Origin of the sequence: Streptomyces tirandamycinicus, assembly GCF_003097515.1 — a bacterium.
Classification (GTDB): Bacteria; Actinomycetota; Actinomycetes; order Streptomycetales; family Streptomycetaceae; genus Streptomyces; species Streptomyces tirandamycinicus.
This window is the reverse complement of sequence record NZ_CP029188.1, coordinates 5,347,132-5,462,474: the sequence shown is the minus strand read 5'-3', so window position 1 is coordinate 5,462,474 and position 115,343 is coordinate 5,347,132. Positions and strand designations below refer to the sequence as shown.

General features: G+C 71.7%; 96 protein-coding genes and 3 pseudogenes (2 of these 99 only partly in view). 47 read left to right on the top strand and 52 right to left on the bottom strand.

From position 1 onward, the window contains the following. The 6 genes from DDW44_RS23985 to DDW44_RS23960 all read right to left on the bottom strand — a co-directional run. On the bottom strand, nt 1–723 hold the 5' portion of the coding sequence (locus DDW44_RS23985) for a class I SAM-dependent methyltransferase (protein WP_108907697.1). The gene continues 69 nt to the left of window position 1, outside the view; only the first 723 of its 792 coding nucleotides appear in the window; its start codon is at nt 721–723; its stop codon lies beyond the left edge, outside the window. Further along, a complete protein-coding gene (locus tag DDW44_RS23980; protein WP_108907696.1) occupies nt 720–2,294 on the bottom strand; it encodes a radical SAM protein in 1,575 nt (524 codons plus the stop codon). Before DDW44_RS23980 ends, DDW44_RS23985 begins: the two co-directional genes overlap by 4 nt. A 10-nt stretch (nt 2,295–2,304) precedes the next feature. Then, a complete protein-coding gene (locus DDW44_RS23975) occupies nt 2,305–2,808 on the bottom strand; it encodes a MauE/DoxX family redox-associated membrane protein (protein ID WP_240800585.1) in 504 nt (167 codons plus the stop codon). A gap of 256 nt (nt 2,809–3,064) precedes the next feature. After that, on the bottom strand, nt 3,065–3,367 hold the full coding sequence (locus DDW44_RS23970) for a DUF427 domain-containing protein (protein ID WP_017946644.1): 303 nt from the start codon (nt 3,365–3,367) through the stop codon (nt 3,065–3,067). A 178-nt stretch (nt 3,368–3,545) separates the two neighbouring features. After that, nucleotides 3,546–3,986 (bottom strand): SRPBCC family protein, encoded by a 441-nt coding sequence (locus DDW44_RS23965; RefSeq protein WP_017946643.1) that lies wholly within the window; start codon nt 3,984–3,986, stop codon nt 3,546–3,548. Continuing rightward, nucleotides 3,983–4,324, bottom strand: coding sequence for an ArsR/SmtB family transcription factor (locus tag DDW44_RS23960; RefSeq protein ID WP_108908926.1), 342 nt, complete (start codon nt 4,322–4,324; stop codon nt 3,983–3,985). Before DDW44_RS23960 ends, DDW44_RS23965 begins: the two co-directional genes overlap by 4 nt. Before the next feature lie 108 nt (nt 4,325–4,432). On the opposite strand from DDW44_RS23960, the gene DDW44_RS23955 reads away from it, so the two are divergent. The 6 genes from DDW44_RS23955 to DDW44_RS23930 all read left to right on the top strand — a co-directional run bounded on the left by DDW44_RS23955 (nt 4,433) and on the right by DDW44_RS23930 (nt 8,127). Next, entirely contained in the window at nt 4,433–4,864 is a 432-nt protein-coding gene (locus tag DDW44_RS23955; RefSeq protein ID WP_108907694.1) for an SRPBCC family protein, read from the top strand. Nucleotides 4,865–4,979: 115 nt separating this feature from the next. Further along, nucleotides 4,980–5,402, top strand: coding sequence for an SRPBCC family protein (locus DDW44_RS23950; RefSeq protein ID WP_017946640.1), 423 nt, complete (start codon nt 4,980–4,982; stop codon nt 5,400–5,402). A 7-nt stretch (nt 5,403–5,409) separates the two neighbouring features. Continuing rightward, entirely contained in the window at nt 5,410–5,739 is a 330-nt protein-coding gene (locus tag DDW44_RS23945; protein WP_108907693.1) for a TfoX/Sxy family protein, read from the top strand. Nucleotides 5,740–5,855: 116 nt separating this feature from the next. Further along, complete coding sequence (locus tag DDW44_RS23940) at nt 5,856–6,320, top strand: SRPBCC family protein (protein ID WP_108907692.1); 465 nt, start codon at nt 5,856–5,858, stop codon at nt 6,318–6,320. A gap of 129 nt (nt 6,321–6,449) precedes the next feature. Continuing rightward, nucleotides 6,450–7,139, top strand: coding sequence for a HEAT repeat domain-containing protein (locus tag DDW44_RS23935; RefSeq protein ID WP_108907691.1), 690 nt, complete (start codon nt 6,450–6,452; stop codon nt 7,137–7,139). Beyond that, entirely contained in the window at nt 7,126–8,127 is a 1,002-nt protein-coding gene (locus DDW44_RS23930; protein ID WP_108907690.1) for a MerR family transcriptional regulator, read from the top strand. Before DDW44_RS23935 ends, DDW44_RS23930 begins: the two co-directional genes overlap by 14 nt. 128 nt (nt 8,128–8,255) lie before the next feature. On the opposite strand, the gene DDW44_RS23925 is transcribed toward DDW44_RS23930, so the two are convergent. Genes DDW44_RS23925 through DDW44_RS23915 form a run of 3 tightly spaced genes read right to left on the bottom strand, consistent with a single transcriptional unit; the run spans nt 8,256 to nt 12,486 of the window. Next, nucleotides 8,256–9,548 carry a hypothetical protein gene (locus DDW44_RS23925; RefSeq protein WP_108907689.1) on the bottom strand — a complete coding sequence of 431 codons (1,293 nt, stop codon included), beginning with the start codon at nt 9,546–9,548 and terminating at the stop codon, nt 8,256–8,258. A 5-nt stretch (nt 9,549–9,553) separates the two neighbouring features. After that, entirely contained in the window at nt 9,554–10,447 is an 894-nt protein-coding gene (locus DDW44_RS23920; protein ID WP_108908925.1) for a cupredoxin domain-containing protein, read from the bottom strand. Next, nucleotides 10,444–12,486, bottom strand: a complete 2,043-nt coding sequence (locus tag DDW44_RS23915; RefSeq protein ID WP_108907688.1) for a right-handed parallel beta-helix repeat-containing protein — start codon at nt 12,484–12,486, stop codon at nt 10,444–10,446. Before DDW44_RS23915 ends, DDW44_RS23920 begins: the two co-directional genes overlap by 4 nt. 958 nt (nt 12,487–13,444) lie before the next feature. On the opposite strand from DDW44_RS23915, the gene rox reads away from it, so the two are divergent. The 3 genes and pseudogenes from rox to DDW44_RS23900 all read left to right on the top strand — a co-directional run bounded on the left by rox (nt 13,445) and on the right by DDW44_RS23900 (nt 15,735). Next, nucleotides 13,445–14,872, top strand: a complete 1,428-nt coding sequence (rox, locus tag DDW44_RS23910) for a rifampin monooxygenase (protein ID WP_108907687.1) — start codon at nt 13,445–13,447, stop codon at nt 14,870–14,872. A 60-nt stretch (nt 14,873–14,932) separates the two neighbouring features. Continuing rightward, nucleotides 14,933–15,136: pseudogene (locus tag DDW44_RS32960) on the top strand (metalloregulator ArsR/SmtB family transcription factor); the annotation flags it as partial. After that, nucleotides 15,133–15,735, top strand: coding sequence for a dihydrofolate reductase family protein (locus DDW44_RS23900; protein ID WP_108907686.1), 603 nt, complete (start codon nt 15,133–15,135; stop codon nt 15,733–15,735). The pseudogene DDW44_RS32960 and the gene DDW44_RS23900, both read left to right, overlap by 4 nt. Before the next feature lie 177 nt (nt 15,736–15,912). On the opposite strand, the gene DDW44_RS23895 is transcribed toward DDW44_RS23900, so the two are convergent. The 4 genes from DDW44_RS23895 to DDW44_RS23880 all read right to left on the bottom strand — a co-directional run bounded on the left by DDW44_RS23895 (nt 15,913) and on the right by DDW44_RS23880 (nt 20,529). Continuing rightward, nucleotides 15,913–16,845 carry a cysteine peptidase family C39 domain-containing protein gene (locus DDW44_RS23895; RefSeq protein WP_108907685.1) on the bottom strand — a complete coding sequence of 311 codons (933 nt, stop codon included), beginning with the start codon at nt 16,843–16,845 and terminating at the stop codon, nt 15,913–15,915. Between the two features lie 395 nt (nt 16,846–17,240). Then, nucleotides 17,241–18,662 (bottom strand): MFS transporter, encoded by a 1,422-nt coding sequence (locus tag DDW44_RS23890; RefSeq protein ID WP_108907684.1) that lies wholly within the window; start codon nt 18,660–18,662, stop codon nt 17,241–17,243. Next, nucleotides 18,659–19,315 carry an ArsR/SmtB family transcription factor gene (locus tag DDW44_RS23885; protein WP_108907683.1) on the bottom strand — a complete coding sequence of 219 codons (657 nt, stop codon included), beginning with the start codon at nt 19,313–19,315 and terminating at the stop codon, nt 18,659–18,661. Before DDW44_RS23885 ends, DDW44_RS23890 begins: the two co-directional genes overlap by 4 nt. A gap of 323 nt (nt 19,316–19,638) precedes the next feature. After that, complete coding sequence (locus tag DDW44_RS23880) at nt 19,639–20,529, bottom strand: LysR family transcriptional regulator (RefSeq protein ID WP_018888476.1); 891 nt, start codon at nt 20,527–20,529, stop codon at nt 19,639–19,641. Nucleotides 20,530–20,613: 84 nt separating this feature from the next. On the opposite strand from DDW44_RS23880, the gene DDW44_RS23875 reads away from it, so the two are divergent. Next, nucleotides 20,614–21,594 carry a threonine ammonia-lyase gene (locus tag DDW44_RS23875; protein ID WP_108907682.1) on the top strand — a complete coding sequence of 327 codons (981 nt, stop codon included), beginning with the start codon at nt 20,614–20,616 and terminating at the stop codon, nt 21,592–21,594. A 60-nt stretch (nt 21,595–21,654) separates the two neighbouring features. Here DDW44_RS23875 and DDW44_RS23870 read toward each other — a convergent pair whose 3' ends face one another. Continuing rightward, nucleotides 21,655–21,855 carry a DUF397 domain-containing protein gene (locus DDW44_RS23870; protein ID WP_108907681.1) on the bottom strand — a complete coding sequence of 67 codons (201 nt, stop codon included), beginning with the start codon at nt 21,853–21,855 and terminating at the stop codon, nt 21,655–21,657. Then, the gene (locus tag DDW44_RS23865; RefSeq protein ID WP_108907680.1) at nt 21,852–22,742 is read right to left on the bottom strand and encodes a helix-turn-helix domain-containing protein; all 891 of its coding nucleotides are present in this window, start codon (nt 22,740–22,742) and stop codon (nt 21,852–21,854) included. The genes DDW44_RS23870 and DDW44_RS23865 overlap by 4 nt, the downstream gene beginning before the upstream one ends. A gap of 147 nt (nt 22,743–22,889) precedes the next feature. Here DDW44_RS23865 and DDW44_RS23860 point away from each other — a divergent pair, with 147 nt between their 5' ends. The 3 genes from DDW44_RS23860 to DDW44_RS23850 all read left to right on the top strand — a co-directional run bounded on the left by DDW44_RS23860 (nt 22,890) and on the right by DDW44_RS23850 (nt 32,336). Beyond that, complete coding sequence (locus tag DDW44_RS23860; RefSeq protein ID WP_341867080.1) at nt 22,890–23,471, top strand: ATP-binding protein; 582 nt, start codon at nt 22,890–22,892, stop codon at nt 23,469–23,471. 197 nt (nt 23,472–23,668) lie between these two features. After that, complete coding sequence (locus DDW44_RS23855) at nt 23,669–24,808, top strand: SDR family oxidoreductase (protein WP_108907678.1); 1,140 nt, start codon at nt 23,669–23,671, stop codon at nt 24,806–24,808. A 115-nt stretch (nt 24,809–24,923) separates the two neighbouring features. After that, entirely contained in the window at nt 24,924–32,336 is a 7,413-nt protein-coding gene (locus DDW44_RS23850; RefSeq protein WP_108907677.1) for a type I polyketide synthase, read from the top strand. 162 nt (nt 32,337–32,498) lie between these two features. Here DDW44_RS23850 and DDW44_RS23845 read toward each other — a convergent pair whose 3' ends face one another. The 5 genes from DDW44_RS23845 to DDW44_RS23825 are packed head-to-tail and all read right to left on the bottom strand — an operon-like array spanning nt 32,499 to nt 38,372. Next, on the bottom strand, nt 32,499–33,914 hold the full coding sequence (locus DDW44_RS23845; protein WP_108907676.1) for an MATE family efflux transporter: 1,416 nt from the start codon (nt 33,912–33,914) through the stop codon (nt 32,499–32,501). A 5-nt stretch (nt 33,915–33,919) separates the two neighbouring features. Next, nucleotides 33,920–34,948: a cysteine synthase family protein gene (locus DDW44_RS23840; protein WP_108907675.1), complete on the bottom strand. Its 1,029-nt coding sequence runs from the start codon at nt 34,946–34,948 to the stop codon at nt 33,920–33,922. A gap of 27 nt (nt 34,949–34,975) precedes the next feature. Next, nucleotides 34,976–36,337 (bottom strand): type III PLP-dependent enzyme domain-containing protein, encoded by a 1,362-nt coding sequence (locus tag DDW44_RS23835; RefSeq protein ID WP_108907674.1) that lies wholly within the window; start codon nt 36,335–36,337, stop codon nt 34,976–34,978. Further along, nucleotides 36,328–37,335, bottom strand: a complete 1,008-nt coding sequence (locus DDW44_RS23830; RefSeq protein WP_108907673.1) for an ornithine cyclodeaminase — start codon at nt 37,333–37,335, stop codon at nt 36,328–36,330. Before DDW44_RS23830 ends, DDW44_RS23835 begins: the two co-directional genes overlap by 10 nt. Before the next feature lie 41 nt (nt 37,336–37,376). Beyond that, nucleotides 37,377–38,372 (bottom strand): TauD/TfdA family dioxygenase, encoded by a 996-nt coding sequence (locus tag DDW44_RS23825; protein WP_108907672.1) that lies wholly within the window; start codon nt 38,370–38,372, stop codon nt 37,377–37,379. Between the two features lie 352 nt (nt 38,373–38,724). Between DDW44_RS23825 and DDW44_RS23820 the strand changes: the two genes are divergently transcribed. The 4 genes from DDW44_RS23820 to DDW44_RS23805 are packed head-to-tail and all read left to right on the top strand — an operon-like array spanning nt 38,725 to nt 43,659. Beyond that, nucleotides 38,725–40,284 (top strand): ABC transporter substrate-binding protein, encoded by a 1,560-nt coding sequence (locus DDW44_RS23820; RefSeq protein WP_108907671.1) that lies wholly within the window; start codon nt 38,725–38,727, stop codon nt 40,282–40,284. After that, on the top strand, nt 40,269–41,291 hold the full coding sequence (locus DDW44_RS23815; RefSeq protein ID WP_108907670.1) for an ABC transporter permease: 1,023 nt from the start codon (nt 40,269–40,271) through the stop codon (nt 41,289–41,291). The genes DDW44_RS23820 and DDW44_RS23815 overlap by 16 nt, the downstream gene beginning before the upstream one ends. Continuing rightward, nucleotides 41,288–42,127, top strand: coding sequence for an ABC transporter permease (locus DDW44_RS23810; RefSeq protein ID WP_244224095.1), 840 nt, complete (start codon nt 41,288–41,290; stop codon nt 42,125–42,127). Before DDW44_RS23815 ends, DDW44_RS23810 begins: the two co-directional genes overlap by 4 nt. Nucleotides 42,128–42,132: 5 nt before the next feature. After that, nucleotides 42,133–43,659 (top strand): ABC transporter ATP-binding protein, encoded by a 1,527-nt coding sequence (locus DDW44_RS23805; protein WP_206307313.1) that lies wholly within the window; start codon nt 42,133–42,135, stop codon nt 43,657–43,659. A gap of 203 nt (nt 43,660–43,862) precedes the next feature. On the opposite strand, the gene DDW44_RS23800 is transcribed toward DDW44_RS23805, so the two are convergent. The 3 genes from DDW44_RS23800 to DDW44_RS23790 all read right to left on the bottom strand — a co-directional run bounded on the left by DDW44_RS23800 (nt 43,863) and on the right by DDW44_RS23790 (nt 46,788). Further along, nucleotides 43,863–44,702 carry an RNA polymerase sigma factor SigF gene (locus DDW44_RS23800; protein WP_108908923.1) on the bottom strand — a complete coding sequence of 280 codons (840 nt, stop codon included), beginning with the start codon at nt 44,700–44,702 and terminating at the stop codon, nt 43,863–43,865. Nucleotides 44,703–44,965: 263 nt separating this feature from the next. After that, entirely contained in the window at nt 44,966–45,922 is a 957-nt protein-coding gene (locus tag DDW44_RS23795) for an anti-sigma factor RsbA family regulatory protein (protein ID WP_108907668.1), read from the bottom strand. Beyond that, nucleotides 45,919–46,788 carry an MEDS domain-containing protein gene (locus DDW44_RS23790; RefSeq protein WP_108907667.1) on the bottom strand — a complete coding sequence of 290 codons (870 nt, stop codon included), beginning with the start codon at nt 46,786–46,788 and terminating at the stop codon, nt 45,919–45,921. Before DDW44_RS23790 ends, DDW44_RS23795 begins: the two co-directional genes overlap by 4 nt. Before the next feature lie 701 nt (nt 46,789–47,489). Between DDW44_RS23790 and DDW44_RS23785 the strand changes: the two genes are divergently transcribed. The 6 genes from DDW44_RS23785 to DDW44_RS23760 all read left to right on the top strand — a co-directional run bounded on the left by DDW44_RS23785 (nt 47,490) and on the right by DDW44_RS23760 (nt 56,908). Beyond that, nucleotides 47,490–48,971, top strand: coding sequence for a PP2C family protein-serine/threonine phosphatase (locus DDW44_RS23785; RefSeq protein ID WP_108907666.1), 1,482 nt, complete (start codon nt 47,490–47,492; stop codon nt 48,969–48,971). Further along, entirely contained in the window at nt 48,971–49,414 is a 444-nt protein-coding gene (locus DDW44_RS23780) for an STAS domain-containing protein (RefSeq protein ID WP_108907665.1), read from the top strand. The genes DDW44_RS23785 and DDW44_RS23780 overlap by 1 nt, the downstream gene beginning before the upstream one ends. A 905-nt stretch (nt 49,415–50,319) precedes the next feature. Then, nucleotides 50,320–50,739: a hypothetical protein gene (locus DDW44_RS23775; protein ID WP_108908922.1), complete on the top strand. Its 420-nt coding sequence runs from the start codon at nt 50,320–50,322 to the stop codon at nt 50,737–50,739. Between the two features lie 4 nt (nt 50,740–50,743). Continuing rightward, nucleotides 50,744–51,382 carry a hypothetical protein gene (locus DDW44_RS23770; protein ID WP_108908921.1) on the top strand — a complete coding sequence of 213 codons (639 nt, stop codon included), beginning with the start codon at nt 50,744–50,746 and terminating at the stop codon, nt 51,380–51,382. A gap of 2 nt (nt 51,383–51,384) precedes the next feature. After that, entirely contained in the window at nt 51,385–56,142 is a 4,758-nt protein-coding gene (locus DDW44_RS23765) for a putative T7SS-secreted protein (protein WP_108907664.1), read from the top strand. Nucleotides 56,143–56,149: 7 nt separating this feature from the next. Beyond that, a complete protein-coding gene (locus tag DDW44_RS23760; RefSeq protein ID WP_240800723.1) occupies nt 56,150–56,908 on the top strand; it encodes a hypothetical protein in 759 nt (252 codons plus the stop codon). Between the two features lie 201 nt (nt 56,909–57,109). Here the strand turns inward: DDW44_RS23760 and DDW44_RS23755 are convergent, their stop codons facing one another. The 3 genes from DDW44_RS23755 to DDW44_RS23740 all read right to left on the bottom strand — a co-directional run bounded on the left by DDW44_RS23755 (nt 57,110) and on the right by DDW44_RS23740 (nt 60,248). Then, nucleotides 57,110–57,673, bottom strand: coding sequence for a dihydrofolate reductase family protein (locus tag DDW44_RS23755; protein ID WP_108907663.1), 564 nt, complete (start codon nt 57,671–57,673; stop codon nt 57,110–57,112). A gap of 157 nt (nt 57,674–57,830) precedes the next feature. Beyond that, nucleotides 57,831–58,361, bottom strand: a complete 531-nt coding sequence (locus tag DDW44_RS32175) for a hypothetical protein (protein ID WP_166802847.1) — start codon at nt 58,359–58,361, stop codon at nt 57,831–57,833. Between the two features lie 792 nt (nt 58,362–59,153). Further along, a complete protein-coding gene (locus tag DDW44_RS23740; RefSeq protein WP_108907660.1) occupies nt 59,154–60,248 on the bottom strand; it encodes a YeiH family protein in 1,095 nt (364 codons plus the stop codon). 109 nt (nt 60,249–60,357) lie between these two features. On the opposite strand from DDW44_RS23740, the gene DDW44_RS23735 reads away from it, so the two are divergent. The 12 genes and pseudogenes from DDW44_RS23735 to DDW44_RS23680 all read left to right on the top strand — a co-directional run. Next, nucleotides 60,358–61,383 (top strand): LysR family transcriptional regulator, encoded by a 1,026-nt coding sequence (locus DDW44_RS23735; protein ID WP_108908919.1) that lies wholly within the window; start codon nt 60,358–60,360, stop codon nt 61,381–61,383. Nucleotides 61,384–61,596: 213 nt separating this feature from the next. Next, nucleotides 61,597–62,391 carry a GntR family transcriptional regulator gene (locus DDW44_RS23730; RefSeq protein ID WP_108907659.1) on the top strand — a complete coding sequence of 265 codons (795 nt, stop codon included), beginning with the start codon at nt 61,597–61,599 and terminating at the stop codon, nt 62,389–62,391. A 5-nt stretch (nt 62,392–62,396) separates the two neighbouring features. Next, nucleotides 62,397–65,143 (top strand): annotated as a pseudogene (locus DDW44_RS33575) (fumarate reductase/succinate dehydrogenase flavoprotein subunit). A 12-nt stretch (nt 65,144–65,155) separates the two neighbouring features. Next, nucleotides 65,156–65,383, top strand: a complete 228-nt coding sequence (locus DDW44_RS23720; RefSeq protein WP_027733159.1) for a 4Fe-4S dicluster domain-containing protein — start codon at nt 65,156–65,158, stop codon at nt 65,381–65,383. Nucleotides 65,384–65,396: 13 nt separating this feature from the next. Next, a complete protein-coding gene (locus DDW44_RS23715) occupies nt 65,397–66,863 on the top strand; it encodes an ABC transporter substrate-binding protein (RefSeq protein WP_108907658.1) in 1,467 nt (488 codons plus the stop codon). A 93-nt stretch (nt 66,864–66,956) separates the two neighbouring features. Beyond that, on the top strand, nt 66,957–67,853 hold the full coding sequence (locus DDW44_RS23710) for an ABC transporter permease (protein ID WP_108907657.1): 897 nt from the start codon (nt 66,957–66,959) through the stop codon (nt 67,851–67,853). Then, nucleotides 67,850–68,623 carry an ABC transporter ATP-binding protein gene (locus tag DDW44_RS23705; RefSeq protein WP_108907656.1) on the top strand — a complete coding sequence of 258 codons (774 nt, stop codon included), beginning with the start codon at nt 67,850–67,852 and terminating at the stop codon, nt 68,621–68,623. Before DDW44_RS23710 ends, DDW44_RS23705 begins: the two co-directional genes overlap by 4 nt. Before the next feature lie 61 nt (nt 68,624–68,684). Further along, nucleotides 68,685–69,023: a ferredoxin gene (gene fdxA, locus DDW44_RS23700; protein ID WP_108907655.1), complete on the top strand. Its 339-nt coding sequence runs from the start codon at nt 68,685–68,687 to the stop codon at nt 69,021–69,023. Then, nucleotides 69,020–70,936 carry a 2-oxoacid:acceptor oxidoreductase subunit alpha gene (locus tag DDW44_RS23695; RefSeq protein ID WP_108907654.1) on the top strand — a complete coding sequence of 639 codons (1,917 nt, stop codon included), beginning with the start codon at nt 69,020–69,022 and terminating at the stop codon, nt 70,934–70,936. The genes fdxA and DDW44_RS23695 overlap by 4 nt, the downstream gene beginning before the upstream one ends. Then, nucleotides 70,933–72,000, top strand: a complete 1,068-nt coding sequence (locus tag DDW44_RS23690; RefSeq protein ID WP_108907653.1) for a 2-oxoacid:ferredoxin oxidoreductase subunit beta — start codon at nt 70,933–70,935, stop codon at nt 71,998–72,000. The genes DDW44_RS23695 and DDW44_RS23690 overlap by 4 nt, the downstream gene beginning before the upstream one ends. A gap of 64 nt (nt 72,001–72,064) precedes the next feature. After that, nucleotides 72,065–73,216: an Mrp/NBP35 family ATP-binding protein gene (locus DDW44_RS23685; RefSeq protein ID WP_208648003.1), complete on the top strand. Its 1,152-nt coding sequence runs from the start codon at nt 72,065–72,067 to the stop codon at nt 73,214–73,216. Between the two features lie 69 nt (nt 73,217–73,285). Beyond that, nucleotides 73,286–73,716: pseudogene (locus DDW44_RS23680) on the top strand (transposase); the annotation flags it as partial. Between the two features lie 73 nt (nt 73,717–73,789). Here DDW44_RS23680 and DDW44_RS23675 read toward each other — a convergent pair. The 4 genes from DDW44_RS23675 to DDW44_RS23660 form a co-directional block, all read right to left on the bottom strand. Further along, nucleotides 73,790–74,182 carry a type II toxin-antitoxin system death-on-curing family toxin gene (locus DDW44_RS23675; protein ID WP_108907652.1) on the bottom strand — a complete coding sequence of 131 codons (393 nt, stop codon included), beginning with the start codon at nt 74,180–74,182 and terminating at the stop codon, nt 73,790–73,792. Beyond that, nucleotides 74,179–74,373, bottom strand: coding sequence for a ribbon-helix-helix protein, CopG family (locus tag DDW44_RS23670; protein WP_027733168.1), 195 nt, complete (start codon nt 74,371–74,373; stop codon nt 74,179–74,181). The genes DDW44_RS23675 and DDW44_RS23670 overlap by 4 nt, the downstream gene beginning before the upstream one ends. Before the next feature lie 327 nt (nt 74,374–74,700). Then, the gene (locus tag DDW44_RS23665; protein WP_108907651.1) at nt 74,701–76,029 is read right to left on the bottom strand and encodes a class I SAM-dependent RNA methyltransferase; all 1,329 of its coding nucleotides are present in this window, start codon (nt 76,027–76,029) and stop codon (nt 74,701–74,703) included. Between the two features lie 145 nt (nt 76,030–76,174). After that, nucleotides 76,175–78,223: an APC family permease gene (locus tag DDW44_RS23660; protein WP_018888429.1), complete on the bottom strand. Its 2,049-nt coding sequence runs from the start codon at nt 78,221–78,223 to the stop codon at nt 76,175–76,177. Nucleotides 78,224–78,516: 293 nt separating this feature from the next. Between DDW44_RS23660 and DDW44_RS23655 the strand changes: the two genes are divergently transcribed. Continuing rightward, entirely contained in the window at nt 78,517–79,185 is a 669-nt protein-coding gene (locus DDW44_RS23655) for a potassium channel family protein (RefSeq protein WP_017946582.1), read from the top strand. After that, complete coding sequence (locus DDW44_RS23650) at nt 79,185–79,868, top strand: potassium channel family protein (RefSeq protein WP_017946581.1); 684 nt, start codon at nt 79,185–79,187, stop codon at nt 79,866–79,868. The genes DDW44_RS23655 and DDW44_RS23650 overlap by 1 nt, the downstream gene beginning before the upstream one ends. Nucleotides 79,869–79,940: 72 nt before the next feature. Here DDW44_RS23650 and DDW44_RS23645 read toward each other — a convergent pair whose 3' ends face one another. The 7 genes from DDW44_RS23645 to DDW44_RS23615 form a co-directional block, all read right to left on the bottom strand. Further along, nucleotides 79,941–80,684 carry a DUF3159 domain-containing protein gene (locus DDW44_RS23645; protein ID WP_017946580.1) on the bottom strand — a complete coding sequence of 248 codons (744 nt, stop codon included), beginning with the start codon at nt 80,682–80,684 and terminating at the stop codon, nt 79,941–79,943. A 3-nt stretch (nt 80,685–80,687) separates the two neighbouring features. Continuing rightward, nucleotides 80,688–81,095, bottom strand: a complete 408-nt coding sequence (locus DDW44_RS23640; RefSeq protein ID WP_078503378.1) for an OB-fold nucleic acid binding domain-containing protein — start codon at nt 81,093–81,095, stop codon at nt 80,688–80,690. A gap of 235 nt (nt 81,096–81,330) precedes the next feature. Continuing rightward, nucleotides 81,331–82,017 carry a response regulator gene (locus tag DDW44_RS23635; RefSeq protein WP_018888427.1) on the bottom strand — a complete coding sequence of 229 codons (687 nt, stop codon included), beginning with the start codon at nt 82,015–82,017 and terminating at the stop codon, nt 81,331–81,333. Nucleotides 82,018–82,093: 76 nt separating this feature from the next. Further along, complete coding sequence (locus DDW44_RS23630; RefSeq protein WP_108907650.1) at nt 82,094–84,637, bottom strand: sensor histidine kinase; 2,544 nt, start codon at nt 84,635–84,637, stop codon at nt 82,094–82,096. Between the two features lie 352 nt (nt 84,638–84,989). Next, a complete protein-coding gene (locus DDW44_RS23625) occupies nt 84,990–85,766 on the bottom strand; it encodes a DUF3710 domain-containing protein (RefSeq protein ID WP_026165086.1) in 777 nt (258 codons plus the stop codon). A 1-nt stretch (nt 85,767) separates the two neighbouring features. Beyond that, the gene (gene dut / locus DDW44_RS23620) at nt 85,768–86,289 is read right to left on the bottom strand and encodes a dUTP diphosphatase (RefSeq protein WP_018888424.1); all 522 of its coding nucleotides are present in this window, start codon (nt 86,287–86,289) and stop codon (nt 85,768–85,770) included. Next, nucleotides 86,289–86,864, bottom strand: coding sequence for a PaaI family thioesterase (locus DDW44_RS23615; protein ID WP_108907649.1), 576 nt, complete (start codon nt 86,862–86,864; stop codon nt 86,289–86,291). The genes dut and DDW44_RS23615 overlap by 1 nt, the downstream gene beginning before the upstream one ends. A gap of 58 nt (nt 86,865–86,922) precedes the next feature. On the opposite strand from DDW44_RS23615, the gene DDW44_RS23610 reads away from it, so the two are divergent. Then, nucleotides 86,923–87,405, top strand: a complete 483-nt coding sequence (locus DDW44_RS23610) for a DUF3093 domain-containing protein (protein WP_017946573.1) — start codon at nt 86,923–86,925, stop codon at nt 87,403–87,405. Nucleotides 87,406–87,741: 336 nt separating this feature from the next. On the opposite strand, the gene DDW44_RS23605 is transcribed toward DDW44_RS23610, so the two are convergent. The 4 genes from DDW44_RS23605 to DDW44_RS23590 all read right to left on the bottom strand — a co-directional run bounded on the left by DDW44_RS23605 (nt 87,742) and on the right by DDW44_RS23590 (nt 91,332). Beyond that, complete coding sequence (locus DDW44_RS23605) at nt 87,742–88,701, bottom strand: hypothetical protein (RefSeq protein WP_108907648.1); 960 nt, start codon at nt 88,699–88,701, stop codon at nt 87,742–87,744. A 13-nt stretch (nt 88,702–88,714) separates the two neighbouring features. Further along, nucleotides 88,715–89,011 carry a DUF4193 domain-containing protein gene (locus tag DDW44_RS23600; RefSeq protein WP_017946571.1) on the bottom strand — a complete coding sequence of 99 codons (297 nt, stop codon included), beginning with the start codon at nt 89,009–89,011 and terminating at the stop codon, nt 88,715–88,717. 420 nt (nt 89,012–89,431) lie between these two features. Beyond that, the gene (locus DDW44_RS23595) at nt 89,432–90,676 is read right to left on the bottom strand and encodes a sensor histidine kinase (RefSeq protein ID WP_027734027.1); all 1,245 of its coding nucleotides are present in this window, start codon (nt 90,674–90,676) and stop codon (nt 89,432–89,434) included. Nucleotides 90,677–90,678: 2 nt separating this feature from the next. After that, the gene (locus tag DDW44_RS23590) at nt 90,679–91,332 is read right to left on the bottom strand and encodes a response regulator transcription factor (RefSeq protein ID WP_017946569.1); all 654 of its coding nucleotides are present in this window, start codon (nt 91,330–91,332) and stop codon (nt 90,679–90,681) included. A 347-nt stretch (nt 91,333–91,679) separates the two neighbouring features. Between DDW44_RS23590 and DDW44_RS32170 the strand changes: the two genes are divergently transcribed. After that, nucleotides 91,680–91,853 (top strand): hypothetical protein, encoded by a 174-nt coding sequence (locus tag DDW44_RS32170; RefSeq protein ID WP_018888420.1) that lies wholly within the window; start codon nt 91,680–91,682, stop codon nt 91,851–91,853. 115 nt (nt 91,854–91,968) lie between these two features. On the opposite strand, the gene DDW44_RS23585 is transcribed toward DDW44_RS32170, so the two are convergent. Both DDW44_RS23585 and DDW44_RS23580 read right to left on the bottom strand, forming a co-directional pair. Beyond that, nucleotides 91,969–92,769: an inositol monophosphatase family protein gene (locus DDW44_RS23585; RefSeq protein WP_108908918.1), complete on the bottom strand. Its 801-nt coding sequence runs from the start codon at nt 92,767–92,769 to the stop codon at nt 91,969–91,971. A gap of 248 nt (nt 92,770–93,017) precedes the next feature. Further along, nucleotides 93,018–94,160, bottom strand: coding sequence for a ferrochelatase (locus tag DDW44_RS23580; protein ID WP_018888419.1), 1,143 nt, complete (start codon nt 94,158–94,160; stop codon nt 93,018–93,020). Between the two features lie 107 nt (nt 94,161–94,267). On the opposite strand from DDW44_RS23580, the gene DDW44_RS23575 reads away from it, so the two are divergent. Together DDW44_RS23575 and DDW44_RS23570 are read left to right on the top strand one after the other, a co-directional pair. Further along, nucleotides 94,268–95,512 carry an MFS transporter gene (locus tag DDW44_RS23575; protein WP_108907647.1) on the top strand — a complete coding sequence of 415 codons (1,245 nt, stop codon included), beginning with the start codon at nt 94,268–94,270 and terminating at the stop codon, nt 95,510–95,512. After that, the gene (locus tag DDW44_RS23570) at nt 95,469–96,800 is read left to right on the top strand and encodes a D-arabinono-1,4-lactone oxidase (protein WP_108907646.1); all 1,332 of its coding nucleotides are present in this window, start codon (nt 95,469–95,471) and stop codon (nt 96,798–96,800) included. The genes DDW44_RS23575 and DDW44_RS23570 overlap by 44 nt, the downstream gene beginning before the upstream one ends. 39 nt (nt 96,801–96,839) lie before the next feature. On the opposite strand, the gene DDW44_RS23565 is transcribed toward DDW44_RS23570, so the two are convergent. Then, complete coding sequence (locus DDW44_RS23565) at nt 96,840–97,745, bottom strand: hypothetical protein (RefSeq protein WP_108907645.1); 906 nt, start codon at nt 97,743–97,745, stop codon at nt 96,840–96,842. A gap of 435 nt (nt 97,746–98,180) precedes the next feature. On the opposite strand from DDW44_RS23565, the gene sepH reads away from it, so the two are divergent. Next, nucleotides 98,181–99,248, top strand: a complete 1,068-nt coding sequence (sepH, locus tag DDW44_RS23560; protein WP_108907644.1) for a septation protein SepH — start codon at nt 98,181–98,183, stop codon at nt 99,246–99,248. Between the two features lie 306 nt (nt 99,249–99,554). Here the strand turns inward: sepH and DDW44_RS23555 are convergent, their stop codons facing one another. Beyond that, complete coding sequence (locus tag DDW44_RS23555; RefSeq protein ID WP_108907643.1) at nt 99,555–100,409, bottom strand: sulfurtransferase; 855 nt, start codon at nt 100,407–100,409, stop codon at nt 99,555–99,557. Between the two features lie 244 nt (nt 100,410–100,653). Between DDW44_RS23555 and DDW44_RS23550 the strand changes: the two genes are divergently transcribed. After that, nucleotides 100,654–101,433 carry a VOC family protein gene (locus DDW44_RS23550; RefSeq protein WP_018888413.1) on the top strand — a complete coding sequence of 260 codons (780 nt, stop codon included), beginning with the start codon at nt 100,654–100,656 and terminating at the stop codon, nt 101,431–101,433. Nucleotides 101,434–101,750: 317 nt separating this feature from the next. Here DDW44_RS23550 and DDW44_RS23545 read toward each other — a convergent pair whose 3' ends face one another. From DDW44_RS23545 to DDW44_RS23535, 3 genes are all read right to left on the bottom strand, one after another. Then, nucleotides 101,751–105,206, bottom strand: coding sequence for a S8 family serine peptidase (locus tag DDW44_RS23545; RefSeq protein ID WP_279634814.1), 3,456 nt, complete (start codon nt 105,204–105,206; stop codon nt 101,751–101,753). Further along, nucleotides 105,206–107,311, bottom strand: a complete 2,106-nt coding sequence (locus DDW44_RS23540) for a M14 family metallopeptidase (protein WP_108907641.1) — start codon at nt 107,309–107,311, stop codon at nt 105,206–105,208. Before DDW44_RS23540 ends, DDW44_RS23545 begins: the two co-directional genes overlap by 1 nt. A gap of 317 nt (nt 107,312–107,628) precedes the next feature. Continuing rightward, nucleotides 107,629–108,231 carry a thymidine kinase gene (locus DDW44_RS23535; protein ID WP_244224094.1) on the bottom strand — a complete coding sequence of 201 codons (603 nt, stop codon included), beginning with the start codon at nt 108,229–108,231 and terminating at the stop codon, nt 107,629–107,631. On the opposite strand from DDW44_RS23535, the gene DDW44_RS23530 reads away from it, so the two are divergent. Then, nucleotides 108,208–109,830 (top strand): recombinase family protein, encoded by a 1,623-nt coding sequence (locus tag DDW44_RS23530; RefSeq protein ID WP_167455527.1) that lies wholly within the window; start codon nt 108,208–108,210, stop codon nt 109,828–109,830. The two genes, DDW44_RS23535 and DDW44_RS23530, sit on opposite strands and share 24 nt — an antisense overlap. A 651-nt stretch (nt 109,831–110,481) precedes the next feature. Here DDW44_RS23530 and DDW44_RS23525 read toward each other — a convergent pair. From DDW44_RS23525 to DDW44_RS33395, 4 genes are all read right to left on the bottom strand, one after another. Then, nucleotides 110,482–111,459, bottom strand: coding sequence for a TRM11 family SAM-dependent methyltransferase (locus tag DDW44_RS23525; protein WP_108907639.1), 978 nt, complete (start codon nt 111,457–111,459; stop codon nt 110,482–110,484). A 22-nt stretch (nt 111,460–111,481) separates the two neighbouring features. Then, nucleotides 111,482–112,138, bottom strand: coding sequence for a hypothetical protein (locus tag DDW44_RS23520; protein WP_108908916.1), 657 nt, complete (start codon nt 112,136–112,138; stop codon nt 111,482–111,484). A gap of 354 nt (nt 112,139–112,492) precedes the next feature. Next, nucleotides 112,493–112,675 carry a hypothetical protein gene (locus DDW44_RS32935; protein WP_244224093.1) on the bottom strand — a complete coding sequence of 61 codons (183 nt, stop codon included), beginning with the start codon at nt 112,673–112,675 and terminating at the stop codon, nt 112,493–112,495. Further along, nucleotides 112,675–112,971, bottom strand: coding sequence for a hypothetical protein (locus DDW44_RS33395; RefSeq protein WP_341867078.1), 297 nt, complete (start codon nt 112,969–112,971; stop codon nt 112,675–112,677). Before DDW44_RS33395 ends, DDW44_RS32935 begins: the two co-directional genes overlap by 1 nt. Before the next feature lie 496 nt (nt 112,972–113,467). On the opposite strand from DDW44_RS33395, the gene DDW44_RS32930 reads away from it, so the two are divergent. The 3 genes from DDW44_RS32930 to DDW44_RS23500 form a co-directional block, all read left to right on the top strand. After that, entirely contained in the window at nt 113,468–113,803 is a 336-nt protein-coding gene (locus DDW44_RS32930; RefSeq protein WP_167455526.1) for a hypothetical protein, read from the top strand. A 424-nt stretch (nt 113,804–114,227) separates the two neighbouring features. Further along, nucleotides 114,228–114,635 carry a TopoII/MutL transducer domain-containing protein gene (locus DDW44_RS32925; RefSeq protein WP_244224092.1) on the top strand — a complete coding sequence of 136 codons (408 nt, stop codon included), beginning with the start codon at nt 114,228–114,230 and terminating at the stop codon, nt 114,633–114,635. Nucleotides 114,636–114,995: 360 nt separating this feature from the next. Continuing rightward, on the top strand, nt 114,996–115,343 hold the 5' portion of the coding sequence (locus DDW44_RS23500; protein ID WP_108907638.1) for a hypothetical protein. Its footprint extends 33 nt past the window's final position; 348 of the gene's 381 nt are visible here — the first part of the coding sequence; it begins with the start codon at nt 114,996–114,998; its stop codon lies beyond the right edge, outside the window.

The following is a 115,343-nucleotide window of genomic DNA, read 5'->3' as shown; positions in this document are numbered from 1 at the left end:
CGCCCCCAGCACGGCGGGGGCCGCGCCCGGGTCGACGCCCGCGTCCGCGAGCCTGGCGGGCGAGGTGATGCGCAGCAGGTTCAGCCGGGCCTCGATCTGGTCGATCATGCGGAGCATGGCGGCGTCGTGGCGCTCGGTGGTGACGGTGCGCAGGCCTGCGCCCGCCAGGACGGCGGCGTACGCGGTCAGCGGGCGGGCGTCGGCGACGCAGGCGATCCGGGCGCCGACGCTCCTGAGTTCGGGCGGGAGCCGGTCCGGGGCGGCGGTGACGTCGGTGATGCCGACCCGGCCCCCGGGGCGCAGTACCCGGGCGAACTCGGCGGCCGCCCGGGCCTTGTCGGGGAAGGTGCACAGGGCGCACTCGCACACCACCACGTCGAACACGCCGTCGTCGTACGGCAGGTTCTCGGCGTCGCCGGTGACGAACCCGGTCCGCTCGGCGAATCCGGCCGCCTGGGCCGCTCCCTGGGCGAGGGCGGTGTTGGCGGCGGAGTAGTCGACGCCGTCCACCCGTACGCCGTAGACGCCGGCGAGCAGCAGCGCGGTGGTGCCCCGGCCGGAGGCCACGTCCAGCACGCGGCCGTCGCGGGCGAGCCCCAGCGTGTCGGCGAGGCGGCGGGTCAGGGCGGTGCCGCCGGGGTGGTAGGAGTCGCCGAGCAGCAGGGCGACGACGTCCCTGGAGTAGGCGTCGGCGCAGCAGCTCTTGATCTCTTCGCTGTTCACGGCTGCTCCTGGGCGGCGGTGGGGACGGTCTTCGAGCCGTACGGGGTCGTGGTGAGCCGGGGGGCGAGCGGCAGGGCGTTGGGGACGACCTGGGCGACGGGCACCCCGGACATCTCGGCGCGCACCTGCTCGCGGTAGCCGACGGAGTTGTACGCGCAGAACGGGATGAGGCGCCCGTCGGGGGTGATCTCCTCGACGCAGCACTTCATCAGCTGCTTGACGTTGAGGGTGTAGGGGTCCTGGAAGTCCTGTACGACGATCATGAACGCCTTGTCGTCGAGCTGCTTCACGGCCCGGGGCAGGTCGATGCCGCAGCTGTCCGCGCAGTCCAGCGCCTCGGCGGCGGCCCGCAGCTTCTCCTCGGTCGTCGCCGTGCCCATGAACGCGGAGGCCGACCACAGCTTCTCCAGGGCCTCGCGGATGCCGGTGTCGGGCATCACGCGGTTGGTGACGTAGTCGAGATGGTCCTCCACGTTCAGCAGCCTCGGGATCGGCACGACGGTGCGGTCGCCCGGTTCGCCGTCGACGATCAGGTAGGTGATGGAGCGGCAGGTGGGGAAGCAGCAGGGGACGGGGAAGAAGTCGCCCTTGCGGAACCAGTCCGGGCGCTGCTCGGTGATCAGCCGGATGACGTCGGGGTTGGTGAGCCGGTCCAGCGGGTCGAACTCGACGTGCCGGCCGGAGTGGGTGACCGGCTGAAAGGCCACGGAGCGCACGGCGGGATGGTCGATGCCGTACTCGACGACGGCCCCGAGCTCGTGCTCGTTCAGGCCGCGCTCGACGGCGGCGACGAGGGTGACGGTGAGTCCGGCCTCGGCGCAGTTGTCCAGGGCCCGCCGCTTGAACGAGCGCAGGTCGCGGCCCCGGATCTCCAGGTGGGTGCGCTCGTCGAAGCCGTCGAACTGGAGGTAGACGTTCACCGACCGGCCCGGGGTCCGGTTGCGTTCGCCGAGCCTGGCGACGAAGTCCCGGTCGGTGGCGAGCCGGATGCCGTTGGTGTTGAGGTTGACGCACGCGATGGGGCGGGCCTGGGCCAGGTCGATGAAGTCGAGGATGTGCTTGTGGATGGTGGGCTCCCCGCCGGAGAACATCACCACCTCCGCCTCGCCCTCGGATGCCACGAAGGCGTCGAGCATCCGCGCGCACTGCTCGTGGGTGATGGAGTAGCCGTCGCCGTGGTGTCCGGAGTCGGCGAAGCAGATCGGGCAGTCCAGGTTGCAGCCGGTGTTGACCTCGATGATGCCCAGGCAGGCGTGCTGCTTGTGGTCCGGGCACAGCCCGCAGTCCAGCGGGCAGCCGTCCTTGACCTCGGTCTGGAAGGCCAGCGGGATGGTGCCGGGCTTGTTGAACCGCCCCGAGCCGAGGTACTCCTCCGCGTCACCGTAGACCAGGGCCTCGAACTCGCCGTGGTCGCGGCATCGCTTGCGCAGGTAGACCTTGCTCTCGCGGATGTTGACCTGTGCGTCGACGGGCGTCTTGCACACGGGGCAGATCGACTTGGTGAACTCCACGAACACCTCGTCGCGGTCCGCCTTGCGCCGGGGCGCGGATGCACGGGACGGCTGGGGCATGGCCGGCTCCTCACTCGGAAGGGTCTTGTCGGTCGGGCGTCCCGGCCCCGGATCCGGCTCCGGTTCCGGCCCCGCCGCCGGAGGCCGCCGCGGGCGGTGCGGCGGTCGCGGGCGCGGTCCCGAGGGCCGTGCGGAGCAGCACACCGGCGTAGAGCAGCAGCAGCGCGTCCTGGACGAGGACGAACCAGCTCAGGCGCTGGACGAGGTAGATGCCGAAGCAGCCGCAGTTCGCCACCGTGAGTCCGCGGGCGAACGCCTGGACGGCCAGCAGAGCCCACACCACCGCGACGCCGGTGAACACCAGCACCGGTGCGAGCGCGCGGGACCGCGGGCGAGCCAGGAACCACACACCGCACACCAGCTCGCCCACGATCAGTGCCACGGCGAGCACGGCCGCCGCCGGACCGGCGACCAGTCCGTACTCGGCCAGGATTCCGGGCATCTGCCGAAGGGAAGCGAGCTGCCCGGCCGCCATCGCGACGAACAGCGCGCCCAGCACGAGCCGCAACACCATGCTCCGCACGCTATGCCGACGGCGCCGCCGGGATCTGTAAGCGCGCTCACCGAAGCGGCAGCGCGGCGCGGGGATCCCCCGGACGTGTGCGCACCGCCGCCGGCGGCGGGTCAGCGGCGGGTCAGCGGAGGGTGTACGGCGGCCGGCGCCGACACAGGGCGGCGGCGGGCGGCACCGGCACGGATCGGCGGGCACCCGGGTCGGCGATCACCGGGGCAGCGGGGGGCGGGTCGGCCGGTGGCGGCGCGGCGGCCGCTCACGCCGCAGGGCCGGGCTCGCCCTCGACCCGCACGCCCCACCCGAACGCGACATGACCTTTGATCCGGCGGGCGAAGGGGCTGGGGCGGGGGTAGTACCAGGCCGCGTCCGGCATGGTCCGCCCGTCGACGGTGACGTCGTAGTACCGGGCGAGCCCCTTCCAGAAGCACAGAGACCGGGAACGGCTCTCGGTGAAGTACGCGCGGCGCAGCGCCTCGGGCGGGAAGTAGTGGTTGCCCTCGACGACCACCGTGCGCTCCGCTTCCGCGATGACGGTGCCGTTCCAGATGGCACGCAGCATGGGCATGCTCCTCGTCGTGCGCCGGCCGGGACGTTCCCCCGGTGTCCCTTGTTCCGGTTCACGCTATGCCCGGCCGGCGGCCCGGTTCCGTGACGGCGCTCACCGTCTGCGGGGTCCGCAGCAGCCGGAGACGCGGCGGACGGCGGCGTTCATGCCGGCGGCCGCGCTGCGGGGGCGGTCACGCCCACGAGTCGGGGCCGGGGTCGCCGCCCTCCGCTCGTACGGCCAGGCGCTGGACGTAGTGCGTCCAGCCCTCCTCGTGGGCGGCGCACGCCTCGGGAGTGGGCAGTCCGCTGTGCACCAGGCGCAGCCGTGTGCCCTCGGCGACGGGCTCGAGTGTGATCTCCACGGTGGTGGAACCGGGCGGCACGGGCATACCGCTGCCCTGGGCCCAGCCCCAGGTGAAGACCAGGCGCTTGGGCGGGTCGACCACGACGAAGCGGCCCTCGGCGACGTTTCCGCCCGTGACGTTCGTCCGGTAGGGCCCGTCGGGTTCGAAGGAGAACTCGCCGTCCTTGCCCATCCAGGACAGCCACTTGTCCCGGTCGGTGAAGAAGGAGAACACCGTCTCCGGGCGGGCCGCGATGCGCCGCTCCACGGTGACTGCGCCTGTGCTCACTGGGTCGTCCCTTCGGACTTCTCGTCTCGCTCCGCCGCTTCCGCCGCTTCGGCCGCTTCCGCCAGTTCGGCGAGTGCGTCGAGCCGGGCGGCCCACATCGACGCCAGATAGTCGGCCAGCGGGCCCATGCCCTCGCGGTCCGCGCGGTAGAAGCGCCTCTTGCCGTCCCGTCGCAGCGTAACCAGACCCGCGTCCCTGAGCACTTTGAGGTGCTGGGAGACCGCGCCGAACGTGACGTCGAACCGGTCGGCGATCTCACCGGCCGACAGTTCCTCGTCCCAGACGAGGCGCAGTATCTCGCGCCGTCTGGGCTCGGCGACCGCCCGTACCGCATCCATGCAGATCATTTTAGCCACCACTTCAGCTTGCGGGCGCGGCGAACTTATTTTAGTGTCGACTAAAGCAAGGTCCGGGCGCCGCTCCGGACCCCGACGAAGGGACTCCTCATGGCCGACATCGCGCTTCAGATCCGGGTGGACGCCGACCCGGACACCACCTACCGGGCGATCTCCACCCCCGACGGCGTCGCCGGCTGGTTCACCACCGGTGCGGAGGTCGGAGAGGGCGCGGGCGCCCTGCACCGGCTGTCCTTCCCCGGCAGCACCCCGGCGACCTGGGACTTCCGCGTCGAGACCGCGGATCCCGGCAAGCGCCTGACGCAGACCGTGGTCGCGGGCCCGCCGCAGTGGATCGGCACGGAGATCGTCTACGCCCTGGAGGCGCACCCGGAGGGCGGCACGGTCGTACGGTTCGACCACACCGGCTTCGCCGCGGTCGACGACATGTTCCGCGAGGTCACCATGGGCTGGGCCGGCATGTTCACCCGCCTGAAGGAGTACGTGGAGACCGGAACGCCGGTGCCGTACTTCACCGTCTGACCGGGCCCCACCCGCCACCGAGCCCCCACCGAGCCCCCGCCGAGCGCCTCCATCCGGGCGCTCTCCGCTGCAACCCCCCGGCCCGCGGCGGCCGGCCCCGCAAGGAGTACGACCCATGTCCGAGATCACCTTCCAGGTCGACATCGCTGCCGACCGCACCAGGGTCCATGAGGCCCTCAACTCGCACGACGGCCTCACCGGCTGGTGGACCACCGCCGTGAACCGCGAGGACGAGATCCTCTTCTTCGACTTCCCCGAGGCCCCCGAGCCCTTCCGGCTCCGCCGCGACCGCGCGGACCGGGACGAGGTCCGCTGGACGTCCGTCGGCGCCTTCCCGCCGCACTGGTCCGGCACCGTCATCGCCTGGCGGCTCTCCGACGCCCCCGCGGCGGACGGCACCCGCGTGCTCTTCCGGCACACCGGGTGGCCCGACGAGGACCCCGACCTCCCGCCTGCGGCGTACACCTGGGGCATGCTCATGACCCGGCTCAAGCAGTACGCCGAGACCGGCACCCCGCAGCCGCTGTTCACCCTGTGAGGTCACCGTGGCATACGACGAAGGGCTCGCCCAGCGCATCCGCGAGCACCTCGGCGCACAGGACCACATCACCGAGAAGCGCATGTTCGGCGGCCTGTCGTTCCTGTGCGGGGGCAACATGGCGGTCGGCGTCATCGGGGACGAGCTGATCGTCCGCGTCGGTCCGGACGGCGCCGCCGCCGCGCTGTCCCGGCCCGGCGCACGCGTCTTCGACTTCACCGGGCGCCCCATGCACGGCTGGGTCGCGGTCGCCGCGTCCGCGCTCGCGGAGGACGCCGCCCTGCACGGCTGGCTCGACCAGGGCCACGGCTACGCGCTCGGCCTGCCGCCCAAGTAGCGGGTACCGCATGCCGTCCGGGAGGAAGCACACGCAGTGTGCGCAGCACCGCGGAACACCACATACAGGGCACAGCACACAGGACACGACATGACAGAACGGGAAACGACACGGTCATGACGATCGACGAAACGGCGGAGCGGGTCATTCCGCTGCCACCCGAGCAGGTGGCGGACTACGCCGTGGACTGGCGCAACGACCCCGAATGGACCCAGGGAATCCGCGAGTCGGCCCTGACCCGGGAGGCGGACACGGGCGGGTTCGGCGTCGGCGCCGAGGTGACCCGCACCGCGTACTTCCTCGGCAAGCGCATCGACTACGTGCTGCGCGTCGCCGCGTACGAGCCCGCCGGGCTGCTGGACATGGTGTCTGTCGCCGGCCCGATGGCCATGCACGTCACCTACACCTTCGCCCCGCATCCGCGCGGCACGCTCGCCCGTATCCGCGTCCGGGGCGACGCCCGCGGCTACTACCGCCTCGCCGCGCCCGTCATGGCGCGACAGGTCCGGTCCTCCCTGGCCAAGGACCTGCGCGACCTCGAGCGCAGGCTGATCGAACGCGGAGGGGCCGCGGAGGCCTGACAGACGCCACCGGCCGCTGCCCGAGTACACCCGGGGCACCCTCTCGGCGACTCGTGATGCGGCCGGCCGGCACCGCTTGACCTTGACACGGTGACAAGGTTTTCACTGCTTCCCCAGGAGGTGGTCCCGATGACCGTGGCAAGGCGGGACTTGGATGCGATGCGAGCGCTCCGGGCACTGGAGGACGGCCGCTCGTCCGTGCGGTTGCGGGCCGCCCTGGCGGTCGGTACGGAGCCTGACCCGCGCTTCGTCGACAAGCTCGTCGAACGATGCGCGATCGAGCCGGAGTTCTTCGTCCGCGACATGCTGACCTGGGCGCTCACCCGCCACCCGGTGTCCCTGACACTCCCCGGGCTGCTGCGCGAGGTCCGCTCGGAGCGTGCGCAGGCACGGAGCCAGGCGCTGCACACGCTGTCCAAGATCGGGGACCGGCGGGCGTGGCCGGCGATCACATGGGAGCTGCTGTCCGACGCCGAGGACGACGTGGCGAGGAGCGCCTGGCGGGCCGCGGTCGTGCTCGTTCCCGGCGGCGAGGAGTCCGCCCTGGCCACGATGCTGACGACGCAGCTCGGGCGCGGTGAGCGGGAGACGCAGCTGAGTCTCAGCCAGGCGCTGGTCGCGCTCGGGGAAGTGACCGCACCGGCTCTGCGCGCTGCGACGACGGCCTCCGACCCGCGTGTGCGTGCGCACGCGATCGCCACGCAACGGCTGTTGCGCGACCCGGACGCCGGATTCGGGTTGGCGATCGAGGAGGCCAAGCGCGTCGTGGCCCTCGCCGGGGCCCCGGGGACGGACGATGAGAACCGTGCTGATCGGTGAGGTGTCGAGACGGTCCGGGGTCAGTGCCCGCATGCTCAGGCATTACGAATCGCTTGGCCTGGTGCGGCCGTCGGGGCGCACGGGCTCCGGCTACCGGGAGTACTCCGCGGAGGACATCCGGCGGATCTTCCACATCGAGAGCCTGCGGTCGCTGGGGCTGTCGCTGCAGGAGATCGGACGCGCGCTCGACGATCAGGGCTTCACGCCCTCGGCACTCGTCGACGACCTCATCCGTCGGACACGCGACCGCATCGCGGCCGAGACCGAGTTGCTCACCCGGCTGCGCCGGATCCATGCCGCGGAACCCGTTGGCTGGGAGGACGTCCTCCAGGTCGTCGCGCTCCTCCGGGCACTCGCGTCCCAGAGCGCCGCAGAGCGCCAGCGCGCGGCCCTCTCCTCGGGCGACGAGGTTCCGGTGCCGGTGGATGCCCTGGTCGAGGCTGTGCTGGGTGAGCCGGAGCCGAACGTCGCCGGAGCCCTCCGATGGGCGCTGGCGCGATCGGGCGGCGGCACGGCACTGCTCGCGGAGGGCCTCGACTCACCGGTGGCCGCGGTGCGGGAGCGTGCCGTTCGGGCCCTCGCCGAGATGCCCGGCGATGAGGCCACCGCACAGCTCCGCGGCGCCCTCGCGAACCGCGACGGCACGGTCCGCGGGCATGCGGCTCTGGCGCTCGGGACACGTGGAGTGGCCGATGCGGTGCCGGCGCTCATCGACATGATCGTGGAGGGGAGGAACGACACCGACGCGGCCGACGCACTCGGCGCGCTGGCGTCCGACACCGCGACGGCCGATCGGATCGCGACCAGGCTCGTCGACCGCCTCGCCCACGACGTCACCGGAGCGCCCGCACGCGGACGGTTGACCCAGGCGCTGGCGGACATCCCGGGGGCCACGGCGTCACGTGCCCTCGTGGATCTGTCGCATGACGGAGACCGTGCCGTCGCGCTGACGGCCGCGTACCTTCTCCGGCTACGCGACGCGCGGTGACGGATCCCTCCCCGGGTGCCCCGCACGAGGCCCGCCGGGAGCGGAACGGTCGCGCGCATGTCGCCGTCCGCCGACGGACCGCTTCCGGAGGCGGGGCGGCCGCACGACGCGGGGTGGCGCCGGCGGCCTCATGCGACGAGCAGCCCGATGCCGCACAGTGTGTAGCCGATCATGAGAACCAGCAGCGGAACGCCTCCCGCCACCGCGCGAGCCGGCGGGAACAGGCGTACCGACCGGTCGTGCGCCGCGACGACACCGAGGACGTGGCCGGTGACCACCGCCGCCACCTGGAGGGTGGCCAGGCCCGCCGGCCCGAGCGGCGGGTCCGGCGCGGTCGGCGCGCCGGTTCCGGTGCCGTCGATGGCGAGCACCACCGTCCGGGGCCCCTCGGTGGTCAGCAGGGAGAAGTAGTGGGCGACCAGGTAGCCGGCGGCGATCGGCAGCAGGGAGTGGGCGAAGGCCCCGAACGGGCGTGGCACCGGCCCGGCGATCAGCCGGGCGCTGCCCGCGCACACGACGTAGAGGACGGCGATGCCGCCCACGGTCCCGATCAGGCCCGCGGTCGCGGTCGCGGTGCGGCCCAGCGGTGACGACTGCAGCGTGTTGATCCACCACGGTGTGTCCGAGAAGCCGTCGTAGGCCGTGCTGCCGAGCAGCACGCACACGGTGGCCACCAGGCCCGGGATCCGGGGGGTGCCGTCGAGTCCGTGCAGCGGGTTGCGGAGGACCAGCCGCCGGTCGGCTCCGCGCCCCAGGGGGGCGAGCCGGGCGAGCAGTGCGGAGTAGACCTCGAACGCGTCGCACCGGTCGAACCAGGCACGGCCGCAGACGGCCGCACCCGCCAGTTGCACGGCGGCGTAGCACAGCAGGAAGACCAGCAGAGCGGTGCGGGAAGCGGGCGCGGGGGAGGCGAGTTCGAGCCAGGTGAAGGCCAGCAGCCCGGCCGCCGCCGGCCAGTGGCCGAGCCGCCGGGCCGGCTCCCGCCGGTCGGCGTCGGGTGACCGCCGAAGGGCACGGCAGCCGAGCATGTGCACCGTGCGCAGCGGGTTGAGCAGCCGCCACACGGGGCCGAGGAGCATCGAGGCCGGGACCAGGCCCACCCAGAGCAGCACGTAGACCGCGCCGGGCGCCGGGTTCCGCTCCGGGTCGTCCGGTCCGGCCAGCAGGTGGACCAGTACGGCGGTGGCGGCGGCGAGCCCCAGTGCCCGCAGACCGCCGCGCAGGGTGCGGGAGTTCGCCGCGCGCTGGAGCACCGCGGGCAGCGGGTGGCCGGACCGGTCGCCGCGGAAGCGGGACTCCGGCCAGAGCAGGCCCAGCGCCAGGAAGGAGAACAGCAGCGCGGCGAACGCCCCCGCGTAGGCGTGGAAGGCCGATACCGGCAGGTCGTGCCGGGAGCCGACACCGTGCGCGAGAACGTGCACGCCGCTCACCGGACCGCGAGTTGCGCCAGCACCAGCCCCGAGCGGTGCGTCTCGACCTCGAACAGCCCCGCCCGGTCCATGACGACGCGGAGGGTGGTGGTGCGGCCGGCCTTGAGGTCGGCGGAGCGGTCCACCCCGTGGACGTGCAGTTCGTCGTCGGTGTCGCTGGTGACGCGGAGGTCGAGGGGCCGGCCCTTCCGCACGTCGATGCGCCCGGGCGCCGGACTGATCCTGCCCCGGACGATGGTGATGTCGACGGCCTGGGCGCTCTGGGTGGGCTGGGTGCTCTGGCCGTTCCGGTCGGTCTGGTCGGTCTGGTCGGTCTGGTCGGTCTGGTCGGTCTGCCGGGGTCCGGGCTCCGGAGTCGCTGCGGGCGAGGCGCCGGGCAGCCGCACGCTGTCCTGGACGGGGCTCCCTTCCACGGCCCATGTGGTGTGGTCGTCGGCGACCAGCCGGGCGGTGAGCGTCCCGCCGCCGGGAGGTATCCGCTCGGCGGACAGGTGGTGCCGGCTGCCGTACACCCGGGCGATCTTCCTGCCGTCCAGGAGCAGATGGGCGTGACCGGTGCCCAGGACGGCCGCGCCGCCCACGCTGTCCGGGGTGAAGCGGAAGCGCCCGACGTCGAGCCGGACGTTCCAGCCGTCCTCGGCGTCGGGCCGGACGGTCAGGGTGACGGTCGGGGCCTCGTCCCGCACCGGGACCTGCCGCAGGCGGTCGTGAGAGCCCTCCCCGTGGCCGGGCAGCAGCGTCCCCGCGGGGCCGGTGACCACCTCGTGGCCCGTGCCCGGCCCGTGGTGCGTGGTGGGGCGTTCGGTGCAGGAGCCCACGCCGAGGACCAGGGCTGCCGCGACCACCGCCGGGGCCGTTCGCCGGGTGCGGCGGCTCCGACCCCGGCTCATGACACCGCCCTGGGCCGCACCGCACCGGCTTCGCCCGGGCCGCCCGCCGCGGCGGCCCGGGAGGCGTCCACGGGCCGGGCCGCGGCCACCACGGCCCACACGACCCACACCAGACCCAGCAGCCCGCGCAGCCAGGCCGGGCCGAGCGGCGTCCACGGGACCATGAGGACCGCCTGGTCGAAGGCGTCCAGCAGGGTCAGCAGGCCCAGCGCCACCGTCGTCCAGCCGAAGGCGGGGCTGCCGGCGCGCAGGGCGAGGCCGGTGACGGTCCACCAGATCCCCAGGAGCAGCAGGGCGAGCGCCGGGACCAGCGTGGTGGAGAGGGAGAGCGTCTCGCCGGCGACGTCGAGGACCAGTCCGGCCGCACCGAGCGCGGTGGCGATGGCGGCCCGGCGGTTCCCGCGCAGTGTGCGCCACCACAGCAGGCCGCCGACCAGCGCGAGCGCGGCGGCGACGGCGAGGGCGGTCTGCACTTCGATGCGCTCGATGCCGCGTGCCCCGTACCAGTCGCAGCCCGCGGGAAGCCGCCGCGCCCCGACGCTGTAGTCGGAGCAGACCATCAGCTGCGCGAGTTTGACCGGCTCGCCGAGGATCCGGTGAGACCCGCCGGACACCGCGCCCGGCTCGTCACCGCACACCGGCAGGGCGCGCGGGCTGCTGCCGGACGCGGCGTCCTGCCAGCAGTTGCCCTCGCCCTGGCCGTCCCACCAGACGTCGGCGCGGTTGGGGGCCGCCGCGCCGTCCCGGTCGGTGCCGAGCTTGTTGGCGTGGAAGCGGTTGTGGTGGGAGGTGTCGGTCTGCCGGGACCAGGACTCCTCGCCGCGGATGAAGGCCGGAACCGCGTTGAGGTGGAAACCGACGCGCTGGTGCCCGTAGACCCAGTTGCCCTCGAAGACGTTCCAGTTGCCGCCGGCGACGATGACGCCCGTGCCGGGTGGTACGGACGTCTGGGGGCAGACCACGCCCTGTTCGTAGCCGCGCTCGGCGGGGGGCTTGGCGCACGTGCCGTCCACGACGTGCCGGTAGTAGTTCTGGTTGTTGCTGTGGATGAGGTTGCGCTCGAACCGTGCGTGGTTCTGCGGCAGACCGGGGTGCCCGGGGAAGACGCTGTCCATGGACGCGCCGGCCATGTTGTGGTCGAACTCGTTGTCGTGGGCCCAGACCGAGTCGCCCGCGGTGCCCGAGTAGCCGAGCAGGTTGTGGTGGCTGCGGCAGCCGGTGATCTCGATGGAGTAGCGCGGCACGTCGTACCCGCGGCCGTCGTTGATGTCCGAGGCGCTGCCCGGATAGATGCCCGAGTCGCCGTTGCCGTACGACTCGCAGTCGCGGTACAGGCCGTGGTCGCTCGCGAAGGTGAGGAACCCGTACTCGTCGTTCCAGCGGGTGAGCACCCTGTCGATGACGAAGCCGTCCACGGCCAGTACGTAGAGCGCGTTGAACGTCGTGCGCTGGGCGGTGAAGTTGCGGAAGTAGACGCCGTCGGAGCCGTCCGCGCGGACGGCGTTGAGCTTGCGGTACCCGGCGTCCACGACCACGTCGAGCGGCCCGGCCCCGGTGCCCTCGATCTGCAGGTCCCGCTTTCCGAGGATCGCCACCAGGTTCTGGTTGTGCGGGCACTGCTGCTGCTGCGCGTAGGACAGCACCTGGTAGCCCTGGGCGGCCCGGGGGGCCTTCAGGCGGGCGCAGGCCCCCGTCGGCTCGGGCTGCGAGGGTTCCTCCTCGTAGCGCCCGGGCAGCACGGCGATGGTCATTCCCGGCCGGTCCACGGCGTCCACCGCCTGCTGGAGATGGCGGTAGCCGTCCCGGACGCAGCGCTCGTGGAGCCGGAGGTTGTGTGCGCGCAGCGCCTCGGGGAAGCGGGCGACACGCCGCTGGAAGTCGCCTGCGTCGGTCTTGCAGACCAGCAGGTCCGGTGGGCCGCTGCGGTACTCGGGGACGCTGCCGGTGCCGTCGGGGAAGGTGACCTCGCGCTCCTCGTGGGCCGGCGCCGCCGACGCGGTGCCCAGCAGGAGCGCGGCCACGACGGCGAGGGCCGTCATGACTCGACGTGTCCACGTCATCAACATGGGCTGCAAAGTAGAACCGGTATCAGAAATTGGGAAGGTCACGGTCCGGCCGAATTGCGGCCGGAGCCGCGGCCTCGCCCGGCGGCCGGCGCCGGTCGGCCGTGAGCACCGCTCGGCGCTCGGCGGTCGCCCCTCGCCGGTCGGCGGTCGGCGGTCGGCGGTCGGCGGTCGGCGCTCGCCGGCGCCGGTCGGCGTGAGCACCGCTCGCCGGTCGCCGGTCGCCGCTCGGCGGGAGGCGGGCCCTCGCCCGGCTGCGTTCCGCTGACATCCCCACGCGGCCACACCCAGCGCGGTCACGCCCAGCGCGGCCACACCCAGCGCGGTCACGCCCCGCGGCACCCTCCCACTCCCGGACGATGACCATGGGGAACGCACAAGCACCCCACCGCGCACGGGAGTCCACGGCCCCGGCCCGGGAGGACACCAAGGGCCCAGGGGCGCCAGACACTTCGGGGGTCCTGGGGCCCCGTAGATCTCGGGGCGCCGGGGATCTCGGGGCGCCGGGACGGATGGCCGGAACGGGCTGCGCATCGGCTGCCGACCGCGTGCCGCGGGCTCCGGGGCGGGGGGGCTGGCCCGTACCCCGGCGGACGGCAAAAGCAAAGGCAAGGAGGTCACCCACTCCTTGCCACTCTCAACTTATAGCGGAGGCGGGGCCTTGCGGCAAGGCCCGGGTCGTGGCGCAGAATCGTCGACCCAGGCCGGAACTTGGGGGAAATCAGGGATTAGCGACGTACATGCACCCCTGTCCGTGTACATGCACCCCCGTCCGCTTCGGGTGCCGCGGGACGGGAAACCGCCGGTGGGACCCGTGGTGTGGTCGCGGGCACGGGGCGCGGAGAGCCGGCCGCGCGGCGCGGAGGTCCGGACGCGCGCCCCGCCGCACTGCGCGGAGAGCCGGCCGCACAGAACCCGTACCGAAGGGGGATTCATGATCGATGTGATCGTTGCCGGCGGCGGACCGACCGGCTTGATGCTGGCCGGCGAGCTGCGACTGCACGGCGTGCACGTGCTCGTGCTGGAGAGGGACGCGGAGCCGACCAGGATCGTGCGCTCGCTCGGCCTGCACGCGCGCAGCGTCGAGGTGATGGACCAGCGGGGTCTGCTGGAGCGGTTCCTCGCGCTCGGGACGCGGTACCCGGCCGGCGGCTTCTTCGCCGGCATCGCCAAGCCGGCGCCGGACCGGCTGGACACCGCGCATCCGTACACCCTCGGCATCCCGCAGACCATCACCGATCGCCTGCTCGCCGAGCACGCCGCCGAGATGGGCGCCGAGATCCGGCGCGGCCGCGAACTCGTCGGGCTGAGCCAGGACGAGCACGGGGTGACCGCCGGGCTCGCCGACGGCACGCGACTGCGCTCTCGCTACCTCGTCGGTTGTGACGGCGGCCGCAGCACGGTGCGCAGGCTGCTCGGCGTCGGCTTCCCCGGCGAGCCCTCCAGGGTCGAGACGCTGCTGGGCGAGGTGGAGGTGACCGCACCGCCGGACGTGCTGCACACCGTGACGGCCGAAGTGCGCAAGACCCACAAGCGGTTCGGCGCCATGCCCCTCGGGGACGGGGTGTACCGCGTCGTCGCGCCCGCCGAAGGGGTGGCCGAGGACCGCACGGTCCCGCCGACTCTGGACGAGCTGAAGCGGCAGCTGCGGAAGCTCGCCGGCACCGACTTCGGCGTGCACTCGCCCCGCTGGCTCTCCCGCTTCGGCGACGCCACCCGGCTGGCCGAGCGCTACCGGACCGGCCGGGTGCTGCTGGCCGGCGACGCGGCGCACATCCACCCGCCGGCCGGCGGGCAGGGGCTCAACCTCGGCATCCAGGACGCGTTCAACCTCGGCTGGAAGCTGGCCGCCGAGGTCAACGGCTGGGCGCCGGAGGGACTGCTGGACAGCTACCACACCGAACGGCACCCGGTGGCCGCCGAGGTACTGGACAACACCCGCGCGCAGATGGAGCTGATGTCCGTCGAGCCGGGACCCCGAGCAGTGCGCCGGCTGGTGTCGGAACTGATGGCCTTCGAGGAGGTGAACCGGTACCTGATGGAGAAGATCACTGCGATCGGCGTCCGCTACGACCTCGGCGAGGGGCATGAACTGCTCGGCCGACGGCTGCGGGACGTGGGGCTGAAGCGGGGCCGCCTCTACGAGCTGATGCACGGCGGCCGCGGGCTGCTGCTCGACCAGACCGGCCGGCTCTCGGTGGCGGGCTGGGCGGATCGAGTCGACCGCGTCGCCGACACCAGCGAGGAACTGGACGCGCCCGCGGTGTTGCTGCGGCCGGACGGCCATGTGGCGTGGGCCGGTGACGATCAGCGGGAGCTGCTCGACCGGCTTCCCCGGTGGTTCGGCGCCGCGGCCTGCTGAGCGCGCGTTCGGGCACGACCGGCCCGACCGATCCCGACGCGCCCGGAGGACTCCGAGATCCTGAGGCCCACCGCTGCCGGCACGGACCTCGACGTCCACTGGCGGATCGCCGACAGCACGGTCGACTCCGCCGACTTCATCGCGGGCATCGAGATCGGCTTCGGCCAGAGCCTCGACAAACTCGTGGCGGCCCTCGCCGCAGACCCGCATGGCACCGACAGCACCGACAGCACCGACAGCACCGACACAAGGAGCGCGCAGTGACCCACTCAGCCGGCGACCGCAGGGTGACCGCAAACCTGGCTCTCAGCCTCGACGGGCGTTACCACGGCCCCGACGGGGCCGGCGATTTCCGCGCGTTCGCCCCGTACGTGACCACCGAGGTCGCGCGCAACCACCTCACCCGCATCTGGGAGGGCGCGACGACGGCGCTGCTCGGCCGGGTCAACGCCGAGGGATTCCTGGGGTACTGGCCGTCGGTCGCCGCGGACGAGAGCGCCGATCCGCGTGATCGTGGATATGCGAAGTGGCTGGTCGAGACGGAGAAGGTGGTCCTCTCGACCACCCTGGCCGAGGCACCGTGGGAACACAGCCGCGTGGTGAACGCTCCCGCTGCGGACGTCGTCGCCGGCCTCAAGTCCACCGGCGCGGGCGACATCCTCGTCAACAGCAGCGTCAGCGTCATCAAGGCGCTTCTCTCGGCGGACCTGCTGGACCGGCTGTATCTCATGGTCCTCCCCGAGATCGTCGGGGGCGGGCGGCGGCTGTTCGACGACGGCCTGCCGAGCTCGGCATGGAGGCTCGCCCATCAGGAGACCGGCGATCTGGGCGAGATCGCCCTGGTCTACGACCGAGCGCGCTGATCCGGCCGATCGGCGCGGGCAGCGGGCGAGGCGGCCGCCCCGGCAGTCCGAGGGGAGCGGCACCGCGACGCCGTGCGGGCGCGGCCGCGCGTCGGGCGCCCCGTTCATCGCGCGGTCGGCCCACGCGGCGGGGCACGGGCCCGCCCCCGGTGCGAGGGCCGGGGGCAGACCGCGGACCTACCGAACCGCCTCGGCCAGCGCGCCGTGCAGTTCGCCGTACGTCGGTGCGAGCCGCCGCAGACCGGTCACCAGCGCCGCGTCGTCCCCGGTCACCAGCGGGTACTGCAGGCTGCCCAGGAGCCTGGCCTGCGCGCGCAGCAACCTGGCCGGTTCCGGGAATCCGGAGCCGGCCAGGGCCACGGCGGCGTCGGACAGTCGCCGGGCGCCCACCCGCACCGAGAACTTCTCCATCATCTCCCGGATTTCCGGGCTGAGTTCACCCTCTTCGATCTGCTGCGCGAGCCGCTCCAGACCCTGCGCGTTGGGCAGCGAGCCGGGGGGAACGTCACGATCGCCGCGGACGCCGAGCCAGGCCACCGCGCCGGGCAGCGACGCGCGCAGCGCCTCGTCCACCGTCACCTCGCGGCGGCGCACGAACGACGTGCGCAGCACGAAGCCCCGCTCGATGTAGGCGACCTCCTCGGCGCTCCAGGCCCGGAGGAACTCCGCCGTCGGCAGCGTCGCGTACGGGTGACCGTGCGGGTCGTGGAAGACCACCGTGCCGCCGTCCACCGCCACCACGACCACGTAGTGGTCCGCCCCCGTGGCACTGCCGCTGCCCGGCTGGTGCAGCAGCAGCCCCATGTCCAGCGGTCCGACCAGCACCGGTCCCCGCGCCGTCGCCGCACTCAGCCTCAGCAGCGCTTCGCCGGCGTCGTCGCCGTCACTGCGCTCGCAGGTGTAGCCGAGCAGTTCGATCGCCGCGTCCAGGCCGGCTTCCGGGTCCCAGCCGAACGGATCGAACAACGGCACCTCGCCCAAGAGCAGTTGGAAGCCAAAGGGCGACCCGGTCAGCACCTCGAGGAACGGCGACGGCGGCGCGCCCTCACCAAGCGTCATGGCGAGGGAGTTGGAGAAGCAGTACGGACCGGAGCCGGTGTAGGGAAGCAACGCGACCTCATAACTCACGACGGTGGACGGTTCTCGCTGCCAAGGGGGGTCCCGGCATCCCGGAGGATCGGCGCGCGGCGTCGGACGCCCCGGGGCCTTCCCGGACCCGAAGAGCCGGGGCCGAGGGGACAGCTCGCGGGGCCGGGAGTCCTCCTCGTACGGGACGTACACGGATGATTCGGCGCCGCAGCGAAGTGCCGTGGCCGGCATCGTGTGCCCACCGGGATAACGCAACAGCCCTGAGGCAGGGCCCGATTCTAGTGGGTGCCCGGCGCGGGCACCGGCGCTCGGCCGGCGCGATCCTGCGCCGGGAGCCGGCCCGCCGCCCGCCACCAGGTGGTTCAGCAGGGGCGGTGGGCGGGAGCGGGCGGCCGGTCCCCCTCCCCCGGCAGACTTCATGTCGCCGCGGTCGCACTGCCGTGCGAGGCGTCCTCCGTGCCGCGCGAGGCATCCTCGCTGGCATGCGAGGCGTCCTCCGTGCCCTGAGAGGCGCCCTCCCCGCCATGCGAGGCACCCTTCCCGCCATGCGGCTGCCGGGCGCCCCGCCCGCCCTTACCGTCCATCTCGCGCCACTCCGGCCGAAGTCCGGCCAGATTCGTGGTGAGGAAGTACGCCGCCCCGCAGGCGAGCAGCACCGGCACGAGTCCGGCAGCGGCCACCGTCGCCCCGGCGAGCAGTCCGCCGAGCGGGATACCGGCCCAGGACAGCGAGCCACCGAGGGCGTTGACCCGGCCCAGCAGTCGGCGCGGTACCCGCTCGATGAGAGCGGCTCCCAGCACGGGGTTGACGAAGCCGCCACCGAAGCCGCTCACGGCGAAGACCGCCAGTACCACCTCCAGCGGGGCGCCCGAGGCGAGGACCAGGAATCTCGGCGCCCCGACGAGAAGGAATCCGGTGAGGACGACCGTCCTGCGCCGGAGTCTGTGGGCCGCTGCGGCGGCGATCAGACTCCCGGCGACCGCCGCGGCTCCCATCACGCCACCGGTCAGGCCGATAGCGGCCGGCCCGTGGCCGGACTCCCTTGCCCAGACGGGGATGAGCACCGTGCTGATCGCCGCGTCCAGCAGATTGGTGATCCCCACCGTGACGACGACGGTGAGCAGCAGGGAATCACCGCGGAGGAAGGCGAGACCTTCGCCGAACCGCCGCCAGTAGCCCGGTGACGCTCCGTCGGCCGGTGCCGAGTCTGCCCCGCTCAGGTGCCCGGTACGGCGCGGGAGCGCCAGCCCGACGATGACCGATCCGGCAGCGAAGCAGACCGCGTTGAGGGCAAGCCCGGTCAGGGGGCCGAGCAGCGCCACCAGGGAGCCGCCGGCCACCGGACCGAGGGTGGAGGCGAGGCGCTCGACCACGCCGGACAGACCGGTGACCCGCTCCAGCGGTACTCCGCCGCGCTCGGCGGCTTCCGGCACCATGACCTGCTTGGCCAGATCGCCTGGGCCGCGTGCCGCGCCGATCACCGCGACCAGGGCCAGCAGAAGCGGAAAGGACAGCAGGTGCAGGGCATGGAGGAGGGGGATCACTGCGGCGGCGACGGCACTGGCCGTGTCCGCGGTCCAGGAGACGGTTCGCGGGCCGGCACGGTCCACCAGGGGCCCGGCGAGCGCCTTGACCACGACATAGGGAGCCATCTCGCAGAAGGCGACCAGCCCGGTCTGGGTGGCGCTGCCGGTGGTGACGAGCACGAACCAGGGCAGCGCCACGGCCGAGATCCGCGTACCGGTCAGCGACACACCCATGGCGGCCAGTACCCCGGCCAGCGGCCGTAAGGACCGCTTGCCGGATATGCCGCCGGCGTCCGGGGCATCCTCGGTCATGGCGCCTCCGTTCCCGCATCGGGGCCGCTGTGCTCCTCGGGCGTGGCGGGCGAGTCCAGCTCGGGCAGGATGAGCGTGATGACTCCGAACCGCTCGGCGCCCTTCGGGGCACCGGCCGCCGCGTCCGGGGTGTCCCTCCGGTAGCGGGCGATGACGGCCCTCAGCTCCTGCCGCAGGGAGACGGCTTCCTCAGGGGTGAGCCGCAGCGGCCAGTCGCTCATGTGGAAGGTGTCCCGCCACGCGTCGGGCAGCGTCTGCAGCTCGTGGAGCGTCTGCTGAGTGCGCAGGGTGTAGGTGGCCGCGACGGACTGCAGAAACGCCAGCGCGGCCTCGGGCTCCCGATGGGCCAGCTCGCGGTCGTTGAGCTCCGTCGTCTGGTGGACCGAACGCCACCAGCGCTCCCGCGCGTTGCCGCGTTCCGCGTCCTCCTCGACGAAGCCGGCCGTACCCAGCTGGCGCAGGTGGTAGCTGGCCGTACCGGAGTTCACGCCCAGTCGCTCGGCGAGGCGGGTGGCCGTCGACGGGCCGTACTTCCGCAGCAATCCGACCAGCTGCACGCGCAGCGGATGCGCCAGGGCACGCAGCCCTTTGGCGTCCAGGGCTACCGAGTTCTCTTCGGTGGAGCCGTCGGCTCTCTCCCTCGCATCAGTCACACGGCACACGATAGACCGCAAAGAACTCTTCGCAAAGAGACCTTCGCAACGAGTTCTTCGCAAACAGCCCTGGGTGAACGGCTGTTGGCGATGACCACCTATCGAAGGGCCGTTGGCGAGCGGCTGTTGGCGAAGAGCCGTCCGGCGGCCCGCTCGACTCGTGCGTACGACGGCCCGGGCCCGGCGCGCTCATCCCACCACCACCCATGACTCCCAGGGCCGCCGGTTGCCGTGGCCCGGTCGCGCCGACCGCATGGATCGCACCGCACACCAGGCGGGCGGCCGGAATGCCGTGCCGGGCAGAGCCCCGGCCCGGCGACCTCTCAGGGCGGAGGCAGCGGGGCCGCCGTGGCGTCCGCGAGGTGGTCGAGCAGGGCTGCGACGGCCGGCGGGTCCGGCGGTTCGCCGTGGACGGCTGCGCTGATCGCCCTCTCCTGGCCCGGCAGACGTGCCGTCCTGACGGCGGGGTTGCGCTGGGCCGCCAAGGCCAGGCCGGGCAGTGTGGTGACACCCAGTCCGGCGGCGACGAGGGCCTGGACGGCGACGTAGTCGTCGGTGGTGAACGCGATGTCGGGGGTGAAGCCGGCGGCCTGGCAGGAGCGCAGCAGGTGGGTGCGGCAGCGTTCGCACCCGCTGATCCACCGTCGCGTGGCGTGGTCGGCCAGTCGGTCGCCCGCGAGGCCGCCCGGCGTCACCAGGTAGATGGGCTCGGTGAGCAGGGGCGTTCGGCGCAGCCCGTCGTCGTCGGCGGGTGGTGTGTCGGAGTAGCCGAACAGCAGGGCGATGTCGACCTCGCCCGAGCGCAGCAGCCGCGCCGCGTCGGGCGGTTCGGCCTCGGTGAAGCGCAGTTCGACGCCGGGGTGGGCGGCGGTGAACGCGGCCGCGGCGCGCGGGACGAAGGTGCCGAGGGCCGAGGGGAACGCGGCCAGGCGCACTCGTCCGGCGTGCAGTCCGGCGTGGGCGGCGAGCTCCTCCTCGGCCGCCTCCAGGCGCCCCAGGATCTCCTCGGCTCGCTCGGCCAGCATCCGGCCCGCATCGGTCAGCCGGACGCCGCGCCCCACGCGCTGGACGAGCCGGGTGCCCGTCTCGGCCTCCAGCCTGGCCAGATGGTGGCTGACCGACGGCTGCGCGTAGCGCAGGGCGCGGGCGGCGGCGGTGACCGAGCCGTGGCGGTTGACCGCAGCGAGCACGCGCAGGCGGGTGACGTCGAGCATGGAGACAATCTATCAATGAGATCGATAGGTGTCCGAGAGAACTGGCATTGGACCGATGGATCGGTCGGCCAGGACGATGGCCGCATGCCACAGCCTCCTGCCTTCGCCGACATCCTCGCCGCCCGGGAACTCCTGGCCGGGTACCTGCCCGCCACGCCGATGTGGTCGTACCCCGTGCTCGACGCGGTGACCGGTGCGACCGTCCACGTCAAACACGAGAACGTCCAGCCCGTCGGAGCGTTCAAGGTGCGCGGCGGGCTCACCCTGCTGTCCGGCCTGACGCCGGCGCAGCGCGCCCGCGGCCTGGTCACCTACTCCACCGGAAACCACGCGCAGTCGCTGGCCTACGCCTGCGCCGCCTTCGGCGCCTCCTGCACGGTGGTGATGCCGGAGACGGTCCCCGAGGCGAAGGCACGGGCGGCACGGGCGCTCGGCGCCGACGTGGTACTGCACGGTCCGGACATGGGCGCCGCACAGGAGTGGGCCGAGAAACTGGCGGCCGACGGCGACCGGCACCTGGTCAGCCCCGGCGACACCCCGGCCCTGCTGGCCGGCGTCGGCACCCTGTACCTGGAGATCTTCGAGGCCCGGCCCGACCTCGACGCGGTGGTGGTGCCCGTCGGCTCCGGCACCGGAGCCGCCGCGGCCTGCCTGGTCGCCGCGGAGCTCGCCCCGAACTGCCGGGTGATCGCGGTGCAGTCGTCCGCGGCACCTGCGGCGCACGACTCGTGGCGGGACGGCGTCTGCGTCCGGCGCCCCAACCGCACCACCGTGGAGGGCCTGGCCACCGGACGGGGCTTCACACTGCCCCAGCACGTCATGCGCTCCGGACTCGCCGACTTCCACCTCGTCTCCGACACGCAGATCGCCGCGGCGCAGCGGCTGCTCGCCAGCCATGCGCACACCCTCGCCGAAGGTGCCGGAGCCGCCGCCCTGGCGGCCGTACTGGCCAGGCCGCAGGAGTTCACCGGACAGCGCGTCGCCGTGGTCTGCTCCGGCGGCAACGCCTCCACCGCCGAAATCGCCGCACTGGGCGAGGGCGCCGCACCGGTGCTCGGCGAATGATCACGTAGTGGCGTGGCACAGGCGTGCCCCCTGACCATCGCCAGGGGGCAACCTCATCAACTACCGTGCCGCGAAGTTCACGAACGCGGCCCACGCAGCTCCATCGACCGTGAGCCCCATACGCGTTGTGTCCTTGGAGTCACGAACGTGGACGGCCTCGTGGCGGGCGGCGACCTCTACGCACTCGCCGCCCGCCCCGCTGCTGTAGCTGCTCTTGAACCACGTAAGACCAGGATCGGATGGGTCAGGCTTCATGGTCATCTCTCTCCCAGCAGCTTCTCAACGAAGGCAAGCGATTCCCGTGGAGTGAGTCCTTGCGCGCGCAGGACTCCATACTGCTCCTCGAACTCACGCACTGAGCCGCGCTCCGTGTGAAGGCGGCTCTCCTTGTGTGCTTCCACGTATGCGATCCTGCGCCCTTCCCGCGTCTCGATCAAGGTGAACGGCCCGCCGAGCGCTGCATGCTCCTCACGCTGGGTCGGCATCACTTGCAACTCAACGTTGCGCTGCTGCCCCACAAGAAGTACCTGCTCCAACTGCCCACGCAAGACGCTCTCGCCTCCCAGCGGGCGCCGCAGCGTCACCTCCTCGATGACGAAGCTGATGGTGGGCATCGGCCTACGGGCGAAGATGTCCTGGCGAGCGAGTCGAGCCGTCACGCGCTGGGCGATCGTCTCTTCGTCCAGCAGCGGCCTCCACATCCCGAACACCGCCCGTGCGTACTCCTCCGTCTGCAACAGCCCCGGCACTCCTTGGTTGGCGTACACGTGCAATTCGACCGCCTCCCCCTCCAACCGCGCCGCGTCCCGGAAGAACGCCGGATACTGCGCCCGGGCCACCTCCTCCTTCATCTCCTGGAGGACCCCGCCCGCGTCCAGCACCTCGTCCGCCCGGTCGATGAACCTCGGCGGCGGCACCCGCCGCCCCTGCTCGTACGCGGCGATGGTCGAGACCGAGTACCCCGTCAGCGAGCCGAACTCGGGCCGCTCCAAGCCCGCCCGCAACCGGAACCGCTTCAACTGCCGCCCGAAGACCCGTAGGACTCCGGAACCCGCTTCCGGTTCCGCCCGCCACTCGTCACCGCCAGCGCCACCGCCACCATCGCCGCTGCCGGTCGCCCCGCCCACCAGCCCCGTCGCTTCGCTCATCCCCGTACCACCTCCCCCGGCCAACGCGCCCCCGCACCGGCCGTCACGCTCCGTGCCGCCTACACCCGCGTACCACACACCTACAGCGACTTCCCGTGTGCGCGTCGTGCCTGTTCACGCTAGGACGGCACCGACAGCGTGGACCACGTGAACAGCCGAACTTCCCCCACACGACGACCCGACGAGTCCGAGGCCGAAGGCGATGCCGAGTCCATGGGCGCCTCCAAGACCAGGACCGAGTCCGAGACCAGGACCGAGGTCGAGTCCGAGTCCGAGTCCGAGACCGAGTCCGAGACCGAGACCGAGGCCGGGACCGCAAGCCCCCTCCACGAGTTCGCGATGGCCTTCACCTCCTCCCCGCGCGGCGCGCGCCTCGCCCGCAGGCTGGTCTCCCACCGCCTCGACGCGTGGGGGCACCCCTACGGCAGCCGGGTCAACGACACCCTGACGCTGATCACCGCGGAGCTGACCGCCAACGCCGTACGGCATGGGCACGTCGCCGGGCGGGACTTCCGCGTCCGGCTCACCCAGGGCGCCGCCGGCCTGCGCGTCGAGGTCACCGACACGCGGACCGAACGCGTCCCGGTGCTCTCCGACCGGGAGCCGCCCGGCGACGCGGAGTCCGGCCGGGGTCTGCTGATCGTCGCGGGGCTGGCGACCCGCTGGGCGGTCGCCCCGCGCGCGGGCGCGCCGGGCAAGACGGTCTGGGCGGAGCTGCACCTGACGTGACCTGACAGACGGCAGATCGCGCACCGCTCCGCCACCACCGAGTGTGCGCAGGGCCGTTCATCCGACGGACTCGTGCACTCTCTCCACGGCAGGGCCTCTCGGTGCGACTCCCCGAACCCCCTCCACTTGTCACACCATGCGATCATCCGACTACTAAGCGTTTTGATCTTTCAGGCTCATTCGTCCATGCTGAGGCCGTGACCATCCTGATTACGGGTGCCACGGGATTCGTCGGTTCCCGTCTCGCCCATGCCCTGCTCACCACGCGCAATCAGCGTGTCATCGCGCTGGGACGCGGCGACCTCGCCGACGTGCGGCGGCGCGTGGTGGCCGCGGTCAGCCTGCACGGCGGAACGGACGCAGACGCCCTGCGGCGTCTGCAGTGCGTCAAGGGCGACGTGACCCTGCCGTGGCTGGGGCTGTCGCCGGGGACGCACGCGCGGCTGGCGGAACAGGTCGATGCCGTCTGGCACTGCGCCGGCGACATCGCGCTGGCCGGGGAGAGGGAGCGGCTCTTCCTGGTGAACGCCCACGGCACGGCCCAGGTACTCGCCTTCGCCGACAGGACGCGGCCCGACTGCCGTCTGGTACACGTGAGCACCATGGCGGTTGCCGGGAACCGGCCAGCCGGCCTGGTACGGGAGGACGACCTCACCGACGCCCACGGCTTCGTGACGCACTACGACGCTTCCAAGTACGAGGCGGAGCAACTGGTACGCGCCTGGACCGCGCGCCGTGGCCGGCCGGCGGTGGTTCTGCGGCCGGGCGTCGTCGCCGGCGACCGGCCGCTGCCGGAGACCGCCGCCGGTCACCCGCTGGCTCTGCTGGGCCGCATGATCGAAACAGTGGCGAGCGGAGGTGCCCCCAGCATTCCGTCCGCTGCCGAACGCTCTTCGGGGGCTCGGCTCCACCTGCGGCTCAAGGCGTCACCTTCGGCGACGTTCAACATCGTGCCGAGCGACTACGCGACGGCGGCGATGGTCCGGATCGGACACGACACGCCGCACGAGCGCGCCGGGGCGCACACCTACCACATCGTGCACCACACACCCACCCAACTGGGCGACGTCATCGGCGCGTTCGAGCAGGCCTATGCGGGCCTGCGACTGGAGTGCACGGAGGAGATCGACGACGCGACACCGGCCGAGCGGTTCATCGCCACGCATCTGACCGGATTCCTCAGCTACTGCCGGCTCCGGCACACCTTCGACCGTACCGGTGCGCTGGCCGCCACCCCCGGCCTGCCCGAGCCCGCACCGCTGGACACGGGGTTCCTCCGCCGGGCTCTCGGACTCGGCTCCCGCGCCGTCGTCGACTCGGCGGCCGGCGCTCTCTGACCGGCGGGCACCCCCGCCTGCTACTTCTCACAGCCGTCGAACGCGCCTGCCCGCGTGATCCGATGCCCGCCCCGGATTCCCTCCGCTTCCGCTTGGAGCACAGTTGTCTCTGCGTATGCCGTTGCTGCCCGACGACGCCATTGCCGTGGTGGGCTCCGCTTGCCGCCTACCGGGGGGCGTGCACCACCTGGACGACCTGTGGACGGTCCTGACGGCCGGTACGGACCTGGTGACCGACGTACCGTCCGATCGCTTCCCCCTCGCGGACTTCGTCGACGTCGGTCGGCGCCCCGGCCAGTCCTACACGGCGGCGGGCGGGTTCCTCCGGGACCTGTCCGGCTTCGACACCTCCTTCTTCTCCGGCATCTCCCCCAGGGAGGCGGCGCACATGGATCCCCAGCAGCGACTGCTGCTGGAGATGGCCGTGGAAGCGATGGACGACGCCGGCACCGACGCCACCGCGCTGGAGGGCTCCGACACAGCGGTGTACATCGGCTGCTCCAGCCGGGACTACGGCGAACTCCAGTCGATGTCACCGGAGTCCGGGAACGCCTACACCATGTCGGGGATGGCCGGGGCGATCGTGGCCAACCGGCTGTCGCACTACTTCGACTGGCACGGGCAGAGCGTCGCCGTCGACACCGCCTGCTCCTCGGCCCTGACCGCGGTGCACCAGGCGTGCGAGCACCTGCGCGGCGGCGGTACCCGCCTGGCGGTGGCAGGCGGCATCAACGTCCTGCTCAACCCCCATGTCTACGGGGGCTTCTGCAACGCGTCCATGCTGTCGCCGACCGGGCGGTGCCGGCCGTTCTCCGCGGAGGCCGACGGCTTCACGCGCGCTGAAGGCGGCGGGCTGGTCGTGCTCAAGCGGCTGGCCGACGCCCGGGCCGACGGAGACCGCGTCCACGCGGTGATCCTGTCCAGTGGCGCCAACAACGACGGCCGGACTCCCGGTCTGGCGCTGCCCAGCAGCTCTGCGCAGGAGGCGCTGCTGCGCCAGGTGTACGAGCGGGCCGGTCTGGGGCCCGACGACGTCGCCTACCTGGAGGCCCACGGTACGGGCACCCCGGCGGGGGATCCGCTGGAGGCGGAGGCCATCGGACGGGCCCTGGGTGTCGACCGCGGCCGGGGTCCGCTGCCGATCGGGTCGGTCAAGAGCAACCTCGGTCACCTGGAGGCCGCAGCCGGTATGGCGGGCCTGTTCAAGGCGCTGCTGGTCCTCAAGCACCGGCAGATCCCGGCGACCCTGCATGCCGATCGGCTCAACCCGGCCATCGCGTTCGACGAGCTGAACATTCAGCCGGTCACACGGCTGCAGCCCCTGGACGCACCCGGCAGGGCCGTCGCGGGCGTGAACTCCTTCGGCTTCGGTGGTGCCAACGCCCACCTCGTCCTGGCCGACGTCCACCCGGCGGCACCGGATGCCGCTGCCGTACCGGGCCGGTCACCGGCAGCCGGGGTGCCGGTGGTCGTCTCCGCCCGCACCCCGGTGGCGCTGACCCGGGCGTGCGAACGGATGGCGGAGCACCTGCAGTTCACCGGGGACGACCTCTACGACATCGCCTACACCGCGACCCGGCGCCGCACCCGCCACGAGCATGCCGCCTGCGTCTGGGCCGAGGACCCGGCGCAGGCGGCCGAGGCGCTGCTGCGACTCGCCGGGGGCGAGCAGCCCGACACCGCCGCCACCGCCCCGAGGGCGGCTCCGGGACGGGTCGCGTTCGTCTTCGACGGCAATGGGTCGCAGTGGGCGGGCATGGGCGCCGATCTGCTGTCCGAGCCGGCCTTCTCCGCTGCAATCGACGAGGTCGAGGCGGGCCTGCGTCCGCATCTGAGCTGGTCGCCGCGCGAGCAACTCGCCGCCGGCTCGCCCGGTCTGGAGCGCACCGAGATCGCCCAGCCTCTGCTGTTCGCCGTGCAGGTCGGCATCGTCCGGCTGCTGGAGGACCGCGGCATCGAACCGGACGCGGTCGTCGGCCACAGTGTCGGGGAGATCGCCGCGGCCTACGTCGCCGGCTGTCTCGACCTGGAGCAGGCATGCCGTGTCGTCGCGGTACGCAGCCGGGCGCAGGCGGCGACCGCCGGCAGCGGTCGCATGGCTGCCGCCGGGCTGAGGCCCGAGGAGGCCGCCAAGGAGCTGGCGGCCTTCCACGGGCGCCTCGAAGTCGCCGGCGTCAACAGCCCCCATGACGTCACGATCGCGGGCGACAACGCGGCGCTGGCGGAACTGGGCCGGGAGCTGACGGCGCGCGGGGTGTTCTTCCGCGCCCTGGACCTCGACTACGCCTTCCACTCCCGGCACATGGACCCCGTGTACGAGGAGGTGGCGGGACCGCTGCGCTCGTTGGACCCGCGGCAGGGCCGGCTGCCGTTCGCCTCCACCGTGACGGGCGCGCTGTGCGCCGGGCGACGGCTCGATGCGGAGTACTGGTGGCGGAACGTACGTGAACCCGTCCTGTTCGCCGATGCCGTACGGGCACTGGCCGACGAGGGCTGCACCCGGTTCGTGGAGGTCGGCCCCCACCCCATTCTGGCCACCTATCTGAAGCGGCTGCTGCCCGGGCACGCCGCCGCCCACGCGACGCTGCGCCGGGACACCCACGGTCCCGCAGCGCTACGGCGGTCCACCGCCGCGATCATCGCCTCCGGGGCGGGCGCACGGTGTTTCCCCCGGCGCGGCGAGGTGGTGTCCCTGCCGGGGTACCCCTGGCAGCATGAGCGGCACTGGAGCGGAACAGCCGACTGGTGGGTCACCGTTCCTCAGGACAAGACCCTCGTACATCCGCTGCTGGGACGCCGGGCGGCCGTCGCCGACCCCACCTGGCATCAGCAGCTCACCCGCACCCGGCTGCCCTGGCTGGCTGATCACCGGGTCGACACGAGCATCGTCATGCCGGCCACCGCCTACCTGGAGGCCGCACTGGCGGCGGGTCGCGCCGGGCTGGGCACACCGTGTGAAGTCACCGATCTCGATGTACTGAGGCCGCTGACCCTGCCCCGTACCGACGACCCGGCCTCCGTATCGGTCCAGACCTCCTTGTCCGCCGAGGACGGCATCGTCCTGATCGCCTCCCGCACCGATCCCTCCGCCCAGTGGACGCCGCACGCGCGAGGCCGAGTCCGCCGACTGACGGCCCCCGCACCGGCGCCACTCGGCGGCCCCGGTGCCGGCACGGTGGTGGAGCCGGCCGTGCACTACGAGCACGCCGCACGGGCGGGTCTCTCGTACGGCCCGGCGTTCCAGGTCCTCACCGGCCTGGTGGTGTCCGGCACGGAGGTCACCGCGACCTACCGGCTGCCCGAGTCGCCCGCGCGTGACGCGGCCGGCTTCCACGCGCACCCGGTGATCTGCGACGGCGCCCTGCAGGCAACCGCCCCTCTGCTCGCCCGGGTCGCCGGCGGCCGCATGTTCCTGCCCACCGCGATCGAGTCCGCCCGCGTATGGCGGCAGCCACCGGTCAGCGGCCGGATCCATGTGGTGCTGCGCCATCTCACGGGATCGGACGCCGTCGTCGACGTGACCGTGAGCGAGGACGACGGCGGCGTCGCCGTCCAGCTGACCGGCTGCCGTCTGCACGCCGTCGCCAGGCGGGACGAGGTGCAGGAGCTGGCGACCGTCCTGCGGTACGCACCACGCCCCGGCCAGTCCCCCGCATCGACTCCCGCGCCCCTGCCGGCACCGGCGCACACGGTGGCCGCGACCGCCGCGGCACGGGCCGCCTTCGAGAAGGAGCAGGCGGACGACTACCGCCGCTTCGCGCCCACGGTGAAGGCCACGGCAGGGCACTACGCGGCCGCCGCCTTCGCCGACCTGCTGCCGGGCACGGACCGCTTCCGGATGAGCGACCTCCTGACGGCGGGACTGCAACCGCGGTACGTCTCCTACGCCCGGCTCATGGCCGGGCTCGCCACCCGCTCCGGCCTGCTGGAGCACCAGCCCGCCGCATCCCCCGGCGAGGAGTGCTGGCGGTTCACCGCGGCGGAAGCCGCCCCGGAGACGCACCTGCGGCTGTGCGCGGAGCGGTTCCCCCAATGGATCACGGCCACCGCCATGTACTCCCGCGTCGGCGCCCACCTTCCCGACATCCTCACCGGCCGGGCCGACGCCCGCCAGCTGCTCTTCAACGAAGCCGACCGGCATCTCGTCGAAGCCTTCTACGCCGACACCCCGCAGATGCGCGCCCACAGCCACTACGCCCGCCTCGTCCTCCGGGAAGCGCTGCGCGAGTGGCCCACCGACCGGCCGCTGCGCGTCCTGGAGGTCGGCGGCGGCACCGGCGGCCTGACCCAGGCCCTTCTCGCCGTGCTCCCGCCGCACCTGACCCGCTACACCTTCACCGACGTCACACCGGCCTTCTTCCCCCGGGCGCAGGCCCGGTTCGCCGCATACGACTTCCTCGACTACCGCACCCTCGACCTCGACGACGATCCCACCGCTCAGGGCTTCGCTCCCGGGTCCTTCGACCTCATCGTGGCCGCGAACGTCCTGCACGCCACGACCGACCTGCGCGCCACCTGTACGCGCCTCGCTCGGCTGCTCGGCGCCGGCGGGCAACTGCTGGCGGTGGAGAGCCACGACGAGGAGATCCTCGGCCCGTGCTTCGGGCTCCTGCCCGAGTACTGGTCCGGCACGGACGACGACCTGCGCACGAGTCCCCTGCTGCCGCGCGCCGCGTGGACGCCCCTGCTGTCCGAGTGCGGCTTCGACGCCGTCACCGACACCGGCAGCGGCCAGGCGGAGACCGCGGAGGACTACTCCCTGCTGGTCGCTCGCCGCACGGTGGACGCCCGGGTGCGCCCGCACACCGCGCCGCGGAACACCGAGCCGGCCCCCCGCACGGACGATCCCTGGCTGATCGTCACCGACTCCGCCGGGCATCCCCTGGGCACCGCGTTGACCACCGCCCTCACGGCGGCCGGAGCCCGCGCCCAGCTCACCTGCCTGCCCGACGCCGTGGACCCGTGGGAGCAGCCCCTGACGGATCAGGCGTCAGCGCGCGTCGTCCTCCTCCTCGGCGACGATCACCCCTCGTCCGGCACCGAGGCCGTCACCGAGGCCGTCACCAGGGCCGCAGGTGCCGTGAGGGCCGCGGCAGCCACGGCCGCCGCCGCGGGCCGGCCGGACCCCCTGCTGTGGCTGGTCACCCCGCCGACCGGCCTGCACCCGGCCCCCGCGGACACCGGCGCCGGCCCATGGGCCGCGGCCGTATGGGGAATCGGCCGGGTCGTCGCCAACGAGCGCCCCACCCTGACCGTACGCCGCATCAGCCTCTCCACTTCCCCCGATCACGCGGCCGACGCCGCACGGCTGGCCGCCGAACTCCTCGAACCGGGTGAGGACGACGAAGTCGTCCTGGAACCACACGGGCGCTTCACTCCCCGACTGCGCCCGCTCCCGCCCGTCACCCGCGACGCCGGCCCGCACGACACCTACCGGCTGCGGCTGAGCCGCCCCGGACGAGGCCACCACCTCACCTGGATCAACGCCGAAGCGGAACCACCCGGCCCCGGAGAGGTGGTCGTCGGGGTCAAGGCCGCCGCCCTCAACTACCGTGACGTGATGCTCGCCGAAGGCATGCTGCCGGCGGGCGCGGAACCGGCCAGTCCCACCGGCCCGCTGCTCGGCCTGGAGTGCGCCGGCGTCATCACCGCCACCGGGCCGGGCGTCACCGGCTGGTCGGTGGGCGAGCGGGTGTACGCCTTCGCCCACGGCGCCTTCGCCTCCCATGTGCGGGTACGCACGGAGCAGACCGGCCGCATCCCCGACCACATGACCTTCGAGCAGGCGGCGACCCTGCCCGCCGTCTACCTCACCGTCCAGCACAGCCTGGAGACACTCGCCGGCCTGCGTGCCGGGGACACCGTGCTGGTGCACGGCGGCGCCGGCGGCATCGGTCTGGCCGCGCTGACGTACGCCCGTCACGTCGGCGCCCGGGTGATCGCCACCGCGGGCACCCCGGCCAAGCGCGATCTGCTGCGCGCCCTGGGCGTCGAGGCCGTGTTCAACTCCCGCGACCTCTCCTTCGCCCATCAGGTCCGCGAGGTGACCGGGGGACGAGGCGTCGACGTCGTTCTGAACTCCCTGGCCGGGGAGGCCATCGCCCGCAGTCTGGAGTGCCTGAAGCCGGGCGGACGCTTCATCGAGCTGGGCAAGCGCGACATCTACGCCAACGCACCGCTGCTGCTGCGCCCCTTCCGGGACAATCTCGCCTACTTCGGTGTCGACATCACCCGGCTGATCGCCGACGCCCCCGAAACGGCCGCAGCCGCCTTCCGCACGGTCACCGACCGCGTCCTGGCCGGCACCTACCCGCCCCTCCCCCACCAGAGTTACCCGGCACCGCGCATCAGCGACGCCTTCAGCGCTCTGCGCCACTCGCGCCACCTGGGCAAGGTCGTCGTCTCCTTCACCGACAGCCTCCCCGTCGCCGTCGAAGAACCGCAGCCGGCACCGCGGCTCGACCCCGATGCCACCTATCTCGTCACCGGTGGGCTGAGCGGCCTCGGCGCAGCGACCGCCCGCCACCTCGCCACCCGCGGCGCCCGCCACCTGGCCCTCGTCTCCCGCCGTGGCGCCGAGGCCCCGGAAGCCGCGCGACTCCTCAGCGACCTGCGCCGGCTCGGCGCCGGCGCTCACGTGCACGCCGCCGACGTGACCACGAGCGACGCCATGCGAACGGTCATCGCCGACGCGCGGCAGCACGGCCGCCCGGTGCGCGGCGTCGTGCACGCCGCCATGCACCTGGACGACGCCCCGCTGACCGACCTCACCGCCGGACGGTTCGCCGCCGTACTCGCGCCCAAGGTGCGCGGCGCAGAGGTACTCCACGAACTCACCGCCGACCTCGGCCTCGACTTCTTCGTCGCCTACTCCTCCGTCGCGGCTCTGATCGGCAACCAGCACCAAGCCCCCTACGCGGCCGCCAACCTGTACCTGGAAGCGCTGATGCGCACGCGCCGCGACCAGGGCCGGCCGGGTCTCGCACTGGCCTGGGGCGGCATCTCCGAGACCGGCTACGTCGCCCGTACGAACATGGCCGACACCATCGCCCGCTCCGGCATCGGACTGATCACACCCGCCATGGCCCTGACGGCCCTCGACGCGTACCTGAGCCGCCCCGAGGGACAGGCAGCGGTCGGCGTGATGGACTGGGAGCGGCTCACCCACCTGCTGCCGGCCCTCACCGTGCCGAGGTTCTCCGCCCAACTGGGCGGCAACAGCAGGGTCCAGCGCACCCGGACACAGGACCTGCGCCGGCGGCTGAAGGCCGCCGACGGTGAGCAGGCCCGTCTCGAACTGATCACTCATACGCTCGTCGAAGCCACCGCGCACATCCTGCAGACCACCCCGGACCGCGTGGACCCCGTCGCCCATCTGGCCGACCTCGGGCTGGACTCGCTGATGGGCGCGGAGCTGAAAGTAGCCCTGGAGCAGACCTTCGGCTGCGAACTGTCCCTGATGGAACTCATGGCCGCCGCGACCATCGACGGCATCGCGCGTCGCATCGACCGCCTGATGCACGGCTGACGGCACCGTCGGCCCGGCTGACGGAACATCGTCGGCTCGGGTGGTGGGTCCCGGCGCGCGCCGGGACCCACCACCTCTCGCAGCAGGCGCACCCCGCCCCGGCAGCCGCATGCGTCCGCGGCGGGCTCGACGGCGTGCGCCGGACACACGGCGCACAGCTCGTCAGGCTGCTGCCATTGGCTCCGCGGTCGTCGGAGCGGCGGCGCGGGTGGCGAGCCCGCGATGGTAGCGGCGCAGGAGGAGGAGGGCGGTCGCGCCGAGGCCGGTGAGGAGGCCGAGCCAGACGCCGGTGGCGTCCAGTCCGGTGAAGCGGCCGAGGAGCCAGGCGGCGGGCAGGCCGATGAGCCAGTAGCCGATGAGGGTGACGTGGAAGCCGCCCTTGGTGTCGTCGAGGCCGCGAAGCAGACCGACGCCGATGTTCTGGGTGCAGTCGAAGAACTGCACAACGGCGGCGATGAGAAGGAGTTCGGTGCCGATCGCGAGGGCCTGCGTCTCGTCCGGGGAGAGGAAGGGGCGCAGAACCGACTCGGGGGCGAGGAGGTAGACAGCGCCGACGACGGCCATGACGGTGGCTGCGCAGGACAGGGCCGTGTTCTTCAGACGGCGGGCGGCGTCGACCCGGCCGAGGGCGAGTTCCCTGCTGACGTTGATGGAGGCGGCGTGGGACAGGCCGACGGCTGTCTGGAAGACGATGTAGATGAGCTGGTTGACGGCGGTGTGGGCGGCCAGGGCGGCGCTGCCGAACGTACCGACGATGAGGGCGACGACGAAGAAGAAGCCGGCTTCGGAGCCGTAGGTGGCGGCGATGGGGGTGCCCAGGCCGGTGAGGCGGCGGAGTGTGGCAGGGCGGGTCTTCCAGATGCGGATGTCGAGGAGCGGGGCCAGCTGCGGGTCGCGGCGCGTGAACGCGTACAGGGCCAGGCAGGACAGGAGATACACGAGGGATGTGGAGATCCCGATGCCGGGCAGGCCCAGCTCGGGCAGGATCCAGGTGCCGTGGATGAGGCCCCAGTTGAGTGCGGCGTTGACGGCGATGGACGCGATGGTGATCCGCAGCAGGGCCTGAGGTCGGCGCATGCCGACGGTGAACTGGCGGATGGACTGGAACCACAGGCAGGGGATCAGACCCGGGGCCATGGCGTAGAGGACGGGATTGGCCGCCTCGACGACGGAAGCGTCCTGGCCGAGCCGGCCCACGGCGTGGCCGACGGCAACCATCAGGACGGCGCCGGCGAGGCCGGCAAGGGTGGCGAGGGCGAAGGCGGCGCGGACGAAGTCGCGTACGTCCTCGTCGGCCTCGGTCCTTGCCGCATCCGTGTCGGCCGCTTCGGCGCGGGCGGCCGCGGCGGCCACCTGGTTGCCGACGGCGGTGACCATGCCGACGCCCATGGTGCGCAGCTGGTTGAAGATCACCATGGCGAGGCCGCCGGCCGCGAGGGCCTCGGCGCCCATGAGGCCCATCATGATGGTGTCGGTCGTGGTGAGGGCGACCTGTGCGAGCTGGGTCAGGGCGAGCGGCACGGCCAGGGCGGCGAGGGCCCGGCTGTCGGTCAGCAGGGTGCGTATGGGCGTCGGCATCGGTGTCAGTTCTCGCGGAGCTTGGTGAGCAGTTCGTCGATCTCGCGCTCGACCGTGGGGTCGATGAGATCGCGAGCGTTCATCCAGTCGTCGTTGAAGACGGTGTCCATGTACTTCTCGCCGCCGTCGTTGACGAGGGCGACCATAGTGGTCTCGGGTGGGAGGGCCGCCATCCGGGTCAGCGCCTCGTACACGACGCCGCCGGCCGAGCCGCCGATGAGGAGGCCGGTCTTGCGGGCGACGACGCGGGCGGTGGCGAAGGCCTCGATGTCGCCGACCTTGACGCCTTCCTCGATGAGGTCGAAGTCGACGAGGGCGCCGATGGTGGCGCCCTCGGGGGTGCCGGTGCCGGACTGGTAGTAGTCGTGGGCGGGGCCGCCGAAGGCGATGGAGCCCTTCGGCTCGACGCCGACGATGCGGACGGAGGGCACGGTGCGGCGCAGTTCGAGGCCCGTGCCGCACAGGCCGCCGCCGGTGCCGACGGCGCCGATGAGGATGTCGACGCGGCCTCCGAGGGCGGCGTCCAGCTCCCGTCCGACGGCGTAGTAGCCGACGGCGTTGGCGGGGTTGTTGTGCTGCTCGGTGAAGATGGCGCTGTCGTCCTCGTCGGCCATCTTCTCGGCGAGTTCCTCACGGGCGGCCGTGGCGAGCTCCTCGGTGCCGTCGTCGACGACGTGGACGAGTTCGGTACCCATGGCCTGCATGCCGCGCAGCTTGTCGGCGGCGGCGTGGTTGTCGACGACGGCGGTGAAGGTGTAGCCGCGTTCGGCGGCGATCACGGCCAGGCCCAGGCCGGTGTTGCCGGAGGTCGACTCGATGATGCGACCGCCGGGGCGGAGTTCACCGGTAGCCTCGGCGGCGTCGACCATGGCGCGGGCCATGCGTATCTTCGCGGTGCCAGTGGGGTTGAACTGCTCCAGCTTGAGCAGGAGTCGGCTGCCGCTCTCGGAGCGGCACAGCTCGAAGAGCGGGGTGTAGCCGACGAGGTCGGAGACGCGGCTGACGACGGCGGGGCGCATCAGGGCCTTGTGCATGAGGGGCTCCAGCGGTGAGGGGCGAGGTCAGGAAGGCGGGCGGCGGTCGAGCCGCCAGCGGATGCGTCCGTCCGCTTCGTCGACGACGGCCTTCGGCGGCAGGGGAAGGTCGTGGAACGGCGACTCGTTGGAGTCCATCTGGTATCCGGCGGTGTTGGGGTAGACGAGCAGATCGCCGGGGCAGGGCCGTACGGGGAAGGCGGCCTTGCGCCAGGTGAGCACGTCCGACTCCAGGCAGGTCGCACCGCCGACGCAGGCGCGTACCGGGCCGCTCTTCCGCCGGTCTCCGGTGGTGAGGAGTACCGGGTCGGGCAGGTACTCGCTGTTGAACCACTGCTCGGACAGGCTCAGGCTGGTGCCGTCCACGGTGAGGATCGCGTACCCGCTCCGGTCCTTGACCCCCTGGACGCGGAAGACCGTGCAGCCCGCCCGGTCCAGCAGGGCTCGCCCGGGCTCCATCAGGAGCATGACCCCCGCCTCGCGGAGCCGGTCCGCGAGCGGTGCACCGCTGCCGGACGGGCGGGCCGTGAGGATCACCCGCAGGGCGTCGGCGCCGGCGACGGGCGAGTGGTACGGGTAGAAGTCGGCTGTCGTGAAGGACTTGCCCGTGTGGTAGTCGTCGGGCCCCTGCACCGCGGTGAAGCGCTCCCAGTCGCCGGCCGCCGCGTAGTCGACGGCGAAGCCGCCGCCGATGCTGATCCGGTCGGCCTGCAGACCCATGCCCCTGGCTTTGAGGCACAGTTCGACGAGCTCACCCGCGAGGTCGGCGCGGGGCTGGGTGGCGTAGCCGGACAGATGGAAGGAGAAACCCTCCATCCGCACGGCTTCGGCGGCGTCCACGCACCGCTCGAGGGCCGTGGCGAGCTCGGCGTCGTCCAGGCCGAAGCGGCTGTGCGACTGGGCCGGGGGCAGACGGCGCAGCAGCAGCCGGGCCGGACGGGCAAGGGTGCCCGCCACCGTGATGACCCGGTCCAACTCGTCCAGGGCGTCGACAGCGATCAGACAGTCCTGCAGGACGGCGACGCGCAGCAGGTCGTCGGCCTTCGCGGGGCCGGTGACGACGACGTTCTCGCCGCGCACGCCCTGGCCGACCGCCTGGCGCAGCTCACCGAGGGATGCCACGTCGACACCGGTGCCGTTCACCGCGCAGCGTTCGATCCACGCGGCGGCCTTGTTGGCCTTCTTGGCGTAGTACACGCGGCCGATGACGCCCGCCTCGTCGAGCCCTGCCCGGAACGCGGCCACGTTGGCGTCGAAGCGCTCGGGCAGCAGCAGGTGGAACGGCCCGCCGAACGCGTACGCCAGTTCGTGTGGGAGGCCACCGTGCAGGATCGCGTCAAGCTGCGGGTCGGGGTGGGCCGGCAGGCTCGGTGGGGACGTCACTGCCACAGCTGCACCCGCGTTCCGGCGCCCTGGGCGAGGGCCAGCTGCGCGAAGCGGTGACCGAGCCCGATGTCGGTGACGACGAGCCCGCTGTTGTACGCGAAGATGCTCTGGCCCACGTCGGTGCGCCCGGACGCGCGCCCGACCAGAATCTCGGGGAACTCGGCGTCCACGTCCCGCAGTTCGCCGTTGGCGTCCGCCATGTCGGTGCCGGTGACCTTCATCTGCGCGGCGCTGGTGGCGATGACCCGGTCGGCGCGGTGGAGCGTGGAGGGAGCGATGCCGTGGCCGACGAGGACGCACAGGGCGGCGGGCTTGAGCCAGTCGGCCTCCACATGTGCCGGGGTGTTGGGCCCTGCGGTGGCGACGACCACGTCGGCCTCGCCGGCGGCGGCGCGCAGGTCGTCGACGATCTCGACCTCGCGGTCGGGGAAGTGGGCGTGGAGCTGCTCGCGCACGGCCCGTATGCCGTCGGGATGGGTGCCGAACACCATCAGCCGGTCGAGCTGGGGCAGGGTGGTGAGCAGGAACGGCAGCGCGAGCCTGCCCTGGGTGCCGGTGCCGATGACGAGCGCCGTACGGCTGCCGGGTGCGGCGAGTTCGCGGGCCAGCAGGGCGGAGACGGCCGGGGTGCGCAGGGCGCCGATGCGGCCGCAGTCCATCATGGCGACGGGCAGGCCGGTCACGTCGTCGTAGACGGTGAGCGCGGTGTAGTAGTGCTGCTTGTCACGCTGCTCGTGCAGGCCGTGCTTGTACGAGGTCTTGATGGCGACGACGTTGCGTACGCCGTCGCGGCCGAGCATCGCGTACGAGACGGAGTGGCCGTCGGCGGGCTTGACCGTCAGCTTGCGGGGGTTGTCCGACTGCCCGGCAGCGAGCGTGTGGTAAGCCTGCTCGACGACGTCGACGACGTCGGTCAGGCTGATGTCGATGCCCGCGATGTCGCTGGTGCTGAGCACGCAGAGGCTCTTGTCGTCGGTGGGTTCGGCGTGGGCGGCGGTCATGGGGTTCCCCCTTCGTCCGGTGGTGGAGAGGCGCCGGCGGCTTACGCGTACGCCTGGATCGCGGCTTGGCCGTAGCCGTGCTCGTTCGCCTCGGCGGCGGGCCGGGTACGGCGGCCGGGCACGCGGACGGAGGCTCGCTTCAGCCAGCGGTCGGTGCCGTCGTAACGGGCCTGGAAGGGCACGCGGCCGTGGACGACGAGGTCGTTGTCGACGACCAGGACGTCACCGGGCTCCAGGCTGACGGCCACGGACACGCGGGCCAGTTCGTCCTCCAGTCGGCCGTAGGCGGCGCGGTGTTCGGCAGTGGCGTCGTCGAGCGGCGTGTAGGCGGGGTCGAAGCGGAGGGTGAGGCCGTCGCCGGAGTCCCACACGGTGGGGACCTTCGGCGGCAGCCCGCCGAAACCCTGGGCCTCCGCGTAGGCGTCGTCGGGGAGGATCGGCAGCTCCGGGCGGGACAGCAGCGCCACGTCCTCTTCGGCGAGCCGCGCCTTGCGGATGCTGGCCGCGGTGGTCGCGATGTGGTCGTGGTTGCGCAGGCAGCCGAGCATCAGCAGATGGGCGCGGCCGGGATGGAAGGCGTCCTCGGTGTGCGGGCTGAGCAGGACGGTGCTGCTGGCGCCGGTCTGCTCCCGCTCGTGGCCGGGGCTGGGCACGATGTTGTGGACGAACTGGCCGTCCTGCTGCCCGGCCCAGGCGATGGGGTTGCCCATCACCGTGGAGAGCAGCAGGAGCAGCACGTCCCACACGGCGGCGCTGTCGCCCGCGGTGGCCCAGCTCAGCGGGGTGGGACCGATCTCGGTGTCGTCGACGGGCAGACCGCGCAGCACGAACAAGCCGTCAGCCGTGTCGACCGGGCGGCACTGTCGACGAATCGTTTCGCTCAAGCCGGCCGCCGTGTCGGCGACGCGCTCCAGCAGCTCCGGCCGGGCGGCCGAGCTGCCGAACTCGTCGAGGATCCTTTGCGCCGCTCGGCTCAGTTCGTCGATCGAGGCGTCATCGAGCGCACGGACAGGGGCGGGTGCAGGCGCCGGGGTCATGGCTGAGGGGTTCCGTTTCCGTTGCGGGCGTGCGGGGGAATCGGGGCGAGGCCGGAAGTGGGCATGCGAGGTGAGGCCCCCGGGCAGAGACGGGGCCTGAATGATGTGACCGCGTCAGCAGCCGAACGGAACGTAGCAGCGCGGATTAGGTAAGGCAAGCCTTACTTCGATACAGCAAGTCGCTTACCTCGAAGGCCAGTTCACCGTTGATTCGCCCGATCGAGATCAAACACACCAGGCATTTCGGACATGGCGAACGGAAGACGGCCATCCTCTTGTCACGACCGTGAATCTTAGGGTAGGCACACCTAAGTACCTGTGATTTTCGGTCTGAACGAGCAAGGGCGGACGCGTGGAACTGAATCGACGGCAACTGCTGTGGGCCGGTGGCGGCATCGGCGCGGCGGCTCTGCTGGCCGCCTGCGGGTCCGGCGTCGACACGTCGTCCCCGGACGCTGCCAAGAACTCCTCCGCCAAGCCGAAGGCCGGTGGCACGCTGCGCATCGGCGCGCTCGGTCGGGCGAACGCCATCATCCGTGATCCGCACGGCAGTCAGGCCAACGAGAGCGACTACCTCATCCTCTCCCTCGTCTACGACACCCTCACCATTCCCGGTGCCAAGCCGAACACCCTCCCCCGCCTCGCGTCTTCCTGGACGTCCTCGGACGACCTGAAGACCTGGCGCTTCACCCTCGCCAAGGGAGCGACGTTCCACGACGGCACTCCCGTCACGGCCGAGGACGTCGTCTTCTCCCTGCGCCGACTGCGCGGCACCCCGTCCGGGGCCTCCCGCCTGCCCGGCATCAAGGCCGGGAACATCAAGGCCGAGGGGACCGATACCGTGGTCCTCGTCTCCGACTACGCCAACGCCGAACTCCCGTTGCTCATGCGCCTGACGACCTTCGTCGTCAAGAAGGGCACCGCGGACAAGGAGATCGAGAAGGCACCCGGCACCGGCCCGTTCAAGCTGGAGTGGTTCCGCGGCGGCAACGCCCGTCTCGTCCGCAACGACGAGTGGTACGGCGGCAAGGTCCTCCTCGACGCCATCGAGGTCAAGATCTTCGAGTCCCCGCAGGCCCTGTCCAACGCTCTGCTCGCCGGCCAGATCGACGTCGCCTCCAACGTCGGTGCCGTCGCGGCCCGTACCGCCGAGAAGCGCAAGGACGTCCAGGTCGTCCGCCGCCCCAACGACATGGCGATGCCCATCGTCATGCGCACGGCCGCCGGCTCGCCCTTCGCCGACCCGAAGGTCCGCGAGGCCCTGCGCCTGGCCGTCGACCGGGAGGCCATGGTCAGGCAGGTGCTGTCCGGGTACGGATCGGTCGCCAACGACATCCTCGGCACCGGCGACCCCGGCTACGCCGAGGACGTCCCGCAGCGCGCTCGCGACCTGGCCAAGGCGAAGTCGCTGCTGAAGGAGGCGGGTTTCGAGCTGTCGAAGACGTACGAACTCATGACGACCGAGGACATCCCCGGTCTCGCCGAGATGGCGACGCTGTTCGCCACCCAGGTCCGCGAGGCGGACATCAAGATCAAGGTGGTCAAGCAGGAGTCGGGCACCTTCTGGGACAAGACCTGGCTCAAGGGCGACCTCTACACCACCTACTGGGGCACCAACGACTCCGTCGTCTTCTTCGCCAGCAAGGTCCTGGTCTCCGAGAGCGGTACGAACGAGACCGGCTGGAAGAACCCCGAGTTCGACGCCGCGTACCGCACCGCCATGGCCACCAAGGACCCGGCGGCCCGCGCCAAGCTGCTCCGCGAGGTGCAGCAGATCCAGCACGACGCCTCCGGCTATCTCCTGTGGGGCATGGCCGACGGCATCGACCTCGCCGCCGCGACCGTGCGTGGCCTGCCCAGGCTCCCCGGCTACGGCCGGGTCCAGTTCGAGCGGGCATGGCTGAACCGCTGACGGACACCGCCGCGCAGCCGGGTGCCGGGGCGACCGGAGGGAAGACTTCCGTGCCGTCCCGGCCCTGGCTGTTCGCGGGTGTCCGCCTCCTCGGCCTCCTCGCGCGCCGGTCCCTGCTGCTCGCCGTCCTGCTGGCCACCCTCTTCGTCGCCGTCGAACTGCTGCCCGGTGATGCGGCTATGGCGACGTCCGAACGCGGCGAGAGCGCCGCCGACATCGCCGAGCGCCGTGCACTCCTGGGACTCGACCGGCCGGTGACGGAACGGTTCGGGGATTGGATGACCGGCCTGCCCACCGGCGACCTGGGGACGTCGGCGCGCGGCGAGCCGGTCGCCGACCTGCTGTCCCGACCGTTCCCCAACACCCTTCTGCTGGGCGGCCTGGCCCTCCTTGTCACGCTTCTCGCCTCGCTGGCACTGGGCGGCTGGGCCGCTCTCAGGCCCGGTGGCATGACGGATCGGGCGGTCTCCGGCGGTGCGACGGCCGTACTCGCGCTGCCCGAATTCGTCGTCGGGGTCGCCCTCGTCCTGGTCTTCGCCCAGTGGCTGGAGTGGCTGCCCGCGGTGACCCTGGCCGACAGCGGCGGCGCGCCCGCCTCCTGGCAGATGCTCGTCCTGCCGGTCGTCGCGCTGTCGATCCCGCAGATCGGCTGGAACACCCGGATCGTCCGGGCCGCCCTCGCCGACGAGGCCGAGGCTCCGCACGTGGAGACCGCCGTCCTCGACGGACTGCCCAGCCACCGCGTGCTCCTCCACCACGTGCTGCCCGGCGCGCTGCCCGCCATCGCCGCCGGCCTCGCCACTTCCACCGGCATGCTCCTCGGCGGCGCGGTGGTGGTGGAGACCATCTTCAACTACCCCGGCCTCGGCGCCGTTCTCGCGGGAGCCGTCACCGACCGCGACAGCCCCGTCGTCGCGGGAGTCGTCGCCGTCACCGGCGCCGTCATCACCGGCGTGCTCCTTCTCGCCGACCTCGTCCGGGCCTGGGCATCCGGAGGACGCCTGTGACCACCGCACCTCCCACATGTCGAACTCGTCCGGGTTGGGGCACGCTGCTGCGCACCCTGCCCGCGCTGCTGCTCGTCCTCCTCGCCGTGGCGGGGCCGTGGCCGGCCCCGCACGCCATCGACGCCCCGATCACCGCCCCGTACGCGGAAGCCGGCGACGGAGCCCCGCTCGGCGGCGATCAGCTCGGTCGCGACGTCTGGACCCGGCTGCTGGCGGGCGGCCGCGAACTCATCGCCACCTCCCTCGTCGTGGCGGTGCTCGTCACCGCGACGGCCGCCGTCCTCGGCACGGTCGCCGCCCTGCGCCCCGGGATCGGACGCGTCATCGACCGCGCGGCCGATGTCCTCATGCTGCTGCCGCCCGTCCTCGGCATCCTGCTGGTCGCCCTGTCCTGGCCGGCCGGCGGACGCCTCGCGCTGGTCTCCGCCGCGTACGTGCTCGGCGTGCCGTACGCGGTACGTCTGGTGGCGGCGGCCGCCGCCCCCGTCGTCGCGTCCGGCTACGTCGAAGCGGCGACGGCCGGAGGCGAGCGCCTCAGCCACCTCGTCGTCAGGGAAGTCCTGCCCAATCTGCGCGCCACTCTTCTCGCCCTGTTCGGACTGCGGTTCGTCGCCGCCGTGTACGTCGTCGCCACGGCCGGCTTCCTCCAGGTGGGCCCTCAGCCGCCTGCCGCCGACTGGGCTCTGATGATCCGTGAGAACGCGGGCGGCATCCTCCTCAACCCGTGGGCCGTTCTGGCCCCCAGCATCGCCATCGGCCTGCTGGCGATGAGCGTCAACCTGGCCGCCTCGGCACTCGCCCCGCACGGCGGCCGCAAGGCGGTGACCCCACTGTGAACCACATGCCTCGCTGGTACACGGATCAGCAGCTCCCGGCGGACGGGACCGTCGTGCACGTCGACGGCCTCACCGTCGCCGGACCCGACGGCACCCTCCTGCTGGAGAACGGCGGCCTCGAACTTCGCGCCGGCCGGGTCGTGGCCCTCACCGGCCCGTCCGGCGCCGGGAAGACGACTCTGCTGCGGGCCGTGGCCGGCGTCCTGCCCTCGGGCGCGCGCCGCATCGGGGGCACCGTCGACGTCCTCGGCCACGACCCGTTCGCCCTGCCCGACGACAAGCTGCGCGGACTGCGACGCCACCGCCTCGCCTACGTGGGCCAGGATCCCGGCTCCGGCCTCAACCCGCGCCTGAAGGTCCGCCGCCTGATCGCCGAAGTCGCCGCGAACCGCAGCCCGGAGGCGCTCACGGCGCTCCTCGGCGAAGTACGGCTGCCCACCGACGGGGATCTCGCCGACCGCCGCCCCGGGAGCCTGTCCGGCGGTCAGCAGCGGCGTGTCGCCCTCGCCCGCGCGCTGGCCCGCCACCCGGCCGTCCTTCTTCTCGACGAACCCACCGCCGGCCTCGACCCGCACCTGCGGGACGAGATCGGTGAACTCCTTCGCCACCTGGCCGAGCGGCACCACATCGCGATCGCCCTGTCGTGCCACGACGCCGACCTCGTCACCCGGCTGGCCGACGATGTCGTGAAACTGCGCCCCCGGACCGGCACGGTCCCCCGGTACGTCCCCTCCCCCGCGCCTGCACGCCCTGACATCTCCGCCCAGCCCCCGCGACTCACCGTCACCGGACTCACGGCTGCCTTCACCCACCGTGGACGCCGGATCCCCGCTCTGCACGGCATCGACTTCGACCTGGCCGCCGGCGGCAGCCTCGGCGTGGTCGGCGCGTCCGGGTCCGGCAAGACCACCCTGATGCGCACCGTCGTCGGCCTCCACCGCGCGACCAGCGGAACCGTCACCCTCAACGGCACCGCCCTGCACGCCACCGCCGGCCGCCGCACCCGCGAACAGCGCCGACGCGTGCAGCTCATCCCGCAGAATCCCCTGGGCACCCTCAACCCCGGTCGCACCGTCGGCTCGGCCATCCGCCGGCCCCTCGCCCTCCACGACCGCGCTCCCCGCGCCCTGAGGGACGAGCGCGTCCTCGAACTCCTCGACCAGGTCGGCCTCCCCGCCGACTTCGCGACCCGCTACCCCCACGAGCTCTCCGGCGGCCAGCGCCAGCGCGCCTCCATCGCCCGCGCCGTCGCGGCCGGACCCGACGTCCTCGTATGCGACGAGGTGACCTCCGCCCTCGACGCGGAGTCCGCCGAGGCCGTCATGAACCTGCTCGACGATCTTCGCGTCCGGCGGGACCTCGCCCTCGTCCTGATCAGCCACGACCTCCGTCTCGTCGCCGACCGGACGGACACACTCCTCGTCCTCTCGGAAGGCCGCGCCGCCGAACACGGCCCCACGTCCCGCCTCTTCTCCCACCCCACCCACCCGGCCACTGCGGCCCTCCTGGGAGCGACGGTGCCGGCCGACTGAAACGGTGCATCCGACGCCCTTGAGAGCGAGCGTCATCTCAGCGCCGAGACGACCTGCCTCCGTTCGGGCCAAGACCTGCGAGAGCGCCTGTGAGTCACCTTCGACGGTGGCGCGCCGACCGAGGGCTCGGTCGTCGAGGTTGCGCCCGGGTGGGAGCCCCGCACACCACCTCCGGGGCCCCACTCCTGCTGACGGGGTAGCCGTCAGGTCGCGCTCAGCATGCCCTCGCGGAGGCGGGCCAGGAGTCGCGTGATCAGGCGGGAGACGTGCATCTGGGAGATGCCGAGGCGTTCGCCGATCTCCTTCTGGGTGAGCTCCTCGACGAAACGCCAATGAATGATCTTCCGGTCACGTTCGTCGAGTTCGGCGATCATCGGGGCGAGGGCGTGGAAGTCCTCGACAAGACCGAGGGCGGCGTCTTCGTCGCCGATGAAGTCCGCGAGCGCGCTCTCGCCGTCCTCGCTGCCGTTGATCGCCGCGTCGAGCGAGGCGGACCGGTAGCCGTTGGAGGCCAGACGCGCCTCGACGACCTCGTCCTCCGAAAGGCACATCAGCTCGGAGAGTTCCCTGGTCGTCGGCGTCCGACCCAGCCGAGTGCGCAGCTCCTCCGTGGCGCGGGCCAGCTGCACGCGTGCTTCCTGCAGCCGCCGGGGCACGTGCACCGCCCAGGAGGTGTCGCGGAAGAACCGCTTGATCTCGCCGACGATGTACGGCACCGCGAAGGAGGTGAACTCCACCTCGCGGGACACCTCGAACCGGTCGATGGCCTTGATCAGCCCGATCATGCCGACCTGGACGATGTCCTCCATCTCCTCGGCGCCCCGGCTGCGGAACCGCGCTGCTGCGAACCGGACCAGGGACATGTTCATCTCGATCAGCGTGTTGCGCGCGTACTGGTACTCGGGGCTCCCCTCCTCCAGCACCGCCAGCTGGTCGAAGAACAGCCGCGACAGCTCCCGTGCGTCCCTGGGCGCCACCTTGGACGGGTCCGCCATCTCCGGCACGTCCACCGTACGCTCAGCAGCCTGCACGGTCGTCGCCATCACGCGCCCCTCCCGGTCGATCAGTCTGGTCCACGCCGGGCGCCGCCCGGCAGCCGCGCTCATACCCCTGAGATCCACGCACATGCATCGAACCCTTGACGGATTTCGCACGGCCTTTCCCGGCACGCCGCACAACGGTCCACGGCATCGGCACGCAGCCCGTTCCGGAACAGCAGGGGGTCCTCCGTGGGGCGAAGAAGCCGTCACGCTGCCGGGCCCGCCGACGCCCCTCCCGGAGACAGCCGCACTCGCGGCTTCGTCTCTCACTCCAGCGCCACATGGAGACGGACGACCAGGCCGGACGGCCATGACCTGATCTCCACCAGGTCGCAGAGCTGGTGCATCATCCATACACCCCGGCCGCCGCCGGCGGACAGCGGATCGGGCCGGCGTCGGCCGATGAGCGGGTCCGTGAACCGTCCGCGGTCCGACACCTCGGCGACGGCCGTGTCAGCTGTGCGCCACAGACGCAGGGTGCCGCTGCCCCCGCCGTGGCGGACCGAGTTGCCGGTGGCTTCGTTGACTGCCAGCAGCCAGTCGGTGTGGCGTGCTGCGGACAGGCCCGCCGACTCGCCCCAGCCACTGACCGTGTCGCGGATGTCTCCGAGGTTTCGCTGCTCGAAGCGCAGCACGACCGGAGCCTGCGGGTCGGGCAGGGGCACGTCGCAGTCGCTGCTGACGGCGTGCGGGTCCGTGTAGTGCGGACTGTGCCGATACCCGCCGGGATCGCCGATGACGGGATGTGTACGGTGGGCATCCCGAAGTACGTGCTCGGGCAGGGCCGTGTCGTACGGGCAGAGGATGGTGGCTCGCCGGCCCGCGAAGGCAAGGTTGATCAGCGCCTCGTGGCGGGTGGCTTCCCATGCCTCCGCGGCCGTGCGTCCCACCCAGATGGGCTCGCCCACGATGACCGGGGAGCGGTCCGCGTGCCGGTCGGCGAACTCCTGAAGCATGGAGAGGATGCGACCGGGATTGCGTCCGCTGTGTCGCATGTCGACCCATGTGACGTTCTGGTGTTCCTCGCCGACAAGGTCCTTAAGCGAGGTCAGCCGCTCGCCGGGAACCGCGACCAGCACGGGCTGTGCGCGGGCCGCTTCCCCGCGGACGAACCGGCCCACGCCCTTCGCGTAGTCCGCCTCGGTCGTGTAGAAGAGGGCCGGATGGCGGAAGCGGGCGTCGTCCCGAGCGGGCAAGGAATGCTGCCGAGTGCGGGTGGTCACGGTACGGCCACCTCCAGGCCTGCTCTCAGCTCCGGGAAGAGTTGCATCATGCGGTGGACGGCGGCCGGTGCCCCGAGGAGACGCACCGGCGTGCCTGCGGGGCGTCGACGCGCCGCGCTCACGATGTCCGCCAGGGCCGCGATGTCCAGATGGCCGAGGGCCGACAGATCCAGAGTCAGGTCCCCCACCGGCGACGCGGCGATCGCGGCGGCCACCGAGGCGACGACATGACGACTCTCGTAGCCGACCGACCCGACGAGCCGGAATCCGGGCAGAGTCTTGAGAGGAACGGCCGAGAGCACCGGCTTCTCACTCGGGCCACAAGCCGTCCTCGTCAGGTGGGCTTCCCGCAGGACGTCCAGCTCCGCGCCCGACAGCAGGCGCCGGTCGTAGAAGCACCAGGCACGCAGGGGCAACTGCGCGAAGACCTCGTGATGGATGCGCAGCTCGTACTCCAGCAGTCGGTCGGCGCCGGCGATGTCCCGGCCGCCCCAGGACATCTCTCCGATCGCCCGCAGACCACTGAAGCCCCGTGCGGCAGCCGCGTCCACGGCCTCATGCCATAGGCCGACCATCGCGTCCGGGTCGAACCGGGATCCAGCCAGATAGGTCTCGTGGGCGGTCGCCACCATGAGCTGACCGCGCCGCACCGCTGACACCGCGTCCACGCCCCGCTCCGTCAGGGTGCGCGTCACGACGCCGGGATCGGTGACGTCCGCGAAGTACTGCACCTGTTCGTCCCTCTCCAGGCCCGCTCGGACGAAGGCCAGGAGGTGACCCGCCCACTCGTCGTCACTGGAGTACTCCACCGCGACATGGCGATCCGCCGCGGTGCGGTGCCCTGAGGACAGGCACGTCTCTCGCATCCTTGCCCCCTTTCCTCATGCGGCCGAGCGCGACGCCTCAAGAGTAGGCGCTGCTGCGTCCGCCCCTACCAGTGGTGCCGAGCTGCGGCACCCAGGCCTGCGGACGGGGTGCCGCGGGCCGGGCCCGAGCCCTTGAAGTCCGGCGCCGGAGGCCGCACCTCACGCCGGAAGCCTGTGAGCACCGTCATGGAGGGGAGGCGGGCGCACGCAGCGCCACCACTGCCATCGGCCTGTACCCGATCCGGACGGAGGGCAGCGCGAGGATAGGACGACGCCTTACGTATGGTCTCGTTCGCAGTGATCCGTCCCACCGAATGCCCTGGATCGGCCTGCGTAGCCGAGCGAGTCGCGTCACGCTCCACACAGAGGCAGCCCCGGACCTCACGGCTGCCCCGCACCCGGACCTCCCCGGCCGGTCACGGGCCAGGAGGGTCTTCGAGCGCGTGCCCTCGCCCGCAGCACGGCGGGGCCTGCCGCAAGGGGGTGCTCGGGGGAGCCGATTCCGATCGTCCTACCGAGCGGAACCAACGCCCTGCACGCCCATGGCCGTGGGACCCACGGCACCGACCCGGTACATCGCACAGGGAGCCTGTGCCGAGAGCCCGGCTGCCCGAGGGCATTGGCGTTCGGGCGTGTGGTCGACTTAGGCTGCGTCCTTCGTGCCGTTCACGGCGGCAGCCCATCAACGGAGAGGAAAGCCGATGGTGCAGCAGACATCGGCCACCGACCCGGCTCCCGGGCGCCGCCCCGAGCTGGTTCCCGACCCGGATGCGGAGGCGGCCCGTATCGCGGTGGTGCGCCGCTACGACATCCTCGACACTCCGCCCGACGGAGCGTTCGACCGGGTGGCTGCGATGGCCGCCCGGCTTTTCGACGTGCCGGTGGCGACGGTTACGATCGTGGACACCGACCGCATCTGGTTCAAGGCCGCCCACGGCCTGGAGGGTGTAACGGAGATCGGCCGTGATCCGGGCCTGTGCGGCTCGGCGATCCTGCGCGATGAAACGCTGGTCATACCGGACACTCTCCAGGACCCCGTCGCGGCGGACAATCCGCTGGTCGCCGGAGAGATGGGGGTGCGCTTCTACGCCGCCGCACCGATCACCACCCCCGACGGGCACCGGCTGGGCACGGTCAACGTCCTCGACACCCGGCCCCGCTCGATCACCGAGGAGGACGCCGCCACCCTGGCCGATCTCGCCGCGATCGTGCTGGACGAGATGGAGCTGCGGCTGTCGGCGCTGCGCGCCCTGCGCGACGAGCAGGCCCGCCGGGAGTCGGAGAGGCGGCACGCAGAGGCGGAACGGGCACGGGCCGAAGCGGAACGGGCGGCGCGGGAGAAGGCGGAGGAGGACAAGGCCGCCATCGCCGCGTTCGCCTCCACCCTCCAGCGCACCCTGCTGCCCCCGGCCCTGCCCGTGGTGCCGGGTCTGGAGCTGGCCTGCCACTACCGCACCGCCTCCGCCCAAGACGTGGGCGGCGACTTCTACGACGTCTTCTCCCTCGGCGACCGGTGGGCGTTCTTCCTCGGTGACGTGTGCGGCAAAGGCCCTGAGGCGGCGACCGTCACCGCCCTGGCCCGCCACACTCTGCGCGCCGCGGCCCAGATCAACGCCGATCCACTCACCGTGCTGAGCGCGCTCAACACCATGCTGCTCACCGACGTCACCGCCGGACGCCGCTTCTGCACCGTCCTCTTCGGCCTTCTGGAGCCCCGGAAGGACGGCGGCTTCACCGTCACCGTCGCCAGCGGCGGCCACCCGCCCGCCTACCACCTTCGCCCCGACGCCAGCGACGCCGTCTGGGTGCGGGCCGTACGCCCCGAGGGCGGGATGCTCGTCGGCGCCTTCCCTCAGGCGCACTTCGCCCAGGCCACCTTCTCCCTGACGGCAGGGGAAAGCCTGTTCCTCTACACGGACGGGCTGATCGAAGCCCGCACCGCCGAGGGCGCCATGCTCGGTGACAACGGTCTGACCGGCTTCCTCCACCAGCGCACCCGGCCCGTCACCGCCCCCTCCCTGGTCGAGGACAGCATCACCCTGCTGGCCTCGCTGCCCGACGGAGCCGGCGACGACGTGGCTCTGCTCGCCCTGTCCGTCCCCCACCCTGACACCGCACCCGACGGTGGCATCGCCGCCACCGCACACACCGCCGCCGCGCCCGAACACTTCGGCCAGGAGTGATGACCGACGTGCCCGCCACGCTGCACCTGACTGTCCACCACCCCCGTCCAGGCCTCGCGATCGCCACAGTCGCCGGGGACATGGACACACGCACCGCGGACACCCTGCGCCGCGAAGCCTCGGGAATCATCGAGCAAGGGTGTCCGCACCTGGTTCTGGACCTGGCACAGGTCGGCTTCTGCGACTCCGCCGGTCTGAGCGCGCTCATCGGCCTCTGGCACGCGACCCAGGCGCTGGGCGGCGCACTCGGACTCGCGGACGTCCCCGACCGCCTGATGCGGATGCTCGTCCTGACCGGTGTGGACGCAGTCCTGCCAGTCCACGCCAACGCCGCCGAAGCGCTCACCACCATGACTCACGGCCCATCCACCAGCACAGCCGCACACGGCTCGATCACCCACCCCTCCGCAGGTGACGGGAGCGGTGAGCCGACCGGGGTGTAGCCCAGGGCCTGTGACAGCGGCACATCCCCTCTGCCGGCGTGAGCTGATCGCGTCGGCCCGTCCGAGGCTCGGGGTGCCGGCGTTCGGGCCCGCCCATGGTGGCCGACGGATCGACCCGGCTTGCCGCCGAGGTCGGTGTGTACGTCGTCACCGGCCGATCTCCCACCGGCCGGCTCCAGCTCGGGCACGAGCTCCAGCATGCACGTGGGCAATGTCGGCCAGTGCGGCGACGTCGAGGTGGTCGAGGGGGGACACAGGTCCGGGTGGTGCCCTGAGTTGGCCGGCCCGCGTGAGCGGCTGACGCCGAGGCGGCCACGCGGCGGCTCTCGCGGCCCGCCGGTCCGGACAGACCGAAACCGGGCGGACCTGCTGGCGGCACGACCGAGAGCCCGGGCCTGGCGTGGGAGCGAGACGCGGCACCCGCCCGCGTCAGGCGAGCACCGATCAGCGCGTCGAGGATGTCGGTGCCCGCAGGCGGCGGTCGTAGAAGCTGTCAGCGCCGACTGCTCGAAGCACTGTTCACCGCATGGCACAGACCGTACGTGTACGCCGAGTCCTGGTCGGGATGATCGACGGACGGGTATCGGCCGCCCGAAATCCCGCAGTGCGCTCATCTCCTCCGGCTGCGACATCACTGACAAGCCGTCAGGACGAGCGTAGGTCGAGCATCAGAGCCAGGTGCCTCAGCGCGAGGCCCTCTTGCTCCTGCGACATCCGCGTCCCGCGACTCGGACGCGGCAGGCACAGCCCGGTGCACGGGCTGCTCGTACCGCCGCACTCCACCACCCCCGTGGACACCGGCCCCCCCGCGCGGACCCTGGTGAGCCCTCAAGAGAACCACCGGCACCTCCCGAAGCGTCTGTTCTACGGTGCCATCAGTGACCGAGGACGAGGGAGGGACCGCCGTGGAGCAGCCCAGGACGGCGTTTGCCGAGCGGATCGCCGAGCGGCGGGCGGGGGTCGGCGACCCTCGGGCGTTGGTGGGTGAGATGAGGCGCTCGATCCTGCTGGTGCCCACCTCCGACGGGGGCCTGTGGTCGGCGCGTTCGGGTGGGGTGCGGTGGATCTGCGGCTTCACTGACGAGACGGCGCTGGCCCGGTTCGCCGTGCACCACGGGCCGGGTGACCGTCCGATGGAGTATGCGGCCCTCCTGGGCGCCCGCATCGTGGACGAGGTCGTGCCGTCGCTGGGCGAGCCCACCGGTCTGGCGGTGGACATCGCCAGCGGGGACGGGTCGATGTTCTTCCCGCCGGTCACCGGGATCGTTCCGGACGGCGCCGCCGTAGACACCGAGACGGCGGAGGAGGGACGTGGCCGTGGGTGACGGGATGGACCTGAACTTCGACAAGGCGTCGGTGGCGAGGTTCACGCAGGGTGTTGGCGCCACCATCGACGGGCTGAGCGACCTGGGCGGCGCGACCGGTGCGGTGATGGGCAAGGGCTTCTCCGAGCTGTCGATGACGGGGATGGAGGCCGGGCACCACGGCCTGTCGGTCGACTTCGAGGACTTCTCGGAGCGCTGGGAGTGGGGCGTGCGCGCGCTGGTGAGCGACGCCGGCGAGATCGCCAACCGCCTCGGGCTGGCGGCGGGCACCCAGTGGGAGCACGACCAGTACGTCCAGGGCGCGCTCAAGGTGGGCGTGAACTCCGTGATGGGCGGCAACCCGCACGCCTCTGAGCAGGAGATCACCCAGCAGGACTGGGGTGATGTGTTCACTCCGGACTGTCTGAACCCGGACTGGAGCGCGGAGTCGTTCGACCGGGCCGGTCAGGAGATGGCGCAGACCTGGAAGGACACCGGCCGCACGGTCCTGACCGAGGGGCAGGGTGGCCGGCAGTCGCAGATGCTCAACGACGCGTTCGGCATCTCCGACGACCAGTGGAACCAGGCGCTGGACGACACCTTCGGCCCGTCGCCAGAGGAGCGCGCCCGGCAGGCGCAGCAGGTTGAGAACGGGGGCGACTGAGCGTGGGCATCGGCGACTTCATCAGTGACATCACTCCCGACTCGGTGGAGGGCGCGGTCGAGGACGGTGTCGAGTGGGTCGGCAACCGGGTCGAGGACGCCGGGAAGTGGACCGCCGACCGGATGGACGACGTCGGCTGGGAGTCCGGTGCGGACTGGGTGCGTGAGCAGTCCCGCTCGGTGGCCGACCGGATGGGCGCCGAGGTCGACGAGATGGACCTCGGGCAGACCGAGGACAAGACCAGGCTGATCTACGGCAGCCCGGACAAGCTGCGCGCCACCGCCCAGAAGCTGCGCGGTTTCCAGAAGGCGTTCGACGACGCCGGCAGCGGACTGAAGTGGCTGGACTCCTCGCGGTTGAAGGGCGAGGCGGCCGAGGCACTGCGCAAGGCGGTGGGCACCCAGCCGCCGAGGTGGTTCACCGGTGCGGACGCGTGCGAGAAGGCGGCGGGCGCACTGGAGGCGTTCGCCGGAACCGTGACGTGGGCGCAGGAGCAGGCGCAGACGGCGATCGACAAGTGGAAGGAGGGCGTGAAGGCCTCCGAGGACGCCGCCGACGCGCACCGCAAGAAGGTCGACGACTACAACAAGGCCGTCGACGGCTACAACGCCAAGCCCGCCGACCAGCGCGACCCGTCCACACTTCCGCCGCGCCCCGCCTCGACGTTCGACGACCCGGGCAAGAAGCTGATGCAGGAGGCGCAGGACATCCTCGCCGATGCCCGCAAGCAGCGGAACACGGCCGCGGAGACCGCCCGTAGCGCGGTCCGTGCCGCGCGGGACCTGGCACCCGGGAAGCCGTCGTACGCGCAGCAGGCGGGCGACGGTCTCCAGGAACTGCAGATCATGGGCGACCACGTCGGCGGCGGCCTCATCAAGGGCACCGCGGGCCTGGTGAACTTCGTGCGCGGGATCAACCCGCTGGACCCGTACAACCTGACCCACCCGGCTGAGTACGCCACCAACCTCAACAGCCTCGCCGCCGGACTGGTGGTCGCCGCCAACGACCCGGTCGGCACCGGCAAGCAGATGATCAGCGACTTCATGAAGGACCCTTATGAGGGCTTCGGCCGGCTGCTGCCGGATGCCGCGCTGGCCGTGGCCACCGGCGGAGGTGGCGCCGCCGTCAAGGGCGTGCGCATCGCCGCCGACGCCGCACGCGCGCGCAAGCTGGTCGACGACGCCCCCGACGGCACCCACAACCGCCCCGACAGCGAGCGCACCACCGACGGCACCGACCCCGTCGACCTCGCCTCCGGCCGGATGTTCCTGCCCCAGACCGACCTGGCGGTCCCCGGCATCCTGCCCCTGGTCTTCAGCCGCCGTACCGAGTCCGGCTGCACGGCCGGCCGCTTCCTCGGCCCTTCCTGGACGTCCACCGTCGACGAGCGTTTGGAGATCGACCCCGTCGGCGTCGTCCACGTCACCGCCGACGGCCGCCTCGTCCCCTACCCGCACCCCGTCCCCGGCGCGCCCACTCGTCCCGAGTCGGGCACTGCCCGCACCCAACTGGCCCGGGGCGCGGACGGCGACTACACGGTCACCGACCCCGACACCGGGCTCACCTTCCACTTCACCGCCCCGCCCGGCGGCGAACCCGGAGGCGACGGCACCGCCTGGCTGACGTCCGTCACCGAACGCAACGGCCACACCATCACCGTCGACCGCACCGACGACGGTCTGCCGCTGGCCCTGGTCCACTGGGCCGGACACCACGTGAAACTGACCACCGCCGAGGGCCGGATCACCGCGCTGTCCCTGACCGGCGCGGGCGAGGCGGGCACGGATCTCCCCTTGATGCGCTACGGCTACCAGGACGGCAACCTCACCACCGTCACCAAACCCTCAGGCGCCACCACCACCTTCGTCTACGACGACCGTCGCCGCGTCACCGCCTGGATCGACTCCAACAACAGCCGCTACGACTACGCCTACGACGACCGCGACCGCGTCATCGCCGAAGGCGGCGAAGCCGGCCACGTCCAGATCACCCTGGCCTACTCCGAACCCGACCCCGAGACCGGCCACCGCGCCACCACCCTCACCACCGCCGACGGCCACACCACCCGCCACCTGGTCGACCACCGCTGCCGGGTCCTCGCCACCACCGACCCCCTGGGCCACACCACCCGCTACACCTACGACACCCACGGCAACCTCCTCACCCGCACCGACCCACTCGGCCACACCACCGCCCACGCCTACGACGGGGACGGTCGGCTGGTCTCCGTGGTCCGCCCGGACGGCACCGAACTGCGCATCGAGCGCAGCCCACACGGGCTGCCAACGGAAGTCGTGGGGCCGGACGGCGCCCGCACGACCTACGCGTACGACGAGCGCGGCAACCGCATCGCGGTCATCGACCCGACCGGTAGGACAACCCGTTCCGTCTACGACGACGCCGGCCGCCTCACCCGGGTCACGGACGCCCTCGAAGACACGGCCTCGGTGGTGTGCGACGCGGCGGGGTTGATCGTGGAGGTGAGCTCCCCGTCCGGCGCCATCACCCGCACCGAGCGGGACGGGCTCGGCCGTCCGGTTCGTATCACCGACCCGACGGGCGGTGTCACCCTGTTGGAATGGAACGCGGACGGGCAGCTCGCCCGCCGCACTGGCCCGGACGGCAGCACCGAGTCATGGAGCTACGACGGCGAGGGCAACTGTCTGACGCACATCGATGCCTCCCACGGCGCCTCACACTACGAGTACACCCACTTCGACCTCCCGCTCGCCACCGTCCGGCCCGACGGCGGCCGCTACGAGTTCGAGCACGACAACGACCTGCGCCTCACCCGGGTCACCGATCCGCGGGGGCTGACCTGGACCTACGAGTACGACGCGGTGGGCAACATCGTGTCCGAGACCGACTTCGACGGGCGCACCTCGACCTACCGTCTGGACGCTGCTGGCCGGCTCATCAAGCGGGCCGACGCGCTCGGCGGGACCATCTCGTTCGAACGCGACCAACTCGGCCAGGTGCTCCGGAAGAACGTCGACGGCCGAGTGACGACCTATGCGTACGACCCGGCGGGCCGCCTCCTGGAAGCGGTGGGACCGGAGAGCCAGCTCCGTTACCAGTACAACCGCCGCGGTCAGGTCAAGACGGAGCTGGTGGACGGCCGCCCGCTCATCTACTCGTACGACGAACTGGGACGACGCGTCCGCCGAACGACCCCCACCGGCCATGTCACCACCTACGCCTACGGCTCCGACGGATTTCCCGCGCGGCTGACCACGGGTGACCGGTGGATCGACTTCACCCACGACGCCGCCGGCCGTGAGCTGACCCGCGTCTTCGGGAACGCGATCACCATGACGTCGGTCTGGAACGAGGCCGGACGGCTCGCCGAACAGTACGTCACCGCCGGAGTCCGGGCCGTCAACAGCCGTTCCTACGCCTACCGGGCCGACGGACGTCTGCTCTCCGTCGCGGACCTGCTGTCGGGCACCCGCACCTTCGAACTGGACCCAGTGGGCCGGGTCACGGCTGTCCATGCCCCCGGATGGACGGAGCGGTACGCGTACGACCCAGCGGGCAACCAGACCTCGGCGTCCTGGCCGGACCGGCACCCGGGCCACGAGGCCATCGGGCCACGCGCCTACGACGGCACCAGCATCACCCATGCCGGAGGCGTCCGCTTCGAGTACGACACTCTCGGCCGCATCACCCTGCGCCAGAAGACCCGCCTCTCCCGCAAGCCCGACACCTGGCGCTACGAGTGGGACACGGAGAACCGCCTCACCTCCGTCACCACCCCGGACGGGACCCGGTGGCGGTATCGCTACGACCCGCTGGGCCGGCGCACCGCCAAGCAGCGCTTGGCGGCCGATGGCGAGAGCGTGGTCGAGGAGATCCGTTTCACCTGGGACGGCCTCACCATGTGCGAACAGACCACACACCAGCCGGACGCGCCCCACTCGGTCACCCTCACCTGGGACCACCGGGACGTCGTCCCGCTGACCCAGACCGAGCGCCTCCTGACGGCCGACGACCGCCAGGAAGAGATCGACCGCCGGTTCTTCGCCATCGCCACCGACCTGGTCGGCACCCCCACCGAGCTGATCGACGAGTCCGGCGACTTGGCCTGGCGCAGCCGGAGCACGCTCTGGGGCACCACCGCCTGGGCCCGCGACAGCAGCGCCTACACCCCGCTCCGCTTCCCCGGCCAGTACTACGACCCCGAGACCGGCCTCCACTACAACTGCTTCCGCCACTACGATCCCGAGACCGGCCGCTACGCCTCCCCCGACCCGCTCGGGCTCGCTCCCGCGCCGAACCCCGTCGGCTATGTGGACAACCCGTACACGACGTGCGACCCGCTGGGGCTCATGCCCAAGTACACGAAGGAGGAGAAGGCCCGGAAGCGGCTCGACAAGGTCGTGGACGATGTCATCGACAGGGCGCAGAACGGCGAGTTCAAGAAGCACGCCAAGTACCACGGGGACGAGATGCACGCCTTCACCGACGAGCGAGTGCTGGAGATCCTCAAACAACCGGACGCGGTGTACCAGTCGACGGGCACGGCCGGGAAGCTCATCTTCCGACAGGGCGACGACGTCGTCGTGATCCATGGGCCCGGCAGCAGCCAGGGCCAGGCCATCACGGCGTACGGACCATCGGGCATCAAGGGCGACTCAGGGGCGGAGGCGCTCGACGGCAAACCCACGGACCCCGGTGCGCCAGTGACCCATAAGGACATTGTGGAGGGCAAAATTCCTGCCAAGGACGGCTACATGGCTCCAGGCGTGCAGATCAGATGAGGCGGTAATGACCATGACACTGACCTTCGACGGCGACTGGACCGCGTCGGTGACAGAAGATCCGCTACTCCTCACGCCCCGCTTCACGGGCAACTCCGTGGACCTCGCTCACCACGCGGACGTGAAGGAACGCGAGCGGTTTCTGGTGGCCACGTTCGGCAGCCGGGACTGGCTGTGGGACAGTCCCGACGTCCTCCGGTTCGATCCGGACAGCCGGAATCTGGTCGGGGCCGAGTTGCAGATGCCGTACGTCTCCGCGGACGCCGAAGCCGTCCCCCGGCTTCCCAACCTGCCCGGGATACGCCCCGGCGGACTCCGTGCAGACGAGGTCCGCGACTTCCGGCAGGAGATGTGCACGGTACTGTGCCGTGCCCCCGGGGACTCCGTACTGGCCTGTCTGCGCGATCTCGACGTCCTCGACGAGCCACTGGAAGCGGGCATCGGCATCGCCCCCGACGTGGCACTCCTCGTCCAGCACGGCACGGTCGTCGGCTGGAGCCTGACCGACCCGGCCCGCTACCTGACCACCGAGTTCACCACCCCCGACCCCACCCCGCCCTCCCCCGCCACCCGCCGCCTGCTCACCGAGTGCCTGGACCTGATCACCACCCCGGTGATCGACGACCTGGTGGACGGCGAACCGGCCGCCCTTGCCCGGCTCCGCGCCACCGACGAAGCCCTGCGCGCCCAGCACGAGGACCGGCACCGGGCCGACGCCCTGCGCACGCTCATCACCACGCTGGTCGACGACTACGCGAACCAATGAATCACCACGCTGGGCGACCCGCCAGCCGGCCACCGTCCCGGAGTACCGGGCCGCGGGGGCGAGCCGCAGCCCCAATGGAAGCGTAGGCGTAGCCCCTGCGTGCGCGGGGGCGTGCTGAGACCGTGCCTGAGCAAGGCCGTTGACGGTCGCGGCCCGAAGGCGGCGGCGGAGCAGCGTTCAGGGGCTTCGCCCCTGTGCCGTTCAGCGCCGCACGCGGTAACGGAGACAGGCGACGCCCGAGCCGAAGGTCCGGGTCTCCGCGAGTTCGAGATCCACCCTGCGCTCGTCCCGGGGAAAGAACGGGATACCGCCGCCGACCAGTACCGGATGGACCATGGCCCGGTACTCGTCGATCAGGCCCGCCGCGGCGATCTCGGCGGCGAGCCTCGCACCGCCGATCGCGATCTCGCCGTCGCCCGGCTCGGCCCGCAGCCGCTCGATCTCCTCGGCCGGACTGCCGGAGGCCAGGCGGGCGTTGCCCTCCACCGCCGACAGGGTGGTGGAGAACACCACCTTGGGGAGCGCCTTCCAGAGGGCGGTCCACTCGCGCGTGTCCTGGTCGGACGAGGGCTCCTGGTCGGCGGTCTCCCAGTACAGCATCGTCTCGTACAGCCGCCGCCCCAGCAGATGGACGCCGACCTGACGGATGCCGTCGGTCCAGAAGCGGAAGACCTCCTTATCGGGTTCCGTCCAGTCGAAGCCGCCGTCCGGCCCGACGATGTAGCCGTCCAGGGAGACACCCATCGAATAGGTCACGCTGCGCATCGGAAACCTCCTCGGAGAGAGGTCCGAGACTACGGCCGCCGTCCGCCCGGCCCGCCCGCGCGGGCGCCGGCACCGGGCTGTGTCGTCCGGCCGGGCGGGCGGCGGGAGCGGCCGGGGAGGGTGGCGGTGGTGAGCGCGAGGGCAACGCCGGCCGCGATCAGGACGGTGGTCGCGGGCCGGACGTGCGCCAGGAGAACCCGGTGGCCGACGCGCTGATGCCGTAGCCGATGCCGCTGCCCGCGTACTGGAGGGAGTAGCCGACGGGGTGGGAGGCGGGGAGGGCCCGTTGCAGTGACAGATTCCGCGCGGCCAGCACGACGGCCTGGCACAGACCGGCCAGGAGCAGCAGCGCGCCGAGGGCGCCCACCGAGGGGGCGGCCGCCATCGCGCCCGTCGCCGCGACCGTGGCGTACAGCAGGAGGACGCTGTGGCGTTCGGGGCCGCCCGGCCAGGTGCGCAGGCCGTACAGGAGGCCGCCGAGGATGCCCGCGAGGGCGAAGCCGGTGAGCAGGGGGCCGCGTACGCGATGGGCCGGTCCCGCTGTTCGAGGAGGGCCGGGAGGGCCGGCCGCCGCCCGCTCCTGTGCCTGCTCATCGGTCCCCCGCCTCCTCAGCCCGCCGCGACCAGATACACGCCGGACTCCTCGAAGCGCCGGGCGGTACATATGGCGCTCCCACACCACGGACATCGGCAGCGCGCACGAGCCGCACTGTCGATCAGACCCATGCGGTGCCCCACGGAGTGGTCATCAGAGCGCCTGAGCAGCGACACAACGGGTCTGACACCCCATCAGAACGAGCGTCACTTGAGCGTCACGGGCGTCATTTTAGCGTCAAGATATCGCCCGTAGCGCCCACACTACACATCATGCCCACACACAAACCGCAGGTCAGGAGCGCTTCTCGGCAGGCTCCAGAACCGCCACGCACTCCACGTGATGCGTCATCGGAAAGGTGTCGGCCTGAGCGAGTCACGGAAAGGACCAGGTCAGAGCGCCTTTCTCGGCTCGCCGCGCAACGTGCGCCCAGAGCGTCAAACGAGCGTCACGGTCGACAGCCCATCCCGCCCCCTCGGGCCAAACCGAGCTGCCACGACCAGTTGCCCCAGCAGGCTCCGTCCCGCTCACTCCAGAGGCCAGCTGGCTTAGCATGACCCGCGCCGCTCGTCCGGCACCAGAATGGAGGCATGCCCTCCAGCCCACAACACCCCGCACCCATGCCGAAGAACCTTTCGGGGACGGAGGCCGAGGACCTCGCGCTGTACCGGGAGAAGTTCCGGCGGCGTCTGCCGGAGTCGATGGAGGAGTTGCACGGCCCGATCCAAGGGGTCACAGCTTCCGCGCCGCTTGTGATCGGAAACAGCGACAACCGTTGCCGCCGTCGGTGGGGTGATCGGTCCGTGGATGGCCCGGATTCTCGTCGTCCGTGCACGCTGGACGACGAGGGTGGCCGTCAAGCAGGCAGCCCGGTCCGTGCCGGACTCAGAGCTGACCGGTGATCGACTGGAGACCGACACTGGTCGCGCCGACGGCGGCCCAGAGGATCGCTCCTAGCAGGAGTGGGCGCGGACCTGCCTCGCGAAGTTTGGAGAATTTCAGCGACAGACCGATCCCCGACAAGGCCAGAGTGATCAGGAACGTGCTGATCACGGGTAGTGCGGGCTCCCATGAGGCGGGGATGGCGTCGTATGTGGCGGCGGCTGAGGCGAGCAGGAAACCGATGATGAACACGGGGAACGCGCGCCAGATCCGTCGGCCCGCGCTCTCGTCCTGCCGGGCGTCTTGGGCTCGCCGCCCGAAGGATCGCCACAGCACCAGGGCCACACAGATCGGCACGATCATGAGACTGCGTGTCAGTTTGACCACCACCGCGTACTGGCCGGCCTCGGTTCCGTAGCTGTAGGAGGTGGCGACGACCGAGGATGTGTCGTTGATCGCGGTGCCGCTCCACAGGCCGAACGCCTCCTGCGACATCCCGAGAAGATGGCCGATCGGAGGACACAGGACGATGGCGGCGATGTTGAAGGTGAAGATGGTGCCGAGGGCGTATGCGACGCGGGCCTCGGCGGCGCCGACGGCGGCGGTCACCGCGGCGATCGCCGAGGCTCCGCAGACGCCCGTGCCGACTCCGATGAGCAGCCTGGTCTCGGAATGGACACCCAGCAGTCCGCCGACGGCCCAGGCGCCGAGCAGCGCCATGGCCAGCGTGCCCAGCATGACCGGCAGGGACCCAACGCCGACTCGCAACACGTCACTCAGCGACAGCCCGGTCCCGAGCACGACGATGGACGCCTGGAGGACCTGTCTGCTCGCGATCGCGAACCCGGGGCGCAGCCGCTCGGCCGTTCCGCGGGGGGCCATCCGTCTCAGCAGGGCTCCGGCAAGAGCACCCACCACGATCCCGAACACCGGGCCGCCCACGGTCGGGACGAGACGGCTCAGCCAGGCGGCCGGCAGCGCCACCGCCACCGCTACCGCAAGTCCCGGCAGTACGGCTCCCGACGCGCGGCCGGCGCGCCTGGTTCCGGCGAGTACGCGTGGCAGCGGCTTGACCGGCAGGGCATGGGACGATTCCATGGCCTCTCTCCCTTCCTGCATCCCTGTTGGCGAGTTGCATCTGCACGATCGCCAGGGCCCGCCGGTCTCCGGTAGAGACCCGTTTGAGAGGAGGTCATAAGCAGTGCTGATGGGCCTTCCGCCGGGGACGCCGGAACTGAAAGTGCTGGACCTGCTGGTCTCCGTCGCCCAGACCGGCAGTCTCGGTCGGGCCGCCGCGCGGCACGGGATGAGCCAGCCGGCGGCGAGCATGCGCATCACAGCGCTGGAACGGCAGCTGCGGCTGGTACTGCTCGAGCGCGGTCCCAGCGGGTCACGCCTCACCCCGGCCGGGATCGCCGTCGTGGACTGGGCACTGCCGGTGCTCGACGCGGCCCGGGCGCTGGTCAGTGGCGTCGCGGCGCTCCACGCGGATCAGCAGGGACGCCTGCGGATCGCCGCGTCGATGACCATCGCGGATCACCGGGTGCCCGGGTGGCTGATGGCCCTGCGCACCCGGCTCCCCGAGGTCAAGGTCGCCCTGCGAGTCGGCAACTCCTCGCAGGTCGCCGACATGGTGCGCGGCCGTGAGGTCGACCTCGGTTTCGTCGAGGGCCCGCACGCGCCGGACGGGCTCCGCAGCCGCACCATCGCCGAGGACGAACTGGTCGTGGTGGTCGCTCCGGGGCACCCGTGGGCCAGGCGCAGACAGCCGCTGCCGCTGCGGACACTGGCGGCCACGCCCTTGATCGTGCGCGAACAGGGCTCGGGCACGCGGGACGCCGTATGGGAGATCCTTCGCCGTTCCGCGGAAACGACCCTCCGTCCGCCGGCACTGGACGATCCCGCTCCTGCGGTGCCTTCCGCCGGGGCCCCCAAGTTCTCGGGAGGTGCCGCCGGACGGATCCCGGCCCAGCTGCAGATCGACGCGGAACCCGCGCCACCCGCGGCGGAACTGGGTTCCACCACCGCGATCAAGTCGGCCGTGTCCACGGGCGACGCCCCTGCGGTGCTGAGCCGTCTCGCCGTATCGGCCGAACTCGACGACCGACGGTTGATCAGCGTGCCGCTGGAGGAACCCGCCCTGCTGCGGCGGCGGTTCCGGGCCGTCTGGCTGCGGGAGACGCCCCCGGTGGAGCCGGCGGCCACGCTGCTGACTCTGGCCGCCCGCAGATAGACGGGCGGCCCGCGGGCGACCGGCCACCACGCACCGGAACCCCTGCCCGACGGGTGCCCGCACGCCCGTCCCTCGCCCACAGCCCTGGCGCTACCGGCTCACCCATGTCTGTTATGCCAGGTCAAGAGAGTGTTGGCAGCCATGCGGTTGGCGTAACCAGTGCGTAATTCCGGCAACCGGTCGGCGTAACACCGCATCCGCAGCATTCCGGCCATGACAGGGATCGTCGCAGGTAGCAGAGGTTCAGGTAGCCGTGTCGCACCGGTACGGCGCATTCGGGACGTGTTGCGCACCCGCATTCTCACCGGCGTATACGGAACCCGGCCGCTGCCCTCCGAGACGGAGCTGGCCGCGGAACTGGGAGCCAGCCGCAACGTCGTCCGGGACGTCCTCGCGCTGCTGCGCATCGAGGGCCTGGTCGACCGGATTCCCGGTGTCGGAACGTTCGTCGTGTCAGGAAAGGCCGTACAGGGACTGGACCGGCTGCGCGGACTCGCGGAGAGCTTCGACACCGGCTGCGACCGCGTGGTCAACCAGGTGCTGCTGGCGGACACCGTGCCCGCCACACCGACCGTCGCCGAGCGTCTCGAACTCGACCCGGGCACCGAGGTCATCGCCCTGGAGCGGGTGCGGCTGCTCGACGGGCAGCCCCTGTCGCTGGACGCCAGTTACCTTCCCGCGGACATCGGCAGGCCCCTGCTGGAGATGGACCTGGCGCGGCACGACATCTTCGAGCTGCTCGAAGGCGAACTGGGCTACCCCTTGGGTGCCGCCGCCCTGTCCATAGAGGCGATCGCCGCCGACCGCACGGTCGCCGACCTGCTGCGCGTGGCGGACGGCTTTCCCCTGCTGTTCCTCGAACGGCTCACCTACACCAACGCGGGCCGGCCGATCGATCTCGAGTTCGTCCGGTTCCGCGGCGACCGGATGTCCCTGGCCTGCTGGCTCCACCGCACCCCCGGTCCGCCGCCGAAACACCCTTCCACCGACAGCACCGAAAGGGGCTGACCTTCGTGCAGATCCCACCCCAGTCTCAGCGTCGCGAGTTCACCTGCGACGTTCTCATCGTCGGCGGGGGCACCGCCGGCACCATGGCGGCCCTCACCGCGGCAGCGAACGGCGCGGACGTCCTCCTGCTGGAGAAAGCCCACGTACGTCACTCTGGTGCCCTGGCCATGGGCATGGACGGGGTGAACAACGCCGTCGTGCCCGGCAAGGCGACCCCCGAGGACTACGTCGCCGACATCACCCTCGCCAACGACGGCATCGTCAACCAGCGCACCATCTACGAGACGGCGACCCGCGGCTTCGGCATGGTGCAGCGGCTGGAGGGCTACGGCGTCAAGTTCGAGAAGGACGAACACAACGAGTACGCCGTGCGCAAGGTGCACCGCTCGGGCAGTTATGTGCTGCCGATGCCGGAGGGCCGCGACGTCAAGAAGGTCCTGTACCGCACGCTGCGCGCCCGCCACGTGCGTTCCCGGGTCACGATCGAGAACCGGATCATGCCGGTGCGGGTCCTCACCGTCGACGGCCGGGCGGTCGGCGCGGTGGGGTTCGACACCCGGTCCGGGGAGTTCGTCACCATCTCGGCAGGCGCGGTCATCCTGGCCGCCGGGGCCTGCGGGCGCCTGGGCCTTCCGGCCAGCGGCTATCTGTACGGCACGTACGAGAACCCGACCAACGCCGGCGACGGTTACGCGATGGCCTACCACGCGGGCGCGGAGCTGTCCGGCATCGAATGCTTCCAGATCAACCCGCTCATCAAGGACTACAACGGGCCCGCATGTGCCTACGTCGCCAACCCATTCGGGGGCTACACGGTCAACGCCGACGGCAACCGGTTCGTCGACTGCGACTACTGGTCCGGCCAGATGATGGCCGAGGTCAAGCGCGAACTGGACAGCGCCCGAGGCCCCATCTACCTCAAGCTCAGCCATCTGCCGGACGCCACGATCAACCAGATCGAGGGCATCCTGCACACCACCGAGCGGCCCACCCGCGGCACCTTCCACGAAGGCCGGGGCCACGACTACCGCACCCGTGACATCGAGATGCATGTCTCGGAGATCGGCCTGTGCAGCGGCCACTCCGCCTCGGGCGTCTGGGTCGACGAGCACGCCGCCACCACCGTGCCGGGTCTGTACGCCGCCGGAGACATGGCCTGCGTCCCGCACAACTACATGATCGGCGCCTTCGTCTACGGAGACATCGCCGGCGAGCACGCCACCGCCTTCGCCACCTCCGCCGGCCGGCCCGCGCTGCCCGAGGACCAGATCGCGGCGGCGCACGAACTGATCTACCGGCCGCTGTCCCACCCGGACGGACCACCCCAGCCGCAGGTGGAGTACAAGCTCCGCCGGTTCGTCAACGACTACCTCCAGCCTCCAAAGACCGAGCGCTACCTGACCCTCGGTCTGGAGGCGTTTAGGCGGATGAGCCGCGAGATCGCCGGCATGGGGGCCCGCACGCCGCACGAGCTGATGCGCTGCGCCGAGGTCACCTTCATCCGGGACTGCGCGGAGATGGCGGCGCGCGCCTCTCTGGCCCGTACGGAGAGCCGCTGGGGCCTCTACCACCAGCGCGCCGACTGGCCGGAGCAGGACGACGCGAACTGGTTCCGTCATCTGAACCTGCGCAAGAGCGGGGCGGGAGAGGCCGGCGGGAACGGGGAGATGGAGACGCTGACCCGGCCGATCGCCCCGTACATCGTGCCGGTGCCCGGATTCACCCGCCCGGACGGGGTACCGGACGTGCCCGCCCCGACCGGTGCCGACCTGGCGGCGGTGTGGGGATGACCGACACCACGCCCGGACAGGGCGGTCCCCACCGCATCCTGGCGCTCCTCGAGCTCGCGGACGAGGCGCCGACCACCGAGGAACTGGCAGAATTCCTCACCGACACCGACCCCGACGTACGCCGTACCGCGCTGACCGTCCTCAGTGAGGCCGCCGAATCCTGGGAGGAGCCGTCGGCGGTCTTCGCCGCGGCCCTGCTGGACCCGGCCGCGACGGTCCGCCGCGTCGCCATCGAGCTGCTGAGCGAACTGCGCGAGGTGCTGGTGTCCGGTGAGCGTTTCTCGCGGTCGCTGCGCGAGGCGTGCGGGCATCCGGACACCGACGTCCGGGCCGCCGCTGTGGTCGCCCTGTGGCGTCACCGGCTGTGCGGCGTCGACGAGTTGACCTCGCTACTGAACGACCCCGACGAGGTTGTGCGCTGCGAGACCGTGCTGGGGCTCGTCTCCCTGGACGCACTGGACGCGCTGGCACAAGCCGCCGGCGATCCGGCCGCCTCGGTGCGTCTCGCCGTGGCCCGGGGTCTGGCCGCCGTCGGAGACCCGCGCGGCGCCGCCACCCTGATTCGCCTCGCCGAGGACTCCGACGTCCTGGTCCGGGCCGCGGCCCTGTCCGCCATGGCGCACACCGGCTGCACCGAGCAGGCGGCGGACCTGGCCCGCACGGCGCTGGCCGACCCGGCCTGGCAGATCCGGCAGGGGGCGGCGGCCGCACTGGCGGTGGCGGATCCCCAGCAGGCCGTCGCCCCGCTGATCACCGCGACGAGGGACACCAACCTCGACGTACGCAAGGCCGCCGTGCGTGCCCTCGGGGGCCTTGCGGCAGGCCGCCCGGACGTGCGGGCGGCGCTCGAGGCGGCCGTTGCCGACGTGGACGCCGATGTCCGCGCCTTCGCTCGCATGGGCCTGACCGACGTGCGGTCCGACCCCACCGAATCCCCGACCACCGACACCGCGACAGGCTGAAGGAGACCACTCATGGCGCACGCATCCCACCGGGTCGACGTACCGGTCACCATCGACGAATCCAAGTGCATCGACGGCTGCACTCTCTGCGTGGACATGTGCCCGCTGGACTCACTGGCCATCCACCCCGAGACCGGCAAGGCGTACATGCACGTCGACGAGTGCTGGTACTGCGGTCCCTGTGCGGCCCGCTGCCCGGTCGACGCGGTCACGGTCGACATCCCCTTCCTGCTGCGGTGACTGGAGCCTGGCCATGTATCCCTTTCCACACCCCGTCCCACGGCCCTCGCTCCCGCAGCGGCCCCGCCGCCTGCCGTCGCTCGCCGTAGTCGCCGTACTCGGGCTCGCCGCCGGTGCCTGCGGTACCGAGTCCTCGGCCGGCGGTTCCTCGACCGTGGTGGTCAACATCGGCTACCAGTCCAAGACCATCAACACCGTCACCGCGGGCACCCTGCTGCGCGACCGGGGCACCTTCGAGCGCAAGCTGAACGCCATCGGCAAGGCCAAGGGGGTGCGCTACAAGGTCGTCTGGCAGGACTTCCCCTCGGGGCCGCCGCTGACCGCCCAGATGATCGCCGGCAAGGTGGACATCGGCTCCATGGGCGACTACCCGGTCCTCGTCAACGGCTCGAAGACGGCCGAGTTCCCCGACGCCAAGTCGGAGCTGGTCGCGGTCACCGGCTACAACCTGCGCGGATCGCTCAATCAGGTCGTCGTGCCGAAGGACTCCCCGGCACAGAAGCTGACCGATCTGCGCGGCAAGGTGGTGTCCACCAGTGTCGGTTCGGCCGCGCACGGAATGCTCGTGAACGCCCTGCGGAAGAACGGGCTGAGTCCGGACGACGTCAAACTCCTCAACCAGGAACCGGCGGTCGGCGCCTCGGCGCTCGAAGGCGAACAGGTCGCCGCGTTGTCCCAGTTCGTGCCCTGGCCGCAGCTCATGGTGTTCCGCAGGCAGGGCAGGCTGCTCTACGACGGCGGGTCCAACGGCGTCCCGACGTTCCACGCCGTCATCTCCCGCGAGGCATACGCCGACGATCACCCCGAAGTGATGCGGGCCTTCCTGGAGTCGGTCCGCGACACGGCGGACCACCTGAACAAGAACCCGCTGGCCGCCGCCGAGCAGGTCGCCAAGGTCACGGGAATCGAACCCGAGGTGATCTACCTCTACAACGGACCGAGCGGCCTGGTGACCTTCGACCCGACCATCAAGCCCCAGCTGGTCGACGCGCTCTCCAAGAACCTGCCCTTCCTCAAGGACCTCGGCTCGGTCAAGAACCTCGACCTGGGCAAGTTCGTCAACGACGGCTACCTCCGCAAGATCTACGGCCCCTCGTACGACGCCGCCAGCAAGAGCACCGCGTCCCCGAGCACGCTCAGCGGCCAGGACCCGGTCTGCCACGTGCCCGTCAAGGATCCACGCACCGCCTCCGAAGTGTGGTTCGGCGGTCAGGAGTCGACCGGGGTCGCGGCGACTCCCACCTGCCTGCTGCGGCGGATCGCCGCCCACGACGGAGGTGTACGAGCCGCCTACGTACCGGACGCGAAGGACGGGACCCGGATGTTCGCGTCCGCCGCGACCTGGGTGCTCGACCCCGGCCGATCCGCGAACTCCCGGCTGCTGCCGTTCGCGGTGGCCGCGGACGCGGATTCCTACCTGGCGGACCACTCCGACGCACGAAAGCTCGGCTACGAGGCGGCGCTTAAGGCTGCTTCGTGAGCCGTGGCCGATCGATGGACCCGCACCTATCGCAGAGCTGAGCAGGTATCGCAGGAATCGCAGGAATCGCAGGAATCGCAGGAAAGAGGACGCATGACAACGACTCCGGTCTCCCAGCAGTCCCTGAAACCCACCGCTGATCCCCCCGTCGCAACCCCGCGACCACGCACCGGTCTGCGCGTCGGCTTTCGCCCGCTCACGGCGCTCGGAGCGTCGCCGCGCCGGCTGGCCGCCCGAGCGCAGGCAGCACTGCCGCTGGCCGCCGCGCTGCTGCTCTGGTACCTGCTCACAGCCAACGATGTCGTCCTGTGGCTGCGCTTCGACAAGGTGCCCGGCCCGGCCGACGTGTACGACACCTTCAAGGGGCAACTGGTGTCCGGCAGTTACTACCACGACCTGCTGGCGAGTCTGCGCCGGATCCTGCTCGGCTTCGGGCTCGCCGCGGTGAGCGGAGTGGCCATCGGCATGGCGGTCGGGCGTTCGCGGGTCGTCCAGGCGCTGGTCCGGCCGCTGATCGAAGTGGCCCGCCCGATCCCGGCGATCGCCCTGGTACCGCTGGCGATCCTCGTGTTCCCGACCGGGGAGCAGGGCATCGTCTTCATCACCTTCTTCGCCGCGTTCTTCCCGGTGGTGGTGAGCACCATCCACGCGATGAAGACCCTGCCCAAGGTCTGGGAGGAGGCCGCCCGGACGATGGGCGCCCGCCGGCTGTCCGTACTGGCGCACGTGGTGCTTCCCGGAGCGATGCCCGGTATCTTCTCGGGGCTGTCCGTCTCCGTGGGGGTGGCCTGGATCTGCGTGATCAGCGCCGAAATGATCTCCGGTCAGTTCGGCATCGGGTACTACACCTGGCAGTCCTACGGCCTGCTCGACTACTCCGGTGTGATCGTCGGAATGCTGTCCATCGGCATCCTGGGCTGGGGCACGGCCTGGCTGGTGGAGCGGCTCGGGTCCCGCGTCAACCGGTGGCTGCCGAGGAACGCCCGATGAGCGCCGGAGCGCACGTCCGGCTGGAAGGGCTGAAGCTCGCTTTCGGCGACATGCCGACCGCCGAGGTCGACCTCGATGTGCGGCCGGGAGAGATCGTCGTCCTGCTCGGGCCGTCCGGATGCGGGAAGTCGACCATTCTGCGGGCCCTGGCGGGGCTGCTCACACCCACCGCCGGGCGCGCGGAGGTCGACGGGAAACCGGCGGGCGGGGCCGACACGGCCTGTGCGATGGTCTTCCAGGAGGACGCTCTGCTGCCCTGGCGTTCGGCCGCGCGCAATGTCGAGTACGCCCTCAAACTGCGCGGCGTGCCCCGGCGGCAACGGCTTCAGGAAGCCGAGGAGCTCCTGGCCCAGGTCGGCCTGGAGGGCTTCTTCGACCACCTGCCGGGCCAGTTGTCGGGCGGCATGCGGCAACGCGTGCAGCTCGCCCGGACACTGGCCACGCGCCCTCGGGTGATGCTGATGGACGAGCCGTTCGGCGCCCTGGACGCCCAGACCCGCTCGGAGATGCAGCAGCTGCTGATCTCGGTCTGGCGGCAGTACGGGACCACGATCCTCTTCGTCACCCATGACGTCGACGAGGCCCTGCTGCTGGGCGACCGGGTCGTCCTGCTCAGCCCCCGCCCCGCCGTCGTACGCGGGATCGTCGACATCCCCGGACCGCGGCGTCCGGGAGCCCAGTTCGAACCCGAATTCGCCCGCCGCCGCTACGAGATCCTCGCGTCACTCGGCGACGCACCGCCCGCCGAGCTGTCCCCTGAAGGCGCCTGAAGTCCCTGTCGCCCGAACCACTGCAGATCGTTCGACCCCACACCAAAGGAGTCACCTCGTCATGACTTTCGTCATCGGTGCCGCGTGCGTCGACGTCATGGACCGCGCCTGTGTCGACGAATGCCCGGTGGACTGCATCTACGTGGGGGAGCGCATGGCCTACATCAACCCCGACGAGTGCATCGACTGCAGCGCCTGTGAACCGGTCTGCCCGGTCGAGGCCATCGCCACGGTCGAGGAACTCGCCCCCGAGGACGCGCCGTTCGTCACCGAGAACGCGCGCTTCTTCTCCGAACCGCTGCCGGGGCGCACCGAGCCTCTGGGCTCGCCCGGCGGTGCCGCGGACGTCGGTCCGATCGGTGTCGACACGCCCTTCGTCCAGAGTTACGTGGCGCCATGAGCGGCACGGACGCCGGCCTCGCAGGGACGGACGCCGACCTCGCAGGAATCGCGCGCACCGAACAGACCGAACGGCTCGAGCGGGTGGTCATCCGGTTCGCCGGTGATTCCGGGGACGGTATGCAGCTCACCGGCGACCGGTTCACCTCGGCGGCCGCGGCCTTCGGAAACGACCTGGCCACACTGCCCAGCTTCCCCGCCGAGATCCGCGCCCCCCAGGGCAGCATCGCCGGAGTCTCGTCCTTCCAGGTGCACTTCGCCGACTATGACATCCTCACCGCCGGAGACCGGCCCGATGTGCTGGTGGCCATGAACCCGGCCGCTCTGAAGGCCAATCTCGCCGACCTGCCGCCGGGCGGCACGGTGATCGTGAACACCGACGAGTTCACTCCGCGCAATCTGACCAGGGCCGGCTACCTCGCCGACCCACTGGAGGACGCCACACTGACCTCCTTCCAGATCCACCCCGTGGCCATGACCACGCTGACCCGGGGCGCGCTGGCGGACACCGGTCTGAGCAAGAAGGACGCGGAGCGGGCGAAGAACATGTTCGCCCTGGGCCTGCTGTCCTGGATGTACCACCGTCCGACCGCCGGGACCGAGCGGTTCCTGCGGCAGAAGTTCGCGCGGAGGCCCGAGATCGCCGAGGCGAACATCCTTGCCTTCCGGGCCGGCTGGAACTACGGCGAGACCACCGAGTCGTTCGCCGTGACGTTCGAGGTCGCTCCCGCGACGTCCCTGACTCCGGGCACGTACCGGCAGATCACGGGCAACACCGCCCTGGCATACGGAATCGTCGCGGCCGGGGTTCGGTCCGGGCTGCCGGTGTTCCTCGGCAGTTACCCGATCACCCCTGCCAGCGACATCTTGCACGAGCTGTCCCGGCACAAGAACTTCGGCGTGACCACAGTGCAGGCGGAGGACGAGATCGCCGCCGTCGGCGCCGCGCTGGGAGCCTCGTACGGCGGGGCCCTGGGCGTGACCACCACGTCCGGTCCCGGTCTCGCCCTCAAGAGCGAGACGATCGGCCTGGCCGTGATGACCGAGCTGCCGCTGCTGGTGATCGACGTACAGCGCGGCGGACCGTCCACCGGCCTTCCCACCAAGACGGAGCAGGCGGACCTGCTGCAGGCCATGTTCGGGCGCAACGGCGAATCCCCGGTACCGGTCCTCGCGCCGGCCACCCCGGCGGACTGCTTCGACACGCTGCTCGACGCGGCCCGATTCGCTCTCACGTACCGGACACCGGTACTGCTGCTGTCCGACGGCCATATCGCCAACGGCTCCGAGCCCTGGCTCGTCCCGGACGCCTCGCAACTGCCGGACCTGAGCGTCGAGTTCACCACCGAGCCCAACGCTCCCGACGGATCCGGGGGCTTCTGGGGCTACCTGCGCGACCCGCACACCCTCGCCCGGCCCTGGGCGGTGCCCGGCACCCCCGGACTCGAACACCGCATCGGCGGCCTGGAGAAGGCCGACGGCACGGGCGACATCTCCTACGACGCCGACAACCACGACCGCATGGTGCGGCTGCGGCAGGCCAAGATCGACGGGATCACTGTGCCCGACGCCGTGCCGGACGACCCGTCCGGCAGGGCCGAGGTCCTGGTGGTCGGCTGGGGCTCGTCGTACGGGCCGATCGGCGCCGCCGCGCGCCGTGTCCGCCGAGCCGGGTACCCCGTCGCCCATCTGCATCTGCGCCACCTCAACCCCCTGCCCGCCAACCTCGGCGAGGTGCTCTCCCGCTACCGGCGCGTCATCGTCCCTGAGCTGAACCTCGGCCAGCTCGCGCTGCTGCTGCGCGCCAAGTACCTGGTCGACGTCGTCTCCTACACGAAGGTCGCCGGTCTGCCGTTCGGCGCGGAAGAACTTCAGGGCGTGTTCACCAATGTGATCGAAGGAATCCGAACATGACCACCATCGACCTCGGCCTGCCGGGCCTCGGCGGGCAGGCACTGGTGCCCGCGTCCGAGACGAAGCTGTCGCCGAAGGACTTCAAGTCCGACCAGGAGGTGCGCTGGTGCCCCGGCTGCGGTGACTACGCCGTCCTGGCCGCTGTCCAGGGCTTCATGCCCCGGCTCGGGCTGAAGCGGGAGAACACCGTGTTCGTCTCCGGCATCGGCTGCTCCTCCCGCTTCCCGTACTACATGAACACCTACGGGATGCACTCCATCCACGGCCGCGCCCCGGCCATCGCCACCGGCCTGGCAGTCACCCGTCCCGATCTGTCGGTCTGGGTGGTCACCGGGGACGGGGACGCCCTGTCGATCGGCGGCAATCACCTGATCCACACCCTGCGACGCAACGTGAACCTGAAGATCCTGCTGTTCAACAACCGCATCTACGGACTCACCAAGGGCCAGTACTCGCCGACCTCGGAGACCGGCAAGGTCACCAAATCCACCCCCATGGGCTCGGTCGACGCCCCCTTCGATCCCATCTCACTGGCCCTGGGCGCCGGGGCCACCTTCGTGGCCCGCGTCCTCGACTCGGACCGCGCGGGGCTGACCGACGTGCTCACGGCGGCCGCAGAACACCGGGGCACCGCGCTCGTGGAGATCTACCAGAACTGCCCGATCTTCAACGACGGTGCCTTCGAGGTCCTGAGGCAACCCGGCCAAAAGGAGCGGCGTCTCATCCCGCTGCGCCATGGCCAACGGCTGCGCTTCGGTGCCAACAAAGAATACGGCGTGGTCCGTACGGGTTCCGGAGGGCTGGAGACGGCGAAGGTCTCGGGAGTAGGGGAGGAGACGCTGGTGGTGCACGACGCCACCCTGGAGGATCCCACCTACGCCTTCGCCCTGTCGCGGCTGTGCTCCCAAAATCTCTCCCACACCGTCACCGGCGTCTTCCGCTCCGTCAGCCGCCCGATCTACGACGACCAGGTCCGCGCCCAGGTCGAGCAGGCCAGGAGCACCACACCCGCCGACCTCCAGTCCCTGCTCGCGGGCAAGGACACCTGGGCGGTCGCCGGCTGACGTCGCCCCACCCCGCCTTCACTCCTCAGCGCCCCCAGCGCCCCACGGATTCGGAGCCCCGCCTGTGACAACCGCACAGATACACGAGCACGCCGCCCCGGCCACGGAGACGGTCCGCAAGGCGCTGTCCGAGGTCCTCGACCCGGAGATCCAGCGGCCCATCACCGACCTCGGGATGGTCAAGGAGATCACGGTGGACGCCGACGGCACGGTGCTGGTCGGCATCTACCTGACCGTCTCCGGCTGCCCACTGCGCGAGAAGATCACCGCGGACGCCACCGCCGCCGTGTCCGCGCTGCCCGGCGTGCGCGAGGTGCGCATCGAACTGGACGTGATGAGCGACGAGCAACGCACCAAACTGCGCAGAAGCCTGCGCGGTGACACGGACGAGCCGGTGATCCCCTTCGCCAGGCCCGGCTCACTGACCCGGGTGTACTGCGTCGCTTCCGGCAAGGGCGGGGTCGGGAAATCGAGTGTCACGGTCAACCTGGCCGCCGCCATGGCCTCCCGCGGGCTGTCGGTCGGCGTGCTGGACGCCGACATCTACGGCCACTCGGTTCCGCGCATGCTGGGAGTGACGGCCGGACCCACCCGCGTCGAGAAGATGATCATGCCGCCCCGGGCGAACGGGGTGAAGGTGATCTCCGTCGGGATGTTCACCTCGGGCAACGCGCCGGTGATGTGGCGCGGCCCACTGCTGCACCGTGCGCTGCAGCAGTTCCTCGGCGAGGGGTACTGGGGAGATCTCGACGTGCTCCTGCTCGACCTGCCACCCGGCACCGGCGACATCCCCATCTCCCTCGCCCAGTTGCTCCCCGAATCCGAGATCCTCGTGGTGACCACACCTCAGGCGGCCGCGGCCGAGGTCGCCGAGCGGGCCGGGGCCGTCAGCCTGCAGACCGGTCAGCGGGTGACCGGGGTGGTGGAGAACATGTCCTGGCTGCGGCTGCCGGACGGTTCGACGACGCGGCTCTTCGGCTCAGGCGGCGGCCAAACGGTCGCCCACTCGCTGTCCCTCGCGCTGGGCACGGAAGTCCCCCTGCTGGGTCAGGTGCCGATGGACCCGCTCCTCGGCGAGGCGGGCGACGCCGGTACGCCGCTGGTGCTGAGCAATCCCGAGGCTCCCGCAGCGGTGGCGCTCCGCGCAATCGCAGAGGGGCTGACCGTACGCCGGCGCGGTCTGGCCGGTTGCCGGCTCCCGGTCAGCCCGGCATGAACGGGCGCTCTTGGTGCCCTGAGCCCTGCTCACGGTCTTGGGCGGTGTCAGTAGACGTCACGGACGTAGCGATTCCACAAGGACACGCTGATCATTGTGGACGGCACTCTGTCCCCTACCCGCGACCACAGTGTCGCCGAGCAGTCGAGGAACTACAGGTACTCCACCCATCACCAGGTCGTCATCGACGCTGACACCCGTCGGATCGTCGCGATCGGGCGACCGGTACCGGGCAACCGCAACGACTGCAAACGACCATCACCGATGGGGCTACCCGGGCACCGGCCTCGTGATCCCGCGTCGACGCCCCGTCGACGGTGACCTGTGACTGGAAGAAGGAGAACAACAGCTCCCGCAAGCGCGTCCGAGGCCGTGTGGAGCACGTCTTCGCGCGGATGAAGACGTGGAAGATCCTGTGCGACTGCAGGCTCAAAGGTGCCGGCGTCCATCACGCCATGCTCGGTGTCGCCCGCCTGCACAACCTCGTCCAAGCCGCGTAGACGCACCATCGCGTCCGCTACCTGGCACGTCTCGGCATACCTGAAGATCAATTACGGGACACGACGTCAACCGTCAGGAAATGGGAAACCAGGCCGACAGACGCTTGGCAATGACCGGTACATCGACGTTGTCCTGCGCGACTTCCTCGACGAATGGTCCGGCAACGGAGACGGGCGGCGGCACGGTACTGACGCTGACGCCGTTGAACCGCAGGAATACACGCATGGCGAGCCAGGCGGTGCGCTTGTTACCGTCGATCAGCGCATGATTGCGGGCAACGGAATGCAGCAGTGCCGCCGCCTTCTCGTGCAGCGTGGGATATAGCTCGGCTCCGAACACGTTCGTCCGGGGTCGCTCGATCGCCGACACCAAAAGTCCCATGTCACGCACACTGTGCTCGGTACCGTTGACCGTGCGAGCAATGGCCAGGATCTCGTCGATCTGGATGTAGCGCACGTCCGTCACTTCAGGTAGTCCAGAATCTCCGCATCGCTGTTCATCAGCTCGGCCAAGACGTCATCGACCTTCAGCTCGGCCCGGTTCTGGGCGTCGCGGATGGCCTCGATGGCAAGTTCCTGTTTGCTGCGGCCCTCCCGACGAGCCCGCTCGGTGAGCTTCGCGTCGAGGTCGTCGGGGAGTCGGAGTGTCATCGCCATACAGAGATGATACCTGACCGGTATCAAGGGGCCCACGGATGATGCCTGACCGGTATCAAGGGGGCACGGTCGAGCCGCGTTCCCGGCCCCCAAGGAACGTGGGGCCGGGGGTCACTCGAACCGCCTGCGGCGGTTCAGCAGAGACTTCCGCTTCGACCGTCATCCAAGCGTCAAGAATCTCCGAACGACCCTCTGATGACGTCGCCGATGCAGGCACCTCGCTCACGAATCCGCAGGTCATCGAGCTACAAAGATCGATCCGTCCGCTCGAACCGCTGCACGGAGGAAAACAGGTCGAGCAACCCACCCGGACAACAAAAGCGCAGGTCAGGACCCCTTGCCCGCAGGTTCGAGAATCGCCACGCACTCCACGTGCGAGGTCATCGGAAACAGGTCGAACACCCGCAGCGTCCGCACCCGGTACCCGTGCTCGCGGAAGTACGCCAGGTCCCGCGCCAGGGCCGCCGGGTCGCAGGCGACGTAGGCGATGCGGCGCGCGCCGAGGCCGGAGACGTGCGCGACCGTGGACTTGCCGGCGCCGGCGCGGGGCGGGTCGAGGACGACGAGGTCGGTTTCGGTGATGCCGGTGCGGGGCAGCACGGACTCGACCTTGCCGTGTTCGATGCGGACCCGCGGCAGGTCCTGGAGGTTGTGGCGGGCGTCCTCCGCCGCGCGCTTGCCGGACTCGATGCCGAGCACCGCGCCCTTCTCCCCCACCCGTTGGGCGATGGCGCCCGCGAACAGGCCCACGCCGCAGTAGAGATCGAGCGCGGTGTCGCCCTTGCGGGGCATGAGTCCCTGCATCACGGCCTCGACGAGCGTCTGGGCCGCCTTCGGGTGGACCTGCCAGAAGCCGCCCATGCCGACGCGGTAGGTGCGGTCGTCGGCGCGTTCGCGGACGAAGGGGCGGCCGTGGACGCGGTGGACGCTGCCGTCGCCTTCGTGGACGCGCAGGACCGACACCGGCCTGTCGAGTTTCACGATCGGCAGCCGCGCGCCGGGCCTCGGGGTGAGGACCACCTGCCGGTCCTGGGAACCCGTCGCGGCGATGGCCTCGATCGAGGCCATGCCCTCCCAGTTCCGCTTCTCGACGCCGAGTTCGCCGACCCCGGGCGCCGCGATCATGCAGTGCTCGATCGGCTCCACCTCGTGGGAGCGGTGCCTGCGCAGCCCGGCGCGGCCCTGGTCGTCGACGGCGTACTGGACGCGGGTGCGCCAGGCCGGTACCTGCCCGGCGGGCAGTTTGTCGCCCTCCGCCGGCATGACGGTGCCGTCCCAGCCGGCCTCCTCCGGGGTCAGGCCCGCGAGCCGCTTGAGCTGCTCCGCGACGACCTCGCCCTTGAGGCGCCGCTGGGCGCCGGGCTTGGCGTGCTGCCAGTCGCAGCCGCCGCACCGTCCGGGCCCCGCGTACGGGCACGGGGCCTCGACGCGGTCCTTGGACGCCTCCAGGACGCGCACCGCGTCGGCGCGCAGATAGCGGGAGCCCTCCTCGCCCTCGGTGATCCGGGCGACGACCTTCTCGCCGGGGAGCGCGTGCCGGACGAAGAGGACCCGGCCGGCGTCGGTGCGGGCGATGCAGTGACCGCCGTGCGCGACGGGGCCGACCTCGACCTCGTACTCCTCCCCGACGAGCGAGGCATCGGAAGCGTTCGGCATGGCGGGGTGACTCCAGGGGGGTACGAGATCCGGGGGTACGAGAGGGGGCCGCCGTCGGTCCGCGCACGGCAGCCCCCCAGTCTACGCGGCCGGGAGGGTGCCCCTGCCGGTGCCGTCGGGGTTGCCCGCTCCCGCGATACGGCCCTCAGGTCCTGCCGCTGGGCTCCTTGGCCTGCTCGTTCACCGGCCCGCGCCGCACCGATCCGGGCGCGTTCCACTCCTGGCGCTTCTTCGCCCGCTTCTTCGCCAGCTCGGAGGACTGGAGCTGGTAGGGGACCGAGGTGACCATGACGCCCGGGGTGAACAGCAGCCGGCCCTTGAGGCGCAGGGCGCTCTGGTTGTGCAGCACATGCTCCCACCAGTGGCCGACCACGTACTCGGGGATGATCACGCTGACGGCGTCGCGGGGGCTCTCCCGCCGCAGGCTCTTCACGTACTCGACGATGGGCCGGGTGATCTCCCGGTACGGGGAGTGGAGGATCTTCAGCGGGATGTTGATGCCGCGCCGGTCCCACTCCTCCTTGAGGGCCGTGGTCTCCACCGGGTCGACGTCGATGCTGAGCGCCTCCAGCTTGTCGGAGCGCATCAGCTTGGCGTAGGCGAGGGCCCGCAGGGTGGGCCGGTGCACCTTGGAGACCAGCACGATGGAGTGGACGCGGGAGGGGCGCACGCTGTCGTCGCTGGGCTCGTCGGGGGCGGCGATCTCCTCCGACACCCGGTCGTAGTGGCGCCGGATCGCCGACATCGTCACGTAGAAGATCACCATGCCCAGCAGGGCCACCCAGGCGCCGTGCGTGAACTTGGTGACGAGGACGACGACCAGGACGAGGCCCGTGAAGAACGCGCCGAAGGCGTTGATCGCCCGCGAGCGGATCATGCGGCGGCGGGCGGCCCGGTCCCGCTCCGTCTTCAGATGCCGGTTCCAGTGCCGGACCATGCCGGTCTGGCTGAGGGTGAAGGAGACGAAGACACCGACGATGTAGAGCTGGATCAGCTTGGTGGAGTCGGCGTCGTACACCCAGACCAGCAGCATGGCCGCGCCGGCGAGCAGCACGATGCCGTTGGAGAAGGCGAGCCGGTCCCCGCGGGTGTGCAGCTGGCGCGGCAGGTAGCGGTCCTGGGCGAGGATCGAGCCGAGCAGCGGGAAGCCGTTGTACGCGGTGTTGGCCGCCAGGAACAGGACGAGCGCGGTGGCCGCGGCGAGGAGCACGAAGAAGAACGTCTGCTCGCCGAAGACGGCCGCCGCCACCTGTGAGATGACCGGGTCCTGGACGTAGTCGGGGCCGACCGGCCGGCCGTCGAGGATCAGGTCGTGGGCCGGGTTCTCGGCCATCCGGACGTTGCTGGCCATGGCCAGGCCGATGATGCCGCAGAACATGGTGACCGCGAGCAGGCCCATGAGCAGCAGCGTCGTGGCGGCGTTCCGGCTCTTGGGCTTGCGGAAGGCGGGCACTCCGTTGCTGATGGCCTCGACGCCGGTGAGCGCGGCGCAGCCGGACGAGAAGGCGCGCAGCAGCAGGAAGACCATGGCGAGGCCGGCCAGGCCCTGCTGCTCCGGTTCGATGTCGAACTCCGCGGTCGGGGCGCGCATGGTCTCGTCGAGGACGAGGCCCTTGAAGGCGCCCCAGGCGATCATGGTGAAGACGCCGAAGACGAAGATGTACGTGGGAATCGCGAAGAGCTTCCCGGACTCCCTCACCCCGCGCAGGTTCATCAGCGTCAGCAGCAGGATGATGGCGACGGCGCTGAGCACCTTGTGCTCGATCACGAAGTGGACCGCCGAGCCGAGGTTCTCCACGCCGGAGGAGATCGACACGGCCACGGTGAGGACGTAGTCGACGAGGAGCGCGCTAGCGACGGTGAGGCCCGCCCGCGGGCCGAGGTTGGTGTTCGCCACCTCGTAGTCGCCGCCGCCGCTCGGGTACGCGTGGACGTTCTGCCGGTAGGAGGCGACGACGGTGAACATCAGGACCACGACGGCGGCCGCGATCCAGGGGCTGTACTGGTAGGCCGACACACCCGCGATCGACAGGACGAGCAGCACTTCGCCCGGCGCGTACGCCACGGAGGACAGCGGGTCGGAGGCGAAGACGGGGAGGGCGATGCGCTTCGGCAGGAGCGTCTCGCCCAGCCTGTCGCTTCGCAGCGCCCGGCCGATCAGGATCCGTTTGGGCAGGTCGGTCAGTTTGGACACGGAGAGGATCGTAAGGGGTTCCTCGCAGCCCCGCCCACTCGCGGAGCCCTCCGCCACACGATCGCCCACCTGCGGCCACGCTGAGGCAACGGGTCCGCCACCGAGAGCGACGCCGTCTGCCCTACCGGCGGTATCGGCACCGCGGATGAGGGCAACGCGGGTGCCCCGGCATAAGCTCGTCTGGGGCGGCAACCGCACGCTGCGCCCCATCGTGGCCCGGCGGAGCCGGGAGAGAAGAGTGAGCAGGGTGTTTGCGCAGGTCATCGTGATGACCAGGACTGCGGGGTAGATAGGTGCACATCGTGATCATGGGCTGCGGGCGCGTGGGAGCAGCGCTCGCGCAGACCCTGGAGCGACAGGGGCACACGGTCGCCGTCGTCGACCAGGACCCCACCGCGTTCCGTCGCCTGGGCTCCGGGTTCGGGGGGCGCCGGGTCACCGGCGTCGGCTTCGACCAGGACACGCTCCGCGAGGCGGGCATCGAGGAGGCCGGCGCGTTCGCGGCGGTCAGCAGCGGGGACAACTCCAACATCATCGCCGCCCGGGTCGCGCGCGAGATGTTCGGCATCGAGAACGTCGCCGCCCGCATCTACGACCCGCGGCGCGCCGAGGTCTACCAGCGGCTGGGGATCCCCACGGTGGCGACGGTCCGCTGGACCGCGGACCAGATGCTCCGCCGGCTGCTGCCCTCCGGGGCCGAGGAGCTGTGGCGGGATCCGAGCGGCGCGGTCCAGCTCGCCGAGGTGCACACCTCCCCGGCCTGGATCGGCCACAAGGTGAGCCGGCTCCAGGAGGAGACCGGGGTGCGGGTCGCGTTCCTCACCCGCCTGGGCGAGGCGGTCCTGCCGACCTCACAGACCGTGCTGCAGGAAGGCGATCTGGTGCACGTGATGATGCGCACGGACGAGATCGAGAAGATCGAGGCGGCGTTCGCCCAGGGTCCCGAGGGGAGCGGTCACTGATGCGGGTCGCGATCGCCGGCGCCGGCGCGGTGGGTCGTTCCATCGCGGGAGAGCTGCTGGAGAACGGGCACGAGGTGCTCCTGATCGACAAGGCGCCCACCGCCATCTCGGTGGAGCGGGTGCCGCAGGCGGAGTGGCTGCTGGCCGACGCCTGTGAGATCACGTCGCTGGACGAGGCGGCGCTGCAGCGCTGCAACGTGGTGATCGCGGCGACGGGTGACGACAAGGTGAACCTGGTGGTCTCGCTGCTCGCGAAGACCGAGTACGGCGTGCCGCGTGTGGTGGCCCGGGTGAACAACCCCAAGAACGAGTGGCTGTTCAACGAGTCGTGGGGCGTCGACGTCGCGGTGTCCACGCCGCGGCTGATGTCGGCGCTGGTCGAGGAGGCCGTCAGCGTCGGCGACCTGGTGCGGCTGCTGCGCTTCAGCCACGGCGACGCCAACCTCGTCGAGCTGACCCTGCCGCCGGAGTCGGCGCTGGCCGGTACGCAGGTGGGCGACGTGGCGTGGCCCGAGGACACCTCACTGGTGACGATCATCCGGGGCCCCCGGGTGCTCACCCCGCACAACGAGGAGACGCTGGAGCCCGGCGACGAGCTCCTCTTCGTGGCCGCCCAGGCGCGCGAGGAGCAGTTGGAGGACCTGCTCTCGGTCCGCCGCGAGGGCCCGGCGGCCACGGGCTGACGGCGCGCGGGGCGGCGCGCGGCGGGGCGGGCCCGCAGGCCGCGGAGGCCCGGAGGTCGGGCCTCCGGGCGGCTACGCCTCGCCCTCGCGGGCCGCGGCCGCCTTGCGGGCCTCCTCGGCGCGCTCCTGCTCCTCCATCTCGGCGAAGACGTCGATGGGCGGCGGAGCCTTGGCCAGGAAGACCCAGGTCAGGTAGACCGCCAGCAGGAACGGCGGGAGCTTGAGCGCGACCAGGACCCAGCCGAGCTGCGTGGTGTCGGCCCACCAGTAGAGCGGGAAGAGGATCGCGCACTTGGCGAGCAGGATCAGGCCCCAGGCCCAGCTGGCCTTGGCATAGGCCTTCTTGCGGCCGGGGTTGCGGGTGCGCCAGGAGAGGTTCTCCTTGAAGACCGGCCCGAGGATGAGGCCGATCAGGGGGACGCCCGCCAGGGTCGTGATGATGTACGCCAGGGCGAGGCCCAGCGTGTACAGCATGCCCGGCAGGTAGAAGTCCTTCGCGTTGCCGGTCATCATCGCGAAGACGACACCGAAGGCGACACCGAAGACGCCGCTGAAGGCGTGCTTCACGGTGTCCCGGCGGACCAGCCGGACGGCGACCAGGACCAGCGACAGCCCGAGGGCCGCGATGGCCGAGACGTGCAGGTCCTTGTTGACCGTGTAGATCGTGACGAAGAGCAGTCCGGGCAGGATCGTCTCGACCGTGCCCCGGATACCGCCGAAGGCCTCGAACAGGGCCGCCTCGGTCACGGCCTTGGCGTGGCGGCCGTGGCCGTCGTCGCCCTGTTCCTGCGTGGTCGGCTTGTCGAGGGACGTCACCGGCTACTCCTGTCCGAGCGGTCGGAGCTCGTATTTGGGATTGAACAGCACCCGCCGGCCCTGGCTCATCGAGATCCTGCCGGAGGCGATCATCTTGCGGCCCGGTTCTATGCCCACGATGGAGCGCCGGCCCAGCCACACCACGTCCAGGGCCGCGGAACCGTCGAAGAGCTCCGCCTCCAGGGCGGGGACTCCGGCCCGCGGACGCAGGGTGACCGTGCGCAAGGTACCAGTCACCTTCACTATCTGCCGGTCGCCGCAGTCGCAGATGGGTGTGCAACCGGACGCCTGTGCGTCCTCCTTGAGCTCCGCGGACTCGAGTTCCTGCTGGGAGCTGGACAGGCGGTCGAGCATCCGACGGAAGCGGCCTGCCGGCTTCCCGTCGTTCCCGGAGCTGGGTACAGCACTCATGGTGAAAGCGTACCGGGGCGGTGTACGGGCACCGTCAGGAGATGGAACGGTACGGGGTGGTACTGGGGCGGTATGGGGCCGTCCCGAGCCCGCACGCGGCGGTACGGATCCGCCGGACCACGGGCCACGGACGACGGACCGTGCACCAGTGACCACGGACCGTGCGCCACGGACCGCTGACCGTGGACCACGAACCCATGAACCTTGGACCGCGGACCGCGAGTCACGGGCCCGCTCAGCGCTCGAACCGGTAGCCCATCCCCGGCTCGGTGACGAAGTGCCGGGGGTGCGAGGGGTCGGCCTCCAGCTTGCGGCGCAGCTGGGCCATGTAGACCCGCAGGTAGTTGGTCTCCGTGCCGTACGAGGGCCCCCACACCTCCTGGAGCAGCTGCTTCTGGCTGACCAGGCGGCCGGTGTTGCGGACCAGGACCTCCAGCAGATGCCACTCGGTCGGGGTGAGCCGTACGTCCTTGCCGTCGCGGTTGACCTTCTTCGCCGCGAGGTCGACGGTGAAGCCCTCGGTCTCGACGATCACGATCTCGTCCGCGTCGCCACCGGCCGGCTCGGCACGGCGCACCGCGGCCCGCAGCCGGGCCAGCAGCTCGTCCATGCCGAACGGCTTGGTGACGTAGTCGTCGGCGCCGGCGTCGAGGGCCTCGACCTTCTCGTCGGAGGTGTGCCGCGCGGACAGGACCAGGATCGGCACGCGCGTCCAGCCGCGCAGCCCCTTGATCACCTCGACGCCGTCCATGTCCGGCAGCCCGAGGTCGAGGACGACGACGTCGGGGTGCCGCGCCGCGGCGAGCTGCAGTGCCGCCGCGCCGTCGGGGGCGGCGTCGACCTCGTACTTGCGCGCCTTGAGGTTGATCACGAGGGCGCGCACGATCTGCGGCTCGTCGTCGACCACGAGCACTCGGGTCATCAGTGCCTTCCTTCCGTCTCTCGTCCGTCGTCGGGGCTGGTGTGCGGGGTGTCCGGGGTGTGCGCGGTGTGCGCGGTCAGCCGGTTGCCCGCGCGGGGACCCCGGGGCCCGGGGCGGCGGCGCCGGAGGCCGCCTGGAGGGTGAGGACCATCGTCAGGCCGCCACCGGGGGTGTCCTCCGCGGACAGTGTGCCGCCCATCGCCTCGACGAAGCCGCGTGCCACGGCGAGGCCGAGCCCGACCCCCGACCCGCGCGGAGCGTCCCCGTACCGCTGGAACGGCTCGAAGATGCGGTCCTTGGCCTCGTCGGGGACACCCCGGCCGCGGTCGGCGACGCGTACCTCGACCCGGCCGCCGTGGGCGCTCGCCGAGACCATGACGGGGGTGGCCTCGGGGCTGTACTTGACGGCGTTCTCGACGATGTTGGCGACGGCCCGCTCCAGCAGGCCCTTGTCCACGCCGACCATCGGCAGGGTCTCGGGGATGTCCAGCTCGACGCTGCCCTCCGGAACGCCCACGAGGGCCATCGGGACGACCTCGTCCAGGTCGATGTCACGGACGAGCGGGGTGACGGTGCCGGTCTGGAGCCGGGACATGTCGAGCAGGTTGCCGACGAGATGGGCCAGCCGGTCGGCGCCCGACTCGATCCCCTCGAGCAGTTCGGCCCGGTCCTCCTCGGACCACTCGACGTCGTCGGAGCGCAGCGAGGTGACGGCCGCCTTGATACCGGCGAGCGGGGTGCGCAGATCGTGGCTGACGGCGGCGAGCAGCGCGGTGCGGATGCGGTTGCCCTCGGCGAGTTTCCGGCCCTCCTCGGCCCGGTCCACGAGCCGCTGCCGGTCCAGGACGACGGCGGCCTGGGCGGCGAAGGCGCCGAGGACGCGCCGGTCCTCGGCGGGCAGGAAGCGGCCCGACAGCGCCAGCGCCATGTTCTCGCCCACGGGCATGTCCACGTCGGCGTCCTCGGGACGGCCCACGGGCCGGGGTCCGACGCTGCCCGCGCAGGTCCAGGGGTCCACGTCGCTCTGGCGTTCCAGCAGCGCCACGGACTCCATGCCGAAGGTCTCGCGGACCCGCTCCAGCAGGGCGCCGAGGGCCGTCTCGCCGCGCAGCACGCTGCCCGCGAGGAACGACAGGATCTCGGACTCGGCGCGCAGCCGGGCCGCCTGCTGCGTCCGCCGGGCGGCGAGGTCGACGACCGAGGCGACGGCTACGGCGACGCCGAAGAAGACCGCGATGGCGACGATGTTCTTCGGGTCGGAGATCGTGAACCGGTACAGGGGCGGCGCGAAGAAGTAGTTCAGCAGCATGGAGCCGAAGGCGGCGGACGCGAGGGCCGGCAGCAGGCCGCCGAGCAGCGCCGCGGCCACGGTCAGCGACAGGAACAGCAGCATGTCGTTGGCCAGGCCGAGGTTCGGGCTGACATTGGTCAGCAGCAGCGTCAGCACCACCGGGCCGGCGACCCCGACCAGCCAGCCCGCGATGCTCCGCGAGCGGCCGAGCCGCGCGCCGCGGGCCACCGGCAGCCCGCGTCCCTTGGCGGCCTCCTCGTGGGTGACGATGTGGACGTCCAGGTCGGGACCCGACTCACGGGCGACCGTGGCGCCCACCCCGGGGCCGAAGACGTACTGCCAGGCCTTGCGGCGGGACGAGCCGAGCACGATCTGGGTGGCGTTGACCCCGCGGGCGAACTCCAGCAGCGCGGAGGGGACGTCGTCGCCGACGACGTGGTGGAAGGTGCCACCGAGGTCCTCGACGAGGGTGCGCTGGAGTGCCAGCTCCTCGGGGGACGCCGAGGTCAGTCCGTCGCTGCGGGAGATGTAGACGGCGAGCACCTCGCCGCCCGCGCCCTTCTCCGCGAGGCGGGCGGCGCGCCGGATCAGGGTGCGCCCCTCGGGGCCGCCGGTGAGGCCGACGACGATGCGCTCGCGGGCCTGCCAGGTGGTGCGGATGTCGTGCTCGCCCCGGTACTGCCGGAGGTACTCGTCGACCCGGTCGGCGACCCACAGCAGGGCGAGCTCGCGCAGGGCGGTGAGGTTGCCGGGGCGGAAGTAGTTGGACAGGGCCGCGTCGACCTTGTCGGGCTTGTAGACGTTGCCGTGCGCCATGCGGCGGCGGAGCGCCTGCGGCGACATGTCGACCAGCTCGATCTGGTCGGCGCGGCGGACGACCTCGTCGGGGACGGTCTCCCGCTGGCGCACGCCGGTTATCGACTCGACGACGTCGCCGAGCGACTCCAGGTGCTGGATGTTGACCGTCGAGATCACGTCGACACCGGCGGCGAGGAGCTCCTCGACGTCCTGCCAGCGCTTGGTGTTGCGCGAGCCGGGCACATTGGTGTGGGCCAGTTCGTCCACGAGCGCGACGGCGGGCCGGCGGGCCAGCACGGCGTCGACGTCCATCTCGGTGAAGACGGCGTCCCGGTACACCAGTTCCCGGCGTGGGACCTGCTCCAGCCCGTGCAGCATCACCTCGGTCCGCGGCCGGTCGTGGTGCTCCACCAGACCGACGACGCAGTCCGTGCCCCGTTCGACGCGCCGGTGTGCCTCGGAGAGCATCGCGTAGGTCTTGCCCACGCCCGGTGCGGCCCCGAGATAGATCCGTAGCTTGCCGCGCGCCATGGCCTCATTGTCCTTCACCGGCAGCCGGGCACCGGCCGCCGCGCCCGCCGTGGACGCCCTGCCGACGCTACATCCGGGACATCGGACACATCGGACCGCTTGCTCCCCCGGGGGCGGTATTGACGCGATTCTGACGCGCCGCCGTCCCTCCCCGTGGCGCCCCGTCCCCCGCCCCGTCAGCCCGGCGCCCGTCCCGGCGCTCCCGGCGGCCGTGCGGACCGGGGATCAGGCCCCATGGTCCGGCCGCGGGACGGGCGCCGGGGCGGAAAGCGAACGGCGGTGGGCCGCACCCCGTCGGGGTGCGGCCCACCGCACGGCGCCACGGCCGCTTCGCCGTGGGGTACGTCCGCGTTCAGCGCACCTCGGTGATCTCCGGGCCGCGCTGCAGCTGTCCCATGCCGCCGGAGAACCGGGACGTCTCCTGATCCTCCTGCTGCACGCCCTCGGGCACCATCTGCGCGTCGTTCGGAAGCTTCAGCACGATCGGGTCGCGGGGTGCCATCGGCCCCTCGCCGCGGACCACCACCGTGTCCCGGAAGATCTGCTCCAGCAGACCGGCGGCCTGCGGCTGCACCGCGCCCTGGCCGGAGATCACTCCGCGCAGGAACCAGCGCGGTCCGTCCACGCCCACGAAGCGCACCAGCTGCACGCCGCCGGTGCCGTCGGGCAGCTGGACCGGGACCTGGGCCCGCAGTTCCCAGCCGAGGGGGCCCTCGACCTCGTCGATGACGCCGCCCTGCTGGGTGATGCCGGAGGCGATCTCCTCCCGGACCTCGCCCCAGATGCCCTCCTTCTTGGGGGCGGCGAAGGCCTGCAGCTGGATCGCGCTGTCGCGCAGCACGATCGTGGCGGCCACGATCGCGTCGCCCGCGACCTCCACGCGCAGCTCCATGCCCTCGACCCCGGGCACATGCAGTCCGCCCAGGTCGACGCGCCCCTCCTCGGGCCGTGAGACCTCGGAGACGTCCCAGGGGCCGTCGGGCCGCGGCGCCGGCGGGAGGTTCACCCGGCGGGGCCCGTCCGGCTCCGCCGCGTCGCCCGTGTCGAGCTCGTCGACGACCTGCTCGGCCTCGCCCGCCACGTCCGCTGACTCCCCAGCGGGACTGCTCTTCTTGCGACGTCCGAACACGTCACTGTCCTTCCCGGTCGGATACGACCGAAGCGTATCGATTCCCACCCTGTGAGCCGCCCGATCCGCCCACGGCGGCATGACCTCCGGTGGACCCGAAGCCCCCCTCGGCCCGCGCCGAGCCGGGAAGCTCCGCCACCTCGTGGAAGCGCACCTTCTCGACCTGCTGGACGACCAGTTGTGCGATCCGGTCGAACCGCTCGAACCGCACGCTCTCGCGCGGGTCCAGATTGACCACGATCACCTTGATCTCCCCACGGTACCCGGCATCCACCGTCCCCGGGGCATTCACGAGCGCCAGTCCGCAGCGGGCCGCGAGGCCCGATCGGGGGTGCACGAACGCCGCGTAGCCGTCCGGCAGCGCGATGGACACCCCGGTCGGCAGAACGGTGCGCTCGCCGGGTGCCAGCTCGGCGGCCCGGGTGGTCACCAGATCGACACCCGCGTCGCCCGGATGTCCGTATTGCGGAATCGGCACCTCCGGATCCACACGCCGGATGAGTACGTCGACGGGTTGGCGCATCAGGGGTTCACCTCGAAGGCGCGTGCGCGCCTGGCCTGGTCGGGGTCGGCCATGGCCGCCTGGATCTCCTCCGGGCGGCCGTTGTCGATGAAGTGGTCGACCTTGACTTCGATGAAGAGGGCCTCGGCACGGACGGCGACGGGCCCCTCCGGGCCGCCGATCCGCCCGGTCGCCCGGGAGTAGATCTTGCGGCCGGCGACCGCGGTCACCTCGGCCTCCAGGAACAGCACGGTGCCCACGGGGACGGGACGGACGAAGTCGGTCTCCAGCCGTCCGGTCACCGCGATCACCCGCAGCAGCCAGTTGAGCGAGCCGAGCGTCTCGTCGAGCGCGGTGGCCAGCACGCCGCCGTGGGCGAGGCCCGGTGCGCCCTGGTGGGCGGCGGTGACCGTGAACTCGGCGGTGAGACTGACGCCCTCGCCGGCCCGTGCCTCCAGGTGCAGCCCGTGGGGCTGTCCGCCACCGCAGCCGAAGCAGTAGTCGTAGTGCGCCCCGAGCAGCTCACCGGGGGCGGGCGCGTCGGGGTGCCGGACCGGCGCCGCGGCGTCGGCGGGAGGGGTCAGTGCAGTACTCACAGGCGCAGACCTTACCCGCGCGGCAACCTGCGGGTCGCGCCGTGCCAAGCTTGGATCCATGCAGCCCTCCGCCACCGAGTCCGGCACCCCCGCCACGCCCCGTTTCGACGAGCGCCTCACCGTCCCCCGCTCCTGGTGGCTGATCACCGTCCTGGTGGCGGTCTCGGGCGGCCTGGTCCTGCTGCCGCTGGGTACGGTGCCGATGCTGGGCGGACTGATCGCGGCGGGCGCGCTGGCGGCGGCCGGCGTGAGTTCGTACGGCTCCGCCCGGATCCGGGTGGTGGCGGACTCACTGGTCGCGGGCGACGCGCGGATCCCCGTCCCGGCGCTCGGCGAACCCGAGGTGCTGGACGCCGGGGAGGCCCGCGCCTGGCGTTCGTACAAGGCGGATCCGCGCGCCTTCATGCTGCTGCGCAGCTATGTGCCGACGGCGGTGCGGGTGCCGGTCACCGACCCGCAGGACCCGACGCCGTACCTGTACCTGTCGACACGGGACCCGCGGGGCCTGGTCGCCGCGCTGCAAGCCGTCCGGGGCGGCTGAGACGCGGCCGGGCGCTCGGCCCGGGGCGGACGGCGGTTCCCGGCGGTCTCCCGCGCACGGGCGGCAGCGCCCGGACGGCTGGGCGGCGGGCCGGGTGGGCGCCGCTGCACGCGGGCCTCGGCGGGCCCTGGACGGGCGAGCGCGGGTGCCCCGGGTGGAATAGTCCGCCTACGTGCGTGCACGCGCGTGCGCGGGCGTATGTGCGTACGCGGGCGTGTGTGCGCGGGCGTGCGGGCGCCCCCGTGCGCGGAATCAGCGGAGTCAACGAACACGCAGTCGGCGGACGCGACGGAGTCAACGAACGCGGAGTCGGCGGACGCGGCGGGGTCGGCCGGGTCAGCGGTCGAGTTCGCGGCGGAGTTCGACGGGAATGGTGTGCGGCAGCTCCCCGGGCTGTTCCAGCCGGGGCTGCGGCGGCAGCTCGTCCCAGGGGACCTGCCGGGCACGCAGGTCCTTGCGGATGCGCTCGGCGAGCTTCCTGGTGTCGCGCCGGTTCATCACGGCGCCGACGGCGGCACCGATCATGAACGGCATCAGGTTCGGCAGATTGCGGACCGTGCGCTTCATGATCTGCTGCCGGAGTTCGCGCTTCATCCGGCCGCCCAGGGCGGCGTTGATCGTCGCCGGGTCGGAGACGTCGATGCCGCGCTCCTCCGACCAGCTGCCGAGGTAGGCGGCCGAGCGCTCCCCGAGATTGCCGGGCGGGCGCCGGCCGTAGACCTCGTGCAACTCGGCGATCAGCTTGAGCTCGATCACCGCGACGCCGATGATCTCCGTCGCCAGCTCGGCCGGCAGTGCGGGCGGTACCGGCAGCATGGCCGCGGCACCGATCCCGGCGCCCACGGTCGATGTGCCTTTGGCCGCGCCCGCGACCAGTTTGTCCGCGATCTGCTCCGGGCCGAGGCCCGGGAACTGTGCCCGCAGGGTGGTGAGATCCCGGACGGGAATCCGCGGCGCGTACTCGATGAGCCGGTCGGCTACGAAGCCCAGCGTGGCCTTCGCGGCCTCGCCGCTCCTGCGCACGGCGGCCCCGCCGCTCCTGCGGACTCCCTGCCTGACCGCGTCCAGGCGCCGGGCCCTGGTCGGGGGCCCTTCCCGGGGTGCGGTCTCGGGCGAGGCCGGCCGGCCCCGCTCGTCGTCACGCGCGTCCGGAGAGGGCGGGTGGAGAGCGTCACCCCGCCCGTCCGAAGACATCCCGGCGTCCCGCGGGCCGGTACCGCCCGGATGTGGGTCCGGGCGACCCTTCCGGCCGAAGCGCCGCTTCGCCGGCCGGTCCGCCGGTCCGTCGTCTGCCACGGCCGGCCGGGCCTCAGTCGCAGTCGCGGCAGATCGGCTGGCCGTTCTTCTCGCGGGCCAGCTGGCTGCGGTGGTGGACCAGGAAGCAGCTCATGCAGGTGAACTCGTCCGCCTGCTTGGGCAGCACCCGGACGGCCAGCTCCTCGTTCGAGAGGTCCGCTCCGGGCAGCTCCAGGCCCTCCGCGGCCTCGAACTCGTCGACGTCGACCGTGGAGGTCGTCTTGTCGTTCCGGCGCGCCTTCAGCTCTTCGAGGCTGTCGGAATCGATGTCGTCGTCGGTCTTGCGTGGGGTGTCGTAATCCGTAGCCATGTCGCTCTCCCCCTCTGGGTGTTTGCGGTGTCTCCAGCGCACGTAACGCGTGAGAGGCCGGACTTGTGCCCGACCTGAGGCGGAGATTTTGCCTCACATCAAGGTCTGTTACTCAATCGACACCCAATCCGACCCCTCATGAGTGATCAGCTTGGATGGCGATCAGGACCGTACACGGTCCTAATGTCGCACTTCACGGGTGCCACCCCGTGTACTTCCCGTCATTCCGGCCCCCGGAAACCCGGACGTTCCCGGCGTTCCAGAGGGTCTTCGACGACGGAGAGTACATGGCCGGAAATTCGCCCATGTGATCGATCACACAGCCGACCTTCGCGTCCAGGCCCCGGGAATTCAGCGCAAAGCGAACAGAGACGTCCTCCCGGGGCCCACGGCGCCTCCGTCGGAGGTCCGGTGGCCCGGTCAGAGCGGCAGGGTGACGCGCATGACGAGACCGCCGCCCTCGCGCGGCTCCGCGATGATACGGCCCCCGTGGGCCCTCGCGACCGACCGTGCGATCGACAGGCCGAGTCCGACCCCCCGGTCACTGCCGGTGCGCTCCTGGCGGAGCCGCCGGAACGGCTCGAAGAGGTTGTCGATCTCGTAGCCGGGCACCACCGGGCCGGTGTTGGCCACCACCAGCACCGCCTGGCCGTGCTCGGCCTTGGTGGTGACCTCCACCCAGCCGCCGTCCGCGATGTTGTACCGCACCGCGTTCTGCACCAGGTTCAGGGCGATCCGCTCCAGCAGGACTCCGCTGCCCTGGACGACGGCGGGCGCGCGCTCCCCGCGGATCTCCACGCCCCCGGCCTCCGCCTCCGCCCTCGTCTGGTCCACGGCACGGCCGGCGACCTCGGCCAGGTCGACGGGCTTGCGCTCGACGATCTGGTTCTCGCTGCGGGCGAGCAGCAGCAGGCCCTCCACCAGCTGCTCGCTGCGCTCGTTGGTCGCCAGCAGGGTCTTCCCCAGCTGCCGTAGCTCGGCGGGGGCACCCGGGTCCGACAGGTGCACCTCCAGCAGGGTCCGGTTGATCGCCAGAGGGGTGCGCAGCTCGTGCGAGGCGTTGGCGACGAACCGCTGCTGCGCGGAGAAGGCCCGCTCCAGCCGCTCCAGCATCTCGTCGAACGTGTCGGCCAGCTCCTTCAGCTCGTCGTCCGGGCCGTCCAGCTCGATCCGCCGCGAGAGGTCGGTGCCGACCACCCGGCGGGCGGTACGGGTGATCTTGCCGAGGGGGGACAGCACCCGGCCGGCCATGGCGTAGCCGAACGCGAACGCGATCACGCTGAGGCCGAGCAGCGCGAAGAGGGAGCGGGTCAGAAGCTCGTCGAGGGCACGCTGGCGCTGCTCGGCGATGCACAGCTTCAGCGCCGCGTTGCGCTGGCCGTTGTCGACCAGGTCGTTGATACGGGGGCAGGTGGGGCTGGTGATCGTGACGTTCGCTCCCGGTGCGGCGCCGACCTCGACGGACTGCCGGATACCGTCGTGCAGCGCCTGCGCCGCCAGCAGGTAGATGATCGACAGCAGCAGGATGCCCGCGATCAGGAACATCCCGCCGTACAGCAGGGTGAGCCGTATCCGGATGGTGGGGCGCAGCAGGGGCCCGACGGGTTCTCTCGGGTCCCAGGTGGGCTTGGGGGGCGCGGTGGGGGGCGCGGGTGCCGTCGCCACGGTCAGATCCGGTAGCCGGAGCCCGGCACGGTGACGATCACCGGGGGCTCGCCGAGCTTGCGGCGCAGGGTCATGACGGTGACCCGGACCACGTTCGTGAACGGGTCGGTGTTCTCGTCCCAGGCCTTCTCGAGCAGCTGTTCGGCCGAGACGACCGCGCCCTCGCTGCGCATCAGCACCTCCAGCACGGCGAACTCCTTGGGGGCGAGCTGGATCTCCCGGCCCTCGCGGAACACCTCGCGGCGGTTGGGATCGAGCTTGATCCCGGCCCGCTCCAGGACGGGAGGCAGGGGCACGGTGGTGCGCCGTCCCAGCGCGCGCACCCGCGCGGTGAGCTCGGTGAACGCGAACGGTTTGGGCAGGTAGTCGTCCGCCCCGAGCTCCAGGCCCTCCACGCGGTCGCTGACGTCGCCGGAGGCGGTCAGCATCAGGACGCGGGTGGGCATGCCGAGTTCGACGATCCTGCGGCAGACGTCGTCGCCGTGCACGAGGGGGAGATCGCGGTCGAGGACGACCACGTCGTAGTCGTTGACCCCGATGCGTTCCAGTGCGGCGGCGCCGTCGTACACGACGTCGACCGCCATGGCCTCCCGGCGCAGTCCGGTGGCCACCGCATCGGCGAGCAGCTGCTCGTCCTCGACGACGAGTACGCGCACGAGGCTGGTCCTTCCTCTGTCACTGCCCGGTCCGTGTCCAGGGCAGGTCGACGGCGGCCCGGGTGGGTCGACGGTCGAATGTCGGTTCGTGGTGTCTCCATCCTGCCCCTTACGCGCGTAAACCGGCTGTAAGACGGAGAAGGCGCACCCCGGCGGCACCAGGAGTGCACCGGGAATTCACGGGATACCCGATGGAGTTGAGGTTTCCCCCGGGGTGGCCTTGGGGAGGACGAGTGCACACCCCGCGATCACGCCGTGTATGTGGCATGCCACACCCCGTCTCTCTGTCCCCAGAGGGTGCGCGTGATCCACCACCCGCCACCGACCCACGACGAGGGGGCGCAACCATGGACGCATTCACCGCAGGTCTTCTGCAGCGCATCAAGACCACGGAGACCGACCTCACGCGGGCCCGCGAGGACGGCGACGACTTCCTGGCGGAGGTCGAGCAGGCCGAGCTCGAGGACCTGCACCGTCTCGCGGCGGAGCACGGCGTCAAGGTCGGCGCCGTCGGCGTCTGACCGGCCGGCGAGGGGCCCGGTGCCGTCCGGCGGCGCCGGGCCCCTCACGCACGTACGGGGGACCGTGCGGTCGCGCCGGGCAGCGGCCCAGCGGGTGTGCGGGTGTGCTGGTGGCTCAGTCGTGCCAGGCGCCCAGGTCGTCGAGCAGGCGCTGGAGGGGCGTGAAGACGCCGGGGGACGCCGCGACGGCCAGGTCCCCGGACGGCGGCCGGCCCGGGCGTGACCCGGTCAGGGCTCCCGCCTCGCGGGCGATGAGGTCCCCGGCCGCGAGGTCCCAGGGGTGGAGGCCGCGCTCGTAGTAGCCGTCCAGACGGCCGGCGGCGACGTCGCACAGGTCCACCGCGGCGGAGCCGCCGCGCCGGATGTCGCGGAGCTGCGGGATCAGCCGCCGGGCCACTTCCGCCTGGTGGCGGCGCACCGGCTCCACGTAGTTGAAACCGGTGGAGACCAGTGCCTGGTCCAGCGGCGGGGCGGGCCGGCAGCGCAGCCGGCGGTCGCCGCAGAAGGCGCCGCCACCGCGCACGGCCCGGTACGTCTCGCCGCGCATCGGCACCTCGACGACGCCGGCGACGGTCTCGCCGTCCCGCTCGGCCGCGATGGAGACGGCCCACGTCGGCAGGCCGTAGAGGTAGTTCACGGTGCCGTCGAGCGGGTCCACGATCCAGCGGACGCCGCTCGTGCCCGCCGCGGACGCGCCCTCCTCGCCGAGGAAGCCGTCGTCGGGCCGGGCGTCGGCGAGAAATCCGGTGATCAGCCTCTCCGCGGCGATGTCCATCTCGGTCACGACGTCGATCGGGCTGGACTTGGTCGCGGCCACGGCGAGGTCGTCGGGTCTGCCGTCCCGCAGCAGCTCACCCGCCCTGCGCGCGGCCTCCAGCGCCAGGGACAGCAGCTCGTCGAGCAGGGGGTCGGACAGGGAGTCGGGCAGGGGGTCGGTCACGGAGTGGCTCCCAGGTGCGTGGCTGTGTCGTGTACCGGGACGCGTGCCGCGACCGCGGCGCGCGTCCCTGTTCCGTCGTCGGGCGGGCCGTCGTCGGGCGGGCCGTCCGCGGGCGGGCCTCCGCACCCGGACGTCGATGCGCGGGCGGCCCGCGCCGGGCGGCCCTCATGTGCCGTCGACCCGTCGGCGTACGCCCGCGCGCCGGTCGGGCGCCCGCGTGCCGGTCAGGCGTACGGGCTGTCCGCGCCGGCCGCCGCGGGGCGCTCGGACCTGGCGGGGCAGCATCCGATCGGGCACAGGTCGTGGGACGGCCCCAGCTCGCCGAGCGCACACCGCTCCACCGCCTTCCCCCGCTCGGCCGCCGCACGCTCCAGCAGCAGGTCGCGGATCGCGGCGGCGAAGCGCGGGTCCGCACCGACGGTCGCCGACCGGCGGACCGGCAGCCCCAGCTCCGCCGCCTTGGCGGTGGCCTCGGTGTCCAGGTCGTACAGGACCTCCATGTGGTCCGAGACGAAGCCGATCGGCACCATCACGGCCGCCGGCACCCCCTCGCCGTGCAGCTCCTCCAGGTGGTCGCAGATGTCCGGCTCCAGCCAGGGGATGTGCGGGGCGCCGCTGCGCGACTGGTACACGAGCCGCCACGGGTGGGCGACGCCGGTCTCCTCGCGGACCGCGTCCACGATCACCCGCGCCACGTCGAGGTGCTGCTTCACGTACGCGCCGCCCCGGCCGTGCTCGGCGACCGGGCCCGAACCGTCCGCCGCCGCGTCCGGGATGGAGTGGGTGGTGAACGCCAGATGCGCGTCGGCCCGCACGTCCTCGGGCAGGTCGGCGAGCGAGGCGAGCACGCCCTCCACCATCGGGCCGATGAAGCCCGGGTGGTTGAAGTAGTGCCTCAGCTTGTCGACACGCGGCAGCGGAAGCCCCTCGGCCTCCAGCGCGGAGAGCGCGTCCGCGAGGTTCTCCCGGTACTGGCGGCAGCCCGAGTAGGAGGCGTACGCGCTGGTGGCGAGCACCGCCACCCGGCGGCGCCCGTCCAGGACCATCTCCCGGAGGGTGTCGGTCAGGTACGGCGCCCAGTTCCGGTTGCCCCAGTAGACCGGCAGGTCGAGCCCGGCGCCCGCGAAGTCCTTGCGCAGCGCGTCCAGCAGCGCCCGGTTCTGGGCGTTGATCGGGCTGACCCCGCCGAAGAGGAAGTAGTGCTGACCGACTTCCTTCAGGCGTTCCTTGGGGATGCCGCGGCCACGCGTCACGTTCTCCAGGAACGGGACCACGTCGTCCGGTCCCTCGGGGCCGCCGAAGGAGAGCAGCAGCAGGGCGTCGTAGGGGGCGGGGTCACGGGGGGCGGGAGCGTGCTGTTCGGCCATGGTGTGATCCTCCCACCAGCCTCGGACAGCGGGAAAACGGCACTGGAGTAAGGGTTGCCTCACCAGTAAGCTGTACCGGCCACTCACATCCCTTACGGAGCGCCCTCTTGCCCAGTCCCTACCGCGCCATATTCGCGGCCCCCGGCACCCTGGCGTTCTCCGCCGCAGGCTTCCTCGGGCGCATGCCGCTGTCCATGATGGGCGTCGGCATCGTGGCGATGGTCTCCCACGTCACGGGGCGCTACACCCTCGCCGGCTGGCTCTCCGCCACCCTGGCGCTGTCGGCGGCGGTGCTCGGCCCCCAGGTGTCCCGGCTGGTCGACCGGCACGGCCAGCGCAGGGTGCTGCGCCCGGCGCTGCTGATCTCGGTCGCCGCGGTGGCGGGACTGCTGGTCAGCGTCCGGCAGGGGGCTCCGCACTGGATGCTCTTCGCGTTCACCGCCTGCGCGGGCTGCATTCCGGCGGTCGGCGCGATGACCCGGGCCCGCTGGGCGGCGATCTACCACGGCTCGCCCCGTCAACTGCACACCGCGTACGCCCTCGAGTCGATCGTCGACGAGGTGTGCTTCATCGTCGGGCCGATCGTCTCCATCGGGCTGTCGACGGTCTGGTTCCCCGAGGCGGGCCCGCTGCTGGCCACCGCCTTCCTGGTGGTCGGCGTCCTCTGGCTCACCGCGCAGCGGGCGACCGAGCCCGCGCCGCATCCGCGCACGTCCGGCAGCGGCGGTTCCGCGCTGCGCTCCCCGGGACTGCGGGTACTGGCCCTGACGTTCGTCGCGACGGGTGCCGTCTTCGGCTCCGTCGACGTGGTCACGGTCGCCTTCGCCGAGGAGCAGGGCAGCAAGGCCGCGGCCAGTCTGGTCCTGGCGGTGTACGCGCTGGGATCCTGCCTCGCCGGAGCGGTCTTCGGGCTGCTGCACCTGAAGGGTGAGCCCGCGCGCAGATGGGTACTGGGCGTGTGCGCGATGGCCGTGAGTATGATCCCCCTCCAACTGGCCGGGAATCTGGCGGTCCTGGCCGTGGCGCTCTTTGTCGCGGGCCTGGCCATCGCGCCCACCATGGTGACGACCATGGCCCTCGTCGAAGCGCACGTACCGCGCACCAAGCTGACCGAGGGCATGACCTGGACCGGTACCGGGCTCGCGGTCGGCGTCTCGCTCGGCTTGTCGGCCTCAGGATGGGCGGTGGACGAGTACGGGGCCGGTGCCGCGTACGCGGTGCCCGCGACGGCGGGAGTGCTCGCGGTCGCGGTCGCGTTCCTGGGGTACCGCCGGCTGCGCAGGCCGGTGCCGACGCGGGAGGGGCGGGATGACGAGCACATCCGGGACCACGAGGGGGAACGCGTGGCGTAACTGGGCGGGCACGGTCGCCGCCCGTCCGGCGCGGGAGGTCACTCCGGCCTCCGCCGCGGAACTGGCCGAGGCCGTGCGCCGCGCCGCGGAGGACGGCCTTCGGGTGAAGACGGTCGGCACCGGCCACTCGTTCACCGCGATCGCCGCCACCGACGGCGTGCTGATCCGGCCCGATCTCCTCACCGGCATCCGGGAGATCGACCGTACGGCGATGACGGTGACCGTCGAGGCCGGTACTCCGCTGAAGCGGCTCAACGCGGCGCTCGCCCGGGAGGACCTGTCGCTCGCCAACATGGGCGACATCATGGCGCAGACGGTCGCGGGCGCCACGAGCACCGGGACGCACGGCACCGGCCGCGACTCGGCCTCGATCGCGGCGCAGATCAGGGGGCTTGAGCTGATCACGGCGGACGGTTCGGTGCTGACCGTCTCGGAGAAGGGCACCGACCAGGAGCGGGAGATCTTCGCCGCCGCCAGGGTCGGGCTCGGCGCCCTGGGGGTGATCAGCGCGATCACCTTCGCCGTGGAGCCGCTGTTCCTGCTGTCGGCCCGCGAGGAGCCGATGTCCTTCGACCGGGTGACATCGGAGTTCGACGAGCTGCACGCGGAGAACGAGCACTTCGAGTTCTACTGGTTCCCCCACACGGGCAACTGCAACACCAAGCGCAACAACCGCAGTGCCGGCCCCGCCGCCCCTCCCGGGGCGGTCAGCGGGTGGATCACGGACGAGCTGCTGTCCAACGGGCTGTTCCAGGTGGCCAATTCCGTCGGGCGTGCGGTGCCGGCCGCGATACCGGCGATCGCGCGGGTCTCCAGCCGCGCACTGTCCGCCCGCACCTACACGGACATTCCTTACAAGGTCTTCACAAGTCCCCGCAGGGTCCGCTTCGTCGAGATGGAGTACGCGCTTCCTAGAGAGGCCGCCGTCGCGGCACTGCGCGAGCTGAAGGCGATGGTCGACCGTTCGCCGCTGCGCATCAGCTTCCCGGTGGAGGTGCGGACGGCGCCCGCCGACGACATCACGCTGTCCACCGCGTCCGGGCGGGAGAGCGCGTACATCGCCGTGCACATGTACAAGGGCACGCCCTACCGTTCGTACTTCACCGCGGTGGAGCGGATCATGACCGGGTACGGCGGCCGGCCGCACTGGGGCAAGATCCACACGCGGGACGCGGAGTACCTCGACGGCGTCTACCCGCGCTTCGGCGAGTTCCTGGCGCTGCGCGACCGGCTGGACCCCGGCCGGCTGTTCGGCAACGACCATCTGCGACGGGTGCTGGGAGCCTGAGGCCGGCCGGCCGGGGAGCGCGGGACCGCCCTCGGCCGACTACGGCCCGGCGCCGGCATCCGGCCCGGGCTGCTGCCCCGAAGGAGCGTCCGGCGCGGACGGCCCCGGCGCGGAGGACGTCGGGTCCGGCGCCGCCGGGCTCTGTGCACCGGTGGACCCGGACGGCCCGGGGGCCGGCAGGTCCGCGTCGCCGCCGCCCGGATCGTCGCCCGGGCCCGGATCGTCGCCCGAACCCGAGTCCGAGTCCGAGCCGGATTCGGTGCCGGAGTTGTGGTCGCCCGCCGGGCCGCTGGGGCCGCCCCGGCCACCGCCTTCCTCGGAACCGCCGTCCTGCCCTCCGTCCCCGTGCGCGTGCCGCTCCGCACCCCCGTCGCGCACCGGAGACGAGGGCGAAGGGGACCCGCCGTCTGCGGCGCCGCCGCCCCCGCCGCGCACGGCCGTACCCACGGTGGTGCCCCGCCCACCGCTGAGGTCGCGGCCGGAGGCGAGCTCGTAACCGGTGATGCCGGCCATCGCGAGGACGAAGACGACGACCGCGGCGAGCGCGGACCGCCTCCGGCCGCGCACCCGGGTGCCATGGGTGGTCGGCTCGCCGAACTCCCCGTGGCCGGGCGGCTCGCCGAACGCCGGAGGCCCCGCCTCCGGGGAACCGCCCGGCGGCCGCATGCCGTTGGGCCGGGCGTACCGGGTGGCATCGCGAATCTGTTCGCCGGTTCGCCGGAACAGGTGCTGGAAGAGGGAGCCCCCGCAGGTGGCCACCACACTCACCACCCCGGCGCCCAGGATCGTTCCGTAGACGCCGATTCGGGAGGCGAGGACCGCCGCCGCGACCGCCGCGAGCGCACTGCCCGCGACCTGCGGAACGCTCAGGTCCAGTCGCCTTTCCTTCCGCTCCGTCGTGCCGTCGTCCCTTGTGTGATGCATCTCCGGCCTCTGCTCACCCATCTGTCCCACCGTGCACCAGGAAGGGACATATAGGCGAATCGAACGGTTCCGGTTCAGTGGATTCTGTGAAGCTTGCCACCCCCGAATCCGGGGTAGGGGAACGGAACTTGCCGTCTCCGCGACAAGTTCGGCGGCGCGCCGGTCCACCCCGATGGCCCGAATGGAGTACTGTGACGAGCCCTGGGTCCGGTCTCTCTCACGGGTGCACGGCCCCGGGAACAGGGGGCCGAAAGCGGCACTCGAACCGGCGGCGCCGTGGCACCGCACGGGCGCCTGCTGTACCGGGTGGCGGCACTCGTCACCCTGCGTGGCAGACAGGTAACCGTGCCATAACGGCGGTCCAGGGCCCATGCCCGACACGCCGGGCAACTCGGCAAGGTTGTGGCAGGCTGCACCCGGGCAGGCCACACTCGACTAGCGGAAGCAGCGACGCACGTGACGTCGGCAGGCACCACCCGGGAGGTCCCCATGCCCGAACTGCGTGTCGTGGCCGTCTCGAACGACGGCACACGACTGGTGCTGAAGGCTGCGGACAGCACGGAGTACACGCTTCCGATTGACGAACGGCTGCGCGCCGCCGTCCGCAACGACCGCGCGCGCCTCGGCCAGATCGAGATCGAGGTCGAGAGCCACCTCCGCCCCCGCGACATCCAGGCGCGTATACGAGCAGGCGCCTCCGCGGAGGAGGTCGCCCAGCTCGCCGGCATCCCCGTGGAACGGGTGCGCCGGTTCGAGGGGCCCGTCCTCGCGGAGCGCGCGTTCATGGCGGAGCGTGCGCGCAAGACACCCGTCCGGCGCCCAGGGGAGAACACCGGGCCGCAGCTCGGCGAGGCCGTCCAGGAGCGTCTGCTGCTGCGGGGCGCCGAGAAGGACACCGTCCAGTGGGACTCCTGGCGCCGGGACGACGGCACCTGGGAAGTGCTGCTGGTGTACCGGGTGGCGGGAGAGCCGCACTCGGCGAGCTGGACGTACGACCCGCCGCGCCGTCTCGTCCAGGCCGCCGACGACGAGGCCCGGGCGCTGATCGGGGAGACCGACGACGCGATCGGCGTCGCCCACGAGCCGAGCTTCCCGTTCGTGCCGCGCATCGCCCGCCTCCCCCGGGACCGGCCGCTCGACCGCGCCCCGGACCGTCCCGCACAGCTCCCGGCGGCGGCAGACGCCGACGAGACCGAACGCGACTCGCTGACCAGCCTGCTGGAGGCGGTGCCCAGCTTCCGGGGCGACCTCGTCGTGCCGGACCGGTCCGCCCCGGACGGACCCGCCGCCGAACCCGTCCAGGAGCCCGAGGCCGAGGAGCCCCCCGCCCCCGCGGCCTCCGCCGGCGCCGGCTCGGCGTACGCGGACGTCCTGATGCCGCGGGCGGTCAGTGGCCACCGCGACCGCCTCACCGGCACCACGGACCGCCAGGCCGAGGCCGACGGCGTCCGGCCGGGGCGCCGCGCCGCGGTGCCGAGCTGGGACGAGATCGTGTTCGGCACCCGCCGGAAGAAGCAGGATTGACGCTCTCCCTCGTGAAAGCGGGAGATTCCCACCGGGCCGCCGCTGTTGAGCGGCGGTCGCAGGTGGGTCCTGTTCCCTCAACCGCCGCCCGGCGTGTTCGTGCCGGGTCTTTCGGCGCACCGGCGCGACTCCCGCTCTCCGCGATGTCCGGCGAACGGCCGCCGGGCCGGGTCCCCCGCCGGGCGCCCGCCCCCTGGTCCACGTGACGCGGGGCGGCTGGTCCACGTGACGCGGGGCGGCGGCGGTCGCGGCCGGCGGCCCCACCCGCCTCGCCCCGGGCCGCGGCGGCGGACCGGCCCCTGCGGACTACTGCGGGTCGGGGCCCGTGGCGACCGGCCGCGCGGGGTCGGAGGACCACTCCGACCAGGAGCCCGCATAGAGCGCCGCCGGGATGCCGGCGATCGCCAGGGCCAGGACCTGGTGCGCGCCGGAGACGCCGGAACCGCAGTAGACACCGACCTCGGGCGCGTCCGCGGCGCCGAGGCGCTTGAAGCGGGCGGACAGTTTCTCCTTGGGCAGGAACGTGGTGGCTCCCTCGGAGACGTTCTGCGTCGTCGGTGCCGAGACCGCGCCGGGAATGTGCCCGCCGACCGGGTCGACCGGCTCGACGTCGCCCCGGTAGCGCTCGGCCGCGCGCGCGTCCAGCAGCAGCCCGGACCGGGCGAGGGCGGCCGCGCCGTCCGCGTCGAGCAGCGGCAGACCGCCGGGCACCGGGGTGAAGTCCCCCGGTTCCGGCGCCGGGACATCCGTACTCAGCGGACCGCCCCACGCATCGAGACCGCCGTCCAGGAAGCGGACGTCCGGATGTCCCGCCCACCGCAGCAGCCACCACGCCCGCGCCGCGGCCCAGCCCTGGCCGCCGTCGTACACCACGACGGGGGCGCCGCCCGACACTCCCGCACGGCGCATCGCGGCGCCGAAGACCTCCACGTCCGGCAGCGGATGCCGGCCGCCCCGGCCGGGTGGTCCCGCCAGTGCGGAGTCGAGGTCGACGTAGACGGCACCCGGGATGTGCCCGGCCGCGTAGGCGGCCCGCCCGTCGAACGGCGCGGCGCCGGCCGCCTTGGCCAGGGTGAGCTGCCAGCGGACGTCGAGCAGCACCGGGGGCCGCGGACCGGCCGACTCGCCGGCGAGTTCGGTAGCGGTGATGATGGGGTTCATACGGCCATCTTCGCGCAGGGCCCGGCGGGCCCGCGGCAGCAACGGCAATGGCCGCACCAGGGATGGAGGGTGCCGGAGCGGGCACCCTTCCCTGTGGGGGATCCCCCGGCGGAGAGCGGCGCGGCCGTGACGCGCGGCGTTCCCGGTGGTGCGAGCATCTGCACGGGGTGAGGGCGGTTCCCGCACGACGGCGGGCGGTCCCCCCGCACGGCCACGACGACGATGGTCCGAGGAGAGAGTGACGATGACGACCGAGGCGACTCGGCGCAGACCCGGCACACCCTGCTGGGTGAGCCTCATGGTGCACGGACTCGACGCGACGCAGGACTTCTACCGGGAGCTGTTCGGCTGGGACTTCGTCCCCGGGCCGCAGCCGCTCGGCCCGTACGTCCGCGCACTGCTCGACGGCAAGGAGGTCGCGGGCATCGGCCAGCTCCCGCCCGACCGCCGGCTGCCGATCGCATGGACGACGTACATGGCCTCGGACGACGTCGACGAGACCGCCGAGCAGATAAGGATGTGCGGCGGCACGATCGGCGTCGGGCCGCTCGATGCGGCGGACGCAGGCCGGCTCGTCATCGCCGCCGACCCGGAAGGCGCCGTGTTCGGCGTCTGGCAGGCTGCCGCGCACACCGGCACCGCCCTCTTCGGCACCCATGGCACACCCGTCTGGAACGAGCTGATGACACGGGAGACGTCGGCGGTCGCCAAGTTCTACCAGTCCGTCTTCGGCTACGACCTCGAACCCGTGGTCTCGGCCGACTTCGACTATCTGACGCTGCACCTGGAGAACCGCCCGGTGGCCTCGATCCACGGGGTGGGCCACGCGCTGCCGCGCGACCGGGGCTCGCACTGGATGACGTACTTCGAGGTCGGGGACCCCGACGGGACCGCGGCCGCGGTGGTGGACCTCGGCGGCCATGTCGTGCGCGAACCGCGCGAGGGCACCAGCGGCCGGATGGCGACGGTGGCGGACCCCGAAGGGGCGGTCTTCACCGTCGTGCGGACGGTGCCGCAGGGCTGAGCGGACGGCCGGCCGGCCGCCGTCGGACGCCCTCCGTGAGCACAGGGCTGCGGTGAGGTGCGAGCGGTCCTGCCCGGTCCCTCCCGGCAGGCCCGCTCCGGACGGGTACGCCGGGCACGCCCCCTCGGACCGCTCCCGCCGTTGCGCGTCCCGGGCCCGGTACGCCCGGGCCCCGTACACGCGTCGCGCCGCACCGGCGGCGTACGGCGGCCGGAACGGCGACGGCGGCGTGCGGCGGCCGCACCAGCCGGTCCCGTCCGGCCGTGCCCGAAGGCCCGGGTCGGCGACCCGGGCCTCCGGCGTGTTCCGCCGCCGCGTCAGCGGAAGCGCACCCGTACCGTGTCCCGGGCCGTCTCCACGCCGCGTTCCAGGAGGCGGACGACGATCGTCCGGCGCCCGCTGCCGTACGCCGACGTGTCCAGCGGGAACGACCAGGTGGCGAGGCCCTCGGCCGGGCGCCAGGCGCCCGGATCGGCCGGGGTGTTGCGGCTGACGACCTGCCACTCGACGCGGGCGTCCGGCGTGACCCGGAAGCTCGTCCGCGTGACCGGGGACGGTGTGCCGTCGCGGACGGCCCGCGCGTACAGCACGTGATCCCCCACGGGCAGCCGGCCGGCTTCGGCCCGCCAGGTTCCCGTGGTGTCGTCGAGGCGCGCGGAGACCGGGCTGGAGAAGCCCTCGTCGTCGACGGACAGCTGCACCCGGTGGGTCTCCGGGCGGCCGCCGACGCCCTCCGGGTCGCCGCCCGGGTCGGGGAAGGCGTACCGGCCCCCGGCGACGACGGTCTCGCCTTCGGTGATCTCGGCGCCGTCCCCGGGCGCGGCGATGTCGGCGCCGAACTCCAGGCCGGATGGCGGAAGAGCCGCCGGGTCCAGGGTCAGCCGGGTGGCGTGGTCGCCTTCGTAACCCACCGTCAGCAGCGCGGTGGTGTCGGACAGCAGCTGGACGGTCAGCTGCTCCCCGGTGAAGGCGGGCCTGGCGGTCTCGAACTCGACGGTGAACTTCGTCCACGCGCCGGTGACCGGCTGGGCGGTGGCCTTGCCGCGGCCGATCTCCCGGTCGGTGGCGAGGAGCACCACCGTCGGACCGGCGAGGGCGGCCGGGGCGCGGGTCTTCAGGTACAGCTCGGCCCGGGCCCTGGAGCCCGTGGCGAGCGGCTCGCCCAGGGTGTCGGTGGCGGGGTGGGCGGCCACCGGCAGATAGGGGGCCGCCGTGGACAGGGTGTCGGCGACGGCGCAGCCGTCCGGGTCGCCGGGCCGGTCGGTGCGGTCCATGGTGCGTTCGGCCGAGCAGTCCGCCCCCTGGTGGAGGTAGTAGTCGAAGGCCCGGCCGGAGTAGGGGGTGTGGGGTTCGCGGGCCTTTGCCCGCGCGGTGAGCGTCCGGTGCAGCACGTCGAGCGCCGCGGTGGGCGTGGCGACGTCGGCCGGTTCCACCTGTATCCCGGTGGGCAGCGGCGCCGGGTCGTCGGTACCGTCGCCGTCGCGGTCGTATCCGCCCCAGATGCCGTCCCGGATGGCGCGGTCGGCGGCGAAGAAGTCGTCCTCGACGGGGCGTTCCGGCAGCAGGGACCGGCCGAGCAGGGTGTCCACCGCCCGGCGGGCGGTCTCGGGTGTCGCGGCACCGTAGCCCTCGAAGAGCACATTGCCCGCCGTGTGGGGCGCGCCCACGGGCCAGGTCGCGGACGGCAGGTCGTCCTCACCGAGCGGGAAGGCGTTCTTCAGTACGGCCTCCCGCAGCTCGCCGCGGGTGAGCCTGCCGTCCTCCAGGTACATGCCGGCGTCGAGGGCCGCACCCTCGGCGACGACCTGGCCGGTGCGCTGTCCGGCGCGCGGGTCGCCGACGGCCTCGCGGACCCGCTGGAGGGTGGTGCCGAAGACACCGGCCGTGTACGGGGTGGCGGCGGAGGTGCCGCTGAACTGCTTCTGGCACTGGGCTCCGGTGTGGCAGGCGGCGGGGAGGCCGCCGATGCCCCAGGACGAGAGGTGCACCGGCATGCCGTCGCCGACGACCGCCCGCTGGTCGTCCCGGCGCAGTGCGCCGACGGTGATGTTCCAGTCGGGGCCGGTCTGGTCGGAGTGCCAGGTGCTGACGGGGACGTCGAAGGCGTTGCCGACGCCGTTGCCGGCGGCGAACAGCACCGTCTGGCCGCGCTCGGCGGCCGCCTTGGTCGCCTCCTCGCCGCTGACGACCGGGCCGGCCGGGATGCCGCCGACGTAGCCGAAGGAGTGGGAGGTGATGTCCACCCAGGGGTAGGCGGTGGCGACGGTCTCGTCCAGGCCCTCGACCACGACGAGCAGGCAGGTGGGGCAGTAGCCGTAGCGGTTGCCCGCCGAGACGGAGGCGGAGCCGGTGCCGTGGCCGTTGTCGTCGAGGACGGGGTGGGCGCCGTCGACGGTCGACGCGTAGGCCCCGACGATCTTGGTGCCGGGGATCCAGTGGAGCTTGCCGGCGGGGACGTTGCCGGCGGTCCACAGATCCTCGTCCTCGCCGGGCAGATGGCCCTTGCCGAGGGTGACGGGGATCGCGGGCGCGGAGGCGGGGTAGCCGGGGATGTACTCCGAGGGGTGGCGGGTGAAGTCCTTCGTCAGCGCCAGTACGTCGGGGTCGGGGTAGGTGCGTGCGGAGAACTCCAGGTGGTAGGGGTTGATCCCGGTGTCGGCGATGCCGATGACGGTGATCGGCGGGGCCGTGCCGAGCCGGTCGGCGGGGCCCACGAGCACGGAGGTCGTCTCGCGCCGCTCCAGGCCAGCCGCGTCGGTGGCCTTGAGGGTGACCAGGTGCCGTCCGTCGGGCAGCCGGGTGGTCGGCGTGGTGCCCGTGGCGTCGTCGAAGTGTCCGTCGGCGTCCAGGTCCCAGGCGGTGGCGACGGGCGCGGTGCCGCCGGTGACCGTTCCGGTGAGCCGCTGCTCCGCGCCGGGCTGGAAGGTGTACGGGCCGCCGGCCGTCACGTCCGGTCTGGGGTCGGGGGTGCCGGTGCGGGCGACCACGCGCGCGGTCAGGTCGTCGGCGACGGTGGCCCACTTGACGGCGACGACCTTCCAGGCGCCGGGGGCGGGCGAGGTGACGGAGGTCCTCTCCGGGTGCCCGGACGACTCGGACTTCGCCGCGACCGCGCCGGAGGGGTCCACCACCCGCAGGTCGTAGTCCTGGGCGGTGGTACGCCAGGACAGCGTGACGTCCAGGGAGCGTGCGCCGGAGGGGACGTCGAAGGGGAACTCCACGGTCTGGCCGGTGGGGAAGGCGCCGGGAGTGGGGTCCGGTCTGGTCTCGTCCAGCAGTTCGCGGCTCGTCTCCTCGCCGACGGCGACCTTCACGGTGTCGGTGGTGACGGCGCCCGCTGCGTCGGTGGCGGTGAGCGTCACCGGGTAGCTGCCGGGGGCGAGGCCCGTCGTGTCGAAGCCGGCGCTCGCCGAGTCCGCGTCGGTGAGCGTGCCGTGCTCGGCGGTCCAGGCCCAGGTGTAGGGCGCGGTGCCGCCGTAGGCGCTGCCGAGCAGCACGGCGGTCTCCCCCGCGGTGACGAAGGAACTGTCGCCCGCGTCCGCGTGCAGGGGTGCCGGCCCGCCGGGAGCGCCGGTGCGGGCGGTGCCGGTCACGTCGACGGTGCCGCTGACCGGCTGCGGCACCGCGCCGTCGACGACCTGCCGGCCTCCGACCGTGGCGACGGTGACACCGGCGGTGCCGGGGTCCCCGGCCGCCGCCGCGGCCGGGGACAGCGACACGGCGAGGGCCAGCGCGGCCCCGGCGGCGACTGCGGTGGACCAGAAGCGCCCCATCAGCCGCCGCTCCACTTCTTCGCGCAGCTCTTCAGGTCGGCCTTGGCGCGCCCGCCCCGGTCGACGACGACGGGCACCCGCTCCAGCACGGTGCCGTTCTTCTCGCAGGTGAGGGTCCAGTTCTCGACGAGTCCGCCGGTCTCCTGCGCGGTCGTGTCGAAGAGGGAGGCGGTGAGCGTCCAGGAGGGCGCCGCCGAGGCCCAGTTCTCGACGCGCAGGACGTAGCCACCCCGCGCCGGGTTCTCGAGCAGGACCCGTTCCTTCTCGCCCACGGATCCGGCCGAGGCGCCGACCTCGGTGAGGGTGCCGTCCGCGTTCCTGCGCAGCACGCGCAGATCGAGGTCGTCGGGGGTCGGCCAGTCGAGCGCCACTTCGAGCAGGTCGGCGTCCCGGTCGACGGTGAACTCCGAGTCGGTGGACTGCGTGGGCGCGGTGGTGCCGGTGTACGTCCGGCGCTCCAGCGGCTCGGAGGAGACCACCCGCGTCTGGCGGGCCTTGACCAGGGGCCGGGTGGAGGGGTTGACGTGCCAGGTGTAGGAGCCGCCCGCGCCGACCGTCATGGTGGTGTCGAGGGTGTCCTGGATGACGCCCGTCCAGGTGGGTGTGGCGAAGGTCTTCTTCAGCCGCAGGGTGGCTCCGGCGGGCGCCTTGCCGGTGATGACGGAGTGCGCCCGCGGGTCGGCCGCGCTCTCCAGCGCCAGCAGGTACGCCTCGCGGTTGCCCTTGCCGGCGTACGGGCCCGTGCCGAGGTACTCGGCCACGACCTCGGGGAACGGCGGATGGAACTCGTCGGGTCCGATCTCGAAGGTGTAGCCGTAGCCTCCGGTCGCGTGGTACGACCAGTCCTCGGTGGTACCGGTCGTGTCGTACAGCTCCCAGCTGTGCTGGGAGGCGTAGCCGTTCTGCGCGGCCATCCGGTCGCCGAGTTCCTTCAGCGCGGCCTCGTCCGGCGGGTCGCCGACCGGCTGTCCGCCGGGTCCGATGGTGTCGGGCGCGACGGCGTTCGGGCGCAGCACCAGGTTGGAGAAGGTGTGGTTGCTGATCAGCCCGGTCACCTGGCGGCCGCTGACCAGTGCGCGGATGTTGCGGGTCTCCGGCTCGGAGAAGGGCCCGGCGCCGCGGTAGGTGGCGTGGACGGGCTCGGCGGCCGCACCCGGTCCACCCCAGGAGCCACCGTAGTTGCGGTTGATGTCGACGCCGGCGCCGAAGCCTCCCGGGCTGCTCGCCAGGCCGCACTCGCCCGCCAGCGGGGCGTGTCCGTCGACGATCCGGCAGTTCTTGCGCTTGTAGGCGTTGCCCGGTGTGGCCAGGATCGAGCCGGTACCGCCCTCGTCGACGGTGCGCAGGTCGACCAGCCGTCCGTCGTTGACGGACTTCTCGAAGCCGTCCGGGTTGACGACGGGGACGACGATCACCCGTGCCTTCTTCAGCAGGGCGGTGATACGGGCGTCGTGGCCGTGGTTGCGGGCCAGGTCGATGGCGAACTCGACGGCGTGCTCGCCGGAGGGCCATTCGCGGGCGTGGTGCAGACCCATCATGAGGAAGACGGGCCGGCCGTCGTCCACGGCGTCCACCCGGTCCGCGATCTCGACGCCGTACACCTGCTTGCCCTCGAGGCTGCGGTACGGCAGGGCGAACTTCCGGACCAGGCCCGGGTGCTGGGAGGCCAGGCGGTCGAGGTCGGTGTGGTAGTCGGCGAGCCCGCGGTAGGTGTCGCGTCCGGAGGGTAGCGGTGAGGCCTCGGTGGCGGCGGCGTAGGCGCGGTTGGCGGCGTTGACGTCGGACGCGCGCTGGACCAGGTCGGGTATCCGGACCTGCCAGTCGAGGCCGGCGGAGCGCAGCCGCTCGGCGTCGGCGGCGTGGTGCAGGACGACTTCGACGTAGTCGTGTCCGGCGTGCTCCGTCAGGTCCAGGCCGAGGGCGACGAGCCGGTCCTTGTCGGCGCGGGTGGGGGTGTCCACCGTCACCAGCTGCGGGCGGAACACCTCGCCCGCGGCGGCGGGCACCGTGCTCGCGGGGAGCAGTCCGCCGCCGGCCGCCGCGACGGCGGCGACGGCGATGGCGATCGCCCGGAATCTGCGAGATCGTCGGGATGAAGCGACCACGTGAACTCCTGTCGAGAGGAGCTACGCCGAGTGGCTCGCGGCATGCCTGTGGGCTGCCGGGCCAGCAGGCGTTCGCCCGTTCCTTGGGGGGAGGCGGACGGACCATACCTCACTTCATGGCATGTACACGAGGGGTTGGGAGCGGATCCGGAGGGAAGCCTTCCGCCGGCTTCGGCGCATGCCCGCGCCGGCCTCGGCGCATGCCTGGGCCGACATGGGAGGGTGCGTCCCCGGCTTCGGCGGGTGCGCCGTCCGACCGGCCCGGAACGGCGGCCCGGAACGGCGGCCCGGTCCGTGCCGCCGGGAACGGGCGGCGGTCAGGCGGAGTTGACCGGCAGCACGTCCGGGGACAGCGCCGCGGCCCGTGCCGTCGCGCTCGTCATGCGCCTGCGGTGGTGGCGGCGGCACAGCACCTCGTAGCCGATCTGCTCGGCGGGCCGGTTCACATCGCCGACCACGACCTGCTCGCCCTCGACCACCATCACCCCGTCCACCGTACGGGCGTTGTGCGTGGCCCGGGCGCCGCACCAGCACAGGGCCTCGACCTGGAGTTGCTCTATCCGGTCCGCCAGCTCGATCAGCCTCCGTGAGCCGGGGAAGAGCCTGGTACGGAAGTCGGTGGTGATGCCGAAGGCGAAGACGTCCATCTCCAGGTCGTCAACGATCCGGGCCAGCTGGTCGATCTGACCGGGCGCCAGGAACTGGGCCTCGTCCACGATCACGTAGTCCGCCCGCATACCCCTGGACAGCTCGCCGACCAGGTGGGCGTACAGGTCCATGGCGTCGGTCACCTCCACCGCGTCGGTCACCAGACCCAGCCGGGAGGACAGCTTGCCCTCGCCGGCCCGGTCGTCGCGTGTGAAGATCACGCCCTGCAGTCCCCGGGCGGACCGGTTGTGCTCGATCTGCACATCCAGCACTGGGTCGACGCCCCCGGGCGCGACGCGACAATCATCGGCTGGGCCACGGACACGGACGTCTCCGGCGGTCTGCATCCCTTCAAGCGGCCCGACCTCGGTCAGTGGTTCAGGGAAGACCGCGCGGACCAGTGGGACGCGCTCTGTGTCATGAAGGTCGACCGGCTGAGCCGACGGGTCGCCCACTTCAGTGAGATCGTCCAGTGGTGCCAGGAACACGGAAAGATCGTCGTGTCGACCCAGGAGGGGATCGACATGTCCACTCCGATGGGCAAGATGTTCGCCCAGATCCTGGCCGTTTTCGCCGAGGGCGAGCTCGACACCATCAGAGCACGCGCCGCCGACGCGGCGCAGACGCGACTTGCCGCGGGGACATGGGTGGCCGGGCTGGCGCCCTTCGGGTACGAGATCGTGCCGCTGGGCAAGGGGAAAGGGAAGTGCATTCGACCCATCGAGCGCTACGAGGAGCTCGTCCGGGAGATCGCCGACAAGATCCTCGAGGGGAGAAGCCTGCGCTCCATCTCCCGCGAGCTCATCGAGCGCGGCGAACCCACCTGGCTCTCGCTGATCCAGCCCAACAGCAAGCGCGCCCAGGAGAGCCAGTGGTCCAACTCCTCCATCAGGGGCATCATGCTCAACCCCAAGATCGCGGGGTACTACACCTACAAGGGCGAGATCGTCGAGGACGACGAAGGCAACACCCGCATGATCGCCGAGAAGCCCCTCCTCGACCACGAGACGTGGAACCGGGTGGTCCTCAAACTGCGTGACAACCGCGCCTTCGGCCCCAAGGTCACCAAGAGCACGGCCATGCTCGTGGGCGTAGCGGCATGCGGCCACTGCGGGGGCCCGCTGACGAGGGCCGTCTACACCAACCGGCAACCCGCCAAGGGAGATCGCCCGGCAAAGGAGTGGCACTACTCGCGCTACAAGTGCAGCCGGCAACAGGTCCGGTCGACGTGCGAGAGCCCGGCGGCAGTGAACACCGCCGACCTCGAGGGCGAATTCTCGAAGCTCTTCCTGGAGCATATGGGCCATCTCCCTGAGGTGAGGGAGGCGCACACCGAGCTGCACGACCCATCCGACGACATCAGCGCCACCGAGGCGCGCCTGAAGCGGCTGAAGGACGACTTCGGCGCCGGCAAGTACGACACCCCGGAGAAGGAAGAGGTCTATTGGTCGCTCCTCAACTCCCAGACGGCGAAGCTGTCCCGCCTTCGCGTCAAGCTGGCCGAGTACGAGGAGCACAACGGAACGTTCGCACCCACCGGACGCACCTTCGCCGACATTTGGAACTCGCGGGACGACGAGGGGAAGCAGCTATTCCTGAAAGAACACCAGGTGAAGGTGGCTGTCTACCGCGACCCGATCCCCGGTAAGCGGTTCGGGTTCATGGTGCAGCTCGGCGACGTCAGGCGCATGGCCAAGGCCCTGCACGTCGAGCTGACTGACGACGTGGCACATGGCGTCATCACCTTCAATCTCCCCACCGAGCAGCACGTACGCGAGCAGCAGCTCGACGAGCGACAGCTGCGCATCGGACTCGACATCGCCGACGCCATCGAGGCCTCCCTGCGACTCGCCGAGGAAACGGGTGAGTAGCGGCGGGGGAGACGGTCCACCCGCCGCTGAGCAGTTACCGCTCCGGGCTGGGGTCCCTCCTCACACGCCGGACCTCGAGGCCAAGGCACCGTCGGACCACGTGCAGCTCTCTCCTGAGCCTCCCAGCGTCTCGGCGATCAACGAGCAGGTACTTCACCGTTGTGTTGCACGCGTCATCCACCGTCTCGGCAACCCGGAGGCATCTGCACCTCCAGAGACCGCTGCCGGGGAGTTCCGGTCCGGTCGCCTCGGGGCCACTCTCGCGCTCCCGCTCTTTAGAGCAGGAACCACGGTTCCCTTCAGTGCAGCCCGGCGTGCCCGTTCCCTGGTGGGCTTCTCTTCGCCCTGTCGGGGACCCGTGCGCCCGTGTTCGGAGGCCACGGCATGTCCTCACGGGCGTTTCAGGTCCTGCTGCTCTGCCGTGGGAGCAAGGATGCCTGCGACCACAGTCGTGTGCGACGACAGGTTCGGGTGGTGTTCCGGTCACCAGGCACCTCCCGGGGGACGTCGGGCCAGAGGCAGGCGAGGACCCGATTCGTGTGGGGGGTGGTCTCGGCGTGCCAGGCGTGATGGCCTACGAGGGCGGCCATCACGCTGAGGTCGAGGCCACCGATGCTGGCGAGCAGGCTGCCGATCAGCGCGCCAGAGCAGTCAGCGGTGGTCATGACGGGCCGCCCGGATGCAGGTGCGGGAGCGGTACATCGCAACGGTGGCGGGCTTGCGCGGCCGAGTGGGGCGATCAGGCGGCGGGAGCGGACCGGAGCACGCGGCGGGGCTGGCTACGGGGTCGAGTGGTCGGGTGAAGATCAGGACGTCCTCGTGCTGGACCACGGCGAGGGGGATGCCCTGGCGGCGGGCGTCGCGGACGTTCTTCATCTGGAAGAAGGAGGGGCGGGCGATGAGCTGGCTATTGCGGATGCCGGCGAGGAGGGCGACGCAGCGTTCGGTGGGGGTGAGTCCGGCGGCCTGGCCGGCGGCGAGGACGGCGGAGGGCAGGTCGATGAGTTCGCCTCGTTCACGCCACGGGCGGGTGGTGACGACCACGGTGCCACCGGGGCGCAGTACGTGCCTGCACTGGGTGAGGATCTCGGTGAAGGCGTCCAGAAGGCGGTCGGTGGAGACGTGGGCGAGGTTGGAGGGGTCGTGGCTGTAGCGGTAGTCCTGCTTGAACACTCCGCGTTCACCGGTCTCGCGGGTGGAGCGGACCTGTCCGTGCACGAAGTTCCCGTACGGCGGTGAGGTGACGACGAGGGCGATCCCGCCGTGGTGGCGTTCGTCGATGAGTTCGGTGAGGCGGCGGGCGTCGCCGCATGCGACGTTTCCGCTGCCGCGTCCGGATGCCTCCACGGCTTGGACGGTGTTGGCTCGGGCCAGGTCGGCCCAGCGCGGTTCGTACTCGGTGCCGAGGGCGTGACGGCCGAGGCCGATGGCTTCGACGAGGGTGGTGCCGATGCCGCACATGGGGTCCAGGACCAGGTCCCCGGGTCGGGTGTAGGTGGTAATGGCGTGGGCGGCGATGGCGGGGAGCATTTTGGCGGGGTGGGCGGCGGAGCCGGGGACGTAGCGGTCGGCGCGCTGGGCGGGAGCGGAGGTCGGAGCGGTGTTCCAGACCGAGAGAGGGGACGGCATCGCGGTTCTCCTGCTCCTCGGCCTACGCGTGGGTGATCGAGGAGAAGGCGATCAGGTCGCAGTGCGCGACGCCGCGGGACGCGTCTGGCGGCAGGGCGGGTACGAGTCGGTCGTCGACCGGGTGGCCGTAGACGACCACGATGTGCTGGAGGTAGCGGAAGCCGGCGGTGCGGGCGGACGCGATCAGTGCGCCTAGCGGGTCGGTGAGGCGTCCGGAGTCCCGGCACTGGCGTGTGGCCAGCAGGAGGAAGCCGTTCGCGGGGAGGAGCCGGTGAGCCCGGTGGAAGAAGCCGGGCCAGCCGTCCTCCTGCGCGCCGGGCATCTCGATCCCGCCGACGGGCAGCTCATATGTGGGTGCGGGAAGAGCGTCGGGGTGGAGTTCGGCGAGCAGGATGGACGGCCTGCCCGTGGCGTCCTCGTCGTGGGCCGCGGCGGTGAAGGGGGTGGTCGGGATGCGGGCGTCCATGCCGGGCGCCGTGTCCCGGATCGCGATCTTGAGCAGCGGAACGGGCCGGTGCTCGGGGCGTCCGACGAAATCGGTACGGACCTTGTCGATCGCCCAGGCGGGCAGCACCGCGCCGGGGATGGGAGCGGCGTTGGGCTCGTCCGGGTCGGGGAACCAGATCGTCGTCGGCAGCGGGTGGGATTCGGTGGAGCGGCGGGACGGAGTCTTCGGCATGGGCTGGATGGCGCCCGGGACCACGGGTCCGGCCGTCTCGTGCTGACGTGAAGTAATAGGGACTCAGCAGCGGGTCTTTGCCATCGCGCCGGTAGGTATTCGTTCCCGGGCAGCTGCCGCCGCGCGCTCGGAGGCGTCCCGGTTCGCACTCGCCTACACCGAATCTGTGCAGGTCATCCCATACCCGAGCCAGTCGCGCGCCAGCGGCGAGCCACTGCCGGGCCACCTCGGCTCGCTGCTGTGACTGAGCACCGAGTTGGCCCGTTCGGCCAGGCTGGCGCCCATCAACTCGTGCAGACGGGCATACGGTGCCGACAAGGCTGTGCACTCGGCTTGATCCAGCCAGTCGATGTATCAGCGGGGGATCGTCACCGGGGTCCCGTCGTCGTTGAGACGCGGGGCGAGGTCCACTTCGTCAGCTCGGTCGTCGGTCCATATCGTGCCCTGGTGAGGGCCGCTGATGACCAGCCAGTCGAGGAGGGCGCAGTCGCGGTGGGAGACGACGATCGCACCGACGGTGCGATCAGGGTCGAACATCAAGACCTCCTGGCGTTCGTCCCACACCTCGATGGCGTCGTCGAACTGTTCGGTGTCGCGTAGTACTGCTTCTCGAGGCGTGGGGCCGCCAGTTCCTCCAGTAGCTTCGGATCAGGGCCATGCTCCGGGAAGGGTTCGGCCAACCGGGAGAGGTCGGCCAGCTCGGTACCGTCCCCCTCCCACCGCCAGCGGCCCTGCACTCGCCGTACGGGGAACAGGCCGTAGGCGGGACCTGCTCCGCCTGCTCCGACCGGAAGAAGGAACATCCGGAATCCTTCCGGCAGCCGCACGTTCATCTGTGCCTCGAGCTCGGCGAGCTCGTCGGGGCGAGCGGGTAGTCCAGGACCCACCTGTGTCCCAGGGACCCGAATACCTCGCTGCTTGTCGGAGACGCCCCAAAATCTCGCCCCGTTGACGAATGCCTATCCATCGCTGATCGGTCATGCGAAGAAGGTAGGTGCTGACACCGACACTGGGGTTGCCGAGGGCTGATGAGATGCCCCTCCTGCTGCCATCGCTCGCCTCTTGTTGCACAGACGGACGCGGCATTCCGAGTGGGCGTGCGCCGTACCGGAATCGGCGAACTCGGAGCCGCCGGAAATGGGGTCGCACACGGCCTCGGCGGGCCCTCATACGCACTCCGGCCGCAGTTCGCAACCTCCGAGACCAGCCGCCTCCGGGCAGGCGTTCACCCGCCCGTCCACACCCTCGACGAACCGACTCTGACCTGGCATTTTCCGGGAATCCGCCTAGGCTAGGAAGCCGCGCTGGACACCACCGGAGGGAGACTTCGTGAGTGAGGACGCCACTAGGTACGACGCCACCCACATCCAGGTGCTGGAGGGGCGGGAAGCCATTCGGAAGAGGCCCGGGATGTACGTCGGCTCGACCGGCGAACGCGGCCTGCACCAGCTGGTGTTCGAGGTCGCCAGCCGGGCGGTGAGCGAGGTCCTGGCTGGCCGCGTCCGCTCCGTCAACATCACCCTCACGCCCGACGGCGGCGTGCGCGTCGCCGACGACGGGCCGGGTGTCCCGGTCGAGGCCTCCGAGGACACTGTCGGGGCCTGCCTCGAATCCCTGCTGACCCGCATGCACGCGGGGAGGAGATTGACGGCCGCCAGGCCGTAGCCGTGAGCCCGCTCGGCAGCCACATCGGGCTCGGCGTCGCCAACGCCCTGTCGAGCCGCCTGACAGCCGAGGTGCGACGCGAGGGAGTCCGCTGGGTCCAGGAGTACACGCGCGGTGCCGCGGTCACCCCGCCCACCGCCGGACCCGCGGTCGGAAGCGGGATCACCCTCGCCTTCTGGCCCGACGCCGACATCTTCGACACAGTGGAGTGCTCGTTCGCCGTACTCGCGGCACGTTTCAGGGAACTGGCCTTCCTCAACCGGGGTCTGGACATCTCGCTTTCCGACGAGCGCTCCCCGGGCAAGGCCCGGTCGGAGCGGTTCCATTTCCCGGGCGGAGTACGGGACTTCGTCACCATGCTCGAAGACGGGACGGGGTACCCGTCCACCCGGACGTCATCGGCTTCGAGCAGGAGGATCCACGGATGGCGGGAACAATGGAGGTGGCCCTCCGATGGTGCGACTCCCGTGAGGAACGGACCCGGACCTTCGCCAACAGCCGACCCACCCCTGAGGGCGGCACGCACGCGGAGGGCTTCCGCGACGGGGTGGCGGCCGCGGTCAACACGTACGCGCGGCAACGGCGACTGCTCACAACGGCGGACCCCGACCTCGGTGCCGACCGGATTGGCGAAGGCCTCACGGCGATCGTGTCGGTGAAGCTGGACCATCCCGAGTTCCGCGGCGCCACGTGCGGCCGGCTGGACAACGCCACAGCGCGCGCTGGCGTCGGGGAAGCCGTCCGGGAACACCTCAGCAGGTGGCTGGAGGAGCACGCGGAGCAGGCCGCAGCCGTCATCTGCCGGATCGTCCGGGGGCCCGCCAGGGACTGAGCAGCAACGGGCTGGATGCCCCCGCCCGTTCCCTGGAACGCGGCAGGCAGGGGGCGGCCGGGATGGAACGCGGCGTCACGACTTCCGTATCGCCCGCAGCGGACCACGACTGGACCAGCTAACCGAATTCGCCGACCGTCTGGCGGAGTTGCTCACGGAACGTCCGTAGACCGTGATCGTGCCCTTTGGGACGGCCTCGGGGCCAGCGGCCGGTGGCCGTGACGGTTTGATACGGCCCCACTCGGACGGTCTGAAGCGGCCCCACCGGGAGATCGTTTGGGACTGTGTGACGGCTTGAAGTGGCTCCGGCTGTTGGTGTGAGGTGGCCCCACCATCGGCGCCTGGTGGCATGATTGCGGCATGACTGCAGTGCTGCCGCGGACGATCCGGGCCGTCGACACCGATCGGCTCCTGATGCTGGAGGAGGGAGCCGCGCGGTTGGGCTTCAGCCAGCGGCTCCCGGCCGATTGGCTGCGGGAGCACGCCGAGGCCGCAGCGGTGCACTATCTGTTCCCGGTGATGGAGCATCGATTCGGCCATCGACCAGAAGTGTCACCGCAGTGGCGGTGCGAGTTGTTGCTCACGGTCCGGACCGGCGAGGAGGTGTTGAGCCTGCTCGATGTCCTGCCCACCGCCTTCCAGGGGCTGTCGGAGACATTGGACGCGACGACAAAGGCGGACATCGCGGCCCGTATGAAGCGGGCGCCC

Coding starts and splice junctions, on each gene's coding strand:
- DDW44_RS23830 (WP_108907673.1), bottom strand. CDS start 37,335: ATGACCGCCGCCCACGCCGAACCCACCGACGACAAGAGCCTCTGCGTG.
- DDW44_RS23570 (WP_108907646.1), top strand. CDS start 95,469: ATGACGAGCACATCCGGGACCACGAGGGGGAACGCGTGGCGTAACTGG.
- DDW44_RS23785 (WP_108907666.1), top strand. CDS start 47,490: ATGGTGCAGCAGACATCGGCCACCGACCCGGCTCCCGGGCGCCGCCCC.
- DDW44_RS32170 (WP_018888420.1), top strand. CDS start 91,680: ATGGACGCATTCACCGCAGGTCTTCTGCAGCGCATCAAGACCACGGAG.
- DDW44_RS23890 (WP_108907684.1), bottom strand. CDS start 18,662: ATGACCGAGGATGCCCCGGACGCCGGCGGCATATCCGGCAAGCGGTCC.
- DDW44_RS23550 (WP_018888413.1), top strand. CDS start 100,654: ATGACGACCGAGGCGACTCGGCGCAGACCCGGCACACCCTGCTGGGTG.
- DDW44_RS23650 (WP_017946581.1), top strand. CDS start 79,185: ATGCGGGTCGCGATCGCCGGCGCCGGCGCGGTGGGTCGTTCCATCGCG.
- DDW44_RS23950 (WP_017946640.1), top strand. CDS start 4,980: ATGTCCGAGATCACCTTCCAGGTCGACATCGCTGCCGACCGCACCAGG.
- DDW44_RS23640 (WP_078503378.1), bottom strand. CDS start 81,095: ATGAGTGCTGTACCCAGCTCCGGGAACGACGGGAAGCCGGCAGGCCGC.
- DDW44_RS23805 (WP_206307313.1), top strand. CDS start 42,133: ATGCCTCGCTGGTACACGGATCAGCAGCTCCCGGCGGACGGGACCGTC.
- DDW44_RS23920 (WP_108908925.1), bottom strand. CDS start 10,447: ATGAGCCGGGGTCGGAGCCGCCGCACCCGGCGAACGGCCCCGGCGGTG.
- DDW44_RS23790 (WP_108907667.1), bottom strand. CDS start 46,788: ATGCGAGAGACGTGCCTGTCCTCAGGGCACCGCACCGCGGCGGATCGC.
- DDW44_RS23850 (WP_108907677.1), top strand. CDS start 24,924: ATGCCGTTGCTGCCCGACGACGCCATTGCCGTGGTGGGCTCCGCTTGC.
- DDW44_RS23730 (WP_108907659.1), top strand. CDS start 61,597: ATGACAGGGATCGTCGCAGGTAGCAGAGGTTCAGGTAGCCGTGTCGCA.
- DDW44_RS23525 (WP_108907639.1), bottom strand. CDS start 111,459: ATGCCGTCCCCTCTCTCGGTCTGGAACACCGCTCCGACCTCCGCTCCC.
- DDW44_RS23880 (WP_018888476.1), bottom strand. CDS start 20,529: ATGCTCGACGTCACCCGCCTGCGCGTGCTCGCTGCGGTCAACCGCCAC.
- DDW44_RS23720 (WP_027733159.1), top strand. CDS start 65,156: ATGGCGCACGCATCCCACCGGGTCGACGTACCGGTCACCATCGACGAA.
- DDW44_RS23610 (WP_017946573.1), top strand. CDS start 86,923: ATGCAGCCCTCCGCCACCGAGTCCGGCACCCCCGCCACGCCCCGTTTC.
- DDW44_RS23875 (WP_108907682.1), top strand. CDS start 20,614: ATGCCACAGCCTCCTGCCTTCGCCGACATCCTCGCCGCCCGGGAACTC.
- DDW44_RS23710 (WP_108907657.1), top strand. CDS start 66,957: ATGACAACGACTCCGGTCTCCCAGCAGTCCCTGAAACCCACCGCTGAT.
- DDW44_RS32935 (WP_244224093.1), bottom strand. CDS start 112,675: ATGTTCGACCCTGATCGCACCGTCGGTGCGATCGTCGTCTCCCACCGC.
- DDW44_RS23565 (WP_108907645.1), bottom strand. CDS start 97,745: ATGGGTGAGCAGAGGCCGGAGATGCATCACACAAGGGACGACGGCACG.
- DDW44_RS23960 (WP_108908926.1), bottom strand. CDS start 4,324: ATGGATGCGGTACGGGCGGTCGCCGAGCCCAGACGGCGCGAGATACTG.
- DDW44_RS32175 (WP_166802847.1), bottom strand. CDS start 58,361: ATGTCCGTGGTGTGGGAGCGCCATATGTACCGCCCGGCGCTTCGAGGA.
- DDW44_RS23755 (WP_108907663.1), bottom strand. CDS start 57,673: ATGCGCAGCGTGACCTATTCGATGGGTGTCTCCCTGGACGGCTACATC.
- DDW44_RS23840 (WP_108907675.1), bottom strand. CDS start 34,948: ATGCACAAGGCCCTGATGCGCCCCGCCGTCGTCAGCCGCGTCTCCGAC.
- DDW44_RS23815 (WP_108907670.1), top strand. CDS start 40,269: ATGGCTGAACCGCTGACGGACACCGCCGCGCAGCCGGGTGCCGGGGCG.
- DDW44_RS23770 (WP_108908921.1), top strand. CDS start 50,744: ATGGACCTGAACTTCGACAAGGCGTCGGTGGCGAGGTTCACGCAGGGT.
- fdxA (WP_108907655.1), top strand. CDS start 68,685: ATGACTTTCGTCATCGGTGCCGCGTGCGTCGACGTCATGGACCGCGCC.
- DDW44_RS23940 (WP_108907692.1), top strand. CDS start 5,856: ATGACGATCGACGAAACGGCGGAGCGGGTCATTCCGCTGCCACCCGAG.
- DDW44_RS23600 (WP_017946571.1), bottom strand. CDS start 89,011: ATGGCTACGGATTACGACACCCCACGCAAGACCGACGACGACATCGAT.
- DDW44_RS23580 (WP_018888419.1), bottom strand. CDS start 94,160: ATGGCCGAACAGCACGCTCCCGCCCCCCGTGACCCCGCCCCCTACGAC.
- DDW44_RS23970 (WP_017946644.1), bottom strand. CDS start 3,367: ATGCTGCGTGCCATCTGGAACGGCACCGTCATCGCGGAAGCGGAGCGC.
- DDW44_RS23955 (WP_108907694.1), top strand. CDS start 4,433: ATGGCCGACATCGCGCTTCAGATCCGGGTGGACGCCGACCCGGACACC.
- DDW44_RS23545 (WP_279634814.1), bottom strand. CDS start 105,206: ATGGGGCGCTTCTGGTCCACCGCAGTCGCCGCCGGGGCCGCGCTGGCC.
- DDW44_RS23665 (WP_108907651.1), bottom strand. CDS start 76,029: ATGCCGAACGCTTCCGATGCCTCGCTCGTCGGGGAGGAGTACGAGGTC.
- DDW44_RS23555 (WP_108907643.1), bottom strand. CDS start 100,409: ATGAACCCCATCATCACCGCTACCGAACTCGCCGGCGAGTCGGCCGGT.
- dut (WP_018888424.1), bottom strand. CDS start 86,289: ATGCGCCAACCCGTCGACGTACTCATCCGGCGTGTGGATCCGGAGGTG.
- DDW44_RS23780 (WP_108907665.1), top strand. CDS start 48,971: ATGACCGACGTGCCCGCCACGCTGCACCTGACTGTCCACCACCCCCGT.
- DDW44_RS23870 (WP_108907681.1), bottom strand. CDS start 21,855: ATGACCATGAAGCCTGACCCATCCGATCCTGGTCTTACGTGGTTCAAG.
- rox (WP_108907687.1), top strand. CDS start 13,445: ATGATCGATGTGATCGTTGCCGGCGGCGGACCGACCGGCTTGATGCTG.
- DDW44_RS23845 (WP_108907676.1), bottom strand. CDS start 33,914: ATGCCGACGCCCATACGCACCCTGCTGACCGACAGCCGGGCCCTCGCC.
- DDW44_RS23635 (WP_018888427.1), bottom strand. CDS start 82,017: ATGACCCGAGTGCTCGTGGTCGACGACGAGCCGCAGATCGTGCGCGCC.
- DDW44_RS23760 (WP_240800723.1), top strand. CDS start 56,150: ATGACCATGACACTGACCTTCGACGGCGACTGGACCGCGTCGGTGACA.
- DDW44_RS23695 (WP_108907654.1), top strand. CDS start 69,020: ATGAGCGGCACGGACGCCGGCCTCGCAGGGACGGACGCCGACCTCGCA.
- DDW44_RS23740 (WP_108907660.1), bottom strand. CDS start 60,248: ATGGAATCGTCCCATGCCCTGCCGGTCAAGCCGCTGCCACGCGTACTC.
- DDW44_RS23800 (WP_108908923.1), bottom strand. CDS start 44,702: ATGGCGACGACCGTGCAGGCTGCTGAGCGTACGGTGGACGTGCCGGAG.
- DDW44_RS23705 (WP_108907656.1), top strand. CDS start 67,850: ATGAGCGCCGGAGCGCACGTCCGGCTGGAAGGGCTGAAGCTCGCTTTC.
- DDW44_RS23975 (WP_240800585.1), bottom strand. CDS start 2,808: ATGGTGTTGCGGCTCGTGCTGGGCGCGCTGTTCGTCGCGATGGCGGCC.
- DDW44_RS32925 (WP_244224092.1), top strand. CDS start 114,228: ATGGCGGGAACAATGGAGGTGGCCCTCCGATGGTGCGACTCCCGTGAG.
- DDW44_RS23735 (WP_108908919.1), top strand. CDS start 60,358: ATGGGCCTTCCGCCGGGGACGCCGGAACTGAAAGTGCTGGACCTGCTG.
- DDW44_RS23865 (WP_108907680.1), bottom strand. CDS start 22,742: ATGAGCGAAGCGACGGGGCTGGTGGGCGGGGCGACCGGCAGCGGCGAT.
- DDW44_RS23630 (WP_108907650.1), bottom strand. CDS start 84,637: ATGGCGCGCGGCAAGCTACGGATCTATCTCGGGGCCGCACCGGGCGTG.
- DDW44_RS23915 (WP_108907688.1), bottom strand. CDS start 12,486: ATGACGGCCCTCGCCGTCGTGGCCGCGCTCCTGCTGGGCACCGCGTCG.
- DDW44_RS33395 (WP_341867078.1), bottom strand. CDS start 112,971: ATGAACGTGCGGCTGCCGGAAGGATTCCGGATGTTCCTTCTTCCGGTC.
- DDW44_RS23520 (WP_108908916.1), bottom strand. CDS start 112,138: ATGCCGAAGACTCCGTCCCGCCGCTCCACCGAATCCCACCCGCTGCCG.
- DDW44_RS23670 (WP_027733168.1), bottom strand. CDS start 74,373: ATGGCGATGACACTCCGACTCCCCGACGACCTCGACGCGAAGCTCACC.
- DDW44_RS23980 (WP_108907696.1), bottom strand. CDS start 2,294: ATGCCCCAGCCGTCCCGTGCATCCGCGCCCCGGCGCAAGGCGGACCGC.
- DDW44_RS23935 (WP_108907691.1), top strand. CDS start 6,450: ATGACCGTGGCAAGGCGGGACTTGGATGCGATGCGAGCGCTCCGGGCA.
- DDW44_RS23715 (WP_108907658.1), top strand. CDS start 65,397: ATGTATCCCTTTCCACACCCCGTCCCACGGCCCTCGCTCCCGCAGCGG.
- DDW44_RS23825 (WP_108907672.1), bottom strand. CDS start 38,372: ATGACCCCGGCGCCTGCACCCGCCCCTGTCCGTGCGCTCGATGACGCC.
- DDW44_RS23690 (WP_108907653.1), top strand. CDS start 70,933: ATGACCACCATCGACCTCGGCCTGCCGGGCCTCGGCGGGCAGGCACTG.